Source organism: Rhodoferax sp. U2-2l (genome assembly GCF_020594515.1).
Taxonomy (GTDB): Bacteria; Pseudomonadota; Gammaproteobacteria; order Burkholderiales; family Burkholderiaceae_C; genus Rhodoferax.
Genome location: NZ_JAJCTH010000018.1, coordinates 1 through 105,492, shown reverse-complemented (window position 1 = coordinate 105,492; position 105,492 = coordinate 1). Strand labels below are relative to the sequence as shown.

General features: G+C 62.8%; 100 protein-coding genes, 1 tRNA gene and 1 riboswitch. Of the genes, 35 read left to right on the top strand and 66 right to left on the bottom strand.

Annotation, left to right across the window (positions count from 1 at the left end):
• Positions 1-290 precede the first annotated feature (290 nt).
• Entirely contained in the window at positions 291-917 is a 627-nt protein-coding gene (locus LHU53_RS16435; RefSeq protein WP_227333877.1) for a Smr/MutS family protein, read from the bottom strand.
• Between the two features lie 116 nt (positions 918-1,033).
• Positions 1,034-1,735, bottom strand: a complete 702-nt coding sequence (gene radC, locus LHU53_RS16430; RefSeq protein WP_227333872.1) for a DNA repair protein RadC — start codon at positions 1,733-1,735, stop codon at positions 1,034-1,036.
• Between the two features lie 202 nt (positions 1,736-1,937).
• Between radC and LHU53_RS16425 the strand changes: the two genes are divergently transcribed.
• From LHU53_RS16425 to LHU53_RS16390, 8 genes are all read left to right on the top strand, one after another.
• Entirely contained in the window at positions 1,938-2,402 is a 465-nt protein-coding gene (locus tag LHU53_RS16425; protein ID WP_227333871.1) for a peptidylprolyl isomerase, read from the top strand.
• Positions 2,403-2,404: 2 nt separating this feature from the next.
• Positions 2,405-3,385, top strand: a complete 981-nt coding sequence (ispH, locus tag LHU53_RS16420; RefSeq protein ID WP_227333870.1) for a 4-hydroxy-3-methylbut-2-enyl diphosphate reductase — start codon at positions 2,405-2,407, stop codon at positions 3,383-3,385.
• A 68-nt stretch (positions 3,386-3,453) separates the two neighbouring features.
• Positions 3,454-4,773 (top strand): serine--tRNA ligase, encoded by a 1,320-nt coding sequence (gene serS / locus LHU53_RS16415; RefSeq protein WP_227333869.1) that lies wholly within the window; start codon positions 3,454-3,456, stop codon positions 4,771-4,773.
• A 25-nt stretch (positions 4,774-4,798) separates the two neighbouring features.
• Entirely contained in the window at positions 4,799-5,356 is a 558-nt protein-coding gene (locus tag LHU53_RS16410) for an AAA family ATPase (RefSeq protein ID WP_227333868.1), read from the top strand.
• Between the two features lie 45 nt (positions 5,357-5,401).
• Positions 5,402-7,453: a phosphate acetyltransferase gene (pta, locus tag LHU53_RS16405; RefSeq protein ID WP_227333867.1), complete on the top strand. Its 2,052-nt coding sequence runs from the start codon at positions 5,402-5,404 to the stop codon at positions 7,451-7,453.
• A gap of 29 nt (positions 7,454-7,482) precedes the next feature.
• Positions 7,483-7,579: riboswitch (TPP riboswitch) on the top strand.
• A gap of 66 nt (positions 7,580-7,645) precedes the next feature.
• A complete protein-coding gene (locus LHU53_RS16400) occupies positions 7,646-8,668 on the top strand; it encodes a thiamine ABC transporter substrate binding subunit (RefSeq protein WP_227333866.1) in 1,023 nt (340 codons plus the stop codon).
• Between the two features lie 19 nt (positions 8,669-8,687).
• The gene (locus LHU53_RS16395; protein WP_227333865.1) at positions 8,688-10,352 is read left to right on the top strand and encodes an iron ABC transporter permease; all 1,665 of its coding nucleotides are present in this window, start codon (positions 8,688-8,690) and stop codon (positions 10,350-10,352) included.
• Positions 10,345-10,989 (top strand): ABC transporter ATP-binding protein, encoded by a 645-nt coding sequence (locus tag LHU53_RS16390; protein WP_227333864.1) that lies wholly within the window; start codon positions 10,345-10,347, stop codon positions 10,987-10,989. Before LHU53_RS16395 ends, LHU53_RS16390 begins: the two co-directional genes overlap by 8 nt.
• 562 nt (positions 10,990-11,551) lie before the next feature.
• Here the strand turns inward: LHU53_RS16390 and LHU53_RS16385 are convergent.
• From LHU53_RS16385 to LHU53_RS16340, 10 genes are all read right to left on the bottom strand, one after another.
• Positions 11,552-13,222 (bottom strand): diguanylate cyclase, encoded by a 1,671-nt coding sequence (locus LHU53_RS16385; RefSeq protein ID WP_227333863.1) that lies wholly within the window; start codon positions 13,220-13,222, stop codon positions 11,552-11,554.
• A gap of 236 nt (positions 13,223-13,458) precedes the next feature.
• Positions 13,459-13,546, bottom strand: a tRNA-Ser gene (locus LHU53_RS16380).
• A 25-nt stretch (positions 13,547-13,571) separates the two neighbouring features.
• Entirely contained in the window at positions 13,572-14,882 is a 1,311-nt protein-coding gene (locus LHU53_RS16375) for a tryptophan--tRNA ligase (RefSeq protein WP_227333862.1), read from the bottom strand.
• 100 nt (positions 14,883-14,982) lie between these two features.
• Entirely contained in the window at positions 14,983-15,651 is a 669-nt protein-coding gene (locus tag LHU53_RS16370) for a site-2 protease family protein (RefSeq protein WP_227333861.1), read from the bottom strand.
• A 16-nt stretch (positions 15,652-15,667) separates the two neighbouring features.
• The gene (locus tag LHU53_RS16365) at positions 15,668-16,291 is read right to left on the bottom strand and encodes an L-threonylcarbamoyladenylate synthase (RefSeq protein WP_227333860.1); all 624 of its coding nucleotides are present in this window, start codon (positions 16,289-16,291) and stop codon (positions 15,668-15,670) included.
• A gap of 4 nt (positions 16,292-16,295) precedes the next feature.
• Positions 16,296-17,186, bottom strand: a complete 891-nt coding sequence (locus tag LHU53_RS16360) for a DMT family transporter (RefSeq protein ID WP_227333859.1) — start codon at positions 17,184-17,186, stop codon at positions 16,296-16,298.
• 79 nt (positions 17,187-17,265) lie between these two features.
• Positions 17,266-18,138 (bottom strand): 3',5'-nucleoside bisphosphate phosphatase, encoded by an 873-nt coding sequence (locus tag LHU53_RS16355; RefSeq protein ID WP_227333858.1) that lies wholly within the window; start codon positions 18,136-18,138, stop codon positions 17,266-17,268.
• A 105-nt stretch (positions 18,139-18,243) separates the two neighbouring features.
• The gene (recJ, locus tag LHU53_RS16350; protein ID WP_227333857.1) at positions 18,244-20,022 is read right to left on the bottom strand and encodes a single-stranded-DNA-specific exonuclease RecJ; all 1,779 of its coding nucleotides are present in this window, start codon (positions 20,020-20,022) and stop codon (positions 18,244-18,246) included.
• 40 nt (positions 20,023-20,062) lie between these two features.
• Positions 20,063-21,418 (bottom strand): fused MFS/spermidine synthase, encoded by a 1,356-nt coding sequence (locus tag LHU53_RS16345; RefSeq protein ID WP_227333856.1) that lies wholly within the window; start codon positions 21,416-21,418, stop codon positions 20,063-20,065.
• 18 nt (positions 21,419-21,436) lie between these two features.
• Positions 21,437-22,387: a hypothetical protein gene (locus LHU53_RS16340; RefSeq protein WP_227333855.1), complete on the bottom strand. Its 951-nt coding sequence runs from the start codon at positions 22,385-22,387 to the stop codon at positions 21,437-21,439.
• Between the two features lie 66 nt (positions 22,388-22,453).
• Here LHU53_RS16340 and LHU53_RS16335 point away from each other — a divergent pair, with 66 nt between their 5' ends.
• From LHU53_RS16335 to LHU53_RS16310, 6 genes are read left to right on the top strand one after another with little or no spacing between them, the layout of a single operon-like run.
• A complete protein-coding gene (locus tag LHU53_RS16335) occupies positions 22,454-23,710 on the top strand; it encodes a lipoprotein-releasing ABC transporter permease subunit (RefSeq protein ID WP_227333854.1) in 1,257 nt (418 codons plus the stop codon).
• Entirely contained in the window at positions 23,703-24,410 is a 708-nt protein-coding gene (lolD, locus tag LHU53_RS16330) for a lipoprotein-releasing ABC transporter ATP-binding protein LolD (RefSeq protein WP_227333853.1), read from the top strand. The genes LHU53_RS16335 and lolD overlap by 8 nt, the downstream gene beginning before the upstream one ends.
• 36 nt (positions 24,411-24,446) lie before the next feature.
• Positions 24,447-24,830, top strand: a complete 384-nt coding sequence (locus LHU53_RS16325; RefSeq protein WP_227333852.1) for a bacteriohemerythrin — start codon at positions 24,447-24,449, stop codon at positions 24,828-24,830.
• Positions 24,831-24,847: 17 nt separating this feature from the next.
• Positions 24,848-25,738: a TatD family hydrolase gene (locus LHU53_RS16320; RefSeq protein WP_227333851.1), complete on the top strand. Its 891-nt coding sequence runs from the start codon at positions 24,848-24,850 to the stop codon at positions 25,736-25,738.
• Positions 25,735-26,181: a CoA-binding protein gene (locus LHU53_RS16315; RefSeq protein WP_227333850.1), complete on the top strand. Its 447-nt coding sequence runs from the start codon at positions 25,735-25,737 to the stop codon at positions 26,179-26,181. Before LHU53_RS16320 ends, LHU53_RS16315 begins: the two co-directional genes overlap by 4 nt.
• Before the next feature lie 5 nt (positions 26,182-26,186).
• Complete coding sequence (locus LHU53_RS16310; protein WP_227333876.1) at positions 26,187-26,846, top strand: 3'-5' exonuclease; 660 nt, start codon at positions 26,187-26,189, stop codon at positions 26,844-26,846.
• 9 nt (positions 26,847-26,855) lie between these two features.
• Here the strand turns inward: LHU53_RS16310 and LHU53_RS16305 are convergent, their stop codons facing one another.
• The 18 genes from LHU53_RS16305 to LHU53_RS16220 all read right to left on the bottom strand — a co-directional run bounded on the left by LHU53_RS16305 (position 26,856) and on the right by LHU53_RS16220 (position 41,912).
• Entirely contained in the window at positions 26,856-27,320 is a 465-nt protein-coding gene (locus tag LHU53_RS16305; protein ID WP_227333849.1) for a TerB family tellurite resistance protein, read from the bottom strand.
• A 44-nt stretch (positions 27,321-27,364) separates the two neighbouring features.
• The gene (locus LHU53_RS16300) at positions 27,365-27,994 is read right to left on the bottom strand and encodes a DUF938 domain-containing protein (protein WP_227333848.1); all 630 of its coding nucleotides are present in this window, start codon (positions 27,992-27,994) and stop codon (positions 27,365-27,367) included.
• Positions 27,991-29,277 (bottom strand): sodium:proton antiporter, encoded by a 1,287-nt coding sequence (locus LHU53_RS16295; protein ID WP_227333847.1) that lies wholly within the window; start codon positions 29,275-29,277, stop codon positions 27,991-27,993. Before LHU53_RS16295 ends, LHU53_RS16300 begins: the two co-directional genes overlap by 4 nt.
• Before the next feature lie 152 nt (positions 29,278-29,429).
• Positions 29,430-29,678 (bottom strand): hypothetical protein, encoded by a 249-nt coding sequence (locus LHU53_RS16290; RefSeq protein ID WP_227333846.1) that lies wholly within the window; start codon positions 29,676-29,678, stop codon positions 29,430-29,432.
• A 95-nt stretch (positions 29,679-29,773) separates the two neighbouring features.
• Complete coding sequence (locus LHU53_RS16285; protein WP_227333845.1) at positions 29,774-29,992, bottom strand: hypothetical protein; 219 nt, start codon at positions 29,990-29,992, stop codon at positions 29,774-29,776.
• Between the two features lie 132 nt (positions 29,993-30,124).
• The gene (locus LHU53_RS16280) at positions 30,125-30,535 is read right to left on the bottom strand and encodes a VOC family protein (protein ID WP_227333843.1); all 411 of its coding nucleotides are present in this window, start codon (positions 30,533-30,535) and stop codon (positions 30,125-30,127) included.
• Between the two features lie 36 nt (positions 30,536-30,571).
• Positions 30,572-30,994, bottom strand: coding sequence for a YciI family protein (locus LHU53_RS16275; RefSeq protein ID WP_227333841.1), 423 nt, complete (start codon positions 30,992-30,994; stop codon positions 30,572-30,574).
• Positions 30,995-31,013: 19 nt separating this feature from the next.
• Complete coding sequence (locus LHU53_RS16270; protein ID WP_227333840.1) at positions 31,014-31,409, bottom strand: VOC family protein; 396 nt, start codon at positions 31,407-31,409, stop codon at positions 31,014-31,016.
• A 121-nt stretch (positions 31,410-31,530) separates the two neighbouring features.
• Complete coding sequence (locus LHU53_RS16265) at positions 31,531-31,680, bottom strand: hypothetical protein (protein ID WP_227333838.1); 150 nt, start codon at positions 31,678-31,680, stop codon at positions 31,531-31,533.
• A gap of 61 nt (positions 31,681-31,741) precedes the next feature.
• The gene (locus tag LHU53_RS16260) at positions 31,742-32,068 is read right to left on the bottom strand and encodes a hypothetical protein (protein WP_227333836.1); all 327 of its coding nucleotides are present in this window, start codon (positions 32,066-32,068) and stop codon (positions 31,742-31,744) included.
• A 24-nt stretch (positions 32,069-32,092) separates the two neighbouring features.
• Positions 32,093-32,734, bottom strand: coding sequence for a uridine kinase (gene udk, locus LHU53_RS16255; RefSeq protein ID WP_227333835.1), 642 nt, complete (start codon positions 32,732-32,734; stop codon positions 32,093-32,095).
• Positions 32,735-32,931: 197 nt separating this feature from the next.
• Entirely contained in the window at positions 32,932-33,987 is a 1,056-nt protein-coding gene (locus tag LHU53_RS16250) for an alkene reductase (protein ID WP_227333833.1), read from the bottom strand.
• A 184-nt stretch (positions 33,988-34,171) separates the two neighbouring features.
• The gene (locus tag LHU53_RS16245) at positions 34,172-34,711 is read right to left on the bottom strand and encodes a DUF924 family protein (protein WP_227333831.1); all 540 of its coding nucleotides are present in this window, start codon (positions 34,709-34,711) and stop codon (positions 34,172-34,174) included.
• Between the two features lie 200 nt (positions 34,712-34,911).
• Positions 34,912-36,369 (bottom strand): ATP-binding protein, encoded by a 1,458-nt coding sequence (locus tag LHU53_RS16240; protein WP_227333829.1) that lies wholly within the window; start codon positions 36,367-36,369, stop codon positions 34,912-34,914.
• Between the two features lie 372 nt (positions 36,370-36,741).
• Positions 36,742-37,458: a phospholipase D family protein gene (locus LHU53_RS16235; RefSeq protein WP_227333828.1), complete on the bottom strand. Its 717-nt coding sequence runs from the start codon at positions 37,456-37,458 to the stop codon at positions 36,742-36,744.
• A gap of 40 nt (positions 37,459-37,498) precedes the next feature.
• A complete protein-coding gene (locus tag LHU53_RS16230; protein WP_227333826.1) occupies positions 37,499-39,472 on the bottom strand; it encodes an NACHT domain-containing NTPase in 1,974 nt (657 codons plus the stop codon).
• A gap of 200 nt (positions 39,473-39,672) precedes the next feature.
• Entirely contained in the window at positions 39,673-40,017 is a 345-nt protein-coding gene (locus LHU53_RS16225; protein ID WP_227333824.1) for a hypothetical protein, read from the bottom strand.
• Between the two features lie 68 nt (positions 40,018-40,085).
• Positions 40,086-41,912 (bottom strand): glutamine--tRNA ligase/YqeY domain fusion protein, encoded by a 1,827-nt coding sequence (locus LHU53_RS16220; protein WP_227333822.1) that lies wholly within the window; start codon positions 41,910-41,912, stop codon positions 40,086-40,088.
• 79 nt (positions 41,913-41,991) lie between these two features.
• On the opposite strand from LHU53_RS16220, the gene LHU53_RS16215 reads away from it, so the two are divergent.
• Complete coding sequence (locus LHU53_RS16215) at positions 41,992-43,134, top strand: DUF2157 domain-containing protein (protein WP_227333820.1); 1,143 nt, start codon at positions 41,992-41,994, stop codon at positions 43,132-43,134.
• Positions 43,135-43,149: 15 nt separating this feature from the next.
• Here the strand turns inward: LHU53_RS16215 and LHU53_RS16210 are convergent, their stop codons facing one another.
• Together LHU53_RS16210 and LHU53_RS16205 are read right to left on the bottom strand one after the other, a co-directional pair.
• Positions 43,150-43,740, bottom strand: coding sequence for a hypothetical protein (locus LHU53_RS16210; protein WP_227333818.1), 591 nt, complete (start codon positions 43,738-43,740; stop codon positions 43,150-43,152).
• 62 nt (positions 43,741-43,802) lie between these two features.
• A complete protein-coding gene (locus tag LHU53_RS16205; protein WP_227333816.1) occupies positions 43,803-44,462 on the bottom strand; it encodes an LON peptidase substrate-binding domain-containing protein in 660 nt (219 codons plus the stop codon).
• A 143-nt stretch (positions 44,463-44,605) separates the two neighbouring features.
• On the opposite strand from LHU53_RS16205, the gene LHU53_RS16200 reads away from it, so the two are divergent.
• The 3 genes from LHU53_RS16200 to LHU53_RS16190 are packed head-to-tail and all read left to right on the top strand — an operon-like array spanning position 44,606 to position 48,376.
• Positions 44,606-45,439, top strand: a complete 834-nt coding sequence (locus LHU53_RS16200; protein ID WP_227333814.1) for an undecaprenyl-diphosphate phosphatase — start codon at positions 44,606-44,608, stop codon at positions 45,437-45,439.
• A 4-nt stretch (positions 45,440-45,443) separates the two neighbouring features.
• A complete protein-coding gene (locus LHU53_RS16195; RefSeq protein ID WP_227333812.1) occupies positions 45,444-46,730 on the top strand; it encodes an HD-GYP domain-containing protein in 1,287 nt (428 codons plus the stop codon).
• Positions 46,727-48,376 (top strand): ATP-binding protein, encoded by a 1,650-nt coding sequence (locus LHU53_RS16190; protein WP_304621938.1) that lies wholly within the window; start codon positions 46,727-46,729, stop codon positions 48,374-48,376. The genes LHU53_RS16195 and LHU53_RS16190 overlap by 4 nt, the downstream gene beginning before the upstream one ends.
• On the opposite strand, the gene LHU53_RS16185 is transcribed toward LHU53_RS16190, so the two are convergent.
• Positions 48,362-49,180, bottom strand: coding sequence for an alpha/beta fold hydrolase (locus LHU53_RS16185; protein WP_227333810.1), 819 nt, complete (start codon positions 49,178-49,180; stop codon positions 48,362-48,364). The genes LHU53_RS16190 and LHU53_RS16185 overlap by 15 nt on opposite strands.
• A gap of 175 nt (positions 49,181-49,355) precedes the next feature.
• Positions 49,356-50,183, bottom strand: coding sequence for a proteasome-type protease (locus LHU53_RS16180; RefSeq protein WP_227333809.1), 828 nt, complete (start codon positions 50,181-50,183; stop codon positions 49,356-49,358).
• A 150-nt stretch (positions 50,184-50,333) separates the two neighbouring features.
• Here LHU53_RS16180 and LHU53_RS16175 point away from each other — a divergent pair, with 150 nt between their 5' ends.
• On the top strand, positions 50,334-51,668 hold the full coding sequence (locus LHU53_RS16175; protein ID WP_227333807.1) for a ferric reductase-like transmembrane domain-containing protein: 1,335 nt from the start codon (positions 50,334-50,336) through the stop codon (positions 51,666-51,668).
• A gap of 10 nt (positions 51,669-51,678) precedes the next feature.
• Here the strand turns inward: LHU53_RS16175 and mutS are convergent, their stop codons facing one another.
• On the bottom strand, positions 51,679-54,297 hold the full coding sequence (mutS, locus tag LHU53_RS16170) for a DNA mismatch repair protein MutS (RefSeq protein ID WP_227333805.1): 2,619 nt from the start codon (positions 54,295-54,297) through the stop codon (positions 51,679-51,681).
• Between the two features lie 195 nt (positions 54,298-54,492).
• Between mutS and bchE the strand changes: the two genes are divergently transcribed.
• The 3 genes from bchE to LHU53_RS16155 all read left to right on the top strand — a co-directional run bounded on the left by bchE (position 54,493) and on the right by LHU53_RS16155 (position 57,802).
• The gene (bchE, locus tag LHU53_RS16165) at positions 54,493-56,172 is read left to right on the top strand and encodes a magnesium-protoporphyrin IX monomethyl ester anaerobic oxidative cyclase (RefSeq protein WP_227333803.1); all 1,680 of its coding nucleotides are present in this window, start codon (positions 54,493-54,495) and stop codon (positions 56,170-56,172) included.
• Positions 56,169-56,771 carry a bacteriochlorophyll 4-vinyl reductase gene (gene bchJ / locus LHU53_RS16160; protein WP_227333801.1) on the top strand — a complete coding sequence of 201 codons (603 nt, stop codon included), beginning with the start codon at positions 56,169-56,171 and terminating at the stop codon, positions 56,769-56,771. Before bchE ends, bchJ begins: the two co-directional genes overlap by 4 nt.
• A 125-nt stretch (positions 56,772-56,896) precedes the next feature.
• Positions 56,897-57,802 (top strand): YihY/virulence factor BrkB family protein, encoded by a 906-nt coding sequence (locus LHU53_RS16155; RefSeq protein WP_227333799.1) that lies wholly within the window; start codon positions 56,897-56,899, stop codon positions 57,800-57,802.
• A gap of 92 nt (positions 57,803-57,894) precedes the next feature.
• Here the strand turns inward: LHU53_RS16155 and LHU53_RS16150 are convergent, their stop codons facing one another.
• The 13 genes from LHU53_RS16150 to LHU53_RS16090 form a co-directional block, all read right to left on the bottom strand.
• Positions 57,895-58,593, bottom strand: coding sequence for an ABC-type transport auxiliary lipoprotein family protein (locus tag LHU53_RS16150; RefSeq protein ID WP_227333797.1), 699 nt, complete (start codon positions 58,591-58,593; stop codon positions 57,895-57,897).
• Complete coding sequence (locus LHU53_RS16145) at positions 58,590-59,531, bottom strand: MlaD family protein (protein WP_227333795.1); 942 nt, start codon at positions 59,529-59,531, stop codon at positions 58,590-58,592. The genes LHU53_RS16150 and LHU53_RS16145 overlap by 4 nt, the downstream gene beginning before the upstream one ends.
• Complete coding sequence (locus tag LHU53_RS16140) at positions 59,531-60,328, bottom strand: ABC transporter ATP-binding protein (protein WP_227333793.1); 798 nt, start codon at positions 60,326-60,328, stop codon at positions 59,531-59,533. Before LHU53_RS16140 ends, LHU53_RS16145 begins: the two co-directional genes overlap by 1 nt.
• A gap of 1 nt (position 60,329) precedes the next feature.
• On the bottom strand, positions 60,330-61,184 hold the full coding sequence (locus LHU53_RS16135; RefSeq protein WP_227333791.1) for an ABC transporter permease: 855 nt from the start codon (positions 61,182-61,184) through the stop codon (positions 60,330-60,332).
• A 52-nt stretch (positions 61,185-61,236) separates the two neighbouring features.
• Positions 61,237-61,857, bottom strand: a complete 621-nt coding sequence (locus LHU53_RS16130; RefSeq protein ID WP_227333789.1) for a hypothetical protein — start codon at positions 61,855-61,857, stop codon at positions 61,237-61,239.
• Positions 61,858-62,050: 193 nt separating this feature from the next.
• Positions 62,051-63,214, bottom strand: coding sequence for a carotenoid 1,2-hydratase (locus LHU53_RS16125; RefSeq protein ID WP_227333787.1), 1,164 nt, complete (start codon positions 63,212-63,214; stop codon positions 62,051-62,053).
• 133 nt (positions 63,215-63,347) lie between these two features.
• Entirely contained in the window at positions 63,348-64,391 is a 1,044-nt protein-coding gene (locus LHU53_RS16120; RefSeq protein ID WP_227333785.1) for a PLP-dependent cysteine synthase family protein, read from the bottom strand.
• 65 nt (positions 64,392-64,456) lie between these two features.
• On the bottom strand, positions 64,457-65,236 hold the full coding sequence (locus tag LHU53_RS16115) for an ABC transporter ATP-binding protein (protein ID WP_227333783.1): 780 nt from the start codon (positions 65,234-65,236) through the stop codon (positions 64,457-64,459).
• Between the two features lie 2 nt (positions 65,237-65,238).
• Positions 65,239-66,369, bottom strand: a complete 1,131-nt coding sequence (locus LHU53_RS16110; RefSeq protein WP_227333781.1) for a succinylglutamate desuccinylase/aspartoacylase family protein — start codon at positions 66,367-66,369, stop codon at positions 65,239-65,241.
• 18 nt (positions 66,370-66,387) lie between these two features.
• Positions 66,388-67,101 carry an ABC transporter permease gene (locus LHU53_RS16105; protein ID WP_227333779.1) on the bottom strand — a complete coding sequence of 238 codons (714 nt, stop codon included), beginning with the start codon at positions 67,099-67,101 and terminating at the stop codon, positions 66,388-66,390.
• Positions 67,101-67,787 (bottom strand): ABC transporter permease, encoded by a 687-nt coding sequence (locus LHU53_RS16100; protein ID WP_227333778.1) that lies wholly within the window; start codon positions 67,785-67,787, stop codon positions 67,101-67,103. The genes LHU53_RS16105 and LHU53_RS16100 overlap by 1 nt, the downstream gene beginning before the upstream one ends.
• A gap of 30 nt (positions 67,788-67,817) precedes the next feature.
• Positions 67,818-68,585, bottom strand: a complete 768-nt coding sequence (locus tag LHU53_RS16095) for a transporter substrate-binding domain-containing protein (RefSeq protein ID WP_227333775.1) — start codon at positions 68,583-68,585, stop codon at positions 67,818-67,820.
• A 158-nt stretch (positions 68,586-68,743) separates the two neighbouring features.
• A complete protein-coding gene (locus LHU53_RS16090; RefSeq protein ID WP_227333874.1) occupies positions 68,744-71,377 on the bottom strand; it encodes an FtsX-like permease family protein in 2,634 nt (877 codons plus the stop codon).
• Between the two features lie 88 nt (positions 71,378-71,465).
• Between LHU53_RS16090 and LHU53_RS16085 the strand changes: the two genes are divergently transcribed.
• The gene (locus tag LHU53_RS16085) at positions 71,466-73,364 is read left to right on the top strand and encodes a sensor domain-containing diguanylate cyclase (RefSeq protein ID WP_227333773.1); all 1,899 of its coding nucleotides are present in this window, start codon (positions 71,466-71,468) and stop codon (positions 73,362-73,364) included.
• 13 nt (positions 73,365-73,377) lie between these two features.
• Here the strand turns inward: LHU53_RS16085 and pabB are convergent, their stop codons facing one another.
• Together pabB and LHU53_RS16075 are read right to left on the bottom strand one after the other, a co-directional pair.
• On the bottom strand, positions 73,378-75,297 hold the full coding sequence (gene pabB / locus LHU53_RS16080; protein WP_227333772.1) for an aminodeoxychorismate synthase component I: 1,920 nt from the start codon (positions 75,295-75,297) through the stop codon (positions 73,378-73,380).
• On the bottom strand, positions 75,281-75,943 hold the full coding sequence (locus tag LHU53_RS16075) for an ABC transporter ATP-binding protein (RefSeq protein ID WP_227333770.1): 663 nt from the start codon (positions 75,941-75,943) through the stop codon (positions 75,281-75,283). Before LHU53_RS16075 ends, pabB begins: the two co-directional genes overlap by 17 nt.
• 128 nt (positions 75,944-76,071) lie before the next feature.
• Between LHU53_RS16075 and LHU53_RS16070 the strand changes: the two genes are divergently transcribed.
• Complete coding sequence (locus tag LHU53_RS16070; RefSeq protein ID WP_227333768.1) at positions 76,072-76,308, top strand: AbrB/MazE/SpoVT family DNA-binding domain-containing protein; 237 nt, start codon at positions 76,072-76,074, stop codon at positions 76,306-76,308.
• Positions 76,305-76,718: a type II toxin-antitoxin system VapC family toxin gene (locus LHU53_RS16065; protein ID WP_227333767.1), complete on the top strand. Its 414-nt coding sequence runs from the start codon at positions 76,305-76,307 to the stop codon at positions 76,716-76,718. Before LHU53_RS16070 ends, LHU53_RS16065 begins: the two co-directional genes overlap by 4 nt.
• Here the strand turns inward: LHU53_RS16065 and miaA are convergent.
• From miaA to ileS, 4 genes are all read right to left on the bottom strand, one after another.
• Complete coding sequence (miaA, locus tag LHU53_RS16060) at positions 76,715-77,758, bottom strand: tRNA (adenosine(37)-N6)-dimethylallyltransferase MiaA (RefSeq protein ID WP_227333765.1); 1,044 nt, start codon at positions 77,756-77,758, stop codon at positions 76,715-76,717. The genes LHU53_RS16065 and miaA overlap by 4 nt on opposite strands.
• Positions 77,755-79,446 carry a Na/Pi cotransporter family protein gene (locus tag LHU53_RS16055; protein ID WP_227333764.1) on the bottom strand — a complete coding sequence of 564 codons (1,692 nt, stop codon included), beginning with the start codon at positions 79,444-79,446 and terminating at the stop codon, positions 77,755-77,757. The genes miaA and LHU53_RS16055 overlap by 4 nt, the downstream gene beginning before the upstream one ends.
• 21 nt (positions 79,447-79,467) lie before the next feature.
• Positions 79,468-79,932, bottom strand: coding sequence for a signal peptidase II (lspA, locus tag LHU53_RS16050; RefSeq protein WP_370632335.1), 465 nt, complete (start codon positions 79,930-79,932; stop codon positions 79,468-79,470).
• A gap of 65 nt (positions 79,933-79,997) precedes the next feature.
• Positions 79,998-82,886: an isoleucine--tRNA ligase gene (ileS, locus tag LHU53_RS16045; protein ID WP_227333760.1), complete on the bottom strand. Its 2,889-nt coding sequence runs from the start codon at positions 82,884-82,886 to the stop codon at positions 79,998-80,000.
• Positions 82,887-83,253: 367 nt separating this feature from the next.
• Here ileS and LHU53_RS16035 point away from each other — a divergent pair, with 367 nt between their 5' ends.
• Positions 83,254-83,580, top strand: a complete 327-nt coding sequence (locus LHU53_RS16035) for a hypothetical protein (protein ID WP_227333759.1) — start codon at positions 83,254-83,256, stop codon at positions 83,578-83,580.
• A 131-nt stretch (positions 83,581-83,711) separates the two neighbouring features.
• Here the strand turns inward: LHU53_RS16035 and LHU53_RS16030 are convergent, their stop codons facing one another.
• Positions 83,712-84,683: a bifunctional riboflavin kinase/FAD synthetase gene (locus LHU53_RS16030; protein ID WP_227333757.1), complete on the bottom strand. Its 972-nt coding sequence runs from the start codon at positions 84,681-84,683 to the stop codon at positions 83,712-83,714.
• Positions 84,684-84,904: 221 nt separating this feature from the next.
• Between LHU53_RS16030 and LHU53_RS16025 the strand changes: the two genes are divergently transcribed.
• The 4 genes from LHU53_RS16025 to LHU53_RS16010 all read left to right on the top strand — a co-directional run bounded on the left by LHU53_RS16025 (position 84,905) and on the right by LHU53_RS16010 (position 88,537).
• Positions 84,905-85,462 carry an HNH endonuclease gene (locus tag LHU53_RS16025; RefSeq protein ID WP_227333755.1) on the top strand — a complete coding sequence of 186 codons (558 nt, stop codon included), beginning with the start codon at positions 84,905-84,907 and terminating at the stop codon, positions 85,460-85,462.
• A gap of 78 nt (positions 85,463-85,540) precedes the next feature.
• Positions 85,541-86,425: a DNA ligase gene (locus tag LHU53_RS16020; protein ID WP_227333753.1), complete on the top strand. Its 885-nt coding sequence runs from the start codon at positions 85,541-85,543 to the stop codon at positions 86,423-86,425.
• 115 nt (positions 86,426-86,540) lie between these two features.
• Complete coding sequence (locus LHU53_RS16015) at positions 86,541-87,215, top strand: response regulator (RefSeq protein WP_227333751.1); 675 nt, start codon at positions 86,541-86,543, stop codon at positions 87,213-87,215.
• A complete protein-coding gene (locus LHU53_RS16010) occupies positions 87,212-88,537 on the top strand; it encodes an ATP-binding protein (RefSeq protein WP_227333749.1) in 1,326 nt (441 codons plus the stop codon). The genes LHU53_RS16015 and LHU53_RS16010 overlap by 4 nt, the downstream gene beginning before the upstream one ends.
• Here LHU53_RS16010 and LHU53_RS16005 read toward each other — a convergent pair.
• The 6 genes from LHU53_RS16005 to LHU53_RS15980 form a co-directional block, all read right to left on the bottom strand.
• Positions 88,524-89,162 carry a hypothetical protein gene (locus tag LHU53_RS16005; protein WP_227333747.1) on the bottom strand — a complete coding sequence of 213 codons (639 nt, stop codon included), beginning with the start codon at positions 89,160-89,162 and terminating at the stop codon, positions 88,524-88,526. The two genes, LHU53_RS16010 and LHU53_RS16005, sit on opposite strands and share 14 nt — an antisense overlap.
• Positions 89,159-89,959 (bottom strand): SDR family oxidoreductase, encoded by an 801-nt coding sequence (locus tag LHU53_RS16000; RefSeq protein ID WP_227333745.1) that lies wholly within the window; start codon positions 89,957-89,959, stop codon positions 89,159-89,161. The genes LHU53_RS16005 and LHU53_RS16000 overlap by 4 nt, the downstream gene beginning before the upstream one ends.
• The gene (locus LHU53_RS15995) at positions 89,956-90,645 is read right to left on the bottom strand and encodes a TenA family transcriptional regulator (RefSeq protein ID WP_227333743.1); all 690 of its coding nucleotides are present in this window, start codon (positions 90,643-90,645) and stop codon (positions 89,956-89,958) included. The genes LHU53_RS16000 and LHU53_RS15995 overlap by 4 nt, the downstream gene beginning before the upstream one ends.
• On the bottom strand, positions 90,642-92,078 hold the full coding sequence (locus tag LHU53_RS15990; protein WP_227333742.1) for an AMP-binding protein: 1,437 nt from the start codon (positions 92,076-92,078) through the stop codon (positions 90,642-90,644). The genes LHU53_RS15995 and LHU53_RS15990 overlap by 4 nt, the downstream gene beginning before the upstream one ends.
• Positions 92,075-92,698, bottom strand: a complete 624-nt coding sequence (locus LHU53_RS15985) for a thermostable hemolysin (RefSeq protein ID WP_227333741.1) — start codon at positions 92,696-92,698, stop codon at positions 92,075-92,077. The genes LHU53_RS15990 and LHU53_RS15985 overlap by 4 nt, the downstream gene beginning before the upstream one ends.
• Positions 92,699-92,769: 71 nt before the next feature.
• Positions 92,770-93,498, bottom strand: a complete 729-nt coding sequence (locus LHU53_RS15980) for a phosphatase PAP2 family protein (RefSeq protein WP_227333739.1) — start codon at positions 93,496-93,498, stop codon at positions 92,770-92,772.
• 134 nt (positions 93,499-93,632) lie between these two features.
• On the opposite strand from LHU53_RS15980, the gene LHU53_RS15975 reads away from it, so the two are divergent.
• Positions 93,633-95,297, top strand: a complete 1,665-nt coding sequence (locus LHU53_RS15975; RefSeq protein WP_227333737.1) for a phosphoethanolamine transferase — start codon at positions 93,633-93,635, stop codon at positions 95,295-95,297.
• A gap of 71 nt (positions 95,298-95,368) precedes the next feature.
• Here LHU53_RS15975 and LHU53_RS15970 read toward each other — a convergent pair whose 3' ends face one another.
• Positions 95,369-96,082 (bottom strand): YceH family protein, encoded by a 714-nt coding sequence (locus LHU53_RS15970; protein ID WP_370632334.1) that lies wholly within the window; start codon positions 96,080-96,082, stop codon positions 95,369-95,371.
• Between the two features lie 13 nt (positions 96,083-96,095).
• Between LHU53_RS15970 and purN the strand changes: the two genes are divergently transcribed.
• Entirely contained in the window at positions 96,096-96,689 is a 594-nt protein-coding gene (gene purN / locus LHU53_RS15965) for a phosphoribosylglycinamide formyltransferase (protein ID WP_227333735.1), read from the top strand.
• A 422-nt stretch (positions 96,690-97,111) separates the two neighbouring features.
• Entirely contained in the window at positions 97,112-97,729 is a 618-nt protein-coding gene (locus tag LHU53_RS15960; RefSeq protein ID WP_227333733.1) for a PEP-CTERM sorting domain-containing protein, read from the top strand.
• A gap of 170 nt (positions 97,730-97,899) precedes the next feature.
• Here the strand turns inward: LHU53_RS15960 and LHU53_RS15955 are convergent, their stop codons facing one another.
• From LHU53_RS15955 to LHU53_RS15940, 4 genes are read right to left on the bottom strand one after another with little or no spacing between them, the layout of a single operon-like run.
• Positions 97,900-99,108, bottom strand: a complete 1,209-nt coding sequence (locus tag LHU53_RS15955) for an ABC transporter permease (protein ID WP_227333732.1) — start codon at positions 99,106-99,108, stop codon at positions 97,900-97,902.
• Entirely contained in the window at positions 99,108-99,869 is a 762-nt protein-coding gene (locus LHU53_RS15950) for an ABC transporter ATP-binding protein (RefSeq protein ID WP_227333730.1), read from the bottom strand. The genes LHU53_RS15955 and LHU53_RS15950 overlap by 1 nt, the downstream gene beginning before the upstream one ends.
• Positions 99,866-101,179, bottom strand: coding sequence for an efflux RND transporter periplasmic adaptor subunit (locus tag LHU53_RS15945; RefSeq protein ID WP_227333728.1), 1,314 nt, complete (start codon positions 101,177-101,179; stop codon positions 99,866-99,868). Before LHU53_RS15945 ends, LHU53_RS15950 begins: the two co-directional genes overlap by 4 nt.
• A 44-nt stretch (positions 101,180-101,223) precedes the next feature.
• On the bottom strand, positions 101,224-102,645 hold the full coding sequence (locus tag LHU53_RS15940; RefSeq protein WP_227333726.1) for an efflux transporter outer membrane subunit: 1,422 nt from the start codon (positions 102,643-102,645) through the stop codon (positions 101,224-101,226).
• 158 nt (positions 102,646-102,803) lie between these two features.
• Between LHU53_RS15940 and LHU53_RS15935 the strand changes: the two genes are divergently transcribed.
• Both LHU53_RS15935 and LHU53_RS15930 read left to right on the top strand, forming a co-directional pair.
• Positions 102,804-104,075 (top strand): RsmB/NOP family class I SAM-dependent RNA methyltransferase, encoded by a 1,272-nt coding sequence (locus LHU53_RS15935; protein WP_227333724.1) that lies wholly within the window; start codon positions 102,804-102,806, stop codon positions 104,073-104,075.
• 71 nt (positions 104,076-104,146) lie between these two features.
• Positions 104,147-105,349: a fatty acid desaturase gene (locus LHU53_RS15930; protein WP_227333722.1), complete on the top strand. Its 1,203-nt coding sequence runs from the start codon at positions 104,147-104,149 to the stop codon at positions 105,347-105,349.
• Positions 105,350-105,492 lie beyond the last annotated feature (143 nt).

The window sequence follows — 105,492 nt, the reverse complement described above, 5'->3', positions numbered from 1 at the left end:
CCACTTGCTCCACCACCGACAGCTTAAAAGCCAACGTGTAGTCGCGCTGTGTGCGCTTCACTCCTGTATCCATCACACCTGCCCTTTCTTGACGGCAAATGTGTCAACTTCTGGCAGGACGGGTCAGACACAGCAAAAAAAGCGGCGCAAGCCGCTTTTTTTGTGTCTGTGCTGCCAGGCCACCCTGCGACATCCCCACCCGGTTTGATGGACATCAGCGCAGCAGCGATCCGTCCTTTCAAGACCAAGGCGGCAGTTTCAAAACGCTTGGCAACCCGGCGTGGCGGGCCTTAGCCCCTGGACGCCATCAGCAGCACCACCAGCGCACCGGCGCCGCCGTCGGCGGGTTTGGCTTGCACAAAGGCCAACACCTCGTTTTTTTGCACCAACCAGCTGTGCACACGGCTTTTCAGAATCGGCGCTTTGCCGGGTGAGCCCAAGCCCTTGCCATGCACCACCCGCACACACCGGATGCCGTGTTTGTGCGCCTCGCGGATGAAGAGGCTCAAGGTTTCGCGTGCGTCGTCGCGGCGCAGGCCGTGCAGGTCCAGCTGGCGCTGGATGCTCCAGTCGCCCCGGCGCAATTTGCGCGTCACGTCCACCCCAATGCCGGGGCGGCGAAAGCTCAGGTGCTCGTCGGTGTCGAGCAGGGTACTCACATCAAACTCGTCGCTGATGGCTTCTTTGAGCACCGCTTTTTCGTCCTTCTGGAACTGCATCGCCAGCGGCACCGGCGGCGTTTTGGGGTGGAGCGCGTGGCGTTTGTCTGGCAGGGGCTGGACGGCGCCCGCAGCCCGGATGAACAGGTCGCGGTCAGTGGCGGTTTGTTGGACGGCCTTGACCTGTGCGCTGGCCTGCAGAGCCCGCTGCTGCGCTTGCTCGGCGATCGCACGTTTGACAATTTTCAGGTCGGTCAGGGCCTTGACCTTGAGCGGCGCCGCCGTGGTGCGCGAGGGCGCGTTGGGGCTGCCCTGGGTGGGCGTGGCGCGGTCACGCAGCACGGTGATGGCCTGGATGGGCTGCTTTTTGACCGTCACATCAGCCCCCGCTCGGCCAGGCTGAGCGCCTCGCCGGGTGCCACGATCACATGGTCGAGCACCCGCACGTCAATCAGTGCCAGGGTGGTTTTCAGGGTTTGCGTGAGCATCTCATCGGCGCGGCTGGGTAACACCGTGCCGCTGGGGTGGTTGTGCGACAGCACCACGCTGCTGGCCTGGTGGTGCAGGGCGCGCAACACCACCTCACGCGGGTAAACGCTGGTTTGTGTCAAGGTGCCGGTAAACATTTCTTCCAGAGCGATCAGGCGGTTTTGCACGTCCAGAAACAGCACGGCAAACACCTCCTGCTTGCGGGCGGCCAGGTGCAGTTGCAGGTAGTGTTTGACCGCATCCGGGGTGTCAAACACGGTGCGCTCCTGCAGCCGCTGGGCCATGGCGCGGCGGGCCAGCTCCAGCACGGCCACGATTTCGGCACGTTTGGCCGGCCCCAAGCCTTTGATACGTTTCAAATCATCGGCCGTGGCCCCCAGCAGCCCGGCGATGCCATCGAACCCGGCCTCGGCGCCGTTTTTGGGTTTGAGTTGCAGCAGTTCATGCGCCATTTGCAGCACACCTTTGCCGGCGATGCCGGTGCGCAGCAGGATGGCCAGCAGCTCGACATCGCTCAAAGCGCCGGGGCCACGCGAGAGCAGTTTTTCACGGGGGCGGGCATCGGGGGGCAGGTCTTTGAGCGGCATGGTTTCAAGCAGGCTGGGGTGGCGCGGGGCAGGGGGCTTTTACAATGCGGCCAGTTTATGCGCTCAGGCGCCGGGCTGATGGGGATTGGGGCTTTGCCGGGTGGCACACGGGTGCGGGTGGTAGGGCTTGCCAGCGCATCGAGCGTCCGCCGCCTTGGGTGGGCTTTCCCTTCACGACTTCACTTTCAGGTACAGGATCAGCATGACAAGCACCGTCGCCAGCGTTTCTCCCGGCTCTTTTTTGACCCTGCATTACCGTCTGAGCGGCCCGGCAGGCGTGGTGGTCAGCACCTTTGAGGGCTCGCCCGCCACGCTCACGCTGGGCACCGGCCAGTTGTCCCCGGCGCTGGAAGCCGCCTTGCTGGGCCTGCCCGAAGGCACCCACACCACCATCGAGATGCCTGCCGGTGCCGCTTTTGGCGAGCGCAGTGCCGACATGCAGCAGTGGCTGGCGCGCCAGGAACTCATCGACATGGGGGTGGAAAACGAGGAATATGCGGTGGGGGACGTGCTGCACTTTCCCACGCCCGACGGCCAGGGCCAGTTTGCCGGGGTGATTCTGGACTTTCGCACCGGTGCCAAGGGGGATGCCGTCAAGCTCGACTTCAACCACCCGTTGGCCGGCCACCCGGTGAAATTTGAAGTGCAGCTGATCGGGGTGCTGTAACCATGCCCACCGCCGCTGTTCATGACATTTTGCTGGCCGAGCCGCGTGGCTTTTGCGCTGGGGTGGACCGGGCCATCGAGATCGTCGAAAAAGCCCTGGCCAAGTTTGGTGCACCCATTTATGTGCGCCACGAGATCGTGCACAACACCTATGTGGTGGACAACCTCAAAGCCAAGGGTGCTATTTTTATTGAAGAGCTGGATGACGTCCCTGCAGGGGCGACGCTGGTTTTCTCTGCCCATGGCGTGAGCCGTGCGGTGCAGCAGGAGGCCGAGCTCCGTGGTTTCCAGATCTTCGACGCCACCTGCCCGCTGGTGACCAAGGTGCATGTGGAAGTGGCCAAACTCGCCAAAGAAGGTTATGAGTTCATCATGATCGGCCACAAGGGCCACCCCGAGGTGGAAGGCACCATGGGCCAGCTCGATCACGGCATCCACCTGGTCGAAGAGGTGGACGATGTGGCCCGTGTCAGCCCGCGCCAGACCGAACGGCTCGCGGTGGTGACCCAGACCACGCTCAGTGTGGACGACGCCGCTCACATCGCCCAGGCCATCAAGGCCCGGTTCCCGATGGTGCGTGAGCCCAAACACCAGGACATCTGTTACGCCACCCAAAACCGCCAGGACGCGGTCAAGCTCATGAGTTCGCAGGTCGACATCGTGATTGTGGTGGGCAGCCCGACCAGCTCCAACAGCAACCGGCTGGCCGAAGTGGCGCGCAAACTGGGCACGCCGGGCTACATGGTGGACCGCGCCGAAGACCTGCAGCCGCACTGGTTTGAAGGCTGCAGCCGCGTCGGTTTGACCGCCGGTGCCTCGGCGCCCGAGATCCTGGTGCGCCAGGTGGTGGAGCGCATCAAGGCGCTCGGTGCGGTGTCGGTACAAACCATGCCGGGCCAGCCCGAGACGGTCAAGTTCCCGCTGCCCAAGGGCTTGCGGCTGGACATGGATGACGAGGCTGTTGTGCCCGTTGCCCGATCTTGATGCTGTACAAATCATAGTCTTCACCCCCTATTCCATAAGGGCTAGAGCCCGATTTACTTTCCAAGATCATGCTAGACATCACCCTGCTCCGCAAAGACCTGGCCAGCGCCGTGGCGCGCCTGGAAACCCGCAAGAACCCGCAAACCTTCCTGAATGTGGAGGCTTTCACCGCACTCGAGGCCGAGCGCAAAACCATCCAGATGCGTACCGAGGCGCTGCAAGCCCAGCGCAATGCGGCCAGCAAACAGATCGGCATGCTCAAAGGCAAAGGTTTACATGACGAGGCCGCTGCGGCCATGGCCCAGGTGGGTGGTATCAAGGACGAACTCGACGCCTCCGCCACCCGGCTGGATCAGATCCAGGCCGAGTTGCAAACCCTGCTGCTGGCGGTGCCCAACCTGCCGCATGAGAGTGTGCCGTTGGGGGCGGATGAACACGCCAATGTGGTGGTGCGCAGCTGGGGCACACCCCGCAGCTTTGACTTCGAGATCAAGGACCACGTCGATGTCGGCACGCCGCTGGGCCTGGATTTCGAGATGGGGGTCAAGCTCACCGGCTCACGCTTCACCGTGATGAAGGGCCCCGTCTCGCGCCTGCACCGGGTGCTGGCCCAGTTCATGCTGGACGTGCAAACCCAGGAACACGGCTACACCGAGTGTTACACGCCCTACATCGTCAACGGCGACACCCTGCGCGGCACCGGCCAGTTGCCCAAGTTTGAGGGCGATTTGTTTGCCGCCAAAAAGGGCGGGCAAGAGGGTGAAGTGCAGCCCGACAACACCGCGCTGTACCTGATCCCCACCGCCGAGGTACCGCTGACCAATTTCGTCCGTGATGTGGTGTTGGCTGAAGCGGAACTGCCGATGCTGCTCACCGGCCACACCCCGTGTTTCCGTTCGGAAGCCGGCAGCGCCGGGCGCGACACCCGCGGCCTGATCCGCCAGCACCAGTTTGACAAGGTCGAGATGGTGCAGATCGTGCACCCCGAGAAAAGCTACGAAGCGCTCGAAGTGATGACGAAGCACGCCGAAGCCATCCTGCAAAAACTCGGCCTGCCTTACCGCGTGATGAGCCTGTGCACCGGCGACATGGGTTTTGGTGCCGCCAAAACTTATGACCTGGAGGTGTGGTTGCCCGCGCAAAACACCTACCGCGAAATCAGCTCGGTGAGCAACTGCGAAGCGTTTCAGGCGCGCCGCCTGCAGGCCCGCTTCAAAAACGCCCAGGGCAAGAACGAGCTGGTGCACACCCTGAACGGCTCCGGCCTGGCGGTCGGCCGCACGCTGGTGGCGGTGCTTGAGAACTACCAGAACGCCGACGGCTCGGTCACCGTGCCCGAGGTGCTGCGGCCGTATCTGGGTGGGCTGGACGTGCTGCGCCCGGCCTGATCCGGCACATCCGCGAGTTTCTGCCATGCCAGGCTCGCCAAAAGTCATTTGTGTGATCGGTGCCGAGTGCACCGGCAAGACCGTGTTGGTGCGGCAACTGGCCGATGCCCTGGGCGGCTCGGTGGTGCCGGAGGTGCTGCGCGACTGGTGCGCCGCACGCGGGCGCACGCCACAGCAGCATGAGCAGGCCGCGCTGCTCCAGGCTCAGCTGGATCAGGAAGAACAGGCTTTGGCCCGGGTCGACACAACGCAGGACGCGCTGGTTTTGGCTGACACCGGCCCCTTGCTGACCGCGGTTTACAGCTTGCAGTACTTTGCCGACGGCAGCCTGCTGGCCACCGCCCACGCCCACCACCGGCGCTACGCGTTGACCCTGTGGTTACAGCCCGATCTGCCCTGGGTGGCCGATGGCTTGCAGCGTGACGGGTCGGCAACGCAGTGGGCGGTGCACCAGCTTCTGGCGCATCATCTGGCACACCATCAGCGGGTGGTGCCCATCGCTGGTGAGGGGCCGCAACGTCTGCAAGCTGCTCTGGCGGCCTTGGCGTCAATTTCAAACCGGCGTCAACAAACCAAGGGTTAACCCTCAGATAATCGGTGCTGCATTGCATCCAACGGAGTATTTCCCATGCGTACATATTTTTTGACCGCCACCGAACCCAATGTTGGCTTGACCTCGGTGTCGCTGGGCTTGTTGCGCGCCCTGCAGCGCCGTGGCCTGAAGGTGGCGTTTGTCAAACCGGTGACCAAACTCACCCCGGACGCCGAGCCGTCGGTGCTGTTTGCGCGCAGCATTTGTCAGGCCACCTCCACCCCCGACCCCTTGTCGATGCAACTGGTGACCCAGCAGGTGACCAGTGGCAAGACGGATGACGTGCTGGAGAGCATCGTCAGCCTGGCCATGTCGGGTTCTGAGGGGGCCGATGTGCTGGTGGTGGAAGGCATCCACGCCGACCCGACCCGCGCCTTCATTCCGCAGCTGTCGGTGGCCATTTCCCGCAGCCTGCAGGCCGATGTGATTCTGGTGGCCAGCGGCGCCCATCCCGAAGGCATTGCCCAAACCCAATACCTGATTGCCCGGGTGCGCAATTCCGGGCGCCGGGTGGAAGGCGTGATTTTTAACCGGGTGGGTTCCGACTTTGACGAACCCGCCGTGGCCAGCCAACTCGACGGCGTGCCGATTTTTGGGGTGGTGCGTGAAAACCCGCAGCTGTCCGCCCCGCGCACGCTCGATGTGGCCCGGCATCTGGGCGCTGAGGTGATGATCGAAGGTGAAATCGCCACCCGCCGCGTGCGCGAGACCGTGTTGTGCGCCCGCTCGGTTACCGAGGTGATTCCGCGCCTCAAACCCGGCGCGCTGGTGATCAGTGCCGGTGACCGTGACGATGTGATGCTGGCCACGGCCCTGGCGGCGAGCAACGGCATCGAACTGGCCGGCCTGGTGCTGACCCACCACAGCTTCATCAGCCAGCGCATACAACGTTTTGGCGCTATGGCGTTCCACAGCGGTTTGCCGGTGATGCGCACCGACGGCGACAGCTATGAGACCGCCAGTCGCATCAGCCGTCTGCCCCTGGCCGTGCCGCAGGACGACCTGACGCGCATGAACCAGGTCATTGAGAACGTGGTGGAGCAACTCGATGTGGCCATGATTTGCGAGGGGCTGGACCACACCGTCTCGTCGCGCATGTCCCCCCCGGCGTTCCGCTACCAACTGATCCAGAAAGCACATGCGGCCAACAAACGCATCGTGCTGCCCGAGGGTGACGAGCCGCGCACCATCCGTGCCGCCGTGATTTGCACCGAAAAAGGCATTGCCCGTTGTGTGCTGCTGGGCAAACGCAAGGCGATCCAGTCGGTGGCCGACGCCATGGGCATCGAGCTGCCTGCGGGGCTGGAGATTCTGGACCCGGCCGAAATTGCCGAACGCTTTGTCGAACCGATGGTGGCCCTGCGCAAGAGCAAGGGCCTGACGCCGGGCCAGGCGCTGGCGGCGCTGGAAGACACCGTGGTGCTGGGCACCATGATGCTGGCGGTGGACGAGGTGGATGGCCTGGTGAGCGGCGCGGTGCACACCACCGCCAACACCATTCGCCCCGCCCTGCAACTGATCAAAACGGCGCCGGGGTCCAGCATCGTGTCGTCGTGTTTCTTCATGCTGATGCCCGAACAGGTGCTGGTGTATGCCGACTGCGCGGTCAATCCCGACCCCAGCGCGCAAGACCTGGCCGAAATTGCCAAACAAAGCGCTGACAGCGCCCGTGCCTTTGGCATCGACCCCAAGGTGGCCATGATCAGCTACAGCACCGGCGCCTCGGGCTCGGGCGACGATGTGGAAAAGGTCCGTGCCGCGACCGAACTGGCCAAATCGCGCTGGCCCGATCTGGTGATCGACGGGCCCATGCAGTACGACGCTGCCAGCGTGAAGGAAGTGGCCGACCAGAAAGCCCCTGGCAGCGCGGTGGCGGGCCAGGCCACCGTGTTTGTGTTCCCCGACCTCAACACCGGCAACACCACCTACAAGGCGGTGCAGCGCTCGGCCAATGTGTTGTCGGTAGGCCCGATGCTGCAGGGCCTGCGCAAGCCGGTGAACGACTTGTCACGCGGTGCGCTGGTGGACGACATCGTGTTCACCATCGCGCTGACCGCCATTCAGGCTGAGGCGATGGCCAAAGCCTGATTGCCCGGCTGCACGCCCTTTACAATCCGCCGCTTCACCGGGGGTGTCTGGCGCTTTGCCGGGCTGAGAGAGTCCCCACACCTGATCTGGATCATGCCAGCGTAGGGAGCGTGATGGGTTGGACGAGGCCGACACCGGCCTTCCCCTGGAACCCGCGCCCTGGCAGCGCGGGCGCTTTTAAGGGGAGTGTTCATGCAACGTCGTTTATTTGCCCTGGCCAGCACTGCACTGGCTGCGGTCACGTTTTCCACGCTGACCCACGCCGCCGAAGAGTTGCGTGTGATGGTACACAGCTCGTTTGTCCTGCCCAAGCCCCTGTTGGCCCAGTTCGAAGCGCAAAGCGGTGTCAAGCTGGCCATCATCAAAGGCGGCGACGCCGGCGAAATGCTCAACAAACTCATCCTCACCCGCGCCAGACCGGTGGCCGACGTGGTGTTTGGCATTGACAACACCCTGGCCGGCAAGGCACTGGCCGCCGGTGTGCTGGAGCCGACGCTGGCGCAAGCGGCTGGCACCGTGGATGCGCAACTGGGCGGCGCGCTGGCGGCGGTGGACTATGGTTTTGTGACCCTGAACTACGACAAGGCGGCGGTGGCCAAAACCGGCACACCGCTGCCAAAAAACCTGCAAGACCTGACCCTGCCCGCCTACAAGGGCTGGCTCGTGGTGCCCAACCCGGCCACCTCCAGCCCGGGTCACGCCTTTTTGCTGGCCACCATCGCGGGTATGGGCGAAGAAAAAGCCTTTGCCTGGTGGGCGCAGATGCGGACCAACGGTCTCAAAGTGGTCAAGGGCTGGAGCGAGGCCTACTACACCGAATTCACCCGCAACCAGGGCAGTCACCCGCTGGTGGTGAGCTACGCCACCAGCCCGGCCGCCGAGGTGTTTTACGCCAAAGAAAAACTCACCGAGTCGCCCACCGCCAGCCTGAACCTGGCCGGGGGCGTGTTCCGTCAGGTGGAAGGTGTGGCGCTGATCAAAGGCACGGCGCAACCAGCCGCAGCCCTGAAATTCGTCGATTTCTTGCGATCCGCCCCGGTACAGCAGGCGCTTCAGACCGAGATGTGGATGTACCCCGCCGTGCCCAAGACGCCCTTGGCCCCGGTGATGCGCCACGCCGCCGAACCTGCGGCGTTTGAGAGCTTGCCACCGCAGGTGATGGCCGACCAGGGTGGCAAGTGGGTGGCGCGCTGGACCCAGGTGGTGTTGAAGTAAGCCGCGGGGCACCTGGCCCATGAAACGATCCCGTGGCGGTGAGCGTGGCCGTGTCGCCGCCGGGCTCTGGCTCGGTGTTTGGCCCGCCGCTGCGCTGGTTTTGATGCTGCTGGCGCCACTGGCCCGGCTGGCACTGGAAGGTTTCACGGGTGAAGCCGGTGCATCCGGGGCCGTCGCGCTGTTCAAACCCTGGCAAGACGACTACCTGCGCTGGCGCGTGATCTGGTCATTGGCGCAGGCGGCCATCACCTGCGGGGTGGCGCTGGGCTTGGGGTTGCCGCTGGCCTGGGTGCTGGCGCGTTTTGAGTTTGCCGGGCGCACGCTGGTGTTGCGGCTGCTGATGTTGCCGTTTGTGGTGCCGACGCTGGTGGCCGCTCTGGGGGTGCTGGCGCTGTGGGGCCCGCACGGGCTGATCAGTGGCGCCTTGGGCATCAACCTGCAAGACACGCCGTGGCTGCTGCTGTATGGCAACCTGTTTTTCAACCTGTGCCTGGTGGTTCGCGCCGGGGTCGACGCACTGGGGCAGGTCAATGCGCGCCAGGTGGCTGCCGCGCGCTCCTTGGGTGCCACGCCCTGGCGGACCTTCTGGCGGGTGGAGTGGCCTGCCATTGCACCGTGGCTGGTGTCGAGCCTGTGCCTGGTGTTTTTGTACTGCTTTGCCGGGTTTGGCCTGGCGCTGGTGCTGGGCGGGCAGCGTTACGCCACGGTCGAGGTCGAGATCTACACCCTGGTCGCCTACGAGTTGCAATTGGGTCAGGCCAGCGTGCTGACCTTGTGGATGCTGCTGCTCACCGGCGGGGTGGCCCTGGCCTATGCCGCGCTGGAAAAACGTCTGGCCGCGCCGGTGCGCCCGGTGCCGGTGGCGCGTCATCGGCCACACACCGCGCTGCAGTGGCTGACGTTGGGCCTGGCGCTGGCCGTGTTGTTTGTGGTGTGTGCGCTGCCGATTGTGGCGATCGTCGTCAAAGCCATCATCGCTTTGTGGGCGGGTGCGTCAGGTATTTTTGATGCAGAAATGTTTGCCGCCCTGTGGAACACGTTGCGCTTTTCAGCGGCGGCGCTCGTGGTGGCGACGCTGCTGGGTGTGACCCATGCCCTGGCGGCGCAGGCGTCGGTGGCCTGGCGCGCGGCGGCGTTTCTGCCGTTTGTGGTGTCGCCGGTGACGGTGGCGTTTGGCTTGCTGTTGCTGTACCCGTCGCTCACCGCCAGTCTGCCTTTGCTGCTGGCGGCCTATGCGGTGCTGGCGTATCCGTTTGTGGCCAAGTCGCTCTCGGCCGGGCTGGACGGTGTGCCGGTGCATCTGGGGCAGGCGGCGCGCACGCTGGGTGCCAGCCCGTGGCGCTGTTTTTGGCGCGTGACGCTGCCGCTGCTGCTGCCCGCGCTGCGCCGCGGGATGGCGTTTGCCGCGGCCACGGCGTTGGGCGAATTCGCCGTCACGCTGTTTTTGTCGCGCCCGGAGTGGGCCACCCTCACCACGCTCATCTACCAGCGGCTCGGTCGCCCGGGGCAGGCCAATCTGGAGGCAGCGATGGTGCTGGCCTGTGTGCTGATGGCGCTGGCGCTGGTGGCCTTTTTGCTGATCGAGTGGCCGGTGCGAGACCGCCACGCCGCGTGGCCCCGCGCACAGGGCGACCGCCTGATGCCTGACATGAGACGGGCCGTGCGCCCAACCCAACATGCTTGAACTGCGCCAGATCCACCAACGCTACGCCCATCGCCCGCTGCTGCAGGATGTGAACCTGCAGGTTGCCGCAGGCGAGACGGTGGCGCTGCTGGGGTCGTCTGGCAGCGGCAAAAGCACGCTGCTCAACATCGTGGCGGGTCTGCAGGCGCCGGATGCGGGCCGTGTCTGGTTTGACGGCCAGGACATCACCGTGATGGCGCCCGAGCATCGCCGCTTTGCGCTGATGTTTCAGGACTTTGCGCTGTTCCCTCACCTGAGCGTGTTGGACAACGTGGCGTTTGGCCTGGTCGAGCAAGGGCTGCCGCGGCGCGAAGCGCGCGCCCAGGCGCTGCAGATGCTGGGTGTTTTTGGACTGACCGAGCAGGCGCAGCGTCGCGTCTGGAACCTGTCGGGCGGTGAGCAGCAGCGCGTGGCGCTGGCCCGTGCCTTGATCACCCAACCGCGTGTCTTGCTGCTGGATGAGCCTTTCTCAGCGCTGGATGCCGATTTGCGGGTGGCCTTGCGGCAGGAATTTCGCAGCCGGATTCAAGCCGCCGGCATGGCGACACTGCTGGTGACCCACGACGAGGCCGAGGCCCGTGACCTGGCTGACCGCTCGGTGCGGTTGCTGCAGGGGCGTCTGGTGGCGGTGGCGTGAGCCGGTGAACGGCGCCCGGCGTATTGACATCCGGGGGCGCATACCGACCGAGTCGAGGTGCCATTTCTCGCACCGCGCTCGCTGGGTGTCGGTCTCAAGCGGGGTGTGACGCTGGCCTTATCGAGGCCCAGCCGGTTTTTTCGGGTCTGGCGAATCCAGTTGGATGTCAATCGGTCGGGCTTGCTCGGCATGTTCCAGCCACAAAGCCCATTCCGTATCACCGCCGTTGCCAACCGTGACCTCAGGCAAGGGCAAAGGCCGTGGAAACCGTCGCCTCTCCCGAAAGCCGGGGTCAAGAGGGGAGCCCGATTTGTCGGGTGTTGGTTGTGCTGGATGGGCGGGCTTTTCTGGCATGGTGTTGCAACTTTAAGTGAACGACAGCGCAACGTAAATACCCCTCTTGGCGTATCGACTGCTGCGGGTCTGAAACTGGAGGACGGTTAACCTACTTGACTTGTCTGAAAAGGCTTCGGCTTTGGTGCCGGTGGTTACAGACAGCACCCAAGAAAAAAGCCGATATCGGGGGCACCGCAAGCCAGTTCGGTATCAAGAGCGGACAGCCTCACGCCAGAACGCGGTTGCGGCCGTTCTCCTTGGCGCGATAGAGCGCGGCATCCGCCTGGGCGACCGCGAATTCCTTGTTGGTATCGTCCGCGTGGGCAAGGGCCACACCCACACTGAGGGTCACGCTGCCCACATCCTGCAGCGGCAAGGCCTGCACGGCCAAACGTATCTTGTCTGCCACCTGCAGCGCCTGGTCCAGTGTCGTCGCGGGAAACACGGCCAGGAATTCTTCACCACCAAAGCGGCCGACAAAATCCGCCTCGCGCACGGATGCCGCCAGCGTGTGGGCCACCGCTCGCAGCACCCTGTCGCCCGTGGCATGGCCCCAGGTGTCGTTGACACGCTTGAAGTGGTCGATGTCCAGCATCACGACCGAGTACGCAACCCCGGTGCGCCGCAGGCGCACAAATTCGTCATGCAGGCGCTCCATGCAGGCCAGCCGGTTGCCCAGACCCGTCAGGGCATCGCGCCTGGCCTGGGATGTCAGCGCTGCGTTGGCTTGCTCCAGCGCTTTGGTACGCTCCTGCACTTTTTGCTCCAGAACGGCATTGGCCTGTTCCAAGGCCTGGCCCCGCTGCATCAGTGTCGACACCATGCCGCGCAGTGCGTCCACCAGACGGCGCACCTCGGTGCTGCGGCCCTCAATATTCCACTCCAGGGATTCGTTGCCATGCTGGATCTGGCGCGCACGCTCGGCCAATTGCTCCAGTGGCTGGCCAAAGTGCCGGGCAATCCAGTACCCCATGCACAGCAGGATCACCGCCATGGCCAGGGCGCCAACCAACACCGCGTTTTCCAGGGTCTTCACGGGCGCCATCGCCACCGCGGCGGGCTGGCGCACCAGCACCTGCCAGCCCAGCGTCTGTGCTTGGGCGAGCTCGCGCACCGCCACTTGCGCGTACATGTAGGGCTCGGTCGTGCCCCAGTTGTGCAATCCGAACTTTGCCCCCGTAGCGAGGGCATCAGGCACCTGGATGCCCTCAGGCGGTTGCTCGGGATAGATGATCTGGCGTTCGCGGTTGATGATGAAGAACTCCACGCCATTGGCCAAGGCGCTGGCCGGCGTCGTCGCAGACACCACTTCGGTGGCCCAACGCCAATGGGCGTGGGCCCCCAGCACACCGCGCACCTGGCCCGCTGCGTCGCGCACCGGCATGGAGAAATCAATGAACCGTATCGGTCCCGCGCTGGCATCCTGCGCTGGCAACAACTTGGCCAGCAACAACGCGGTGTGCAGATCACCCACCGTACTGCCGGACAGGCCCCGCCGGTACCAGGGCCGCTGCGATACATCGACGTTGAGCAGCAGATTGCCGGTGGCCGCACGCACGGTGCCCTGGGTGTCGGTGAAGCCGATCCAGGAGTAATGGGGATACGCCTGCTGAATGCGGTTGATGGTGGCCGTCAGCTCAGGGTCGGAGAACGTTGCGGTGCGAAACAGTGCGGTCTGCGACAACAGATTCAGATCACGCAGGCGCTCCCTCAGGTTCTCTGACAGCGCGTTGGCGGTCGTCGTAGCCATGCCGTGCAGGTAGTTGCCTTGGTCCTGCACCAAGGCACGCACATAGGTATGACTGATGTACAGATAGCCCGGCAAGCCGACAGACAAGGCCAGCACCGCCAGGATCAGGGTCAATCGATACTTGAAGCTACCGGGTAATAGAGTCATGGTCTGTCGCATTTCAGGCGGCCCTGCTTGGCCAGCTTATTGCCAGGCAAGGCAGGGTCCTTCAGTCTGGTTGAACGGTGGGGTTTTGAACACCATCCCCAGACCGTTGAATCCATGTCGCATCCAACGGTCTCCGGGCCGGGACGCAGTCAGGCGTCCAAAGCAAAAAGCCCCGCGTGGTGCGAGGCTCTCTGTGCGCTTTCCAGGCCGCCTGCGCGGGCTGGAAAGACTTGTACTGGCGGAGAGAGTGGGATTCGAACCCACGGTACCTTGCGGTACGCCTGATTTCGAGTCAGGTACATTCGGCCACTCTGCCATCTCTCCGCGAACGCGAGATTGTAGCAGCGGCCTACTTGGTTTTGGATTCGGCCTTGGCCTCGCGCAGCGCCTGCAAGGCGCCATCGATGTCCGCCGCAGATACGCCCTCGGCCAGCGTCACCAGGCCAGCCAGTTCAGCCAGCGCGCCAGCGCCCTGGGTTTGCAGCGCCGCAATGCTTTGACCGGCGACTTTGGGTGAGCCAAAAGCGCCGCTTTGCAGCAGCAGCTTGCCCTCAGCGCTCTGTAATTTGAAGTAAAACTGGCCGTCGGCCTCGCGGTATTGTTTGAACACCGGCAGCGCCACTTTGACCGATTTGGCGGTAGCAGCGTCCTGGGCGCGCAGGTCGCGCAAGCCCACCGCGTGGCGCAACTCGGTCATGAACGGTGTGGCGATGGCACGCGCCTTGGCGGCACCTGCTTTGAAAATGGCTTCAATCTTGCCGGGGTCGGCCATCAGCGCCAGGTAGTTGGCGCGCAGGGGCGCAATTTCCTGGTCAATGCGCTCGAAAACGTGCTGTTTGGCGTCGCGCCAGCTGATGCCGTCGGCAAAGGCTTGCTGCAGCGCGCGGGTTTCTTCTGCACTGGCAAAAGCCTGGTAAATCTGGAACAGCGCCGAGCCTTCGGTCGATTTGGGTTCGCCCGGCGCCTTGCTGTCGGTGACGATGGCGCCAATGAGTTTTTGCAACTGCTCACGCGTGGCAAACAGCGGGATGGTGTTGTCGTAGCTCTTGCTCATCTTGCGGCCATCCAGGCCGGGCAGGGTGGCCACGTTGTCTTCAATAGCGGCTTCGGGCAGGGTGAAATGCACACCATAACGGTGGTTGAAGCTGTTGGCCATGTCGCGCGCCATCTCGATGTGTTGCACTTGGTCGCGGCCCACCGGCACATGGTGGGCGTTGAACATCAGGATGTCGGCGCCCATCAGCACCGGGTACATGAACAGGCCCACGTTGACGTCGGCATCGGGGTCCAGGCCGGCGGCGTTGTTTTTGTCCACCGCGGCCTTGTAGGCGTGGGCGCGGTTGAGCACGCCCTTGCCCAGCACGCAGCTCAGAAACCAGGTGAGTTCCGGGATCTCGGGCACGTCAGACTGGCGGTAAAACACCACTTTGTCCGGGTCCAGACCGCAGGCCAGCCAGCTGGCGGCAATTTCCAGCGTAGAGCGCTGGATGCGCGCCGGGTCGTCGGTCTTGATCAGCGCGTGGTAGTCGGCCAGAAAATAAAAACTCTGCACATCGCTGCGCAGGCTGGCCGCCACCGAGGGGCGGATCGAACCCACATAGTTGCCCAGATGCGGGGTTCCGGAGGGGGTGATGCCGGTCAGAAAACGCTCAATACTCATAGCAGGTCAACGGAAGAAAGATGAACAAAACACGAGGGGGATGGCAGCTGTCACGGCGGGTCTGACCCGTCATCCGTGACTTGGTTGGATATTGGCAGGCCTATCTCACCAGCATGATCAAGGGTGAAAGCAGCAGGTTGATCACTTTGAACGTCAAGCCCATCAACGGGCGCAGCCACAGGTTGCTGACCACACCGGCCAGCACCAGCGCCATGACGATGAAGAACCCGTAAGGCTCCACACGCGACACCAGCATGGCCTGTTTGTAAGGCAGCAAGCCCACCAGGATGCGGCCACCGTCCAGCGGTGGCAGCGGAAACAGGTTGAACACAAACATGACGATGTTCACCAGAATGCCGCCCTGCGCCATTTCGATGAAAAATGGCTCAGTCACGCCCAGAGCCTGCAACAGGTAAAACACTGCGCCCCACAGCAGCGCCTGAAAGAAGTTGGCGCCCGGCCCGGCCAGCGCCACCCAGACCATGTCCTGCTTGGGGTGGCGCAGGTTGCCAAAACGCACCGGCACCGGCTTGGCGTAGCCAAACAAAAAGGCGCCCGAGGTGGCCAGGTACAAGACCAGCGGCATCACGATCGTGCCCAGCGGGTCAATGTGTTTGAACGGGTTCAGCGTGATGCGCCCAGCCAGGTAGGCCGTGTCGTCGCCAAAGTGCCGGGCGGCGTAGCCGTGCGCGGCCTCGTGCAGCGTGATCGACAGCAACACCGGAATGGCGTAGATCGAGATGGTCTGGATCAGGTTGGCAATGTCCATGGCGTGATGTCGGTGCTTACAAACCCAGCAAGGCCAGCGAGCCACGGCCTTCGCGGATGACCACCGGCTCGGCGCCGGTCAGGTCAACCACCGTGGTGGGTTCGCGTGGGCAGGCGCCTGTGTCGATCACCGCCGCAATGCGGCCTCGGTAATGCTCGCGAATGTCATCGGCGTCGTTGAAGGGATGATCCTCGCCGGGTGCTGTCAAGGTGGTTGCCAAAAGCGGCGTGCTGTGGAGGGCGAGCAGCTCTTGCAGCACTTTGTGGTCCGGTACGCGCAGGCCGATGGTCTTGCGCGACGGGTGGCTCAGGCGGCGCGGCACTTCTTTGGTGGCCAGCAAAATGAAGGTGAACGGTCCAGGGGTGGCGGCCTTCAGGCGGCGGTACTGCTGGTTGTCGACCTGCGCGTAGCTGGCCAGCTCAGACAAGTCGCGGCACAGCAGTGTCAGGTGGTGTTTGTCGTCCACCCCGCGGATACGGCGCAGCTTGTCGGCGGCGGCCTTGTCGTCCAGGTGACAGACCAGCGCGTAGCTGGAGTCGGTGGGCACGGCCAGCACCTCACCTTTGTCCAGCAGCGCCGTGGCCTGTTTGAGCAGGCGTGGCTGCGGGTTGTCGGGGTGGATCTCAAAAAGCTGTGGCATGGCGCTATTGTCGCCGCTGGCCTGCCTCTTGGACCGAGACCATCGCATTGCCCACGCCGCTGGCGGCAATCACGGCAATGCCGACCCAGGCCAGCGCGTCAGGCACGTGGCTGAAAAAGACCCAGCCTGCCAGTGTGGCGAACGCAATCTGGGTGTAGAGATAAGGCGACAGCACCACCGCGCTGGCCCGGTTGAAGGCGCGGATCAGCATCAGATGGCCCAGGGTGGCCGTCGCTCCCAACGCCATGAACCAGGGCCAATAGTCCAGCAGCGCCTGGGTGCGCCAGTGCCACAACAAAAAAGGGCTGGTCAGCAGCGCACCCACCAACCCGGTGTAAAACTGGGTGGTGTAGGGGTTTTCGTCCGCGCTCAGGCGGCTGGTCAGCACCTGGAACCAGGCGTAGGTGATCACCAGCACAAACGGGAACACCAGTGCCCAGCCAAACACCTGGCCGCCCGGGCGCACCACCAGCAGCACGCCACCCAGGCCCACGGCCATCAGCAGCCAGCGCAGTGGCGCCACATGGTTTTTCAGCACAACGGCCGCCATCGCGGTGGCCACCATCGGCGACAGCATGACCATGGCGGTGAACTCGGCCACCGGCAGGTGCTGCAAGGCCAGAAAAGTGCAGAGACTCGAGACCAGCAACAGCCCGCCGCGCAAGACTTGAAACCTTGGGTTGGGGGTGGCAAACAGGCCGGCTTTTTGCACCGGCAAACGCATCACTAGGGTCGCGACCGTTTGAAAGGCATAGCGAAACCACAACAGCATCAGCACCGGCGCCAACTGGGTGAGGTGGCGGGCGACCGAGTCGCCCAGGGCAAACGACAGCGTGGCGGCCATGATCAGCAAAATGCCACCGCCTTGGCGGCTGCGCCAAAAATCTGAGCTCATGTCAAGCTGGGGTGAGGGGTTGCACAGCGGGTCCGTCTCAAGCAGCCTTCATGCCGCCCAAGCGGCCGACCGGCCAGGTTCATGCGGCGGCGGGCGCCTTGTGGATGCGGTCTTGCAGCAAGGACCAGATCGGGGTGAGTTGCGTTGGCAGGGCGGGCAAGTCGCCGAGATCGGTGCGGCTCTCGGTGGGGCAGTGAAAGTCGCTGCCGCGTGAGGCCGCCAGGTCAAACTCCAGCGCCACATCGGCATAGGTCGCGCTCTCAGCGGCCGAGTGGCTGCCGGTGACCACTTCCACGCCTTGGCCGCCCAGACCCTTGAACTCGGTGAACAGGGCAAATTCTTCGTTGGCGCTGAACTTGTAGCGCGCCGGATGCGCCACCACCGCCAGGCCGCCTGCCTCCCGGATCCAGCTCACCGCCTCTTTCAGGGTGGCCCAGCGGTGCGGCACGTAGCCGGGTTTGCCGTCGGTCAGGTATTTGCGAAACACCTCGTAGGTGTCTTTGCAGACACCGGTTTCGACCAGAAAACGGGCGAAATGGGTGCGAGAAATCAGGTCGTGGTTGCCCGCGTACTTCAAGGCACCTTCAAAAGCGCCGTGGATGCCCACCAGCGCCAAGCCATCGGCCATCTCGTGGGCGCGCTGCGCGCGTCCACCGCGGGTGCGTTGCAAGCCTTGGCGCAGCGGCGCGTTGTCGGCGTCAAAACCCAGGCCAACGATGTGCACGGTCTGGTCCAGAAAACTCACGGAAATTTCCACACCGGTCAGGTAATCCAGCCCGACGGCCTGAGCCGCTGCCAGGGCCCGCGCCTGGCCACCAATTTCGTCATGGTCGGTCAGGGCCCACAGGGTCACGCCGTTGTTTTTGGCCCGCTGCGCCAGCTCCTCAGGTGTCAGGGTGCCATCGGAGATGACGGAGTGGCAATGCAGGTCAGCGTTCAGGGTGGGAATCATCGGCTGATTTTAGGGAGCTATCGCGCGCTGGGCGGGCTGTCGGCAAATCAGCCCTACACCCGTCCAAGGCGCTGATCGACCGTCTGCGTGACCGCGCCGTGTGGGTTAAGGCAGTTCGGCGGCTTCGACCAGAAAGCGTACTTTGCGCTCGCCACGCCAGCTGTCCGCGTCCAGCCGGAAGGCGAGTTTGACGCGCGCAGGCAGCGGCTCGGTGTGGCCAAACCAGATGCCGTCCACCGGTTCGCCGCGGTGTTTGAGCTTGAGTTGCAGGTGTTTTTCACCCACCAGGCGTTGCGACAGCACGTCGACTTCTTCGCTGAAGGTGGGTGCGGCAAAACCCTGGCCCCAGACTTCGTGGTGCAGCGCGTCCACCAGATCAACGCGGCGGTATTCGGGCTTGAGCGGGCCGTCGGTGTCCAGGCGGCGCAGCAGCGTGGCGGCATCGAGCCACTCGCGGGCGACCTCGGCCAGCGCTTGCTGGAAGGTGTCGAAATGGTCCTCGGCAATGGTGCAGCCGGCTGCCATGGCATGGCCGCCGAAACGCAGCAACACACCGGGGTGGCGTTTCGCCACCAAATCGAGTGCGTCGCGCAGGTGAAAACCGGTAATCGACCGGCCCGAACCCTTGAGCTCGTGCCCGTGCCCGGTGGCGCCGCTGGGCGCAAACACAAAGGCCGGACGGTGCAACTTGTCCTTGATGCGTGAAGCGACGATCCCGACCACACCTTCATGAAAATCCGCGTCAAACACGCAGATGGCGGGCGGCGCCTCGGCGGTATCTTCATACAGCGACTCGGCCACCAGCAGGGCTTGCTCGCGCATATTGCCCTCGATCTCGCGGCGCTCGCGGTTGATGCTGTCCAACGTTTTGGCCAGTTCCAGCGCGCGGTTCGGGTCGTCGGTCAGCAGGCATTCGATGCCCAGCGTCATGTCTGAGAGGCGCCCGGCAGCGTTGATGCGCGGCCCCAAGGCAAAGCCGAAGTCAAAGGTGGTGGCCACCGCCGCATCGCGCGACGAGGCGGTAAAAAGTGAAGCCAAGCCCGGCGGCAGCATCCCGGCTCTGACCCGTTTGAGCCCTTGCGCGACCAGGCGTCGGTTGTTGGCGTCCAGTCGCACCACGTCGGCCACCGTGCCCAGGGCGACGAGGGGCAGCAGCGCGTCCAGCTTGGGTTCAACGGGCCGGGTGTCGGGCGGGATCGATCCGTCTGGCGCTGGCGACGCGGGCGAACGCGCGGCAAAAGCGCCGCGCTGGCGCAACTCGGCGCGCAGCGCCAGCAGCACATAAAACATCACGCCCACGCCGGCGATGGACTTGCTCTGAAAGTTGCAGCCGGGTTGATTCGGGTTGACGATCACGTCGGCCTCGGGCAAGGCGGGGGTGCCGTTGATGCTAGCGCACAGGTGGTGATCTGTCACCAGCACCTGCAGGCCCAGCGCACGCGCCGTGACCACGCCCTCGAAGCTGGCGATGCCGTTGTCCACGGTGATCAACACGTCGGCACCGCTGGCTTTGACGCGCTGCGAGATCGGGGCGGTCAGGCCGTAGCCGTCCTGCACGCGGTCGGGCACGATGTAGTCCACGTGTTGGGCGCCCAGCAGGCGCAGGCCGCGCACGGCCACGGCGCAGGCGGTGGCGCCGTCGCAGTCGTAGTCGGCCACGATGCAGAGTTTTTTGTCCTGGCTCATCGCGTCAGCCAGCAGGCGCGCCGCCTCCTGTGTGCCTTTCATGCTGCTGGGGGGCAGCAGGTGCGCCAGCGCGGCGTCCAGTTCTGAGGGGTCCAGCACACCCCGCGCGGCATACAACTGCGCCAGCAACGGGTGGATGCCCGCTTTTTCCAACGCCCAAACGGCGCGCGGTGGCGCGTTTCTGACAATTATTTTCATGGCGACTCAAAAAATCCAAATAGGGGGTTACGGCGTGAGGTCAGTGCGAGATGGCCAGATCGGTGTCGGCCTGGTTGCGCTCATCGGTATAGGTTGACGCTTGCGCAGCGCGGCTGCTGTTGTAACAGCTGACGACCACATTGCTCAACGGCTTGGCTTTGTGCAACACCTCCACGGCGCAGCGGCCATACACCGATTCGATGGTGGCCAGCAGGTTGCGGGCATAGGGGGTTTCGAGCTTGCCGTCCAGAATCAGGTTGATCAGCAGCACACCTTGCGGGGCCAAGGTACGCCGGGTGTCCTGCCAGAACTCTTGCGTGACCAGGTGGCCGGGAATGGCGGTGTGGCTGCTGAAGACATCCACCACCACGGCGTCAAAGCGCCGCTGGGTGCTGCGCACAAAGTGGCGGGCATCGTCCACGATGAAGCTGCCCTGCATCGGGCCTTTCAGAAAGCGCTGCTCGGCAATCTGGCGGATGGCGGGGTCGATGTCCACATAGGTGTAGCGGTTGGTCGGCTCCTGATGGGACAGGGTGAAGCCCCCGGCGCCCAGCACCAGCACCTCTTTGTCATACAAGCCCAACTCCTCCAGCAGGATGCGGCGCAGGTGTTGCACGTAGCGGGCGTAACGCGGCGGCGTGCTGTCGTCCATCATGGAGGCCAGTGAGTCGTTGATGAAAAAGGTGCGCGGGTTGTTGCCGTCCGGCAGCATCACCCGCTTGACGGTGTAGTCGGCATAGGCGGTTTCCTGCACCTCGGTGGCAGGATACAGGTTGATGGCGGTGGCCAAGGCGCAGACCAGCCCCACTTTGGCGCCCTGCGGCCAGCGCACGCCGGACCCGGTGGTCAAGAGCAGGCTGCCCAGCGCCAGCAACAACGTGCACACCAGCACCGCCACCGACACCCCCAGCCACTGCATCACCCCCAGCGACAGGCTGACCGACCCCAGAAACGACCCCAGCGTGGACCAGTACAACGCATACCCGCTGGCCTCGCCAGCGCGCGCATGTTTCATCAGGTTGGTCAGCACCGGCACGGTTTGCCCCAGCAGCCAGGCGATCGGGCACAACACGCCGCCGATGAACAGCAGATACGCCAGCCAGGTGGGCTGCACAGCGGTAAACAGACCGTCCACCGTGAAACGCGCCAACCCCAGACCTGCCAGCACCGCGGATATTTGGAAGTTGCGCGCCACTACGCTTTGAAAATGGGTCGTCACCCGCGCGCCAGATGCGTAACCGAGCGCCAGCGCCAGCAGGAAAAAACCGATGGTGGGGGCCGTGACCACAATCGCGCTGCCCACATGCGGCAGCAGGCGGCGCAAGGCGACGATCTCTGCCCCCAACGAACAGAAACCTTCAATGAAAACGATCAGGTAAAGAAGCTTGCGCGGCACGATCAGGTGCTACAAAGGTTATAGCTTTTCGAAGCTTTCCGACAGGGGCCGGGCGCCAAACAGGCCTTTCAGTTTGTGCCAGACCGGCTGAGGTTGGGTGATCCAGGTCTGGCTGCTGCGCTCGCCGCACAGGGTCAGCTGCACCGGCTCACCCCGGCTGGCTTGGGCCAGCAGCGCCGGGAGCCGGGTGGCGTCGATCTCTTGCCAGGCTTGTGCCCAGGCAGGCCAGTCTTCCGCCAGCGCCAGCGGCTTCAGGCTGTCTAACACCACGGGCCGAACTGACTCGGCAGGCGGCTGGTAACTGGCTGGCAGTGCGCCGGTGCCACTGAGCCAGAACGAGTTGACCGGGCTCAGGGCCAGCACCTCGCGGGCGTCGTTCACCGGGTGGGTGTAGAGCAGCATCTGCATCTCGTTTTGCAGGCGGCGCAGCGGTGCCGCCTGGGCGCTGGTGGTCATCCAGACGGCCAGGTCGCGGCCCACCACCCGGTCGGTGGAGGCGGTGGCCAGGCCGGCAAACACCTCGCCCTGCGCCAGCCAGCAGCCGGGCTGCTCACCGGGGACCAGGCGGATGCCGTCTTCTTCAAAGTAAGGGCGCATGGCCGCCAGCAGCGCCTCGGACTGCGCCTGCGAAAGTGCGGGCAGCGGCAGCTGGCTCATCGTGACCCGGCCGGTGTTGACCTGCCAGTGGCACAGCGTGATGACGGCCCAGGCGCTGCTTGTCGCCGACGCCAAGCCGCACTGGTGCGCTTGCAGCGCCGCCCAGGGGATCTGGCCGTCGGGCGCGCTGATGCCCCAGGCCGTTGCCAGGGCCCGCTCATGCGGGGGCGACAGGCTGAACTCGTCGCCGCTGTCGGGTGCCTGGGGCGTGAGTTGGCCCAGCAATTTCTGCAGGTGGGGCAGCCGCAGGCCGGTCAGCGTGTCGGCATAACCTTGTGACACAGAGGCAGCGTAAGGAAGGATCAGATGCATGGCGGGCATTGTCCGGGATAATCAGCGGCTGAACTGTCGGCGCCCCGCCGCAACCCCCCTGACCCGATGCCCATCCCTTTCGAACTCACACTTGGCTGGCGCTACACCCGCGCTGGCCGCGCCACCCGACGCAATGGGTTCATCTCCTTCATCTCCGGTGTGTCCATGCTTGGCATTGCGCTGGGCGTGGCGGCGCTGATCATTGTGCTCAGCGTGATGAACGGCTTTCAAAAAGAAGTGCGCGACCGCATGCTGGGCGTGGTGTCGCACATCGAGATTTTTGCCCCCAACGGCGACGCTTTGACCGACGTGGCCCGCACCCTGCGGGAGGTGCAGGCCAACCCGCAGGTCATCGGTGCGGCGCCTTTCATCGCCACCCAGGCCTTGCTGGCCAGGGGTGAGGACATGAAAGGCACCGTGGTGCGCGGCATTGACCCGGCCCGCGAGCCGGACGTGACCGACCTGGCCGTTGACTTGAAAGATTCCGCCTTGACGCGCCTGATTCCGGGTGAATTTGGCGTGGTGCTGGGCGGCGAACTGGCCCGGTCGTTGGGTGTGGTGCCGGGTGATTCAGTCACGCTGGTGGCCCCCAGCGGGCAAGTCACACCGGCCGGGGTGGTGCCGCGGCTGAAACAGATGACCGTGGTGGGCACGTTTGATTCCGGCCACTTTGAATATGACTCGGCCCTGGTTCTCATGCATCTGGACGACGCCGCGCGCATCTTCCGGCTGGAAGGCCCGACCGGCGTGCGGGTGCGCCTCAAAGACCTGCACCAGGCGCGCGAGGTGGCCGCCCAACTGGCCGACACGCTGAGCGATCACCTGTTGATTCGTGACTGGACGCGCCAGAACCGCACATGGTTCGCCGCCGTGCAGCTTGAAAAACGCATGATGTTCATCATCCTGACCCTGATCGTGGCGGTGGCGGCCTTCAACCTGGTGAGCACGCTGGTGATGACGGTGACCGACAAACGCGCCGACATCGCCATCTTGCGCACGCTGGGCGCCAGTCCGGCCAGCATCATGGGCATTTTTGTGGTGCAGGGCGCCATGGTGGGCGTGATCGGCACGCTGGCCGGTTTGGCGCTGGGGCTGGGTGTGGCTTTCAACATTGATGTGATCGTGCCCGCGCTGGAGCAGTTGCTGGGCGCCACCTTTTTGCCGCGCGACGTGTACCTGATCAGCCGCATGCCCAGCGACCCGCAGCAGGCCGACATCGTGCCGATTGCCATCATTTCGCTGGTGCTGGCGTTTTTGGCCACCCTGTACCCGAGCTGGCGCGCCAGCCGCGTGAACCCCGCGGAGGCTTTGCGCTATGAGTGATCAATTCAAAAAACTGGTGCTAAGCGCTCGCGGCCTGACCAAGCGGTTTACCGAGGGGCGGTTGGACGTGACGGTGTTGCAGGGCGTCGACCTGGACGTGTTTGCCGGCGAAACGCTGGCCATCGTCGGCGCGTCCGGTTCGGGCAAAAGCACGCTGCTGCACCTGCTGGGTGGGCTGGACGCACCCACCAGCGGCTCGGTGGCGCTGCTCGGGCAAGACCTGGCGCACCAGAGTGCGGCCGAGCAGGGCCGCCTGCGCAACCAGCATCTGGGTTTTGTGTACCAGTTTCACCACCTGCTGGCCGAGTTCAGCGCGCTGGACAATGTGGCCATCCCGCTGTGGATCAGGCGATCAGACCGGGCGCAGGCGGCGCAAACTGCCGCCAAAATCCTCACCGATGTGGGGCTGGCCGAACGGCTGCACCACCGGCCCAGCGAGTTGTCAGGTGGCGAGCGCCAGCGGGTCGCCATCGCCCGGGCGCTGGTCACCCGCCCGGCCTGTGTGTTGGCCGACGAGCCCACCGGCAACCTGGATCGCAGCACCGCGCATGGGGTGTTTGATTTGATGCTGGAATTGGCCCGCACCCAGGGCACTGCTTTTGTGATGGTGACGCACGATGTGGCCTTGGCGGCGCGCTGTGCCCGCCAGCTCACCCTGGTGCAGGGGCGGCTGGCCGAAGGCATCGCCCAGGTCGTCTGACCGGTCGAACAAATTTTTACAGTTGGAGTAGCACGTATGAGCATCGAATGGCTGGAGAGTTACAAAATTGGCAATGCCGAGATCGACGCATCACAACAGGCGCTGTTTGAGCTGGCGAACCAGATCGCTACCTCGGAAGACTGGATGTCGCTGCGCCCGATGATCGTGACGCTGTTCAAACAGATGCAAACCCAGTTTGAGCTGGAAGAAGCGCTGATGGCCAAGGTGGCTTTCCCCGGCGCCCAGGCGCACGCCCAGGACCACCAACACCTGCTGACCCGCCTGCGCGATCGCAGCATGGACGTCGGCAAGGGCCACATGAACAAAAAAGCCATTGTGGGCGTGGTGACCGACTGGGCGCACCGGCACGTGGTCAACCAGGACGCTGAACTGGCCCAATACCTGGCCATCTGGGCCTGAGCACCACCCGGGGCACCATGCGCTGGATCGACACCCACTGCCATCTGGATGCACCCGAGTTTGGGGCAACCACCCCCAGCCAACGGGCACGGGCTGCTGCCAACGGGGTCATGCATTGCGTGCTGCCGTCGATTGCGGTGACCAACTTTGAGGCGGTGCGCGCACTGGCCCACCAGAACTCGGACAGTTACTGCCTGGGCATCACGCCGATGAATGTGCCCTATGCCGCCGACGACGCCCTGAGCCAGCTCACCGCCGCCGTGCAGCGCCACCACGGCGACCCGCGGCTGATGGCCATTGGCGAGATCGGGCTGGACTTCTTTCTACCTGAGCTGTGCAAAAGCCCCTGGCGCGAGCGCCAACAAGACTTTTTTTATACCCAACTGCGGCTGGCACGTGCCCATGATTTGCCGGTGGTGGTGCATTCGCGCCGCGCGGTTGACCCGATTCTGAAAGCCCTGCGCCAGGTGGCTGGCCCGGGCGGGCGCTGGCGTGGTGTGGTGCATGCCTTCAACGGCAGCCTGCAGCAGGCGCAGGCCTTCACCAAGCTGGGGTTCAAGCTGGGGTTTGGGGGTGCGGTGACCTATGAGCGGGCGCGGCAGTTGCGTACCCTGGCCACCGAATTGCCGCTGGACGCCATCGTGATGGAGACCGATTCACCGGACATGCCGCCGCGCTGGCTCTACAAATCAGCCGAACAACGCGCCGCCGGTGAGCAGCAAGGCATCAATTCACCGGCCGAGTTGCCACGCATTGGCGCGGAACTGGCCGCGCTGCGCGGCATCACCCCTGAGGCGCTGGCGGCCGCCACCACACACAATGCGCTGGACGCTTTTCCGCGGCTGGCCGCGCTGCTGGCGGCCGATGTGGCGCGGTCAACCCCTTCACCTCTTCAGGAGACTTCATGACGCCCAACGCGACCCACCTGACCGAAGCCCAAGCCGTGGCGCACATCCTGGCGCACTGCCGCACCGTGGCCGTGGTGGGTTTGTCGCCCAAGGCGCACCGCGAAAGTTACCTCGTGGCGCAGTACCTGCAGGCACAGGGCTGGCGCATCGTGCCGGTCAATCCGGTGGCCGCCGCCAGTGGCCAGCTGATTCTGGGTGAAAAGGTGTATGCCACCCTGACGGACGCCGCGCAGCACGAAGCGCTGGACCTGGTGGATGTGTTTCGCAACAGCGACGATGTGCCCCCGGTGGTGGACGAGGCCATGGCCCTGGGCCTGAAGGCGATTTGGCTGCAACTGGGCATTTGCCACGACGCGGCCATGGCCCGCGCCCGCGCGGCAGGTGTGGTGGCGGTGCAAAACCGTTGCCTCAAAATTGACCATGCACGTCAGGCTGTGCCGTGAGTTCCATGCCAGACAGCGCTGAGCAGCCCGCGACCAGGCCACACCGGTCACCCCAGTCCACGCGCCACACCACGCCAGACAAAGAGGCCATCGCCCTGTTGCCCGCCTTTGAGCGGCTGGGGCTGGACCGGATCACGCTGGTGAGTACGGGCGATGCTGCGCGCGAGGCCGCTGCCGCGCTCAAAGATGCACCGGCCTGGGGGTTCGATACCGAATCCAAACCCACGTTTCGGGTGGGCGAGTTGTCCGATGGGCCGCACATCCTGCAGTTGGCCACCGCCCGGCACGCCTGGGTGTTCCAGTTGCATGAGCCCGACTGCCGCGCGGTGGCGGCCGAGCTGCTGGCGCTGGGGGGGTATGCCAAGGCCGGTTTTGGCCTGGGTGACGACCGAAAACGCATCATCCACAAGCTGGGCGTGGCGCCGATGGGTGTGCTGGAGCTCAATACCGTGTTTCGTGATCGTGGCTACCGCAAGGACATGGGTGTCAAAGGTGCGGTGGCGGTGCTGTTCAACCAGCGCTTCATCAAATCGAAAAAAGCCGCGACCAGCAACTGGGCCAACCTGCGCCTGACCGAAGCGCAGCTGGTGTATGCCGCCAACGATGCCTATGCGGCCATCCGCGTGTACGAGGCGCTGGGCCTGGGCGCCCCCAACGCCGTTTAAACGCGCCCCTCAGTGGGGCTGGACGGCGGCTTTGGCGTGCAACTTGGCGGCGATGTACTCGCCGTGGGTCACGTGCAACAGGCCCGCCACCTTGCTGATCAGGTGGTTTTCGTGGGCGTCCAGATGCCCGTCGGCATAGGCCACTTGCCACATGTATTCGACCACCTGGATTTTTTGCGCCTGGGTGAACTGGTCGTTCATCGTGCTGGTGAAGCTGAAGAAGTCGTTGGCGCCCTGGGCGGTGTTTTCAGCGCGCTGCATCAGCCGGGCCAGCTCGTCATCACTCAGGGCAAAACGCTGGCGCAGGGTGGCCAGGGTGCGGTTGCGCTCGGCGTCGCTGCAGGTGGCGTCGGCGCGCATCACCTCGACCAAAAGCACGGCGGTGGCCAGTTGCAGGTCGTGGGTGTCGTCATTGAGCGTGGTGCCGTCAAACACAAAGAGGCTGGACAAGAGGGCTTTAAGCGGGCTGAGCATGGGTGCGCGGTGGCCGGTAACGGCAAAGGGAAGGGTGGAAAAGTTTACCCCGGCGCCCGGTCCCACACCAGCAACAGGTTGTTGGCGGGCATGGGGTGGCGTTGTATCAACCGCAGACCTGCTTGCGCCGCCGCGTCCTGCACGTCTTCACGCCTGCGCACGCCCCAGGCCGGGTGGCGCTGGCGCAGGCTTTGGTCAAACGCCAGGTTGCTCGGGGTGGTGGTCACCTCGGCTTCAAAGTAGGGGCCGTAGGTGATCAGGCGCCCTTGCGCGGCCAGATGCCGGGCGGCGCCACGCATCAGACCCGCGCACGCTGCCCACGGCGCAATGTGCAGCAGGTTGGCGCAGTAGAGCAGGTCGAACAGGGGGGCCTGGCCGGTGCTGGGGTCGGCGCTCAGCCAGGGGTCGGCACACACATCGAGCACCAGCGGCGCCAACACGTTGTGCAACCCGGCTTGCGCGGCATAGGTGGTGATACTGTGAAAGCCGTCGCTCGTCAGGTCGGTGGGTTGCCAGGTCCAGCCGGGCAGGTGGCGGGCGAACCAGGCGGCGTGTTGTCCGGTGCCCGAGGCCATCTCCAGCGCGGCGCCATGCGCTGGCAGCAACTGCAGCAGCTTGTCCAGGATCGGGGCTTTGTTCTGCTCGGCAGACGGGCTGAAGTCGGGTGTGTTCATGGTGGTGTGGATTCTGTCGGAACTGGGGCACGGGGTGTGCCACGCCGCCAGAACAAGCCCATCAGCGGCTTGACGCTGATGCCGTGGATCAGGATCGACAGGGTCACCACAATCAGGGTGAGTTGGGTCAATTGCAGGGCCAGCGGCTCGGGCAGCCCATGCTGGATGGCAAACATCAAATAGTAGAGCGAGCCCACCCCGCGCACACCAAACCAGGCCGCCAGAGCGCGGATGCGCCACGGCGTGCCGCTGCCTGCCAGCCCCAGCAGCGCGCTGGCAGGCCGCGCCACCAAAAACAGAAACAGCGCCAACCCCACCGCGGCCCAGCTCCAGGAATCGAGGAACAAGGTGCCACCGATCAGGATCACCAGCAGCATCTCGGACAGGCGCTCCAGATGTTCCTTGAAGATCAGCGAGCCCTCACTCACCGTGGGCTGGGGTTCGGCGTGCGGGGCGGGCCGGGCGGCGTTGGCCAGTTTCAGCTCGGTCTGGCGCAGCGCCACAGCGGCAAAAAACACCCCCAGAAACCCCCAGGCGTCGACCATCACGCACAGGCCATACACCACACCGATCAGGCCCAGGCCCAAAAAATCGTCCATCAACTGGTGGTGGTGTGGCGCGCGGCGCAGCTTCCAGCCGACCCGGGCCAGCGCCGCGCCTGCCGCCACGCCAATGGCGATGGCGCTGAGCGTGGCCCAAAGCACCTCCACCAGCCACCAGCGCGTGCCCCAGTCACCCAGGTCGTGCAGCCCCAGCAGGCCCAGGCCCAGCATCACAAACGGAAACGCGCTGCCGTCGTTCATGCCGGCCTCGCTGGTCAGGGTGAAGCGCAGCAGGTCGCGGTCGCCAGGGTGGCGCACCTGCACGTCGGTGGCCAGCACCGGGTCGGTGGGTGCCACGATGGCGCCCAGCAACACCCCCGCGCCCAGCGGCAACCCCAGCACGTAGTAGGCGAACGCGGCCACCAGCGCGACGGTGAGTGCCATGGATGCCGTGGCCAGCAGGATCGGGGCCCGCCAACGTGCCAGGATAAAAGGCGCGGGCATCTTCACGCCGGCAGAAAACAGCGAGATCAGCACCGCCACCTCGGTCAGCGCTTCCAGCAACGCGGACTCTTGCAGCGGATTGAAATGGAACAGGTTGAGGGCGCTGGGGCCCACCAGCAGCCCGAAGGCCAGGTAGACCATCGCCGACGTGACAGCCGAGCGCTGCAACAGCGTCGCTGTCAAGCCGCGCACCAGCAGCAAGGCGCCAATCAGCAAAAACCACTGCGGGATGGACATGACAAGCAGCTTGAGGACATCGGGACAGTGTAGTCAGCGCCGCCGTGACTGACCGTGCGGTCAGTCACATGGGCTTGTCAAACGCAGCGCCGACGGCCAGCAAAAACCAATCGGCTGTCGTCAAACATCACCCGGGTGGAACGCGGCCCGGGCTAGTGCGTGACGATGGTGTAGGTCACTTCTTCGGACTCCACCAGGTCCAGAATGTCGTTGAGCAGTTCTTCGTCCTCGGTGCTGGACCAGGTGTCTTCCGGGTCGTTGGCAAACAGCGGCTCGATGGCCAGGTCCAGAAACTGGCCGTTGGGCAGGCCGATCACGTGCCCGCCTTCGGAGGTTTGGACCAGTTCCCAGTCGTCTGGCACCAACATGTCGAGCTGAATGGTGACGTTGAGTTTTTTCATAGAGGCATCCTTTTTCAATAAGGCCGCGAGGTTAACCCACCACGGACCCAACCCCGCCAGGTTTTGCGGTGCGCCCGCCCGTTGGCTGGCGCGAGCTACTTGGCGAGCGTGATCCGCTTTTGTCGCAGGTACTCGTTGAACTGCGTCAGCGGAATGGCGGCCAGACCCACGGCGCCGTTGTCAGCGGTCCAGCTCAGGGTGGCGCTGTTGGCGGCAGACAGGTCGACCTCGACCGGGCCGACCGGAATCACCAGCGGTGCGCCGTCGCCAGGGGTGTAGGTCATGTGGTCGTTGACGGTGGCGTGTTGTGTCATGGGATCTCCTCAAAAGGTGCATTACATGCCAGGCGCGCGGGGCGGTCTGTTAACCAACACACCGCCAGACAACGGCACTCCTGTTGTTAATCTGAGGCGAGGTAGGGTGGACAGCAGAGTGTGAATGCAGCCTCACATCTGCGCGGGCGCAGCGGCTTCGTCCATCCAGAACACCTCCCACTGGTGGCCGTCCAGGTCGGCAAAACTGTGCTGGACCATGAAGCCGTGGTCTTGCGGCGCATTGGGTGTGGTGGCACCGGCGGCCACGGCCTTGGCGATCACGTCGTCGACCTCGGCGCGGCTGTCGACCGACAGGGCCAAGATCACTTCGGTGGCCTGGTTGGCGTCGCTGATCGGCTTTTTGGTGAAGCCCTGAAAGAAGGGCTCCACCAGCAACATGGCGTAGAAGTTATCGCCAATCTCCAGGCAAGCGCCTTGCTCGTTGGTGAAGCGCGGGTTGAACGTGAGGCCCAGCGCCTTGAAGAAGGCCTGTGAGCGGGCCATATCTTTGATGGGCAGGTTGACGAAGATTTGTCGGAACATGATGTGTTCTCCTGGTTTTCGGTGGGTGTGCGAGGCTCAGCTTTTCTGGCTGGCTTGCATCTGCTTGAACTTGTCCAGCGCGTCGCTCGGCGGGAACTCGTCCAACTCGATGAGCTGGCGCAGCTCAATAACGGCCTCTTTACCTCGGCCCGCAGGGTTGGGGAAACGGCGGCTCCATGCCAGGGCCTCTTCGCGCGAACGCACCTGGATCAGCGTGTAACCGGCGATCAGCTCCTTGGCCTGTGCAAAGGGGCCGTCCACCACCCGCTGGCCCGATGCGTCGTAGTGGATGCGCCAGCCGGTGCGGCTGGGGTGCAGGCCGCTGCCGTCGAGCAGCACGCCCGCGCGCGCCAGTTCTTCGTGGTAGGCGGCCATTTCCGCCATGAGTTCCTCAGGCGCTTCGGGAGTGAGCTCGGCTTCGAACTCGGGGCAGGATTTGACGATGATCATGAATCGCATGGGGATGCTCCTGGGAGGTTCAGGTTTTGCAGGCGGGTGGTTCCATGCCGGGCTGCAGCATGCTGTTGTGGTTACCTTCGGTGTCACAAAACGCCACGTACTCGCCCACACCGGGAATCGTCATGGGTTCACCGAGCACCTCACCACCTGCCGCTGTGACCCGCTGCATGGCGGCGCGGATGTCTTCCACCGCGATCACCACTGAGGGATGTTGTATCGGCCCATGGGCTTGAAAGGGGAACAGGCCGCCGTTGATGGAACCCAGCGCGGCCTCGGGCGGCACCGGTGGTCGGGCACCCGCAGGGGCGGTACCCACCAACAGGTAGTCGCCCATGTCGGGGCCCAGAAACTGGTGGGTCCAGCCGAAGGCGGTGGCGTAGAAGTGCTGGGCGCGCTCGCGGTCTTTGTATGGCATTTCAAAATGCACAACGGGACACATAGGAACGGTGACGGTGCTCATGGGTGCCTACTCAGGTGTTGGTTCACAGACGGTGTTGACATGCCGCGTCTTCATTGGGCAGGCCAATGTGGTTGACTCAGGCTGCGGCAGGGTGGCCGCGCCGCGTGTGAAACCGGTTCAACGGCTTCCATGAGCACAACGAAACCAGTCGAGCGATGGTCGCGGTCTCGCTCAGGCTGACGCGTTGGTCAGGCGGCTCCATGAACAGGCGCATGTGGTTGGACATGGCAGAGACCTCTCACGGTTCATGGGGCGCATGCTACACAGGTTTGACCCAGGGTGCCCAGTCAAGCCTGCCACACCCCAAACCCCGCTGAGCGCAGATCGATGCCGATGTCGATCTCCTTGTCCACCGCGTCCTGGTAGCCCATGGGGTTGAACGCTTCGTACAGGTCCGGCAGCAGGCGCAGGCCGTATCTCTGCACAAAACTGTTGGCCTGAATGCCCGCTTTGTGTTTGTCAAAACGCACATCCGGGTCCAGGCCCGTCATGCCGACATACACGCAAGGCTTGCCTTCGACGTAATGGGGGTTGTTCTTGCGAAAACGCGGCTCAAACAGCACATCCTTGGACAGCTCAATCACATAGACGTGGTGGTGCCTGCGCCGGGACATGGTGGGTAAGCCCGCGTCAGTGCGCTAGCTGCCTGTCATATCCCGGATCAGGGCTTTGACTTTGGTGGTGAGGATGTCCACCGCCGGGTCGTTGGCGCCGTGGGGCAGGATCACGTCGGCGTGGCGTTTGGTGGGTTCGATGAACTGTTTGTGCATCGGGCGCACGGTGTCCATGTACTGGTTGATCACGCTCTCAGCTGTGCGGCCGCGCTCGGCCATGTCGCGCTGCAGGCGGCGGATAAAACGCACGTCAGGCGCGGTGTCGACAAAGATCTTGAGCGACATCATCTTGCGCAGCTCGGCGTCATACAGCGCAAACAGGCCCTCCACCACAATCACCGGCGCGGGTTGGAGGTGAATAGTCTGGCTGGCGCGGTTGTGCGCGGTGAAGTCGTAGGTGGGCATCTCGATGGGCTCGCCACGGCGCAGCGCCTGCAGGTGCTGCATCATCAGCGGCCAGTCAAACGCATCGGGGTGGTCGTAATTGGTTTTGCGCCGCGCATCAAACGACAGTTCGGTCTGGTCCAGGTAGTAGTCGTCCTGGTACACCACGGTGGCCATGTCCGGCCCGACCGACGCCAGCACCCGGCGCGTGACGGTGGACTTGCCACTGCCGCTGCCCCCGGCAACACCGATCACGAAGGGTTGGTGGTTGGCGTGGGACATGCGTTCTCCGGGGTCAGGTGCAAAGCAGGCAAGTTTACAAGCCACCCCAGGCTTGCCAGACACCCAACCCGGTTGAGCGCAGGTTGATGCTGATTTCGATCGCACAGCCCACCGTGTCCAGCCTGGTCTTGCCTACCTACACGCAAGGCGTGGCGTTGATGGCGTGGGCGGGGTGCTTGCCGCCCCGCCGCAGGGGCTTACAGCGTGGCGTAGTCGGTATACCCCTTGGCGCCGGGCGTGTAGAAGGTGCTGGCGTCGGGCGCGTTCAAAGCGGCTCCGACCTGGATGCGCGCGGGCAAATCCGGGTTGGCCAGGAAGCTGGTGCCAAAGGCCACCGCATCGAGCTTGCCGTCGGTGATGGCTTGGATGGCCTCGTCGGCGGTGTAGCCCATGTTGCCAATCAGCACACCTTTGTACTTGTCGCGCGCCACCGTCATCACATCACCCTGTTGCACACCAAAGAAGTCGGCGCGCATCAGGTGCAAATAGGCCAGTTGGTAGGCATTGAGCTTGTCGGCCAGGTAGCTGGTCAGCCCTATCGGGTCGCTGTCGATCATGCTGTTGAAGCTGTTCAGTGGCGACAAGCGCAGGCCCACGCGGTCCGCACCAATGGCGTCGGTCACCGCGGTCAACACCTCAAACAGGAAACGTCCGCGCTTCTCCATCGAGCCGCCGTAACCGTCGGTGCGTTGGTTGGCGCCATCACGCAGGAACTGGTCGATCAGGTAACCATTGGCACCGTGCACCTCCACACCGTCAAAACCCGCCTCAATGGCGTTTTTGGCACCCAGGGCAAAGCCCGCGACGATGGCCGGAATCTCGGCCTCGGTCAGCACACGGGCGGGTGCGTAGGGCACCTTGCCGTTGGGTGTGTGGATCTCGCCCTCAATCGGCACCGCGGTGGACGACACGCTGGCCTGGCCACCGTTGATGTCGGCATGCGCCGCGCGCCCGCTGTGCCAGATCTGCAAAAAGATGCGCCCGCCCTTGGCGTGCACAGCGGCGGTGGTTTTCTTCCAGCCCTCGATCTGCTCGGCAGAGTAAATGCCGGGCTCGGCCACAAAGGCCGAGGTGTTGGGCAGCACCATGGTGCACTCGGTGATCAGCAGGCCACCGCTGGCGCGCTGGGCGTAGTACTCGGCCATCAGCTCGTTGGGCTGGTGCTCTGAGCCAGCGCGGGTGCGGGTGAGGGGGGCCAGGATAAAACGGTTGGGCAGCGTGAGGCGGCCAACTTGCAAGGGGGTAAACAGCATGACAAATGTCCAGTGGGTCAAAGAAAGGGGCGAACCTTAGCACCACAGCCCATTCACGGAGCCCCAGCGGGCCAATGCTGTTTGCGCTAGCCAATGGCCAGGATTTGTATGCCAAATTGGCTTCTAGCCCTTTTGATATCAGGGCAAACAGCTACAAAAGCTGCAGCGTTTTGGCGGCGCTAACTTAAAACGACGACCCCGGCTCGCTCAGAAAAGCCAGTTCCTCGGCGCTGGAGGTGCGGCCCAGAATGGCATTGCGATGCGGGTAACGGCCAAAGCGGTCAATGATGGCCTTGTGCAACAACTCGTAGCGCAGGTTGTCTTCCAGACCCGGCTGCGAAAACAGGGCGACGGCTTGCGTGTGCACCTGCGCGGACTCGCTGTGCATGTAGGGCATGTAGGCAAACCTGCGCTGCGCCAGCGGCAGGTTGCGGTCTTGCCCACGGGCCACCAGCTCTTGCGCCAGAGTCAGCGCCAGCGCGTCCTGCTCAAAGGCACGCGGGGTGTCGCGGTACACATTGCGCGAGAACTGGTCCAGCACGATGATCTCGGCGAGCCGCCCCGCCGCCGTGGCGCGCCAGGCTGCCAACTCACCCCGCGCAGCCGCTTCCAGCGTGGCGCCAAAACGCGTACGAATGGCGGCGTCCAGCGCAGCGTCTTTGGCAAAGTGCTGCTGGGGACTCAACTCGTTGAACCAGAAACTGAGGATGTTGGTGGCTTGCATGGGCGCGAGGATAACCAGGGCTGGGGTTTCCGTAAACGCCCATTGGCGTATTTAGAGTGAGGCCACAGGTCGGGGCGCGCTCGTCGACCACCCCAGCTTGAAGTCGCAAATTGCGACTTCAAGCTTGCAAATGCATCAGGGGAATTGAGCTAGGCCCTTTTCCTATATGCATGATTAGGTATCAAAAGCGTAGCAATTTCTCAAGCCCAGTAAGGTAAATACTCCGCAAATTTTTTGCCGTTTCCAGCATCTTTTCGTTTGATCCGGCCCAGCGCAACGGCATCCCCAATCAAGTTTGTGATTTGGTTTCGGTGCTTTTCATGTAGCTTGAATCGTTCCCGCACGGTGGTATTTGTCAGGGTGCTGCTGGATAAATACTGCAATACGGCGTGCTGGTAGCACGCCTCAACACGTTCTGTTTGTGACATTTCGGAGAACTTGCGCGGGGCATACAAGGTGACGCGGAATGAATTTTCTTGTAGCGTGAAAACCAGTGGCGGCAAGCCGAACAGCTCGATAGCCCCGACCACTTTTTGAAAACCGGTACCCCGCTCTTCACAGATGCGATAGCGTCTGAACGAAGAAGCCAGCATCTCATTGCGAGACTCGGGCGTGGTGCCAATCAGGCGGTCGGGGCGCTTGCCGGGCAACAGCGTTCCGGGGTTGGTGACTTCGATTCGGTCGTCATAAATTTCTACCATCGGCCCGGCACCGGTGACGGTGAAGTCTTGGTGAATCAGTGCATTGGCAATGAGCTCGCGCAGGGCAATTTCGGGGTACACGCTGACCTCGGTACGCAGCGATTGCTGAATCACTTCCGAGTGCGGAAGGGCTCGTTTCAAGTAGCCAATCAAGCCTTCAAAGCCCACGGCATAGCCCTTGTTTCCGGGGAGTTCGTCAATCGTCTCCACTTTGTTGGTGCCGCGATACCGGATAACCCGGATGCGTTTGCGCTCCAGCGTGCCAAATTCATCCAGTTTGCGGGCTGCGGCAATGGCCCCAAAGTTGGTGATGTAGAAACCACGCCCATCGGCAACGGCCAAGCCCTCGGCCAGAAGCCATTGGCCCAACTCATCGGAGCCATCGGGCAAGGGGCGCTCCAGCAACTTGGCAATGGCGGCTACGTCCAGTTGCCTCAGAACATCTTCTAGTGGTAATAGTGAGGAGGCACGCAACTCCTCCCATCGTGGGGTTGCACTGTTGAGCATCAGCGCGCCAACTTCTTGCCTGGAGGCTTTTCGGGTGGTGCCACTGGAACGCACCCAAGACTCTTCAATTGACTTGCCGCGTCGATGCACGGGCTTCACAGCCTGCTCAGGCACGTGAACCAAAAGAATGGGCATACCCTTGAACTCCACCACTGCGTGATCCAGGGCCAACGGTGGCTCGACTGCATCACGGCCAAGGTTAGACAGGGTATTGGCAATTTGGGCCACAGCTTCCTGATCAATGCCCAACAGTTGCCCAGAATTTGCAACGCCAAACACAAAGCTACCGCCATTGGGATGGTTGGCAAATGCCATCAAGTGCTCAGCCAGCCTGTCTTTGTGGTCTGAAAGGCTGGCTTTCCAGTCCAGTTCGTTAACCTCATGTGGCACCGGAGCCAGGCTTTGTTCAAGACTCTGCAATACCGCTGCAATCCAATACTTGTTTGCCATGTGATACCAAGTTATTGATTTGTATGACTTTTATGGAATTTTCCGGATTCGCATGTGATAAAGACAACCGAATCTTTTTGCTGTAATCGATTGTCCAATGGCAATGCTATCCAGTTTGCACAAATTGGCGTCTTCCCTTGTTCTGTCTTCCACGTCATCTAGCGACTGGTCGAGCGGCCCGGCACCGCAATCGCAGCCACCCGCATGCCGCGTGTTTCACCAGCGGGCAGATAGACTTGGATGGTTTGAGGGCGGGGCATCGTGATGTTGGCAGTTGTCAGAGCCTCTGGAAAATTTATAAGAAATGTGGCCCTAGCCCTTTTTCAATAAGGGCTAGCAGCTGCAACTAATGTAGCTAATTGATGGCACAAATCAGTGCAGCTGAAAGTCATGCGGCCACAAGAAGTACGGTCCAAACCGACCCTTGGCCACGAACTCAACACCGGCTGCCTCACCCTTGGGCGTGACGACATGTTTGTCGCCGTTCAATGCCAAGTAACCATGTTGTGTGGCGTGGCTCAACAGGTCGGCGGCTTTCATGCCCAGCTTTTGCGCCAGCTTACCGGAAGGCAACTTGTCGTTTGTGGCGTCAGCCTCGTCACTGGAGTCTGTTGGCGCGGCGGTTGTGGCGGGTTCGTTGGTGACGCGCTCCAATGAAATACGCACTTCTTCACTGATACGGATGATGCGCTGGGCCTCTTCGTAGGCATCTTTGTAGAGCTGGGTGTCTTCACTGCGCTGGATCAGGATGCCCATCTCGTTGTTGTTCACCTGGCTGAACTCGTACAGATTCAGGCTGGTGATGATGCACAACTCTTCATTCATGTAGCACTTGGCGTGCAGGTTCTTGCAGAAGCTGGTGCGGATGTAGGTCAAGCCGCGCAGCCATTCAATCTCTTGCGGCTGCAACTCGCTTTTACCGTAGACGATACGCACGTCGATCTTCAGCCGGTTTTTGTCGGCCAGCAGCTCTTTCATGCGGTCGTTGAGCTTGAGGAAGGGACTGATCAGGATGAGGCGGTCTGATGCGCCTTTGATCAATTCTTCAAGGTGGTAGTTGGTGCCGGTGGTCGTTAGAAACTTTGTCATTTGAGTAAACTGAAATAGTTAATTCTATATATTTGATAGTTCACCGTATTCCTGCGGCGTGGAGAATTGTTTCATTGTCAATAGACATTACGCTAGTTAGATAAGTCGAACGTGAATCTGAAACTGCCACTTCAAGACATTCAATCATTAGTCGGCAGGCATATAGATACGATGTGAAATCTTCTGGTCTAGCCTTGTGTCCTCCCAAGAATTTTGCAGCAAGCAATGGCTTGCTGGAGAAAATTATTTCTGATGTAATAAATATTGCTGAGGCATTTCCAAACTCATACTTTGCTTCTTTGGAGATTAAAAAGCCTCGAATTTTTGTTAGGTGCTCAGCAATTTTTGAAACTTCCGCTGAGGTTAATGGAAGGCTTTTCGATTTTTCAACGTCAGAAATTATAAGATCTGAAATGTCTGCGCTAAGATACCCATCGATATGGTGATGTGGGTTTTTGTGTGACATTGCCGTGCAGTAACAATAGGCAAGAAATTTGACAACACCGGCATCATTTCCTCGCATAATGTGAAGTTTGCTCACCATTTTTTTTAAAATGGGATCGGCTGACGGTAGAAGTGCTACTGTGTACAAAATAACTTCTCGCCATTTTTGATCTTTAAGTGCAACTTCTACTGTGCCTTCCAATATTTTATTATCATTTGACTGAGCTATGTATGAGGCGGTGAAATACTCTTGTATTGTCAGATGAGAGAATGAGTAGATATCCTTAGCTCTTTCTACTAATAGTCCATGCTGTGCTTCTATTTGTTTTAATACAATTGCCGCATCTGATTTTCCACTTTTCTCTTTATCGGGAAGGCGATTTAAGAAATCTAAGATATAGTGCTCTATATTTTTTCTGGGAAAAATTGTTTGAGAATTGAAGTAAAAGTGAGCAGCAATATACTCTAAGAGATGTTCGCGTCTAGAAAATGATAGATTTTTGTAGAATCCATCTCGACCAATTAGTCGTGATGAATCCCATTTTCTGAGTAGTGCATCAATCGCTTCTCGATATAAATCGACCTGGCGAGTAGGAAATTGGAGAGTTTCATCAAACGCTAGACATAGCAAAGTTATTAGCAGTGGTGTTCTGCCAAGATCTCTTATTCCTGCATTGGATACTTCATTCCATCCAGTAAGAAATCGATCGAGTTGCCCAGACTTAGATCCATACCATTGTCGAATAAAACTGAGTTTTTGGTTCTCGGTAAAATCTGCTACTTCGAGGTATTTAAAGCGCTCAAATGAATAGTCTGTCGCAGCTGTTCTGCAAGTCAAACAAAATTGGCATTTCCTATACTTTAAGGATAAATTTACAACCTCTTTGATTGTTTGATTTCTCTTTCCACCTTCTTCATTTACTTCATCTAATCCGTCGAGAAGCACAAGTGCGTTACCTTTTGAGAGTAGTGCTGTGACAAAGGGTTCTGCTTTTGGAAATCCACATAAGTCAAATTGATTTGAGATAAACTTTTCAATTGGTAGGTTGGAGTCGCTCCATTCTTTTAATGGAATGAATATTGGGGATTTGTTAATTTCATTCTTGCATGCAAGAATAGCCAAATATTTTAAAAAAGTGGTTTTTCCGGCACCAGGTTTTCCCAAAATGAAAAGACTCTCGCCAGTCAGAGCTACTTCAAGTGCAGAAAGTCTATCAACTTCATTTCGAGGGAGTTGATCATTCTTTTCCAATGAACGAATGTCTCCCGAGAAATATGTGAGTGCGGATGGGCGATCAAAAACAAAGCAATCTGTATAGATGGTTTCTATCTTTATCGGAGTGGGGTTTCCCAGAATTTTGGTTGTGCTTAATGCATCCAAAAGATTGCTCTTGTACTTTGATTGTAATCCCTTCCAATCAAGAGTTTTCCATTTGTCTCTGAGCTGTGCTTTTGCGAATTCGGCCAAGTCGCCAGCTTCCTCTTTTGCGAATTCAATGGTTGCATCAAAAGCTGAGTCCGCGAGGGTGGACCAATCAAATCCCACAATTGAAGTAACTAAATCTTTCATATAATTCTCCCGCTGATACTTGTTGTTTATCTTTGCCGGAAATTGAATTGGCAAGTTGAAAGAATTGTCACTTCCATTAACTATTCAATAGCCCTGCCATCAATTGAATATCGGCTTACTACCCTACACATAATCCACCCGATCTGCTATAAAGTGCCCGTGTTTTTCAAGCTGGACGTTCTGGCCGGGCATGTCGTTGATCAGTGAATCTCGACTATTCCAGAAATGACTCTGAGACTTTTGCGTTGTATCAAGTAATCCGCTTTAGCGATAGCTTTACCACGCAGCCCAATTTTGAGGCAGTGTTCACCAAGGGATCCTATGTGAATTTGTGGGTGCAGCTGCTGAACAGGTCGTTCATGTGCGGCAGCGTGATACCAGCGCGCTGGACATCTTCGGCTTGGGATGCCGAGTTGGCCGATGATTTTGCGAATCTGGGTAGGCAGATCACCCAGTAGCAACAAGGCTCCTGCTTCGTCTTCCGGGAAACCCAGATCCCGAAAGACGGTTTTGTCGCCACCCATGCTGTGAAGTGCTCCAGTCATGGTCCCATCCAAATGGGTTTGGATGGGTGTGGCGGTCTTGGGTTGGCTCTAGACGGCCAACCGGTGGGTTATTTGCCCCAAGAGTCCCTCAACCCCACCGCCAAGTTAAACACGGGTTTTGAACCAGTCACATGGTCCACCCGATCCGCCACAAAGTAGCCATGCCGCTCAAACTGGAAGTTCTGTCCCGCTGCGGCGTTGGCCAGTGAGGGCTCGACGATGGCGGTGATGACTTTCAGGCTGTTGGGGTTCAGGCTTTCCAGGTAGTCTTTGCCGCCCGCGTCGGGCTGGGCGTCCAGGAACAGGCGGTCGTACATGCGCACTTCGGCGTTGACGCCGTCAGCCACGCCCACCCAGGTGATGGCGGCTTTGACCTTGACGCTGTCGCTGCCGGGGGTGCCGCTTTTGGTGTCGGGCACCACAGTAGCCAGCACTTCTGTGATGTTGCCATCGGCATCTTTGGTGCAGCCGGTGCATTCGATGACGTAGCCGCCTTTCAGGCGTACCTTGTTGCCGGGGAACAGGCGTTTGTAGCCCTTGGGTGGCACTTCTTCAAAGTCTTCGCGCTCAATCCACACTTCTTTGCCAATGGTGAAGTGGCGTGTGGGGCTTTCCACACCTTCGGGCGGGTGGGGCAGGGCGGGCTGGGTGCAGGGCTCCAGGTGGCCAGCGCCCATGACAGAGTCCCAGTTGGTCAGCACCAGTTTCACCGGGTTCAGCACCGCAAAACCACGGTGGGCTTTGAGCTCTAGGTCTTCGCGCAGGCAGCCTTCCAGCGTGCTGTAGTCGATCCAGCTGTCGCTTTTTGTCACGCCAATGCGTTCGGCAAAGGCTTGGATCGCCGCAGGCGTGTAGCCCCGGCGGCGCAGGCCAACAATGGTTGGCATACGCGGGTCGTCCCAGCCGTTGACCTTGTTCTCGTTCACCAGCGCGGCCAGTTTGCGTTTGCTGGTGATCACGTAGGTGAGGTTCAGGCGGGCAAATTCGTACTGGTGCGGCGCGGGGCTGCTAAGCAGTCCACCTTCACACAAGCGGTCCATCAGCCAGTCGTAAAACGGGCGTTGGTCTTCAAACTCCAGCGTGCAGATGCTGTGGGTGATCTGCTCCAGCGCGTCTTCAATCGGGTGGGCAAAGGTGTACATCGGGTAGATGCACCACTTGTTGCCGGTGTTGTGGTGTTCGGCGTGTTTGATGCGGTAGATGGCCGGGTCGCGCATGTTGATGTTGGGGCTGGCCATGTCGATCTTTGCTCGCAAGACCATAGCGCCGTCTTCATGCTTGCCGTCGCGCATCTCACGAAAGCGGACCAGGTTGTCGGCGGGCGTGCGGCTGCGGAATGGGCTGTCGACACCGGGTTTGCCAAAGTCGCCACGGTTGGCGCGCATTTGCTCGGGGGTTTGTTCGTCCACATAGGCGTGGCCCGCTTCGATCAGGTATTCCGCTGCGCGGTACATGAAGTCGAAGTAGTCGCTGGCCTGGTAGGGCAGGCTGTTGCCGGGTTGGCTCCAGTCAAAGCCGAGCCATTTCACCGAGTCGATGATGCTGTCAACGTATTCGGTGTCTTCTTTTTCGGGGTTGGTGTCGTCAAAGCGCAGGTGGCACACACCGCCGTAATCACGCGCCAGGCCAAAGTTCAGGCAGATGCTTTTGGCGTGGCCCACATGCAGGTAGCCATTGGGTTCGGGCGGGAAACGGGTGCGGATTTTGGCCGGGTCGGGCTCGCCCGCAGCGTGGTGCGCGGCGTCGCCGGGGCTGCCGGCCCAGCGGCGGGATGCGTAGGTGCCTTTTTCCAGGTCAGATTCGATGATCTGGCGCAAAAAGTTGCTGGTTTTAACGACGTCGGTGGCCGCAGGGTCAGCGGCTGTTTTATTTTGGGGTGGGGTGGGGTGGCTCATGGTGCCGATTTTAGGTGGCGCGCCTGGGGTGGCTATGATTTGTGGCCGCTCATTGTGTGCGGTTACCACAGAGTTCACCATGCCTGAATCACCTCCCGTCGCCTTGCCAGGCAAACCCCAGCCTGTTGTTGCGCAGGTGGGGCAGCGCGACTTGTTGCTGGCGGTGCAAGACGGGGTGATCACGCGCCAGCAGGCACAGGCGCTGTGGGCGCGTTGGGCCAAACAAAGCATGGCGGCACAGCAAGCGGCCCAGCCCGATGCGCCTGCCGGTGTGTACGCCAGCGCGCCGCACTTCAGTTTGACCAACACGCTGTACTACTTTGGTGGTTTGGTCGCCATCGGCGCCATGACCTTGTTCATGCAACTGAGCTGGGACGCGTTTGGTGCCTGGGGCCTGATGCTGCTGAGCGCCGCGTACCTGGTGGCCTGCCTGAAGGTGGCCGACCATCTGACAAGCCGCCAGCTGCGGGTGCCTGCTGGCATTTTGGCCACGCTGGCGGTGGTGCTGACGCCGCTGGTGGTGTGGTGTTTTCAGCACGGCATGGGCTGGTGGCCACCGGGCGGGCCGATGGCTTATTCGGCTTACCACACCCACATCAACTGGCGCTGGCTCACGCTGGAGTTGGTGACGTTGGCCGCTGGTGTGGTGATGTTGTGGCGCTACCGCCTGCCGTTCATGGTGATGCCGATTGCGGTGACGCTGTGGTACCTGAGCATGGATGTGGCGCACGGCCTGATGCAGCAAGGTGAGTTTTGGGACTTTGCCTTCATGCGTGATGTGTCGCTGGTGTTTGGCATCGCCACCGTGGCCATGGCGCTGTGGGTCGATGTGCGTTGTCGCCAGGCAACGGAGGCCGAGTGGCGGCAAGACTATGCTTTTTGGCTGTACATCTTTGGCACGCTGATGTTTTGGGGTGGCCTGAGCTGGCGCGACTCGGATTCAGAGCTGGGCAAAGCGCTGTACTGCCTGATCAACGTGGTGATGGTGTTTGCCGGGGCGGTGATCGGGCGGCGGGTGTTCACCGTGCTGGGCGCTCTGGGCGTGGCTGGTTACCTGGGCTATTTGTCGCACCGGGTGTTTGGCGACAGCCTGGTCTTTGCGTTTGTGCTGACGCTGATTGGTTTGGGGCTGGTGGCTTTGGGTATCTGGTGGCAGCGCCACGAAGAGCGCATCGCCACCTACTTTGCCAACTGGCTGCCGGTGGGTCTGCGGGCCGGTTAAGCCGCAGACGGCGGGTTAATCCATCAGCGTTTCGGCAAAGGCGTGGATGGCTTTGAGGTCGGGCGGAAGTTCGGTAAACGGCAAGCGCTCGCGCACCAGAATCTCGCGCAGGCCCTGGTCCACCTCGCGGGCTTGTTCTTCATCCTGAAAACGCCCGCTGCGCACATATTTCTTGTTACCGCGCTTGACCAGAATGTTGACGTTGTCGTTTTGCCGGTACCACTCCAGGATCTGCTCGCGGGTTTTGGCCACGTCGCAGATGTTGTCGGCGTAGTTTTCGTTGTAAAACAGCACTTGCGGCAAAGAGCATTCGGTGATCAAAAAGTGCACCTGGCCGTCAATCAGGTTGAGCATCTCATACTGGCGCTGGGCAATGAAATACTGGTTTTTCAGCACCTCGAAGTTCTGCTGCCAGACCAGGGACTTGGCAAAGTCGGGAATGGTTTCCACCGTTTTGCCGTGCAGGCTCAGGTGCAGCACGATGGCCGCTGAAAACAGCGATTTGTCACTGCCCGGCCCGCCAATGATGTTGATCACCTTGGTGGGGTAAAGCCGCATCTTGGTTTCGGGCAGGTGGTTGAGGACGTTGGCGTAGCGAATACTCATGATGGGTCACCTGTGACATAACGGCTTGTGGGCGATGGTGTGCCAGACCTGCCATTATGCAATCAGGTCGGGATGCCGTTGCGCTCCAGCAGGTCGCTCACCAGCTCCAGCCGCACCAGCGGGTTGTCAAGCGCCATCAGCCGGTGTTTCAGTTCCAGCGACATGGGCAGCAGCTCGCACCAGCGGTTGGCCACCCAGGCGCAGTCGTCGAGCTGGTAGGGCGGCTGGATCGGCATTTGCTCGGCCTCCAGATGCTGCTCGTGCAGCGTGTCAATCACCCGTTTCAGCGTGTTGGCCACGGCCTTCAGGTCGGGCGGAATGGTGACTTGCTGGTCATCAGGCAGCAGGGCCACATCGGCCACCCACAGGCCGTGTTTCATCAGGTGGTGGTTGCTGACGGTAAAACGCTGTTCGCCTGTGCATTGAATCAGCATCAGCCCGGGTTGCGGTCGGCTCAGCTGGGTGATGCGGGCCAGGGTGCCGGTCGGGTAAAAAATCTCCTCGGCAAAGTTGTCACCCCCCGGTGCGCCGCCGGGGGCCTGGCGCACCTCGCTGCCGCGGTTGAGTGACACCACGCCAAACGGCGCGCCGGTCTTGAAACACTTGCCAATCATGTCGAGGTAACGCACCTCAAAAATCTGCAGCGGCAGGTAGCCGCCCGGAAACAGGACCGTGCCCAGCGGAAACAGCGGCAAGGATTGGAGGGCAAGCGTGTCGGTCATGGTTCAATTTGCTCGGTATGGGCGTTAATGATCCCACGAAAATTCGACCCTGGCCTGGGCGGGGTCTGGCCCGGTTTCTGCTGTGAATGCGGGTTGCCGTACTGTGCAGGCTGTGATAATCGTTGATCAGACTAGGAGATTGCGTGGATATTGTGCTGTTGATCAAGGCCGCCATCATGGGGCTGGTGGAAGGTTTGACCGAGTTTTTGCCCATCTCGTCCACCGGACACTTGATTCTGGCGGGCGCGCTGCTGGGTTTTGATGACGACAAAGCCAAGGTGTTCGACATTGCCATCCAGACCGGTGCCATCTTTGCCGTGATCCTGGTGTATTGGCAAAAAATTCGCGACACGGTGGTGGCGCTGCCGTCTGAGCAGCAGGCGCAGCGCTTTGCGTTGAACGTGGCGATCGCCTTTTTTCCGGCGGTGTTGTTGGGCTTGTTGTTTGGCAAGGCCATCAAGGCCAACCTGTTCACGCCGGTGGTGGTGGCCAGCACCTTCATCATTGGCGGCTTCATCATTTTGTGGGCGGAGCGCCGCCAGGCCAAAAACCCCGCGGTGGCCCGTATCCATGACGTGGATGCCATGACGCCGATGGACGCCTTGAAAGTGGGCCTGGTGCAGTGTTTTGCCATGATTCCGGGCACCAGCCGCAGCGGCGCCACCATCATTGGTGGCATGTTGCTGGGCTTGTCGCGCAAGGCGGCCACGGATTTTTCGTTCTACCTGGCGATACCGACCCTGATCGGCGCGGGCGCCTACAGCCTGTACAAAGATCGCGCCTTGTTGTCTTTGGCTGATGTGCCGATGTTTGCTGTGGGGCTGGTGATGTCGTTTGTCAGCGCGTGGTTATGCATCCGCTGGCTGCTGGCGTTCATTTCCACCCACAGCTTTGTCGGTTTTGCCTACTACCGCATTGTGTTTGGCTTGGTGGTGCTGGCCACCGCCTGGACTGGCACGGTGACCTGGGCTGCGTGAGCGCATGGTGCAAACCACCACCATCACGCCCGACCAGCTGAAGGTGGGGATGTATGTCCACCTGGACATGAAGTGGTTTGACCATCCGTTTGCGTTCAGCCACTTCAAGATCACCAGCGCCGACCAGATTGAAACGATCCGCAGCCTGGGGCTCAAAGCCCTGCGCTTGAGTCCGGAACTGAGCGACGTGGCGCTGCCAACGGTGCTTGCGTCAGACAACACGCTGGCGCTGGTTGTCCCGCCACCCGAGGCGCCCCAAGAGCCGTCACCGGCCATGTTGGCCAAACGCGCCATGATGGCGCAAATGAAGCAGCGCCGTGACACGGCAGAGCGCATTGAGCGCGCTTTTGTGGACACCGCGCAAACCGTGCGCGACATCGAGAAAAACCTCTACAGCCGCCCCGTTGAAACCGTGCAGCAGGCCAGCAAGCTGGTGCAGAAAATCGCGGACTCCATCCTCAGCGCGCCCGAGCTGGCCATTCAGGTCATGGGCGACAAGCTGGGGGGTGAAGAGCTGTACTTTCATGCGCTCAATGTCACCATGCTGTCGATGATGATGGCGCGCGATCTGAAGTTGCCGGTGGAGGTGGTGGGTGTGCTGGGTGTGGGCGCCTTGTTGCATGACATTGGCCGCAAGGAAGTGCCCGACAAAATTTTGTTGAAAACCGATCCGCTGACGCCGGCCGAGCGCAATTTTTACGAGTTGCACCCGACTTACGGCGTTGAAATTGGCAAGCGCATGCAATTGTCGTCAGCGGCCATGGCCATCATTGGCCAGCACCATGAGCTGTTTGACGGCACGGGCTACCCGCATAAGCTCAAAGGTGAGGCGATCCACCTGCTGGCGCGTGTGGTGGTGATTGCCAACTATTACGATGAGCTGTGCAACCCGCTGTTGCTGGCCGACGCGCTGACCCCGCACGAGGCGCTCTCGTTGATGTTTGCCAAACTGCGCGGCAAGTTCGACCCCAAGTTGCTGAGCGCCTTCATTCGTTGCCTGGGGGTGTACCCACCGGGCACCATCGTGCAGTTGTCCAACGGCTTCATCGGCATGGTCTCCACGGTGAACACAACGCGGCCGATGAAACCGATTGTGGTGGTGTACGACGCCGACGTGCCCAAGGAAGAAGCGATTTTGCTGGACATGGACTCCCAGGTGGACTTGAACATCAGCAAGGCCATCCGCCCGGCGCAGGTGCCGCGCGAGGTGTACCACTACCTCAGCCCGCGCAAGCGGGTGAGTTATTACTTTGATGCCGCTGCCAAGCGCCCGCCAGCGAGCCGTCCATGAGCGACCTGGCCCAGCTCATGCTGGACAGCAGCCGGGAGATGCTGCTGCTGGTGGACCCGGCCAGTCTGCAAATTGTCAAGGTCAATGCACCGGTCGCCCTGGCGCTGGATTACACGCCCGAGCAGATGACCCGCCTGTTGATCACCGACATCGAGAGCGCGCTGCAGGACGTTTTTTACTGGGAAGACGTGCGCACCGGTCAGCTGGCCGAGGTCAACCACCAAGAGAGCCAGTACCGTCGCGCCGACGGTGAATTGCTGACCGTGACCAAATCGGTCCGCTTGCTGGCGCAGGACGGGCGCCAGCTGATGCTGGTGCTGGCCACCCAGGCGCAGGGTGTGCGCCAGGTGCAGGACGCGCTGGCGCAGACCCTGTCGCAGTTGCGTGCCACGTTGGAGTCCACCGGCAATGGCATTCTGGTGCTGGACTGGCACGGCAAGCTCAACAGCATGAACCGCCAGTTCAGCAAGATGTGGGCGCTGCCCGAGGCGTTGCTGCTGGCGCAGGACGACGAGCAGGTGCTGGCGTTCATCGTGGCCTCGGTGCGGGAGCAGGACCTGGTACGCGCCCGTCTGAACGCGGTGGTGGACCATGCCGAAACCGAGGACACCATCCGCCACCAGGACGGTCGGGTGTTCGAGCTCAGCTCCCGGCCACAGTACTTGGACGAGCAGATCATTGGCCGCGTCTTCAGCGTGCAGGACATTACCCAGCACACCCTGGACGCGCAGGCCCTGCGCGAGTCGCGTGATCGGTTGGAGCAGCGGGTGCTGGAGCGCACCGCCGCGCTGCACGCGCTCAACGCCACTGTCAACCAGGAAAAGGAGCGCCTGGCGCAGCTGGTCGACGAGCTGGAAGCCACGCAGGCGCAGCTGATGCAGTCCGAGCGCATGGCCTCCATTGGCCAGTTGGCGGCTGGCGTGGCGCATGAAATCAATAACCCGGTGGGTTTTGTCAACTCCAACCTGGGTTCGCTGCAGACCTATGTGTTGCACCTGCTCAAGCTGCTGGCCGCGTACGAGCGGGTGGAGAGCACCTTGGCCGCACCGGCTGCCCAGGAGATTGCCCAGGTCAAGAAAGACATCGACTTTGCTTTCATGTGTGACGACATCACCGAGCTGCTGAGTGAGTCGCTGGATGGCCTGAAACGCGTGACGCGCATCGTGCAGGACCTGAGGAATTTCTCACGGGTGGATGAATCTGCCCGTCAGCCAGCCGATCTGGAAGCCGGGCTGGAAAGCACCCTGCGGGTGGTCTGGAACGAACTCAAGTACAAGGCTGAGGTGGTCAAGGAGTTTGCCGGTCTGCCCCAGATCATGTGTTACCCGTTCCAGCTGAACCAGGTGTTCATGAACCTGCTGGTCAATGCCTCGCAGTCGCTGGTGGACAAGGGCCGCATCACCTTGCGCACCGGGTTTGACGAGCACCAGGTCTGGATCACGGTGCAGGACACGGGCAATGGCATTGCGCCCGAGAACCTGAAACGCATTTTTGACCCGTTTTTCACCACCAAGCCGGTGGGCAAAGGCACCGGGCTGGGTCTGTCGCTGTCGTATGACATTGTCAAGAAACACGGCGGTCACATCGACGTGACAAGCGTGGTGGGCCAGGGCACCACCATGACGGTCTTTTTACCCCGCAGCTGACAGGTTCAGCAAGGCGGCCTCAATGGTGGCGGCCGTCACCAGCGGCTGCTCCATGGGAAACAGATGGCTGCCGTCTTGCATCATGATGCGGCCATGCGTCACGCGCTGGGTCAGCGCCATGCCCACCTGCCGAATCTCCGTCGACTGGGTGCCGCCAATGAACGCCACCGGGCAGCGCACCGGGTGCCGCTTGAGCATGGCTTCCAGGTTGTCGGGCAGGGTGTTGTAGATGGCTGTTTCCACCTCGCGCGCAAAGCGCAGCGTGCGTTTGGGCTGGCCGTCCACCAGCGTGTCAACCGTGCCGTGGTTGATGTAGTCAGCCAGCACCTGCGGGTGCCACCGGGCAAAGGCGCGCTTGCTTTGAAAATGCGCCAGCGCCTCGGCGGCGTCGGCCCACTGGTTGCGTCGGCGTCGGCTCACCTTGCCGGGTGACACCGCCCCCACCAGCTGGGCGTGTTTGGCCACGCCCAGCGCGGTGGCGCGCCAGCCGCCCAGCACCGGGGCGTCCAGCAGCAGCACGCCGCGCGCCAGTTCAGGTGCTTTGGCAGCAGCCATCAGGCTCAGAAAACCGCCCAGCGAGTGGCCGACAAAAAACAGCGGTTGCCCCGCCGCCTGCACCTGTGGCCGGGCAAAGTCGATGAGTTGCTGCACCAGATGCGGCCAGTTGCTGGTGACCGGGTAGCGCGGGTCGTGGCCGAACTGGTCAATGGCCTGCACCGCCAGACCGCGCTGGCGCAGCGCCGCAAACATCACCCGGTAGGTGTCGGCGCCGAAGCTGTTGGCGTGGGAAAAAACGATGTTCATTCGGTTGGGGGCAGAGCAGGCTTATTGTGTGTCGCCCTGGTCTGTCCCACAAGCTCTGATCGGTTGGGGACAGAGCAAGCTCACTGCGTGTCGCCTTGGGGTGTCCCGCCATCTTTGATCGGTTGGGGACAGAGCAGGCTCACTGCGTGTAGCCCTGGTCTGTCCCGCAAAGTTCTCAGATTAACTTTTCTTCCGGGGTGCTGATTTTTTTCAGCGGCAGGCTGCGTCCGGCGGTCATCATCAGCGGCACGCTGGTGACTTCGCCGTTCCACATCGGGTCTTCAATGCTGTCAAACACCTCGCGCAGTTTCACGCCCCAGCTGTTGTGCAGCATCTTGAAGTAGGGGTTGTTTTCGTCGATGCAGACCACCTTGTCGGTCTGGAAGCGGTCGGTCTCGTACACCACCAGGTCCAGCGGCAGGCCGACCGACAGATTGGATTTGAGGGTCGAGTCCATCGATACCAGCGCGCACTTGGCGGCTTCGTCCAGCGGCGTGGTGGGGGTGATGACGCGGTCCAGCACCGGTTTGCCGTATTTCGACTCGCCCACCTGGAAGTACGGGGTCTCAGGCGTGGCCTCGATGAAGTTGCCGGCCGAATACACCTGGAACAGGCGCATGCCTTCGCCCTTGATCTGGCCGCCAAAAATCAGGCTGACGTTGAAATCCACGCCGGCGAGCTTGAGTGCGGCGGCGTCGCGCTCATACACGTGACGGATGGCGGCGCCCAGCACGCGCGCGGCGTCAAACATGCTTTTGGCGTTCCAGATGGTGATGCCGTCGTCTTCGTCGTGGTCCTTGAGCCGCTCAACTTGCAAAATTTCGCGCACCGACTGCGAAATGCTCAGGTTGCCCGCCGACAGCAGCACCATGAAGCGGTCATCGGGTTTTTCGTAGACGATCATCTTGCGAAAGGTGCTGATCTGGTCCAGCCCGGCGTTGGTGCGGGAGTCGGACAGAAACACCAGTCCGGCATTGAGTTTGATGGCGACGCAGTAAGTCATTGTCAAAATTTTGTGGGCAAAGGTCTGAGTGTAGGGGGCTGTGTGGCGTGCCAACGGGTTTGCCGGATCTTTGTCGGCGCGACACCCGCTGTTTACACAAAGTTACCTGGGCCGGATAGGCTTGTCCTGTCACCACAAATTTGAACTTACATGAAACACATCCAACGATTTTTCTGGGCCTATCTGCTGGGGTTGACCGCCCTGTGGTGGTTGACAGACCCGCCCGCCTGGGCCCAATTGACCGACTTTTTCAGTTGGCGCGCCACCCTGATGCAGTACAGCGGCGTGCTGGGCATGGGCGTGATGAGCCTGGCCATGGTGCTGGCGGTGCGGCCGGTGTGCTTTGAGCCGTACTTGGGTGGGCTCGACAAGATGTACCGCTTGCACAAGTGGCTGGGCATATCAGCTTTGGTGCTGTCGATCAGCCATTGGGCTCTGGCGGTGGTGCCCAAGTGGGCGGTGGGCTGGGGCTGGCTGGCGCGCCCGGTGCGTGGGCCCAAGCCGGTGCTGGCCGAGGGCTCGATCGAGCAGTGGTTCATGAGCCAGCGCGGTCTGGCCGAAGGCATTGGGGAATGGGCGTTTTATGCCGCGGCGGTGCTGATGGTGCTGGCGTTGGTCAAGCGCTTTCCGTACCGGCACTTTTTCAAAACCCACCACCTGCTGGCGGTGGCTTACCTGGTGCTGGTCGCGCACTCGGTGATCTTGCTCAAGTTTGACGACTGGCGCGGCTTGCTGGGGCCGGTCATGGCCGTCCTGATGGCCGCTGGCAGCGTGGCCGCGGTGATGGTCTTGCTCGGCCGCGTGGTCAACCGCCGTCCATGCGTGGGTGAGGTGGTGGGCATCCGCCACCATGCCGCTCTGGAGGTGGTGCAGGTGGATATTGCGTTCAAGGGGCGTTGGCCGGGCCACGAGGCGGGTCAATTTGCCTTTGTGACCTTGCACGAACACGAGGGCCCGCATCCGTACACCATTTCGTCGGCGTGGCGCAACGATGGCCGCGTGACCTTCATCATCAAGGCCCTGGGTGACTACACCCGCGCCCTGGCCCAAACGCTCGAGCTCAAGGATGTGGTCGAGGTTGAAGGCCCTTACGGACGCTTCAATTTTCAGGGGCCAACCCGGCGCCAGATCTGGGTCGGCGGCGGCATTGGCATCACGCCCTTTATCTCGCGCATGAAAGCGCTGGCCCAATCGCCGGATGGCAAGGCCATCGATCTGTTTCACACCACGGCGGTGTATGACCCCCAGGTGATGGATTTGATGGCGCAGGACGCGCGCGACGCCCAGGTCCGGCTGCATGTGCTCTGGGATGAGCGCGACGGGCGGCTTGACGCGGCCCGCATCGCCGCGCAAGTGCCGGCATGGCGTGATGCCGATGTCTGGTTCTGCGGCCCGGCCAGGTTCGGGCAGGCGCTGAAAAATGAGCTTGTGGCCATGGGCTTGGTCCCGGCCCGCTTTCACCAGGAGTTGTTTGAGATGCGCTGAAGTCTCTGGCTCAGGTGCTGCTGCCCAGGGTCTTGAGCCGGTACAGCGCCTCCAGCGCCTCACGCGGGCTCAAGTTGTCCGGGTTGATGGCGTCCAGCGCCATCTCCAAAGCGCTGGTGGTGGCCGATTCAAGCATGGGTGGCTCGGCAAACAAATCCACTTGTGCCTGGGATTGGCTGGCCTGTGCCTCCAGGGCTTCGAGCGTGTGGCGGGCGTGGCTGACCACCGCGGCGGGCATGCCGGCGAGACGCGCCACCTGGATGCCGTAACTTTTGCTGGCCGGACCGGGCTGGATTTCGTGCAGGAAAACAATGTCACGGCCTGATTCCGCGGCGCTCACATGCACATTGATGGCGCTGTGGTGCGTGGCCGGAAATTCGGTCAACTCAAAATAATGTGTGGCAAACAGCGTGTAGGCCTGGGTTTTGTCGTGCAACTGGGTGGCAATCGCGCTGGCCAGCGCCAGGCCGTCAAAGGTGCTGGTGCCGCGGCCAATCTCGTCCATCAGCACCAGCGAGTTGGGCGTGGCCGTGTTGAGGATTTGCGCGGCCTCCAGCATTTCCAGCATGAAGGTCGACTGGGCATTGGCCAGGTCGTCGGCCGCGCCGATGCGGGTGTGGATGGCGTCGATCGGCCCCAGGCGGCAGCTGGCGGCGGGCACGTAGCTGCCGATGCTGGCCAGCAGCACAATCACCGCAATCTGGCGCATGTAGGTCGATTTACCACCCATGTTCGGGCCGGTGATGATCTGCATGCGCTGCTTCAGGGTCAGACGCGTGTCGTTGGCGATGAAGCTGCCCGCACTCAGTTCAGCCAGCCGGGCCTGCACCACCGGGTGGCGCCCGGCCTCGATCTCGATGCACGGCTCGCGGGCGAACTGCGGCGCGCACCAGTCCAGGGTCAGGCTGCGCTCGGCCAGTGCACACAGGGCGTCCAACGTGGCCAGCGCGTCGGCCAGGCGGGTCAGCGCCGGCACAAAGGCCTGCAACTGGTCCAGCAGCTGGTCATACAACCACTTTTCGCGCGCCAGCGCACGCTCCTGCGCGCTCAGGGCTTTGTCTTCAAAGGCTTTGAGTTCGGGGGTGATGAAGCGCTCGGCGTTTTTCAGGGTCTGGCGGCGCCGGTAATCGTCGGGCACTTTGGCGGCCTGACCTTGTGTTACTTCAATATAGAAGCCGTGCACCTTGTTGTATTGCACGCGCAGGTTGCTGATGCCGGTGCGCTCGCGTTCGCGGGTTTCCAGGTCCAGCAAAAAACCGTCGCAGTTGGTCTGGATGGCACGCAACTCGTCCAGCTCGGCATCGAAGCCGCTGGCGATCACCCCACCGTCGCGCACCAGCGCGGCGGGCTCGGCGTCGATGGCGGCACGCAGCAAGTCGGCACAGCCCGCGGGTGGCCGCAGATGCTGGGAAATCTCGCTCAAATAGAGTTCAAGCCCTTCGATGGCGGGAGCCAGTAGCTCTGTTTTCTGGAGTGTGACTTGCAGGCCCACCAGCTCGCGCGGGCGCACCTGGCGCAGCGCGATACGCGCGGTGATGCGCTGCACATCGGTGCTGCCCTTGAGCTGCTGGCGCAGGCTGGCCCACGGGCCCGCGCCGGTCGACAGGGCCGCACCAGAACGCAGCGCCTCGATGGCGCCCAGCCGCTGGCGCGCTTGCGCACGGTCACGCCGGGGCGCCAGCAGCCAGCTTTTGAGCAGGCGGCTGCCCATGCCGGTCTGGCAGGTGTCCAGCAGCGAAAACAGTGTGGGCGCATCCTCGCCGCGCAGGGTCTGCACCAGTTCCAGGTTGCGCCGGGTGGTGGCAGGCAGGTCAATCAGCTCGTCCTGCCGCTGCACCTGCACACTGTGGATGTGGGTGAGGGTGCGGCCCTGGGTGTGCTCGGCGTAAGCCAGCAGGGCGGCTGCCGCGGCATGGGCCTGCACCAGGTCCTGCGCCTGCCAGGGCGCGAGGCTGGCGGCCTGCAAATGCTGGATGAGCGTGCGCTGGCCCAGGCCCGCGTCAAACTGCCAGTCGGGCCGCACCGAGATCGACAGCGGCGGCGTGGCGGGCAGGGCGCGCAGGCGCGCCTCAAAAGCCGGTGTGGCCCCAGCGCTGAAAATCAGCTCGCCCGCGCCAATGCGCTGCACCCAGGCAGCCAGGTCGTCGGCGACACATTCGGCCAGATGCACCACGCCCTGCGTCACACTCAGCCAGGCCAGGCCGCAATGGTTGCGCGGGCCCTGGTGCACCGCCAGCAGCAGCGCTTCGGTTTTGTCACTCAACAGTTCCAGATCGGTCAGGGTGCCGGGGGTGACCACGCGCACCACCTTGCGCTCCACCGGCCCCTTGGCACTGGCGACATCGCCCACTTGTTCACAGATGGCAACCGACTCGCCCAGCTTGATCAGGCGTGCCAGATAGGTGTCGACCGAGTGGAACGGCACCCCTGCCATCACCACCGGCTGGCCGCCGGACTGGCCGCGTTGCGTCAGGGTGATGTTGAGCAGGCGCGCGGCTTTTTCGGCGTCGGCATAAAACAGCTCATAAAAATCACCCATGCGGTAAAACAGCAGGGTGTGGGGGTAGTCCGCCTTCAGACCCAGGTATTGGGTCATCATGGGGGTGTGCGTCTTGGCGGTATCGGTCATTGTGGGAAGTCTAGCAAGCTTCCCCACCCGGACCGGGTTGAATCCCAATCCGTTCTGTGCGGGCCCAAGCCCTTGCCCAAAGCGTTGAGGCAGGTCAAAATGCCACCAGAATGTCAACAAAAGTTGACATTCATCAATGTCTAAAAACACCACCCTAGGCACATTAGCCCTGTCCTTCAACTTACTGGAAACGTTATGCGCGTAATGCTCGTTCACCCCAATTACCACTCGGGTGGTGCTGAAATTGCCGGTACCTGGCCTCCAGCGTGGGTCGCCTACCTGGCGGGTTATCTGAAGGCAGGCGGTTACACCGACATCGTGTTTGTCGACGCCATGACGTTGGACCTGAGTGAAGACGTGATGCGGCAGAAGTTTGCCGAGATCAAGCCCGACATCGTCGGCTGCACGGCCATCACCCCGTCCATCTACAAGGCACAGCGCCTGTTGCAGGTGGTGAAAGAGGTCAACCCCAACATCGTGACCGTGCTGGGCGGCATCCACGCCACCTTCATGTTCTCGCAGGTGCTGGGTGAGTCGCCCTGGATTGACGCCGTGGTGCGGGGCGAAGGTGAACAGGTGTTCCTGAACCTGGTGAAGGCCGTGGACGCCGGTACCTTCATGCAAAACCGCGAATCGGTGCCGGGCATCGCTTTCCGCAACGACGAAGGCAAGATTGTTTCCACCCCCGCCGAGCCGCCCATTCAAGACCTGGACACCATCACGCCCGACTGGGGCATCCTGGACTGGAGCAAATACATCTACACGCCGCTGAATGTGCGCGTGGCCATCCCCAACTTTGCGCGTGGTTGCCCGTTTACCTGCAGTTTTTGCAGCCAGTGGAAGTTCTGGCGCGACTACCGCATCCGCGACCCGAAAAAGGTGGTGGACGAGATCGAGGACCTGGTCAAGAACCACAAGGTCGGCTTCTTCATCCTGGCCGACGAAGAGCCCACCATCCACCGCAAGAAATTCATCCAGTTCTGCGAAGAACTCATTGAGCGCAAGCTGCCGGTGTATTGGGGCATCAACACCCGCGTGACCGACATCCTGCGCGACGAGAAGCTGCTGCCGATGTACCGCAAGGCGGGCTTGATCCACATCTCGCTGGGCACCGAAGCCGCGGCGCAGTTGCAGCTGGACCGCTTCAACAAGGAAACCACCATCGAGCAGAACAAGAAGGCCATCCGCCTGCTGCGCGAAGCCGGTATCGTGACCGAGGCCCAGTTCATCGTCGGTCTGGAGAACGAAACCGCCGAGACCATCGAGGAAACCTACCGCATGACACGCGACTGGAACCCCGACATGGCCAACTGGGCGATGTACACACCGTGGCCGTTCTCCGACCTGTTCCAGGAACTCGGCGACAAGGTCGAAGTGTTCGACTACGAAAAGTACAACTTTGTCACCCCCATCATGAAGCCCAACGCGATGGACCGCGCCGAGCTGCTGGACCGGGTGATGAACAATTACCGCCGGTTCTTCATGAACAAGACCTTCTTCCAGTACCCCTGGACGCGCGACCCGGTGCGCCGCAAGTACCTGATGGGTTGCCTGAAAGCGTTCCTGAAGAGTGGTTTTGAGCGCAAGTTCTACGACCTGGGCCGTGTCGGTTACTGGGGCCCGCAGAGCAAGAAAAAGGTGGACTTCAAGTTCGAGAGCGCCACCACCCGCACCCGTCCGGACGCCGCTTTGGTGGCCCAGGCCGATGAAGGCTGGGTGACCATGCACGGACCCAAGATCGAGATGCGCCGCAAGAAGGGCGAGGACATCGCCGCCGAAGCCATTGCCGCCCAAGCTGCCGCCAAGCTGCCGGTATCGGCTTGCGGCGGTGGCAAAGAGCAGATGACCGAAGAAGAAATGGCCAAGATCGGATGAGTTCAGCCGAGGGCGTTGCGGGCCGCATCGGCCCCAACGCGATCATCCGCGTGGCCGAGGCGCTGCGTGAAACCTTTGGGCAGGATGTGACAGCCGGCCTGTTTGCGCAGGCCGGGCTGGGTCATTACCTGGTCAAACTGCCCGAAAAGATGGTCAATGAGGCCGAGGTGCTGCGCCTGCACAACGTGCTGCGCGCCCAACTGGGTCAGCCGACCTGCGCCAACATCACCTGGAAAGCGGGCCTCAAAACCGCTGATTACTTGCTGGCCAACCGCATCCCGAAATTTGCCCAGGTGGTGTTCAAGGCGCTGCCTGCGGCGCTGTCGGCGCGCATGTTGCTCAAAACCATTGGTGGCCACAGCTGGACGTTTGCCGGCAGCGGCGAGTTCAGCTACGCGGTGGGGCAGACGGTGGTGCTGACCATCCGCAACAACCCGCTGTGCCGCGAGGTGCGCACCGACGTGCCGGTGTGCGACTTTTATTCCGCCACCTTTGAGCGCCTGTTTCAGGTGCTGGTGCACCCCCAAACCAAAGTCAACGAGACCGACTGCGAAGCCCAAGGCGACGACGTCTGCCGCTTTGAGCTGACCTGGCGCTGATTGGCGTTGGCGCTGCCGCACGGCAAGAGCGCCAACCCGGCCCATGCGTGCGCTGCCGAACAGCATTGGCAGCGCCAAGCTTCCATACTCGCCCCCTTGTTCCTACTTTGAGGCGCCGCTCTGACATGCCCTGGGATCCTGATGCCTTCTGGTCGCTGCTGAAGCAGACGATGCGTTCCTGGCTGGGCGACTATGCGCCCAGCATGGGGGCGGCGCTGGCCTACTACACCTTGTTTTCATTGGCGCCGCTGTTGCTGATCGTCATCGCCGTGGCGGGCCTCATCTTTGGGGAGGACGCGGCGCGCGGCGAAATCGCGCTGCAGCTCAGTGCTTTGATGGGTGAAGGCGGTGCCAAAGCGGTTCAGGATTTGCTCTCCAGCGTGGACAAACCGCTGGAAGGCTCGGTGGCGACCATCGTTGGCCTGCTGATGCTGGTGGTGGGCGCGACCACGGTGTTTGCCGAGTTGCAGGACTCGCTCGACCGCATCTGGCACGTGCCTGCGCGTGAATCCCGGCCGGGCTGGCTGATGCTGGTGCGCGCGCGGCTGCTGTCGTTCGGGATGATTCTGGCCATCGGATTTTTGTTGATCGTGTCGCTGGTGGTGAGTTCGGTGCTGGGCGCCATGGGGAGCTGGCTGCAACCGCTGTTTGGCGGCTGGCTGACCTTGGCTGCAGCGGTCAACGCCGTGGGCAGCTTCTTGATGGTCACGGCCATGTTTGCGCTGATCTACAAGGTGATGCCACGGGTGCAGGTGCAGTGGCAAGACGTCTGGACCGGGGCCGTGTTCACCGCGACGCTGTTCACGTTTGGCAAATTCCTGATTGGTCTCTACATTGGTCGCAGTGGCGCCATCACCGGGTTTGGTGCGGCGGGCTCGCTGGTGGTGGTATTGCTCTGGGTGTATTACTCGGCGCAGATTTTTCTGATCGGGGCCGAATTCACCTGGGTCTATGCCAATGCGTATGGCTCACGCCAACCGCTGCCTGCCAAAGACGGCGCGGTGCCCAGCGTGATGACCGGTCCGGCCTGACCGCGGACGCGCGGTGGTTGGCGGGTCAAGCCGGGTGGTCTTGACGTGAAAGTATCAACTTGTCATGTGGGACTGCGACCCGGCATCCCTGGTTACTGACCGGGATCGATTGAGCGCGCCCGGGGCGTTGTGGCCAGAAATTGCGCCAGCTGCGCCAGCACTTCCTGAACGGCCACATTGGCTGCGGCCACACCGCCTTGGGCGTTCTCGCTCGCGGCGGGCGCTTCGGCACTGAATTCACGCCAGGCCAGCACCTTGCGGGTGGTCTCATCGGTCAGGTAGGCACGTAGGGTGAATTGCACCCGGCTCGGCTGGGTTTGAAAGTTGTGCTGCAGGCGGATGATCTGGGTCGTGAGCCGGACATCGCCAGCGACGCTGGCCGGCGTCAGCACCACGCTGCCAAAAGCGCCGGTCTGGCCGATGGCCGCCACCAGCAACGGGCCCAACATGCGGGCTGGCGGGTCGGCCCACTCGCTGTGGGCGAAGTAGGTCAGTTGGTGGTCGTCGCGCAGGTAGACGAGGCGCTGGCTGTCAAAACCTGAGGCCGCCTGCACCGGGTTGACCAGCAGCGTGGGCAAGGCGGGCGCCGTGCCAGCAGATACAGACGTGGGCGTGGGCGCTGCCATCGGGCCGGGTGGCGCTTCCACCAGCAAGTAGAGAACGGGCGGTTGGGTGGCGGCCGGGCGCAGCACGCTGCAGGCTGTGAGCGTCAGCAGGGCGGCGCCAAACGCGGCGCCAAGTGCGGCACGGCGCATGCCGCGGGGCGCGGCTGTGGGTAGCCAAGGGGTCATGGTTGTTCTCCCGATTCGCCCGGGCCATTGGGCACGGTTTGGTTGCCAAAAATGAGACCACGGGGGTCGCGCCGCGTCTGCTCGGTCAGCAGCTGGAGCGAGCGGCTCAGGGTGCTCAACTCCCCCAGCAGGCGTTCCAGTTCAGGCAAGGTGTCGGTGCTCAGGCGCTTCACATCCGCCCCGACGCCATCGATGGTTTTGCCTGCGTTGACGCTGGTGTTGGCGACTTCGGTGCCCATCTTTTCAATGGCACGGGCGCTGCGGGCCAGGCCTTGGGTCAGGGCTTGTAACTCGGCGCTGGCTTTGGCGGTGTTTTTCAAGGTGCGCGCACCATCCGCAAGGCCGGCATCGATGCTGTCTTTGCGCGCCGCCAGCGTGCGCGCCAGGGTGGCCACATCCGCCAGCGTGTTGCGAAAGGCGGTCTGGTTCTCTTTGCTCAGAATGGCGTTGAGGTTGGCGGAGGTGCTGTCGAGCTTGGCCAGCACGCTGGAGAGCACGTTTTCCAGCCGAGCTGATAACGACGGCGAGGTCCGTATCGCCGGGTAGCTGGCGCCCGCCTGAGCCTGCAGCACCGGTGAGGTGACGCTGCCGCCGCTCAACTCCACATAAGCGATGCCGGTCAAGCCCTGCGTCTTCAGGACGGCGATGGTGTCTTCCTTGATCGGGGTGCCGTGCTCGATGGCAAACAGCAGATTGACGTTTTTGGGGTTGGCGCCGTCCAGCGTGATGGTTTGCACTTTGCCCACATCCACGCCGTTGTATTTGACCGGCGCGTTGACATTGAGCCCGGCCACGGATTCTTCCATCACCGCCTGGTACACGTCGTACTGCTTTTGCCAGGCGCCGCCTGAGGCCAGCCACAAGACGCCCGCCACCAGCGCGGCGCCCAACACCAGCACAAAGGCGCCGACCCACACATAGTTCACTTTGGTTTCCATCAGGGCTCCACGGGAGTTAACAGGGCCTGCGCCTGGGCTGTGCGGGCGCGCGGGCCGGTGAAGAAGGGGCGGATGGCCGGTACCGCCATGCGGGAGAGTTCCGCCATGGAGCCGATGCCCTGGACCTTGCCGTCAGCCAGCACCGCCACACGGTTCGCCACCTGCCACAACAAGTCCAGGTCGTGCGTGATCATCACCACCGTCAACCCCAACTGGTCGCGCAAATTTTTCACCAATTCGTCGAAACCAGCCGCGCTTTGCGGGTCCAGCCCGGCGGTGGGCTCGTCCAGAAACAGCAGTTCGGGCTCCAGCACCAGGGCCCGGGCCAGCGCGGCACGTTTCATCATGCCGCCGCTGAGTTCGGCCGGGTACAGGTCTGCCACGCTGGGCGCCAAACCAACGGCTGCCAGTTTTTCGGCGGCGATGGCGTCCACCTGCAAGTCGCTGAGCTGGCGATGTTCCCGCAGCGGCAAGCCGATGTTTTCCAGCACCGTCAACGAACCAAACAAGCCACCTTGCTGAAACAACACCCCAAAGCGCTGACGCAGCGCCAGTGCCGCCGCGGCGGTGATGTGGGTCAGGTCCACCCCCAGCACGCGGATGCGGCCCGCATTGGGCGTGTGCAGCAGGATCATTTCGCGCAACAGCGTTGATTTGCCGGTGCCACTGCCGCCAATCACCGCAAAGATCTCGGCACGGTGCACCACCAGGTCAATGCCGTTGTGCACCACATGGCTGCCAAACCGCGTCACCACCTGGTGCATCTCAAGAACCGTGTTCGGTGCAGATGGGTTCATGTCAGAGGTCCAGCAGACTGAAAGCCACGGAGAACAGCGCATCGGCCACGATCACCCAAAAGATGGCCTGCACCACCGCGCGCGTGGTGTGTTGCCCCACGCTATCGGCGCCACCACGGGTTTGAAAGCCCTGAAAACACCCCACCAAAGCAATGATGGCCGCAAACACCGGCGCTTTGCCCAGGCCCACCAGGTAAGACGTGACGCTGACGGCTTGCGCAAAGCGGTCCAGAAATTCAGCAAACCCCACGCCCAGTTGCGCCTGCGCCATCAGCATGCCGCCAAAGACGCCTGCCACATCGGCAAACACGGTCAGCAGCGGCAGGGCGATCACCAGCGCGATGAGTTTGGGCAGCACCAGCATCTCCAGCGGTGCGATGCCGATGGTGCGCATGGCGTCAATTTCCTGCGTCACCGCCATGGTGCCGATCTGCGCGGCATAAGCCGAGCCGGAGCGCCCGGCAATGATGATGGCCGTCATCAGCGGCGCAAATTCGCGCAACATCGACAGCCCCACCAAGTCGGCGACAAAAATGTTGGCGCCGTACTGCTTGAGCTGGTCGGCCCCTTGATACGCCACCACAATGCCCAGCAAAAACGACAACAGCCCGACGATGGGCAGCGCGTCAAACCCGGCGCTTCGCAGGTTGAAAAAAATCGGCCGCCAGCGGATGCGTGGGGGGTGGGTGGCCCACCCGGCCAGGGCCAGAAAGCTCTCGCCCAAAAAAGCCAGCATCGCCTGCACTCGGGACAGTGCTAACCCGGTCTGCTGGCCCACGCCTTGCAGTTTGTTGCGCCCAAGCGTCGCCCAGGCAGGTGTCCGTTTTTTTTCAGGTACTGCTTTGGGCTCGGTCATGGTGCGAAGTATCCCGCCTTGGGGCGGACCGGTGTCACCCGGTCAGGGGGCTTTACGGCTTGCCAAAATTGGCTTTGGCAGCGGCCAGGCACGTATCTTTGGCGGTGGAGGCGAGGGCATCGCATTTTTCTTCCGCCACCTTCAGCTGTGCCGCGCGCTTGTCGGCTGCCGCATCCAGGCGGACTTCCTTGTTCTCGGCGGCGGCTTTGCTTTTGGCATCGGCGCTGGTTTCATTGGCCTCTTTGTTGGTGGCTGATGTTTTCATCTTGACCTTGGCATCGGCTTTGGCCGTCGTCAATGCGGCTTTGGCTTCCTTCAGGCAGACATCCTTCGGGTTGCCCGACAGGTCATCACATTTTTGCTTGGCCACGTCGTAAGCCGCTTCTGCCTTGGCTAGGCTGACTTTTTCCAGGTTCTTGGGCGTGGGCTTGTAGCTGTTGTCGAGTTCAGCCAGGGCGATGTCTTCTTTGCCCTTGGCTTGGGCGATGCAAATGTCTTTGGCATTGCCAGATGTGGCATCGCAGGCTTTCTTGTCGACGTTGTAGTCGGCCTTGATGCGGGCTTTGGCGGCACTGAAATCGGTGCCCGACATGGTTTGTGCCATGGCGCTGGTGCCGAACAACAGACAGGCTGCCATGGTGATGCCACTGAGCAGGTGAAGAGGTTTTTTCATGGTGATTTCCGGTAGTGAGGACATTTGCAAGCGCAAAAGGCGCCGACATCCGGACATTAAGGGCGGACAGACCAGGGGTCTGTTCGCTTGCACACCCATGAAAAGAAGAGTCAGCCGAAATTTGCCCCGCCCTGGCGCCGGGCATTCATCGACCCCTGGCAGGCTGGTGCCGTACCTGGCAGCCAGCGTCGGCTCAGAGTTGCAGTGGTCGGGCGTAGCCGGTCATTTCCAGATAACCCCGGCCCACCGGCTGGCCCTGGGCATTGCGCAGGTCGCTCACACCTTCCCAATAAATGGCGCCGGTGGAGCGGCTGCTGTCGAGTTCCTGGTTGTCCAGCAGGGCTTCCACCGTGAGCTGCAAGGGATCGGCGGCCATGCCCTGGCCACCGATCGCCTGGGGCAAACCCAGGATCGTCAACGACCACTGTACGGGATAGCTGGCGCCGCTGCGGGGGCTTTTCCACCAGCGCTCGGGCTGGAACAGCACCTGGTCCGGCGTGAAAACCACCGGCTGGGCCACGCCAGCCGCGCGCCAGGAACCGCCCGCCCAGACCGTGCCGCCAGTTTTGTCGCGCAGCCGAAACGCCGTGAGTGCGCCACCGTCGGCCAGGTTCATGCCGATCCAGTCCCAGCCCACCGCTTGCGGCGGCATGATGGACTGGCTCCACTCATGGTCCAGCCAGGCGCGCCCGGTCACGGGCAGTGCTTGGCCAGCCAGCGTGACCTCTCCGGTCACCGCCAGTTGCGGCAGGCTGTAATAAAAACTGACCTGGCTGGCGTCGGGCCCCTTGCGTGACAGACCCTGGTCACCCTGCAGCAGCAGCGGCTGGGTTTCCTGCAGGGTCAGGGTGAAGGCAAACCCGTCGCCGCTGGCGTGGGCCTGGTAGCGGTTGCCCTGGCGCACCAGAAACCAGTCGCGCAGGCGCACGTCGGTATCGACCTCGCTGGCCTGCGCCAGGTCTACGGCGGCGTTGCCGGAACTGCGGGCAATGCGCTGGTCGTGCAGCAGGCGCTGGCCCGCCACATCGGTCACGGCTGCGTGGGCAAACATCAGCTGTTTGGCGGCAAAACCCGAGCGCATGGCCTGCGTGCTGGGCACACGCGACCTGAAAAACGTCAGCTGAAAACCCAGGGCGCGCCCTGACGCCTGCAAGGCCCCGGTGATGTACCACCACTCGATGGCCGTGTCCGGGTGGCTGCCCAGGTCACGCGGGAACTGCAGCGGGCGTTTGACCAGCGGCGGCGCGACCGGTGTGCCGGTTGGGGCTTGGGCCAGTGTCAGGCCCGGCCACAGTGGCAGGCTCAGCCCCGCTGTCAGCAACTGGCGGCGTGGCAGGGACATGGCTTGGGTTGGCATGGGGCTTTGAGCGTGGGTGAATGGCGGTGCTGATGCTGGTGACCAGCCTGTTTTGGTCAGGGGCTGGCAGCCATTTTGGCTTGAAATGGTGCAGGTCGGGCAGGTTGCGGTCTTTGGCTGCCCGGGTGGCCGCTCAGGCCAGTTGCGCCCGCAGTCGGGCCAGCGCCGGGCCGCAGTCGCCCATGTGCTGTTGCACCCAGGCCGGGTCGAAGTACGAGCCCAGGTAACGCTCGCCTGCATCACACAGCAGCGACAGGATCGAGCCCTGCTGGCCTTGGTCGCGCATCTCGCAGGCCAGTTGCAGCATGCCGATCAGGTTGGTGCCGGTGCTGGGGCCGACCTTGCGGCCCAGCAGCTCGGTGAGTAATTGCATGGCGGCGATGGAATCGACATCGGCCACCTCGATCATGCGGTCAATGAGCGTGCGGATGAAACTGGGCTCCACGCGCGGGCGACCAATGCCTTCGATGTGCGAGCCCGGTCCTGTGACGCTGGCATCACCCGTGCGGTGGTATTCGCCAAACACCGAGCCCACCGGGTCGGCCACACACAGCTGCGTGTCGTGCCGCTGGTAGCGCACAAAACGGCCGATGGTGGCGCTGGTGCCGCCGGTGCCCGCGCCCACCACGATCCAGCGCGGCACCGGGAAGCGTTCGCGTGCCATCTGGCTGAACATGCTTTGGGCGATGTTGTTGCTGCTGCGCCAGTCGGTGGCGCGTTCGGCAAAGGTGAACTGGTCCATGTAGTGGCCGCCGGTGTTACGGGCCAGCTCGCGCGCTTCGTCATAGACGGCGCTGGCGCTGTCCACCAAATGGCAGCGGCCACCGTAAAACGTAATCTGGGCGATCTTCTCGCACGAGGTGCCGCGTGGCATGACCGCAATAAACGGCAGGCCCAGCAGCCGCGCAAAGTAGGCTTCACTCACCGCGGTGGATCCGCTGCTGGATTCGACAATCGTGGAACCCTCGTGGATCCAGCCGTTGCACAGCCCGTACAAAAACAGCGAGCGCGCCAGGCGGTGCTTCAGGCTGCCGGTGGGGTGGGTGGATTCGTCTTTGAGGTACAGGTCGATGCCGTGTTTGGCAAAGCCGGGCAGCGGCAGGGCGATCAGGTGGGTGTCGGCGCTGCGCTGGTAGTCCGCCTCAATCTTGGCGATGGCGGTATGTAGCCAGTTCATGAGGTACTCTGGAAATAAGAGCTTCTCACCCTTGATACATCAGGGTTAAAGCCTGTTTTTAGGCGCTACTTGAGGCTGCCCGAGAGGAACTGCGCCAAACGGACGCTCTTGGGGTTGGAGAGCACGTGCGCCGGGTTGCCTTCTTCTTCGATCAGGCCCTTGTGCAAAAAGATCAGGTGGTTGGCCACTTCGCGGGCAAAACCCATCTCGTGGGTCACCACCACCATGGTGCGGCCCTCTAAAGCCAGGTTCTTCATGACTTTGAGCACCTCACTCACCAGTTCGGGGTCCAGCGCGCTGGTGGGTTCGTCAAACAGCATCACCTCGGGCTCCATGGCCAGGGCGCGGGCAATCGCGACGCGTTGCTGCTGGCCGCCGCTCAGGTGCGCGGGGTAGGCGTCTTCCTTGCCCTCCAAACCGACCTTGGCGAGGTACTTGCGGGCGATGTCCACCGCCTGGTCATGCGGCACTTTCAACACATGCACTGGCGCTTCGATGATGTTTTGCAGCACGGTCATGTGCGCCCACAGGTTGAAGTGCTGGAACACCATGGCCAGCTTGGTGCGCAGGCGCGCCAGCTGTTTCGGGTTGGCCGGGTGCAATTCGCCGTTGGCGCCTGGGTTCAGGTGCAATTCTTCCCCGGCCACGTTGATGCGGCCCTGATGCGGACGCTCCAGCAGGTTGATGCAGCGCAAAAAGGTGCTTTTGCCCGAGCCCGAGCTGCCGATGATGCTGATCACATCGCCCGCGTGGGCGGTGAGTGACACGCCTTTGAGCACCTCGTTGGCGCCAAAGCGTTTGTGAATGTTCTCGACCTGGAGTTTGACGGTGGTGGTGGCGGTCATGGTCAGGCCCCCAGCAGCGCGCCAGTGCGAAACGCCTGCGCGCCGGCAATCTTGCCGAGTTCACCGCCGGTGGTGATGTAGCGGTCGCGGATGCGGGCGTAAAACAGGCCGTCCACACCCGCCAGCACCTGTTCAACACAGCCGTCAATCGGGTTGATGACTTCGGCCACCAGATCACCTTTTTGCAATGTCTGGCCGGGCTCGGCGGCAAACACCACCACACCGGGCGAGCGCGCGTTGAGCGTCTCGGAACCCGCCAGCGGCGTGGCCTGGCACAAGGGCGCAGGCACCTCGGGGGCGTCATCGCCGGCCCAGACACCGATGTGTTGCAGCCAATGGGTGATGGCTTGGGCATCCTGCTGCGCCCAGGCGTGGCTGACATCGAGCTCGCCGCGCAGCTCGATGGTGGTGCTGCAGCAGCCCTGCGGCAGCGGTGCGCTGAAGCCTGCGGCCTGCAGTTTGTCAGCCAGCTGCCACCAGGCGCTGGACAGGCATTCGTCGAACGGCCGGTTGCCCGAGTTGCGCGCCAGCAAAATGGTGCGGCTGCGCAGGTAATGCGCCAGGTCGGCCAGCTGCGGCCAGCACGGCTCTTCGGTGTAGAAGTGCAACACGCCTTCGCAGTCGCAATGCAGGTCCAGCACATAGTCAGCGTCATGTGACAACAGCAGCAGGCTGCGGCGCAGGCTTTGTAGCTCGGTGTCGGGGGTCCAGGCTTGCAGGTGGTCGCGCATGGCCTGGCGCACCAGGCGCACATTGGCCGGTGCGTCGTCGGTCAGCTGGCTCATCACGGTGGGGGCCACCGCAGACGCCAGGTCAGGGTAATGGCGGTTGAAGTTCTCCGAGGTGTCCAGCTCGAAACGGCCCATGGGTTTGTGGTCGAGCCGCTGCGCCAGGCCGATCGGGTTGGCCACCGGCACCAGCACCACCTCACCGCGGATCAGACCATCGGCTTCGGCGGCTTCCAGCACCGCACGCAAATGGTGCGCCACCAGCATGCCGGGTAATTCCTCGGCGTGCAAACTGGCCTGGATGTAGACCTTCAGCCCCGAACCCGGCTCGCCATAGTGGAAGCTGGTGAGGGTCTTGACACTGCCCAGGCTGGGCGATAACAGGGGGTGATCAATACGCTGCATGGCCAAAACGTTTTCCGGTTAGTGCTTGCGGGGGGACAGATACGCCAGCAGGCGCCCTTCGCTGAAGCGGAAGAAGCCAATCAGGGCGAACGAGGCGGTCAGGTAGATGGCCGCTGCCGCCAGGTAAGCCTCAAAGGGCAGGTAATAGGTGGCATAGATGCGGCTGGCCGCTGAGGTCACGTCCAGCATGTTGGGCACGGCGCTGGCCAGGCTGGTGGCGTGCAGCATCATCACCACCTCGTTGCTGTAAGCCGGTAACGTGCGACGCATGGCGCTGGGCAACACGATGCGCCACATGGTTTGGGTGCGGCTCATGCCGTAAGCGTGGGCGGCTTCGATCTCGCCCGCGCTGGTTTCGCGGATGGCGCCGGCCAGCATCTCGGCGGTGTACCCGGCGGTGTTCAGGCTGAAGGCCAGCAGCGCACAAAAGAAGGGTTCCTTGAAATAGGTCCACGGCCAAATGGTGTCCCAGCGCGCCTGGATCCACTCCAGCTGGCCCAGGCCGTAATAAATCAGATACACCTGGATCAACAGCGGTGTGCCCCGAATGACAAAGGTATAGGCGCCCACCACCCAGCGCAGCGCCGCCCAGGGGCCGGTCAACATCAGCGCAAAAATCAGCGCCAGCACACCGCCTGCGGCCAGCGAGGCAAACAGCAGCCACAGCGTGATGACAATGCCATTGCCAAACAGGGCCAGGTTCTCTGGCTCGAAAATGACAGCCCATTCCATTACAACTGGCCTCGCTTGGTGCCCAGGCTGTAGCGCGCGTTGACCTTCTTCAGGACAAACAGCGATACCGAGGTGTAAACCAGAAACAGCGCCCCGGTGAACATGAAAAAGACGAACGGTGAACGGGTGGCAGCACTGGCCTGTTTGGCCAGGTAAGTCATTTCCTGCAGGCCGATCAGGCTCACCAGCGCCGTGGCCTTGATCAGCACCAGCCAGTTGTTGGTGAAGCCGGGCAGGGCGTAGCGCACCATTTGGGGCAGCGTGATGCGCATGAAAGTCTGAAAGCGGTTCATGCCAAAGGCCCAGGCGGCTTCCATCTGGCCTTTGGGAATGCTCAAAATGGCGCCGCGGAAGGTTTCGGTCATGTAGGCGCCGTAGATGAAGCCAATCGTCAGCACACCTGCCATGAAGGGGTCGATGTCGACCGTGGCCTCACTGCCCAGTTTTTCCAGCAAGGTGTTGATGCCGATGGTGCCGCCGTAGAACACCAGCAGCATCAGCACCAGATCAGGAATACCGCGAATGATGGTGCTGTAAAGGGTGGCCAGCCCGACCAGGACCGGCTTGCCCGAGAGTTTGGCCGCAGCACCGGCCAGACCAAAAATGACGGCTACCAGCAGCGCCAGCAACGAAACCCCCACCGTCAGCAGAGAGCCGTGCAGAATGACCCAGAAATAGGACTGCATTGGGTAAGAGGGCGCGCCGCTGGAGTTGGTTTACTTGCCGTAAACGTCAAAAGTGAAGTACTTGTCGTTGATGGCCTTGTACTTGCCGTTGGCGCGGATGGTTTTGATGGCAGCGCTGATCTGGCTCTTGAGTTCGCCCTGGCCTTTGCGCAAAGCGACACCGGCGCCTTGGCCAAAGTATTTGGGAATGTACAGCTCGTCACCCTTGAGTTCGTAAGCCTCACCACCTGGCTTGCCCAGGAAGCCACCACCCACTTCCAGGATGTCGGCCACGGTGCCATCCAGGCGACCGGCCTTGATGTCCAGGTAAACCTGGTCCTGCGCGTCATAAGAAATCACTTCCACGCCCTTGGTCTTGAGTTCGCCCAAAGCGTATTTTTCCTGAGTGGATGCCTTGAGCACGCCGATCTTCTTACCCTTGATGGATTCCGGGCCGGTGTACTTCACGTCTTTTTTGAGCACCACGCGGCTCGGGGTGTTGTAGTACTTGTCGGTGAAGTCGACTTGTTTCAGGCGGTCGGCGGTGATGGACATCGAGCTGATGATCACGTCGTATTTTTTGGCCAGCAGGCCAGGGATCATGCCGTCCCAGGGTTGTTCGACAAAGACACACTTGCGTTTGATTTCTTCGCACAGGGCGCTGGCAATGTCCACGTCAAAACCGGTGGGCTTGCCGTCGGCCGTCTTGAAGGTGAAGGGCTCATAAGTGGCGTCGATGGCGACCTTGAGGTCTTTGCCCTGAGCAAAGGCGGTGGCGCCGATGGCGGTGATGGCAGCAGCAAGCAGGAGTTTCTTCATACAGTGACTTCCTAACGACAAAGCCGTTGAACGGCGGGTTAAAGATCCAACCAGTGATTCTAAGTTCAGCGCCAGGGGCGACCTGCGCAGGTTTCTACTTAGGATCGGGGTTTTGTCAGGCTTGCATACTTCATGCCATGCACCGCATGTGGCGAACCTCACCAGTCTTCCTTCACCGCCAGCACGGCATCCTTGCCTGCCGCGGCGCGCGCTGCCAGCCAGGCGGTGAGCGTGCCGGCCGCCACCACCGCCAGGCACAGCGCCAGCAGTTTGGGCCAGGGCAGCATCAGGTCCATGGTCCAGTGAAAACTTTGCGGGTTGACCACGTGCACCAGCACCACCGCCACCACCAGCCCCAGGCCCAGCCCGGCGATGGCGCCTAAAGTTGTCCAGGCGGCGCCTTCGAGTGCCACCACCGTCAAGATCTGGCGGCGCGTCAGCCCCAGGTGCGCCAGCAGGCCGAATTCCTTGCGCCGTGACAGCACCTGCGCGCTGAAACTCGCGGCCACACCAAACAGCCCAATGGCAATCGCCACACTTTGCAGCCAGTAGGTGACGGCAAAACTGCGGTCAAAAATCTTCAGCGAGATGGCGCGGATCTGCGCCGAGGTGCCAAATTCCAGCAAGCCGCCCACACTCGGGCCGGCGTCGCCAGCCAGCGTGCTGCCACTGGCGGGTGGTGTAGGGGCTTGCCCGCTTTGGCGGGCGGCCAGCGCCTGCAGGTCTTGCTGCAGCGCTTCGGTGTCGTCGGGGTTGCTGAGCCACAACGCCAGGTCGTTGGCGCGGCGGTCGCCGGTGAGGCGCTGAAAATCACCCAGGTCGATGGCCACCGAGCCCGACTGGCGGGCGTAGTCGCGCCACACGCCGGCGACAAAAAACGTCGCTTCCTGGGCCTGGTCGGCCAGCGCAAGGGGCCGGAAAGCCTTGGAGAGCACCGGCAAGGTCTGGCCCGCTTGTGCGCCGTGCAGATCGACCATGGCCTGGCTCACATAGATACCAACCATGCCCGGCGGCACCGGCAGGGGCGCGTCCAGCAACGGCAGCGCTTGCGCCGGGTCGCCCAGCTCACGCGCCAGCAGCGCCACCGGCGGTTGGCTGACCTGCAGGCTCAGCGGCACCAAGCGCTGTGGCTGCAACTTGGTCACGCCGGGGAGTTGGGCGGCAGCTTGCACAAATTCGGGGCTGAAGTACACCGTTTCGCTGGCGCCCAGGCCGGCCGCGCTGCGCACGTACAGGTCGGCGGGCAGGATGCGGTCCAGCCAGCTGATGACCGAGTCGCGAAAACTCGCCACCATCACGGTGAGCGCCACCGCCAGGCTGAGCGACGCCACCACCCCGCTCACCGCCACGGCGGCGGTGTCACGCTGGCGCCGGGCGCGCTCCACCGCCAGCAGCGGCAACGTTTGGCGCGACAGGCGCGGGGCCAACCAGCCCAGCAGCAGGCCAATCAACCAGGGCAGGGCGGTGATGCCACCCACCAGCAACATCCCGATAGCAATATATGCCGCCAACGGGATGCCATACACGGGCGGCGCCGAGGTCAAAAGAGCACCTGCGGCGATCAACATCAGACTGATCCAGTGCGATTTGGCACCCACCCCCAGGCTGCCCAGGCCCTTGAGCGTTTGGGCCGGCGGCAACTGTTGCGCGGCGCGCGCCGGCCACCAGCCACCCACCAGCGCTGCCGCTACGCCCAGCGCGCCATACATCAGCGCCGCCAGCGGGCTGAACTGCAGGCTGGGTGTGGCGCCCGAGAAAAAGCCGCTGCCCAGGTCACCGCCGAGCAGGCCCAGCGCCAGCGCCGCCAGCCCGGTGCCCAGTGCCAGCCCGCAAACGCTGCCGATCAGCCCCAAAAACAGCGATTCCCACAGCACCAGTGCGAGCCGGTCACGCCCTGAGAGGCCCAGCACCCCCAGCAGGGCAAACTGCTGGGCGCGTTTGGCCACACTCAGTGACAGCACCGAGAACACCAGAAACGCCCCGGTGAACAGTGCAATCAGCGCCAGCACGGTCAAGTTGACGCGGTAGGCACGCGACAGGTTGTTGATCTGCGACTCGGCCTCTTGCGGCAGCGCCACCGTCACACCCCGTGGCCAGTCCGGGCTGCTTTGCAACTGTTGCGCCAGCGCTTCACGGTCCACACCGGGTTGCAGCCGCAGGTCGATGCGGGTGAGCTGGCCAGATTTGTCAAACAGGTCTTGTGCCGCGCCAAGGTCCATCACCGCCAGCGCCGGGCCGCTGGCGCGCACGCTGCCCGCCACGTTCACGGCCAGCCACTGCATGCCACTTTGCAGTTTCAATTCGCCGGTGGTGTCGGGCACGGCAATGCGGCGGGCGGCGGCGTTCAGAAAAATGCGCCCGGGTGCAAACAATGCCCAGCGGTCCGTCTGGCCAGCGGTGCCTGTGGCATCGGGCAGCGGCATCAGATCGGGCGAGATGGCAAACACACTCAGCGCGTCCACCCCCACCACACGGATCGACCGTTTGCCCTGCGCCGTCATCACGTAACTGCCCACCTCCAAAAGGGGCGAGGCGGCTGCTACGGCCGGGTTTTGGGCAATTTTTTGATAAAGGGTTTCATCAAAGTGGCCTTGCACCCCGCGTAATTCCAGGTCACTCTGGCCTCCCACCGAGCGTGCCGCTTGGGCAAATTCGTCCAGCGCCGAGCTGTTGATCAGATGGACGGAGAACGCCAACGCCACCCCCAGCATCACCGCCAGCACCGCTGCTGCGTTGCGCCAGGGGTGCTGGCGCAGTTCTTGCCAGGAAAAGGTCTTCAGGAGTTCAAACATCGACGGGTATTCTGACAGTTCAGTCAAGCTGGGTGTGCAGACAGGGCAGAAAAGTGAACTACCATGCAAATCCTTGCTTCATGCCCTTATGTCCGTCCAACCTGTCCCCATCGTTCAACGCAGACTGCTGAGTTCGCCGTCAGCGCTGGCGCTGGCGCGGACCTATCGGCGTTTGATGTGGCTGGGTGCCCTGGTGTTTTTGGCGTTGGTGGGCATCACCCTGTGGAGCGGCTGGCAGCGCCAATTGGCAGCTGAGGTGACTTCGGCCAACCAGCGGGTACATGCCAGTTCCATCCGCCTGAAATCCCTCATCAAGTCGGCATCTGACCAGATCACCCAGTTGGCCGACTGGTCCAGCAACTTTTCGCACCATCCCCCGCACATCGGAACGGGATCGGTGCTTCAGGCGCAGGTTCGCCAGGCATCGTCTGCGGACGAGATCACGCTGGACACCCTGGCCGCCCTGCCACCCGAACATCGCCTGGCGCAATTGCTGGCGCTGAAGGCCGCCAGCCAGCCCCGGCCTGGCGGTTTGCCGTCGGACCTGGACCTGGCCTTGTCGCTGGTGGACCGGCTCGGTGACCACACCAAAACCTCGCCTTTTTTGCGCTGGACCTATTTCAACGCCGCCAGCCAGAACCTGCTGCTGGTCGCGCCCTGGGTGTCCCGATCCGACCTGCTGGCCGGCGAGATCGACACCCGCAGCTTTTTGCAGCATGCCTGGAACTACGAGGTGACCACCGCCGGGTTGCCTGCCAACAACCCACAGCGCCAACCCTACTGGACGCGCGCCTACATCGATCAGGCGGGTGCCGGGCTGACGGTGTCCCATGCGGCGCCGATTTATTGGGGCGACGAGTTTGTGGGCGTGGTGGCGACCGATGTGTTGCTGGGTTTTTTGAACGATTTTTTGCGTGAGTTTCCCGACCCCGAGGGCCTACTGACCATTTCCAACGAACACGGACAGATTCTGGGTGACCGTCGCCCTGCGCCGTCGGGGCAACTGGCCATTGACGCCATCGACCACCTGCTGCCACCGGCACTGCGCCAGGGGATGTCGCTGGACAACCTCAAGGGGGAGCGCATCGGCAATGACTTGGTGTTTTCCGAGATTCTGGACAGCCCGCACTGGCGCCTGGTGTTCCAGTTGCCGCAGGCCACCCTCCAGCAGCGTGCACTGGCGGCCTATTCTTCGCAGCTGTCTCTGGCGCTGCTGCTAGTGGCGGGTGCACTGCTGATGCATTGGCTGCTGTGGCGCATGTACGTGGCGCCGGCCTTGCAGATTGCCGACTACGTGGCCCGCGAATCCGCGGGCAGTCATCCGGTGTTGCCGCGGGTGCCCGGCTTGTGGCGGCCCTGGCTGGACGCCATGGCCGCCGCCTTCAACGACCGCCAGCGGTACCTGGATGAGCTGCAGCAGAGCAAAGAGGTGCTGGAGCAGCGCGTGGCCCGGCGCACGCAGGCACTGCAGGCGGCCAACGCCCGCCTGGAACTGCTGTCGGTGACCGACCCGCTCACCGGCGCTTACAACCGCCGCCACCTGTTTGAGCTGTTGGATGGCGAGCGCCAGCGCGTGCTGCGCGGTGGCGAGGTGTTCTCGGTGCTGATGATTGATCTGGACTTCTTCAAGAAGGTCAACGATGGGTTTGGTCACGCGGCGGGGGATGCGGTGCTGTGCGAGTTTGTGACACGCTGTCGGGCGGTGGTGCGCAAGACCGATGTGGTCTGCCGTTTTGGCGGCGAAGAGTTCGTGGTGTTCATGCCGACCATCCAGCGTGACGGGGCGGCCCAACTCGCCGAGCGGCTGCGGCGGGCCATGGAGGCCACACCGGTTGACTTTGAGGACGCGGTGATCACAGTCACCGTCAGCATTGGCGTGGCCAGCTACCGCTCCGGCGAAAGCCTGGAAGAGTTGCTCAGCCGCGCCGACCACCGCTTGTACACGGCCAAGGACGAGGGCCGCAACCGCGTGGTCTGCGAGACCTGAGCCGCCGGGCGTTTCAGCGTGGCGTGACCGGATCTGTGATCTGCAATCGCGCCTCCACCCAGCCGCGCAGGCTGTTGATGAAGGCCAAGCCGCTGGCGCGTGGCAGATCGTCCAGGGTGATGACGCCTTCTTTCACACGACCTTCTGCCAGAAACTGCGCCCGACCCACACCGGGCAACAGCCCGCAGTGCAGCGCCGGGGTCAACCACTGGCCGTCCAACTGCACGGCAATGTTGCCGCGCGTGCACTCGGTCAGTTGACCTTGGGTGTTGTAGAGCAGGGTGTCAAACACCGCGGGGTCGGTTGGCGCAAAGACCTCGTAGTGCCCGCGCCGGGTGGTTTTGAAGCGCGTGAACTCGCTCATGCTGGCCTCAAACGGTGTGGCTGCCAGCCCGATGGCTACGGGTTCTGGTGTGTTTTTCTGTACCAGTTTTTCGGCGTGTACTTGGCCACTGGCGTCAAGCAGCAGGCGTACACGCCAGACGGTGGTTGCGGGCAAGACACCTGGCGCCGCCGCCGCGCCGCTAGATGAGTGGGGTGCGGGGGCCAGCGGCGGCGCATTGGTCGCATCTGCAAGCAGCAGCTTGTTGAGTGCATGGCGGATGCGCGCCTCATCAAAACCATAACCAAAATGCCTGGCAGCCTCTGCCAACCTCGCCAAGTGTGCTCCCAAATTGTGAAACACACCGGCCTGCAATCGCAGGGTTTCCAACAGCTGGAACGGCTCGCTGGCGCGTGTCAGAAAGCCGCGTTTGTGCTGCCATTCCTGCCATTCATTGGCGGCTGTGGCATCCGCCGTGATACCGCTGCCGATGCCGCAGGTGGACAAATCGCCGCGGATTGTCACCGTGCGAATCGCCACGTTGAAGGTGGCGTGGCCGCCCGGGCGCACCACGCCGATGGCGCCGCAATACACACCGCGCGGGGCGGGCTCCAGCGTGTGGATCATCTGCATGGCCCGCACCTTGGGCGCGCCGGTGATCGAGCCGCACGGAAACAAGGCGCTGAAAACCTCGCTCAGCGTGGTGCCGGGGCGCGTTTGGGCGGTCACATCTGACACCATTTGGTGCACGGTCGGCAGGCTTTGCACCGCAAACAGGCGCGGCACGCGCACCGAAAACGGCTGCGCGATGCGTGACAGGTCGTTGCGCAGCAGGTCCACAATCATCACGTTTTCAGCCCGCTCTTTGGGTGACTCGGTCAGGCCGCGAGCCAGTGCGGCGTCTCGCTCAGGGGTGCTGCCGCGCGGCGCGGTGCCTTTCATGGGCCGGGTCAGGATGTGCTGGCCATCCCAGTCAAAAAATAACTCGGGTGAAACTGACAGCAGCTGCTCGTCCCCGGTGTCGATGCAGGCTGCGTAACCGCCGGGCTGGGCGCGTTGCAGGCGCTTGAACAGGGCGGCGGCGCTGCCGGTGAACGCGCCGTGCAGCGGCGCGGTGTAGTTGACCTGGTAAAACTCGCCTGCCGCAATCGCCCCGTGGATGACGGCCAGATTCGCGTCAAAGGCCTCCCGGCTCAGGGGATCGCGCCAATGGGCGCTGGTGCGGGCGTCGTCGTCTGCATCGGCTGGCGGGTTGTCGGGCCACGGCAGCGCCTGCGAATACACGCCAAACCAGGCCAGCGGGCCGTTTGCCGGGTGGGTTTGCAGCGCCGCGTCAAAGGCGCTGGCGGCTTCATAAGCCAGGTAGCCCACGCACCACAGGCCCTGGCGGGCAAAGCGGTCCACCGCGTCCAGCAGCGGTTTGACCTGCGCGGGTGTGTGGGCGATCAGGGTGTGCAGAGGTACCTCAAAACGGCATCGCAGCGCCTTGGATGCGATAGCCGCGTCAGGTGGATGACCGCCCGCGCCTGAGGCTTTGACATCTGTCGCTGGCGAAGTTGCCGCATCGCCTGGCAGCGCCCGCGGGTCGGCAAAGTCAAGCCGGATCGACATGGTCCACCAACCCGTCGGCGGTCAGCAGCAGGGTGCGGTCGGCACGCGCAGCTGCGGTTTTGGAGTGCGTTACCAGCACCATCGCCGCGCCGTGGGCGCGGGTCTGGCTGATCAGCGCGTCCATCACCTTGTCTGCGGTGCGCGGGTCCAGGTTGCCGGTGGGCTCGTCGGCCAGCAGCAGCATCGGGCGGTGCACCAGCGCCCGGGCAATCGCCACACGCTGCAACTGGCCGCCGCTGAGCTGCTGCGGCAGGCGCTCACCCAGGCCGTCCAGGCCCACTTCGGTCAGCATGGCCTGCACGCGAGCATCATCAAACTGGCCCAGCAGCATCAGTGGCAGCGCCACGTTTTGCGCCACGCTCAGGTGCGGCAGCACGTGAAAGGCTTGAAAGACAAACCCGGTTTTTTCACGCCGCAAGCGCGCCAGCTGGTCGTCGCTCTGGGTGCTCAGGTCCAGCCCGTCCAGGCAGACGCTGCCGCTGTCCCAGCTGTCCAGCCCGGCCATGCAGTTGAGCAGGGTGGATTTGCCCACGCCGGATTCACCAATGATGGCCACAAACTCGCCGGGGGCCACGTCCAGGCTGACATGGCGAAACACCGGCACGCTGCCGTAATGCTTGCTCAGGTTATGGATGATCAGGCTCATGGTGTTCGACGGTCATGGTGTTCGACGGTCATGGTAACTGCGAATCGGCAGCGGGACGGCAGGCGCAGCTGCTTCGCTGTCGTGGCGGAGGTGATAGTATTACACCGTAATACTTCTGGAGCTGAGCTATGCAAACCACCATCACCAGCAAGGGTCAAGTCACGATTCCGCGGGATGTCCGCCAGCACTTTGGTTTGCGGCAGGGCATGTCGGTGAGCTTCACGGTGGAGGGGGATCACATTGCGTTGCGCCCTGCGCCGTCGGCGCGGCAGGCGGCGGCCAGCGGTTTTGGCCTGATTCACAGCCAGCGCCCGGCTGTGCCTGCCGATTTTGACGTGGCAGATTTGGCGGTGGATGCACCATGATCGGGCTCGACACCAACGTGTTGGCGCGTTATTACGTGGCCAGCCCGGAGGAAGCTACTCAGCAACAAAGCGCGCTGGCCCGCGAGTTGATTGAAAGTGGCAAGCGGCTTTTTGTGTGCAAATCGGTGGTGCTGGAGCTGGAATGGGTGCTGCGTGGCTATTACAAAAGCCCGGTTGCCGACGTGCTGACGGTGCTGCGGCATCTGTTGACCATGCCCAATATCGAGGTTGAAGACCGCGTTGCCGTTAGCGCTGCGATGGATGCGCTGGCTGATGGATTTGATTTTGCCGATGCCCTGCACCATGCGTCGTGCCGCCTGTGCCGCCAGATGGTGACCTTTGATGACAAAAAATTTGCCAGACGTGCCGGGATAAAAGGCTGGAAGCCCAGCGTGCAGGTGTTGCGTTAGCCACGCGCCAGGAATCCGTCCACCAGCGCCAGCACCTTGGCCAGTGCATCCGGCGCGTCGCAGGCCACGATGTGCCGCTCGGGCATGCTGCGCAGCCAGGTGATCTGGCGTTTGGCGAGTTGGCGGGTGGCGGCGATGCCTTTCTCGCGCAGGTCGCTCAAAGAGGGGGGGGGGTCGGCATGGCGCGTTGGTGCCGTGCCGTTGGCGGGTGGCTGCAGCGCGTCCAGATACTCCCAGGCCTGGCGGTAGCCCACGCAGCGCATCGATGGCAGATCCGGGTGCAAATCGCCCCGGGCGCGCAAAGCGCGTACTTCGTCGAGGAAACCGTTGGCCAGCATCAGGTCAAAGCGCTGGGCGATGCGCCGGTGCAGCCGGGCGCGGTCCCACGGCTCCAGTGAAATCAGCAGGGAGGGCACGCCCCCTGGCGCATCCGCTAGGTTGTCCGCCCCGGGGTCTGTGCCGTGGGGCGTTGTGGTTTTTGTCTTGTGGAAACTCGACAAGGGTTGGCCCGAGAGGCGGTACACCTCCAGCGCCCGGGCAATGCGTTGTGAGTCGCCGGGCGCCAGCCGGGCTGCCGTCACCGGGTCAACCAGCGCCAGTTCGGCGTGTAACGCGGGCCAGCCTTTTTGCGCGGCCTCTTGCTCAATGACCCCGCGCACCGCCGCATCGGCCTTGGGCATCTCGTCCAGGCCGTGGCGCAGCGCCTTGAGGTACAGCATGGTGCCACCCACCAGCAGCGGCAGCTTGCCACGCGCGCTGATGTCTTGGATGAGCCGGGTGGCGTCTGTCACAAATTCGGCGGCGCTGTAGGCCTGCAGCGGGTCGCGGATGTTGATCAGGTGGTGCGGCACGGCGGCCAGCTCGGCGGCGCTGGGTTTGGCGGTGCCGATGTCCAAACCGCAGTAGACCAGCGCCGAGTCGACGCTGATGATCTCGGCCGGATATCGGCTTGCAATGGCCATTGCAGCGGCGGTTTTGCCGGAGGCGGTGGGGCCAGCCAGGGCCACATAGGCGGGCAAGGTGGCTGGTGCGGTGTTCATGGGGTAGCGTCGGGGGGCAACTGGGGCGCGGTTTCGGGCAGGGCGTCGGCTGGCGTGCGCAGCCGGTTGGGTGCCAGTGCGCCGGTCGATTCCAGAATCGGGTAGGCCACGGCGCAGATCAGCGAGTTGATACGTTTGAGTTCACTGATCAGATCCAGGTGCAGCGAGCTGGTCTCAATACTCTCCAGCGTGTTGTCGGTCAGCCGGGTGAGGTGGTTGGCGGCGTATTGCAGCTCCAGATCGCGAAAGCGGGTTTTTTCTTCCAGCAACTTGATGGCGTCGCGCAGGTCGTCGTTCAGAAACACGCTCATCGCCAGGCGCAGGTTGTTGACCAGGTCGCCGTGCAGCTCGGTGATCTCCAGCATGCCAGCGGCTGAAAACTCGCGGCCGGTCTTGATTTTTTTGACCTCGATGTCTTCCAGCACCCGCTCGACGATGTCGCCGATCTGCTCCATGTTGATGGTGAAGCTGATGATGTCGGTCCAGCGCCGTCCCTCTTTGTCGTTGAGGGCCTCGCGCGAAATTTTGGTCAGGTAGTACTTGATGTCCGAGTACAGCCGGTCCACCGTGTCGTCCATCTTTTGCAGCGACTGCACCAGCGCCATGTCGTTGGTCTTGATCACTTCCAGCACGCCGCGCAGCATGGTCTCCACCACGTCGGCCTGGTGCATGGCCTCGCGCACCGCACAGGTCAAAGCCACCGAGGGGGTGGCCAGCGCAGACGGGTCCAGGTGTCGATGGCGGCCGTTCAGGCGGTTTTGCGCTGGCTTGGGCAGCCAATAAACCACCCAACGCGCCACCACCTGCGTGAGGCCGATGAACAGCACCCCCGTCAGTGCGTTGAAGACGAAATGAAACAGCACCACCACCGTGGCCGCGTCGGGGAGGTTGGGGTGCACCTGGCTGAGCCAGAAGTTCAAGGCTGGCACCATCAGGGCCACCCCCATGATCTTGAAGATCAGGTTGCCCAGCGGCACCTGACGCGCCTCGATGGGGCTGCTCAGGGTGGTCAGCACCGCCAGCAAACCGCTGCCCAGGTTGGCGCCCAGCACCAGGCCCAGCGCCACGTCCACCGTCACCACCTGGCTGCTGGCCAGGGTGGCAATCAGCAGCACCACCGCCAGGCTGGAGTAGCTCAGCACCGAGAGCACCGCCCCCAGCGTGATTTCCAAAAGCCGGTCGCTGGCCAGCGAGGCCAGCAGCGCGCGCACCGCTTCCGACTGGGTCAGCTCGTTGGCCGAGGCACGCACCAGACTCAGCGCCAGCAGCATCAGACCCAGCCCGATCAGGATGCGCCCGGCAAAGCCGGCGGTGGTGCCTTGTTTGACGATGAACATCACCACACCGACCAAGATGAACAGCGGCGACAGCCACGACAGATCGCGCGAGAACAGCAGCGCCATCAGGCTGGTACCCAGATCGGCCCCCAGCATCACCGCCAGCGCGGCGGTCAGGCTCATCAACCCTTGGCCCACAAAGGCCGAAATGATCAACGCGGTGGCGGTGCTGGACTGCAGCAGCGCCGTGACGCCCACGCCCGACATGGCCGCCTTGAAGCGGTTGTCCACACTTTGCGCCAGCACCCGGCGCAAGTTGGCGCCCAGCACACGCAGGGTGTCCTTGCGCACCAGATGCGTGCCCCACACCAGCAGGGCAATGGCGGCCAGCAGATTGAGCAGGTGGGTCACGGCTGAGGTCTCCTTGGCAAATCAGCGCCCGCGGCGAACGCGCAGCAGTTCGTCGAGGATCAGGCAGACGGCGCCAACCGTGATGGCGCTGTCGGCGATATTGAAGGCGGGAAAGTGCCAGCCTTTCCAGTGGAAGTCCAGAAAGTCGACCACGTAGCCATACAGCACGCGGTCAATCACGTTGCCGACAGCGCCGCCCAGAATGCAGGCCAGCGCAAAAGCAAACAGTTTTTGCCCAGGGTGGCTTTTGAGCAGCCAGACGATGAACAACGCCGCGCCAATACCGATACCGGTGAACAGCCAGCGCTGCCAGCCGCCCGAATTGGCCAGAAACGAGAACGCCGCACCATAGTTGTGCACGCGCACAATGTTGAAAAAGCCCGCAATGCGGGTGCTGTCGCCGTACTGGTACGCGCCCACGATCAGCACCTTGGTGAACTGGTCAGCCAGCAGGATGATCAGCGCCAACGCCAGCCAGGGCAGCATGCCCCGCGAGCCCGATGACAAGCTGCTTTTGGCGCGAGCGCCTACCGTGCGGGGTTTGCCTGCCATCAGGCGCAGACCCGGGTTTCGCCGCTGCCAAACAGGTTGCTGCTGCAGCGCGGGCACAGCGTGGGGTGGTCCACATCGCTGCCGATGGCGTCGCTGTAATGCCAGCAGCGCTCACACTTGGTGCCGTTGGAGGCGCTGGCCTGGATGGACAAGTCGTCACCAGCGACCAGATCAACCGCGGAGGTGATGAACACAAATTTCAGGTCAGCGCCCAGGCTGTCGAGCAGGGCGCGGTCGTCCGGCCCCACGGTGAGTTGCACCGTGGCCTGCAAGGATGAGCCGACCTGGCCATTGGCGCGCAGCACTTCAATGTCTTTGTTGACCAGATCCCGAATCTCCCGGATGCGCGCCCACTTGCCCAGCAAGGCGGCGTCAGGCTCGGCCAAGGCGCTGTAGGTGTCCATGAAGATCGAGTCACGCGTGGCCGCAGGCGTTTTGCCCTGCGTGCCCAGCACGCCCCAAGCTTCCTCGGCGGTGAAGCTCAAAAACGGCGCCATCCAGCGCAACATGGCTTGCGTGATCTGCCACAGCGCGGTCTGGGCGCTGCGCCGCGCCAGCGAGTTGGCACCCGTGGTGTAGAGCCGGTCTTTGAGCACGTCCAGGTAAAACGCGCCCAGGTCTTCACTGCAATAAATTTGCAGCTTGGCCACCACCGGGTGGAATTCATACACCTCAAAATGCGCCAGCACCTCGGCCTGCATTTGCGCGGCGCGGCTCAGGGCGTAGCGGTCAATCTCCAGCAATTGTTCAAAGGGCACACTGTCCTTGGCCGGGTCAAAGTCCTGGGTGTTGGCCAGCAGGAACTTGAGCGTGTTGCGCACGCGACGGTAAATGTCCACCACGCGGGCCAGGATTTTGTCGTCACCGGCGATGTCGCCCGAGTAATCGCTGGCAGCCACCCACAGGCGGATGATTTCGGCACCGAGCTTTTTGGAAGTTTCTTGCGGGTCGACGCCGTTGCCGGCGCTTTTGCTCATCTTGTGGCCCTTGCTGTCCACCGTGAAGCCGTGGGTCAGGATGCCGTGGTAGGGCGCGCGGTCGTACATGGCGCAGGCGGTGAGCAGCGACGAGTGGAACCAGCCACGGTGCTGGTCGTGGCCTTCCAGGTACAAATCGGCCTCGGGGCCGCTCTGGCCGGTTTTGGGGTCGATGGCTTCGTGGCCACAACCTTGGTGCGAGCCTTTGAGCACCGTGGTGTGGGTGGTGCCGGAGTCAAACCAGACTTCCAGAATGTCGCTGCTCTTGGTGTAGAACGGCGCATCGGCTTGTGCGTCCACCGTGGCCAGGATGGCTTCGGTTGTGGCCTTGCTCCAGGCTTCGATCCCGCCTTCTTCCACCATGTTGGCGGCGGTGTCGAGGATGTCCATGGTTTTGGGGTGCAACTCGCCGCTGTCTTTGTGCAGGAAAAACGGCAGCGGCACGCCCCAGCTGCGTTGTCTAGAGATGCACCAGTCCGGCCGCCCGGCGATCATGTCGCGCAGCCGGACTTTGCCGTTTTCAGGGTAAAACGCTGTGTTTTCGATAGCTGCCAGCGCCGTCTGCCTGAGGGTCTGCGGCGCTTTATCCTTGGTAAAGATGCCTTCACCCTCGTCCATACGGATGAACCACTGGGCAGCCGCGCGGTAGATCACCGGCGTCTTGTGGCGCCAGCAATGCGGGTAGCTGTGCACGATGTTTTCTGTGGCAAACAGGCGACCGGCCTCACGCAGCGCGTCGATGATCACCGGGCAGGCTTTCCAGATGTGCTGGCCGCCAAACAGCGGCAGCTCGGCCTCATAAACGCCGTTGCCCTGCACCGGGTTCAGGATGTCGTCATAGGCCATGCCGTGCGCGATGCAGCTGTTGAAGTCTTCCACGCCGTACGCGGGCGAACTGTGCACGAGGCCGGTGCCGTCCTCGGCGGTGGCGTAGTCGGCCAGGTAGATCGGGCTCAGGCGGTCGTAGCCGGCGTGCACATGGGCCAGCGGGTGTTTGAAATTCAGGCCGCCCAGGTGCTTGCCCAGAGTGGTGGCGAGCACGGTGCCGGTCAGGCCAAAACGCACCATGCATTTCTCAACCAGCGACTCGGCCAGCACCAGCAGGCCGCGCTCGGTGTCGACCAGCGCGTAGGTCAATTCGGGGTTCAGGTTCAGCGCCTGGTTGGCCGGAAGGGTCCAGGCGGTGGTGGTCCAGATGACGGCGAAGGCTTCTTTGTCGAGAGCATCCAGGCCAAAGGCGGCGGCGAGTTTGGCCGGTTCGGCGCACAAGAAGCCCACATCCAGCGTTTGCGATTTTTTGTCGGCGTATTCGATCTCGAACTCAGCCAAGGACGAGCCACAGTCAAAACACCAGTACACGGGTTTGAGGCCACGGTAGACAAAACCGCGCTCGATCACACGTTTGAAGGCGCGGATCTCGTTGGCCTCGGTGGCGAAATCCATGGTGCGGTAGGGGTGGTCCCAGTCGCCCAGCACACCCAGGCGCTTGAAGTCGGCCATTTGCAGCGCGATTTGCTCGGTGGCATAGGCACGGCTTTTGGCCTGCATGTCGTCGCGGGCCAGGTTGCGGCCAAATTTTTTCTCGATGGCGTTTTCAATCGGCAAGCCGTGGCAGTCCCAGCCGGGGATGTACACCGCATCCATGCCCTTGAGCTGGCGGGCCTTGACGATCATGTCTTTCAGAATCTTGTTGACCGCGTGGCCCATGTGGATCTGGCCGTTGGCATACGGCGGGCCGTCGTGCAGCACAAACAGCGGCGCACCCTGGCGTGCGTCGCGCAGCTTCTGGTACAGGCCCTGGTCTTCCCAGGCTTTGACCCACAGCGGCTCGCGCTTGGGCAGATCACCGCGCATGGGGAACGGGGTGTCGGGCAGGTTCAGGGTGCTGCGGTAATCGGTAGGAGTGGTCATGGTGTGGGCGGGCGGGCAAAGGTGGCACGGGCATCCTGGTCATCTTGACGGATGCCTGCGGTCAATGCGCCCAGGGATTTGTATTTGGGTTCGTCGTGCAGTCAGTGTCGCTGCGCGGGTGGGCGGATTTTACTGTAGGCATTTGCCAGCGGCGGTAACGCACCGCGCGGTGCTGGGGTCACGTGAAAAGTGATGTTGTCATCGCCGGACCGCATCTCAAGTCCTGGGCCGCCATGACACCAGACCACGGAGGGATCGACGTTACAAGCGCCAATGAGCACAAGTACCGGCCTTTTGCCATGCAACTCAGGTATTTGGCGGGTTGGACACGGGCAAAAATGGAGCTATCAAGATGTGAGACGTTGTCATGAAAATCGCCAACACCACCGCTGCGACTGCCTACACCGAAATGAATAGCCAGTTAGGCTGGATGAGCGCCACCACCCTCCAGGAGATCGTGTACTTGAACAAGTTGGAGACGGTCTTGAAACGGTTCTCAAAAAGCGATGCCATTTACGACTTCGGCTTTGTGACCCAGAATGGCAAACCCGCCGTGCAATCCGTTGGGGATGTTCTGGAGATCATCCTCATGCGCAAAGGCAACAAGATTCAGATTTTTCTGGCCGATGCCAGCGTGAAAGGCTGTCACAAGCCGCACCAAGTATTGACAGCAGCCATGGCGATGGAGGCCTAGGTGAGTCGCTGAAACTGGCGGCAGAGCTGCCCAGAGTTGAAGTCAGCTTGGTTTTCACCGCAGCGATGGCATGGCTCGCTTCTGCTGATCCGATGGCGCAAAACGGATTTTGAAGGCCCGCAGGGCTCCGCCTACGAGACCGCAAAGTAAGCCCGCGCATCCTGGCAATCCCTCTGAATGCCCGCCGTCAAGGCGTCCAGCGAGTCGTATTTGAGTTCGTCGTGTAATTTGTGCAGCAGCTCCACGCTGATGATCTTGCCGTAGGCACCTTCTGCGCCCAGGTGCGCTGGCCAGTCCAGGCAATGGGTTTCCAGCAGCACCCGGCCACCATTCACGTCACGTGGGTCAACCGATGGGCGCACCCCCAGGTTGGCCACACCGCGCAGTGGCTTGTCGCTCAGGCCATACACCAGCACCACAAAAATGCCGCGCGCGGCGGGTTTCCAGTGGGCAAAGCGTTGGTTCAGCGTCTTGAAACCCAGGGATCGGCCCAGCTTGCGGCCATGCACCACGTGGCCGGAGATGCGGTACGGGTGGCCCAGCAGGCGGGTGGCGTCTTTCATGCGGCCTTCGGACAAGGCATCGCGCACGGCCGAGCTGGAGACACGCAGGTTGTGCACCTCATAACTGTTCATGCGCGCCACATCGAACCCTTGCTTGAGCCCGGCCGCGTCCAGCAGGGTGTAGTCACCGGCGCGGCGTTGCCCAAAACGGAAGTCATCACCCACCAGCACATACCGTGCGCCCAAGCCTTGCAGCAGCACGGTGTCGATGAACGCCTGTGGCGTCAGATTGGCCAGGCGGGCGTCAAACGGCAGCACCACGGTCTGGTCGACGCCGCACTGGGCCAGGTCGATCAGCTTGTCGCGCAGCGTCCCCACGCGTGCCGGGGCCAGGTTGGGGTTGTGGGTGAGTGCGGCAAAAAAGTCACGCGGGTGGGGCTCGAAGGTGAGCACGCAACTGGGCACACCGCGCTGCTGTGCCTCGCCCTTGAGCAGCGAGAGCATGGCTTGGTGGCCACGGTGCACACCGTCAAAATTGCCAATCGTCAACGCGCAGGCGGGTGCAATGTCCGGGTGGTTGAAACCCCTGTAAATCTTCATCTCTTGTTATAAAAAAAATAGCGCCTTGGGCAAAGGACAAGTGGGCTTGACGCCAATTTGACATGTAAAGGGGGTATATTGTGTCTTAGACCCGTTTGGCGTTGAAAGTTGGCGCATTTTGTGCATTGAAAAAATGGTTGATCGGGTGAGGGTTGTGAACGTGCTGTGTTGTTGAGGTTTTGAGCAGGTTTCGGATAACGTCTTTTTTCAGGAGTCGTGTTTTGAAGGTCTTGAAGCTGTCAGCCCAAGGGCTACCCCAATCGTGGATTTCGCTGGAGCAGGCGGTCATCCATTACGCCGCGGAAGAAGTTCGCTGGGAAATGGGCCACCAGGTGGCGGTGTTTCATGGCGGGCACAACGCCATCACCGGCAAGCAATCCATCATCACCGTCTCCAGCATCATCGGCACCAAAGGTGTGCCCAACATCAACCCGTTTGAGCTGCGCCCGGGCCTGACCAACGGCAAACTGTTTGCCCGTGACCGCAACATCTGCGCCTACTGCGGCGACCTGTTTGACGAAACCGATTTGACCCGCGAGCACATCATTCCGTTTGCGCAAAAGGGCATCGACACCTGGATGAACGTGGTCACCGCGTGCCGCCCGTGCAACCACCGCAAAAGCCACCGCACCCCCGAGCAGGCGCACATGCCGCTGCTGTACACGCCCTATGTGCCCAGCCTGTGGGAAGACTTCATTTTGCGCAACCGGCGCATCCTGGCCGACCAGATGGAATTTTTGCTGGCGCACGTGCCCAAGTCGTCACGGTTGGCCGCTTGAACTGACCACAAGAGCGCTCTGCCCTGAGGGACCAGGGACAGAGGCCGATTTTGATTTGTCCATCAGGGAGGCGTCTTCATGTACTTTTCACGATCAGCCACGTCGGCCGCCTGTTTGGCGCTGCTACTGGGCGGCGCGTTGCCGCCGGTTTGGGCCACTGCGGCCAGCGCCACGGCCGACGCCGCGCCCGCGGCCCTGGCGCCGATGTTGGCCAGCGACTGGCGCGCCGGGCTGGACCCGGCGGGTTTTCTGGTGAGCGAAAAGCTCGACGGCGTGCGCGCGTTGTGGGACGGCCAGCAACTGCGTTTTCGCAGTGGGTTGCCCATCGCCGCGCCGCGCTGGTTCACCGCGGTGTTACCCAAGGTGGCGCTGGACGGCGAGTTGTGGCTGGGTCGGGGCAGGTTTGATGCGCTCTCGGGCATCGTGCGCCGCGCCGAACCGGTGGACGCCGATTGGCGCGACGTGTCTTACATGGTGTTTGACCTGCCGGGCGCGACTGAGCCGTTTGGCCAACGCCTGGCGCAGCTGACGGCCGTGGTGGCCCAGGTCGGCCAGCCGTGGGTGCAGGTGGTGGCGCAGCAGCCTGTGGCCAACGCGGCGGCTTTGCAGACCTTGCTGGCGCAGACGGTCCAAGGCGATGGCGAAGGCTTGGTGCTGCACCGCAGCAACGCGCTGTGGTCACCCGGGCGCAGTGCCGCGTTGCTGAAATTCAAACCCGTGTCGGATGACGACGCGCGGGTGGTGGCCCACCTGCCCGGCAAGGGCCGCCACGCGGGCCGCTTGGGGGCGCTGCTGCTGGAATTGCCCAGCGGCCAGCGGTTTGCTCTGGGCACGGGCTTCACCGACGCCCAGCGGGCCAACCCGCCCGCCATTGGCAGCGTGGTCACCTACCGCTACCGCGATCACACCCCCAAGGGTCTGCCGCGATTTGCGTCGTTTCTTCGGGTGCGCGAGGTGGAGTAGCCCGCCTGGGTCAGCGGGACGTGGCAATGGCTGCTGAACTGCGCTCGGTGGTCCGTCTGCTTTACGCCGAAAATCTGATGTTTTGCAGCTTCCCACACCCATCCGCAGGAGCCCGATGCGTTTACTGATCCTTGAAGACGATGCCCAGCTGGCCGATGCGCTGGGCACCGGGCTGCGCCAACTCGGCCATGTGGTGGACTGCTTCTGTGATGGCGCGCGTGCCGATGCGGCGCTGGGCGCGGCCAGTTATGACGCGCTGGTGCTGGACCTGGGCCTGCCGGGTGCCGACGGCATGGTCTGGCTCAAACGCTGGCGCCAGCGCGGTGTGGCTTTGCCGGTGCTGATCTTGACCGCCCGCGATGGTCTGGAGCAACGCATCGCCGGGCTCGATGCCGGGGCCGATGACTACCTGATCAAACCCATGCGCATCGAAGAACTGGCGGCACGCCTGCGCGCGCTGCTGCGCCGTGCCACCGGGCGCAGCCAGTCGGAGTGGGTCCACGGCGGCTTGCGTTATGACCCGTCCACCCGGCAAGTGCACTGGCAAGACCAGCCGGTGGAGCTGACCGCGCGCGAGACGGGTTTGCTGGAGATTTTGCTCAAACACCCACAGCGGGTGCTGTCCAAAACCCAGTTGCAGGAGCAGATGTACGACTGGAGCGGGGTTGAGCCCGAAAGCAATGCGCTCGAAGTCCACATCCACCACCTGCGCCGCAAAATTCACCCCACCGTGGTGCGCACCATCCGCGGGCTGGGGTATGCGTTAGGCCCCGCAGTGGAGGCCGCATGAGTCTGCAGCGCCGCCTGTTGATTTATTTGCTGATCTGTGCGCCTTTGGTGTGGGCGGCGGCGGCCTGGGTGTCATCCAGCCGGGCGCGCACCGAAGTCAACGAGTTGTTTGACACCGAAATGATCCGCCTGACCCTGCAAGTGCAGGCCACGCTGCTGGGGCTGGACCGGGCCAAAGGCGCACCGGCTTCACCCGTGGTGAGCCAGGAGGCCGACCTGGAAGACCTGGCCATCGCCGTCTGGGACCATCAGGGCAAGGTGCTGCTGACCGACCGCGAAGGCACGCAGCTGCCGCTGCTGGCCGATGCGGTGGGTTTTGTCGAGCTGACGTTGCAGCAGCAGCCCTGGCGGGTGTATTACCTGCAGTCGCCCAACCGGGAATGGCTGGTGGCTGCCGGGCAAAAGGTGAATGAGCGCGACGAGCTGGTGTGGGGTCTGGTGGAGAGCCAGCTGCTGCCCTGGTTGCTGACCCTGCCGGTGTTGCTGCTGGCGATGGCCTGGGCGGTGCGCCAGGCGCTCAACCCCATGCGCGCCTTGACCGATGAGCTGCAACAACGCAGCGCCGATGACCTGCAGCCCATGCCGTCAACACAGGCACCGGCAGAGATCCAGCCGCTGTTGCAGGCGATGAATGGCCTGTTTGGTCGTATCGATGCCACCCTGGCCCGCGAGCGCCGTTTTACCGCCGATGCCGCGCACGAGCTGCGCACACCGCTGGCCGTTCTGAGCGCGCAGTGGGAGGTGTTGCAGCGCGCCGCCAATGAGCCAGAGCGTGAGCAGGCAGCCCAAAAACTGACGGCAGGCATGGCGCGCATGACGCGTCTGGTGGACCAGTTGTTGCGGCTGTCCCGGCTGGAGGCCACCGAGGTGTTGGTCCATGCCGAGCCGCTGGACTGGCAGGCGCTGGCCGAGCAGGCCATGAGCGACAGCCTGGCGCTGGCCGAGCGGCGTCAGATTGAACTGGCCTGCGACTGGCCAGCGCCACCACAGAGCCCGCCCGACTGGCGTGGCGACGCACAGTTGCTGGCGGTGTTGCTGCGCAATTTGCTGGACAACGCGGTGCGTTACGCGCCCGAAGGCAGCACGGTCACGCTGCGCCTGACACCGACCAGCCTGTCGGTGGAGAACGCGGGCCTGCCGCTGCCAGCTGAGCAGCTACAGCGCCTGGGGGAGCGTTTTTACCGCCCGGACGGTCAGGCGGAGCCCGGCAGCGGCCTGGGCGTGTCGATTGCCCAGCGCATCGCCGCGTTGCATGGCTGGGTCTTGCGCTACCACCCGCGCGCTGATGGCAGCGGGGTGGTGGCCGAGCTCACAGCGCTTTGACTTTGGCCAGCAACTGGCGCACTTCTTCGCGTCGGCCGGTATCGGCCACCTCACGGCCGGGCCGTGGCGGCGCGGCCAAGGCGCGCTCCAGATAGGGGGTGGCCTCGGCGCCGCGGCCCACCTCGACCAGGTAGTCGGCGTAGAAATAGTTGGGGTCAATGCCCGTGGGGTTCAGGCTCAACGCTTTTTTGAGCAGTTCTTCGGCCCGGGCCTTGTCACCAAAACCCAGCGGCCAGCCCGGCACCTTGTAATACAGCACGGCCAGGCTGCCGTAGGCCGAGCCGTCCAGCGCATCACCGCGCAGGGCAATGGCCTGCTCGTACATCACCTTGGCCTGTTTCGCCAGGCTCAGCGCGCCCAGGCCACCTTTTTCATTGGCCAGGGAACTCACGATGATGCCCTCCCACACCAGCGGTTCGCTGCGCCCGGCAAAGGTCTGGCTGACGCTGTGGGCCTTGGCGCTCAAAGCTTCAAAGCGCTTCAGGCGGGCTGACTCCGGGGTTTGGTAGCGGATCACTTCCCAGTCGCGCTGCAGGTCGGCAATGGCATCGTCCAGCGGTGCGGCGTGTGAAGAGAAAGGCAGCACGCAGGCAGCGGCCAAAACGAAGGTAGAAAACAGTTTCATGGTTGATGTCCTTGCAGGGATGGGGTGGTGGTGTCGGGGGTGGCAAGTTTTGCCAGGGCCTGGCGGTGTTGGGTGAAGCTGCTGTCAAGCAGCGGCCCCAAGGCGCCATTCAGGCGCACGGCCAGGCGCTCGGGCCAGCCGATGAACTGCTCGGGCGCCTCGCTTTTGATCAGGTGCACGAGCGCGTCAGCCACGGTCTGTGGCGAATCGACCGAGGTGCCGGTGTCCCGGTTGTAACGGTCTGCAGCAGCACTGTTGAAACCCGTGCGGGTGCTGCGCGGCGCCAGGGTCTGAATGCACACGCTGCTGCCCGCCAACTCACGCCGCAAGGCTTCGGCGAAGCCATGTAACCCGGCCTTGCTGGCGCCATACACGCTGAAACCTGGCAGCCCGATGCGCCCGAGCGCCGAGCCGACAAACACCACCTGGGCCTTGGCCAGGCTCTGCAAATGCGGAAACAGGGCCTGGGTCAGCAGCATCGGGGTGATCAGGTTGGCCTGGATCACGTGGGTGATGGCGGCGGCTGGCAGGCTGGGCAAAGCGCCAAAACCTGGCAGCCCCGCGGCGTGGACCAGCACATTGGCCCGCCACTCTGCGCCGGCGCTGGCCACCCTGGCTAGGTCTGGCGCCTGGGTCAGGTCAGCCTGCAGCCACACCACATGGGCACTCACGGGCACTTGCGGGTGGCGGCTGACCCCCAGCACCTGGGCGCCTGCCTGCAGCAGCGCCTGCTGCATCGCCTGGCCAATGCCACCGCTGGCGCCGGTCAGCAACACGCGGGCCTGGTCGAGCTTCATGCCGCCTCCAGCTGTTTGGGGGTGGCCGGGCTGACCACGGGCAGCGGCAGGCTGCGAAACACATCGCCATAGAGCCGGTAAAAGGCGCGTGCGGCATGCACGATGTCGGCCTGGTCCTTGGGGTCGGTGATCTGGTTCATCAGCGACGCCAAGTGCTGCGTGTGCTCCTGGTCCAGCGTGCCGTGCGAGCGCAGGTAGCTGAAGGCGGCATCGGGCAGGCCCAGCGGTTTCTGGATGGCATCGGCCGCCAGCAACGCCAGCGATACGCTGGTGCCTTCCAGCACCAGCACCATGCCAAAGAACCCCAGCGGGTTCTTGCGGGCGATGGTGTCGTAGGCATAAGCCACCATCAACTCGGTGGCATGGCCGGGCTGGCTGGCGCGTACGTCCTCGGCATCGCCGCCGCAGGCACGGATGTCGTCCAGGATCCACTCCTCGTGGCCGAGTTCTTCTTCAATGTACTCCTTCAGTTCATCAAACAGCCACTGGTGCTGTGCTGGCAGCGCGGCCTGGGTGGCCTTTAACAGCGGCACGGTGTGGCGCACATGGTGGTAAGCCTCGCGCAAAAAAGCCAGGTAGCTGGGCAGGCTGACCTGCCCGCGCAGCACGCCTTCAATGATGGGCGTGCTCAGCAGGCTCCGGCGGGCGTCAAAGGTGTGTTCGATCAGGTATTGGTAGAAGCTCATGATGCGGTGGTGACAGGTGGCGTGGAAAGTAGGTCGGCGTGCATCGTCCAGATGGCCGGGCGTTGGGCGCGGCCATTGGCAGTGGCCAGGCCGGTGTCTTGGCGAAAAGCGGCGCGGGCGCGCGTCCAGCGACCGACCCGGGCGTAATCCGGTAGCTGATGGTTGCTGCGGTCAACGGCGGCTTGCAAGGTGGCGTCGCTGGCATCCGGGGCCAACGGCCAGAGCACCGCCGACAGGCTGGGCTCGCTATCACCAAACACCACCGCTTGCAGGATGGCGGGCTGGCTGCACAGGCTGGTCTCCACCCATTCGGGCGACACGTTGCGCCCGAATGAGGTGATCAGCACATGTTTTTTGCGGCCCTGCACAAATACAAAACCGTCGGCATCGATCGAGCCCAGATCGCCGGTGGGCCACCAGACGGGTGGTGGCGTGTTGTCACCCAGGTAACCACCGAACAGGCTGCCGCTGACTTCAAGCTCACCATCGGCCGCGCAGCGCACCTGGGCATGGCCCAATGGGCGACCCACGCTGCCCGGCTTGCTGGCACCAGGCAAATTCAGCGCTTGCACCGAAGCGCCTTCAGACAAGCCATAACCCTCATAGGCGGGTAGGCCCAGCGCGTGCGCGGCCTGCAGCAGTGCTGGCCCGACGGCAGCACCGCCCACGGCCACAAAGCGTAAACACGCCGGCGCGCGCTGGCGGGTGTGCTGCAGGTAGCCGCACCAGGCCCGCAGCATCTGCGGCAGCAGGATCAGGCTTTGCGCCTGAGACGCTGACACCGCCCGATGAAAGATCGACGCGTCAAACTGCGACGAACCCTGCAGCCCGAGCGATTGCATGCCCCGGGTGATCAGCGTGGTGCCTAGCTGGCGTGGCGCCATCAGACCCGCAATGTTCTCCAGCAGCACCGAAAACGGCAACGCATTGAGGTGGCGCTCAATGCCCAAGGGCGCCAAGGCGCTGACGATCCCGCGGGCAACGTTGTTCATCGCCTCGCGGCTCAGGCAAACGCCTTTGGGCGTGCCGGTGGTGCCGGAGGTGAAGGTGATCTTGGCGGTGCCGGGTGGCAAGTGGCATGGCTTGCCAGGCAAACGGGCGCTTAGCAGGTCACGCCCAGCGATGTGGGTCGCTTGCCAGGTCAAACCCGGCCAGGCTTGGGCCCAGGCAGCTTCGGTGACCAGCGTGTCGGCGCCAGTTGCCGCCAGCGCGTGCTGCATTTGTGCGGCGGTAAAGAACGGCGGCAGCGGCACGTGGACACGTCCTGTGGCCAGCAAGGCTTCGTCCAGTGCAACATAAGCCGCCGAGTTGTCCAGCACGCTCGCCAACACTTGGGTGGCGCTGCCTTGCAGCCAGGCCTGCGCCTCGTCTACCGCCTGTTGCAGCGCGGCTGCTGACCAGTGCCGTTGGCCGTCTTCCAGGGCCGCGCTCATGCCAGAACACCCCGGCGGCTCAGGGCTTGGAGCGCCAGGTCCAGCTGGCCGGCCAGCACCACCGGGTGGTGGTCGTAGTAGCTGCCCCAGCCGCTGGCTGCCTCACCCAGCAACTCGGGGTCCGCCACGCCCAGCGCCAGCGGTGCCAGGCCCAGGCGCAAAAACAGGTGGCGCAATTCCTCGGTCAGGGTGCAGACCACCCAGTGAAAGCCCTGCGCCGCCAGGATCGGTGCCAGTTGCAAAATCAGGCTTTTGCCGCTGCCCGCCTGGTTGGAGGCCAGGTGACCCACTTCAACAATTTGCGCGCGCCGGGGCACGGCATAACCCAGTTTGGCCAGGCGCGTTTGCACCGGTGCGTCCAGATAACGCTCCAGAAACAGCGGCTCCTGGCTGGCCGCCCGCAAACCTGCCGCCGAGACGATGTTGCCTTGCGCGTCATGCAGGCTCACCAGCGTGGGGGAAAACTGCTGCACATCGGCGCCGTAGCGCTCGCGGTAGACGCCGTGGATGAATTGCTCAACCTGCGCGCGCGCCGGGCTGCCCGGCACATGCGTGCAAATCCTGGAGGGGGTGGCCGTTGCTGCCGCGTTGCAGGGCGGGAAAACGTGAAGTGAAGCCATGGCTGACATCGCAGTCCTTGTGGTTGGTTCGAGACAAGCCACGATGTTGTCCAGGCGAGATTAAGGCGGTATTAAGCGAGCACTTTTTTTCTGACCAGCTGCCATGTTTGGTGGTTGAGCAGGGCCGCTGACCAGCACATCACGCCGGTCCACAAGGTGTGGCTGGGGTAATGGGCACCGCGCAGGGTTTGGGCGCCCCCCAGCAGCAAACCCGCTAGAAGCACCGCCGCCAGGCCCAGCCACCCGGCGCGGCGATGACCCGCGTCGTTTGTCGCCAGCAAGCTTAGCGGCACGGCCAGAAATGCCAGCGCAGCGGACGCATGCCCACCCGGAAAACACTGGCCTGCACCCCCATCAGGCACCCCCCAGGCCCAGTGGGAGCGGTACTGGGCTGCACCGCCAAACTGTTGCAGATCCCAGGGGCAACTGGTCAGACTGACATGTTTGGCGGTGCTGATCAGCACCAAAGCCAGCAGCACACCCAGCAGCATCTCCAGGCGTTGGCGGCGCGGCAAGCGCCTGAAGACCCCGAGCGGGCGCCACACCATCAGCGCCAGCGCAGCCAAAACCACCCAGGCCAGCACGCGCGCCCACTGGTGCAGCACCGTCTCCAGCCACCAGTTGTGTTGCAGGGCAAAACCTTGCGCGGTGCCCCACTGGGTCATCACCCACACATCCAGCCCAGCGGTGTCCCACAGCAAGGTCAGCGCCAAGCCCGCCAGCGTGATGGGCCAAAGAGCGGGTGCCAGTTGGCTTGGTTCAGTGGGGTGGGTCGGGTGGGGGCGGGCAAAGAGGGGCATGCCCGGTATTGCAAACCCAATTTGTTAAGCCACGCTTAAAGCCGTGGCGCAGCCGACCAAGTCACAGGTTTTCTTAATCTGACCTTAATCAAGCTTTTCAAGAATGCGTGCTTCCATTCATCCAACCCGCATTCATGACACAAACTTTGATACGTCGAAACGCGTGGCACCCCACAACCCTGTTGCTGGCCTTGGCGGTGTGGCTGGCCACGCTGGGCAACGTGCCGCTGTGGCGCGCCATTTGGCGCCTGCCCGAAACCCAGGGCCCTCATGCGCTGATGACGCTGATGACCTTGGCAGCGGCGGTGCTGGCCTTCACGCTGGTTTTTTTGTGTTTGCTGGTCTGGCCGCGCTGGCTTAAACCCGTGGCGCTGGTACTGCTGGCGCTGGCTGCCACCAGCAGCTACTTCATGCAAAGCTACGGGGTGGTGATTGACGCCAGCATGATCGCCAATGTGGTCCAGACCAACCCCCAGGAGGCGTTGGACCTGCTGTCCTGGTCCATGCTGGGCACACTGGGGCTGGGTCTGGTGCTGCCGGGCCTGTGGCTGTGGCGCCAGCAGCTGCGCCCGGTGGGCGCGGGGCGCTTGGCTTGGCAGCAGTTGGGCACCCTGGCGCTGGCGCTGCTGCTGGCGGTGGTGCTGTTATGGGCGTCGTTTCAGGACCTGGCCTCGCTGATGCGCAACCACAAGTCGCTGCGTTACATGATCAACCCCTTCAACACCGTGTACGCCCTGGGTCGCCACGGCCTCGGGCAAGCCGCGCAGGCGCAACAGGTGCTGCAGCCTGTGGGCGAAGATGCCCATCTGGCGGTGCCTGCCAGCAACCCGGCGTCGGCGCCGCTGATTCTGCTGGTGGTGGGTGAAACCGCCCGTGCGGTCAATTTTGGCTTGAACGGTTACGCGCGTGACACCACGCCCGAGTTACGCCAGTTGCAGCAAGACGGCGATCTGGTGTATTTCAGCCAGGTCAGCTCATGCGGCACCAACACTCAGACCTCGGTGCCGTGCATGTTTTCGCATCTGGGGCGCAAGGACTTTGTGGGAAACGATGCGCGCTATGAAAATGTGCTCGATGTGATCCAGCGCGCCGGTCTGGCAGTGCTGTGGCTGGACAACCAGGCTGGCTGCAAAGGGGTGTGTGACCGTGTGCCGCATGCCGACACCCAGGCCCTCAAGAGCCCGGCGCTGTGCCAGGGCGGCGACTGTCTGGATGAGTCCCTGCTGCAAATTCTGCCCGAGCAGTTGGCCCGGCTGGACCCGGCAAAAACCGCGCGTGGCACGGTGGTGGTGATGCACCAGATGGGCAGCCATGGCCCGGCGTACTCCAAGCGCTCCGCCTCGGCGCGCAAGGCGTTCACCCCGGAATGCACCAGCCATGCCCTGCAGGACTGCCTGCCCGAACAAATCACCAACGCCTACGACAACTCCTTGCGCGAGACCGATCACTTTTTGGCGCAGACCATCCACTGGCTGCAGGCGCAGGCCAAAGAGCGGCCAACCGCTTTGATGTATGTGTCTGACCACGGCGAATCGCTCGGTGAAAAAGGCCTGTACCTGCACGGTATGCCTTACGCCCTGGCGCCGCAAGAGCAGACGCATGTGCCGATGCTGATGTGGTTTTCCAAGGGCATGCAGCAATCGCTGGACCTGAGCGTGGACTGCGCCCAGGCTCAGGCGGGCAAACCGTGGTCACACGACAACCTGTTTCACACCCTGCTGGGCTTATCGGGCGTGCAGACCCGGGTCGCCCAGGCCAGCCGGGACATACTTTCCACGTGCGAGCGAAAGTTGTTGTGAATCCTGTTTGACCCGTCACCGGGTGGCTGGCGCCGTGCAGCTTGCGCCTTGGGCCTGATTTGTTGCGTGTGTCAGTCAGTTGCAGGCGCGCCAGAGATGCCCAATTCGGCGCACAGCTTGTTCACCATGGCACGCAGGTCGGCCACTTCTGATTCAAGGCGGGTGATCCGTTCCATCGCGCCACCGTCCAGAGCGCGCGCGCCAGACCCCTGCGCCAGCGCCGCTTCGTCCACCGGCCCGCATAACAAATGCGCCCAGCGTTGCTCCCGCGCGCCGGGGGCTTTGGCCAGTTTCACCGCCAGTGGGCCGCCTTTGTCGGGGGAGCGGTCTTGCAACTCTTCCAAAAAACCTTCTACCGAGGAGATGTCGGCAAACTTGTACCAGCGCTCGGTGTTCAGCCGCAGCTCGGCAGCGGTTTGCGGGCCGCGCAGCATCAGCATGCCCAGCAACACAGCCGATTGTTCGGGCACGCCCACGCCACGCTGGAAGTTGTGCTCAAAACGGGTCACGCGGCTGCCGCTGTTTTCGCGCACCAGGTGGCGCTCTTTCAGGCTGCTGAGCGCGTCAGCCACCTCGGCCTCGGTCAGGTTCATGATCGGGTCGCGGGTGGTTTTCTGGTTGCAGCCCAGCATCAAGGTATTGAGCGACAGCGGGTAACTGTCGGGCACGGTGCGGGCTTTTTCCATCAGCGTGCCCAGCACGCGCGCCTCGATGGGGGTGAGAAGGAGGGTGGGCGCGGGCGCTGGGGCCGGTGCGCTGCCAAAGGGAGGAGGGGTCAAAGTCATAATTCAGTCAAGTATGAAAAACATCGTTATTTTGATCTCAGGCGGCGGCTCCAACATGGGGGCCATTGTCAAAGCCGCCCAACGTGAGAACTGGGCCGCCAAGTATCAGGCCCGGGTGGCGGTGGTGATCAGCAACAAGGCGGATGCCAAAGGGCTGGCGCTGGCCGCGCAGCACGGCATTGCCACCGAGTCACTCGACCACAAAACCTTTGCCAGCCGTGACGCGTTTGACGCGGCGCTGATGCAGCGCATTGACCGTTATGCCACGCCCGGTAACCCGCCGCTAGTGCTGCTGGCGGGCTTCATGCGCATCCTCACGCCCGGTTTTGTCAACCACTACGCCGGGCGGCTGGTCAACATCCACCCCTCGCTCTTGCCCGCCTTTCCCGGCTTGCACACCCACCAGCGCGCCATCGACGCGGGCTGCCAGGTGGCCGGGGCCACCGTGCACCTGGTCACCCCCGAGCTGGACCACGGCCCGATCCTGGCGCAGGCGGTGGTGCCGGTGCTGCCCGGCGACACGGCTGAAGCACTGGCTGCGCGGGTGCTCACGCAGGAGCACCTGATCTACCCGCGGGCGGTAGAGAATTTGTTGCAAAAAAAGTAGCTTTCTGTTGCTGACCTGAATGGGACAAGGCCGGTTTTTTTGTTTTTGATGCCTTCGATAGCTTGGACCAGGTTAAGGCGCCATGGGTGCTGGTTTTTCGGTTTTCAAGTGTGTCGACACGGTCTGGTGAAGAATGACATATGTCGGTAAATATTACATATGTAAACTGAAGCAGTCGTGCTTTGTGCAGTTTAGCCGCGTTTCTAAACATTAACCCCTTGATTTAATTGATAAATTTTGATCAAGCCTGCTTGTTTCTTTGGTGGGCATAAAAATTGCTTTTTAACACTAACTCGGGTGCTTGCTTGGCAAACAAGTGGTAGGTTGGATTTGGTTGGTTTTCTTGTGGTGAGTTCATGTTTGCCCTTCAAGCGACGTCATCCTTTGTAACCAGGGTTAGTTTTTCATCAAGGAAGAAAAAAATGAAACTTCGTGTTTTGGCGCTCGCGGCTATCGCGGCAACCTCCATCAGCGCCCAGGCTGGCCTGACGACCTCCAGCACCTGGGAAACCATTTCCCCCGGTACCGGCTTGAGTGGCGTGCTGTTCAATGTCCAGACGGCAGGTGGTGTGACGGTAGCAATGGGCGCCCATGCCTACAAAAATGGGGTTTCTCTGGCCAACAATGGCGTCGACACTTTCTACGCAAACTCTGGAACCTACGCACCAGACGGAAAGAACTATGCCAACTGGAGTTTTGATTTCGCTTGGGATTTTGGGACAAATTGCGCGGGTTGTACGGTTTCTTTGTTTGCTGATACCGACCCAACCTCTGGCGTCAATCTGACCAGCCTGTTTTCAACAGCCTTGATTCCGTCTACGTTCGCGGAGTCGTGGAATATGGAGATGGGTTTTATACCCTACAACTTCAACCCCTTCGCACCAAGCAGCACTGCATTCAAGCTGGTTGTCAACGATGCCAATCGTGGTGAAATCGTTAGCAGCAACATCACTGTCAATGTTCCGGAGCCTGGTTCCTTGGCCCTGCTGGGCTTGGGCCTCGCTGGGTTGGCAGCCGCACGTCGCCGCAAGTCGGCCTGATTTTTTTGGCGTGTCGTCGCGGCACCTTCGGGTGCCGTTTTTACGTCTGCTCAGGGCACCCGGCCAACCATTGAACTGTCAATTTTTCCGACAGCCCAATCGTTTTTTTACCGAAATGTGCTTTCAGCCGTTATGAGGCAAAGGTGTATAGCTATCAATATCGAAATATTTCACTCGTGCCGCAGCGCCTCGATCGGGTCCAGCCGTGCTGCCCGGCGCGCCGGAAAGTAGCCAAACACCACGCCAATGGCCGCCGAGAACACGAACGACATCACGTTCACCCCCAGGTTGAAGACGAAGGGCACGTCCATCAGATGGGCCAGGCCGATCGACGCGCCCGTGGCCAGCACGATGCCGATCAGCCCGCCGATGGCCGATAGCACCACGGCTTCTATCAAAAACTGTAGCAGAACCTCGCCTTCGAGCGCGCCAATGGCCAGGCGCAGGCCGATCTCGCGGGTGCGCTCGGTCACGCTCACCAGCATGATGTTCATGATGCCGATGCCGCCCACCAGCAGGCTTACCGCCGCCACCGCGCCCAGCAGCATGGTCATGACCTTGGTGGTGCTGGCAAAGGTTTCGCCAAGTTGTTTGGTGTCGAGCACGTTGAAGTTGTCGTCTTCGCCCTCGGCCAGTTTGCGGCGTTCGCGCAGCAGGTCGGTCAGTGCCGCTTTGACCCGCACCGGGTCGGCGCCGTCCTGCATCGACACCAGCAGGGTGTTGACACGGGTGTGGCCGGTGATGCGCCGCTGCAGTGTGTGCAGCGGCATCAGCACCACGTCGTCCTGGTCGTTGCCAAAGGCGCCTTGGCCCTTGGAGTCGAGCACGCCAATCACTTCACAGGTGATCTGTTTGACGCGGATCATCGCGCCCAGCGCGCTGTTGCCTGAAAACAGTTCGCGCTGCACCGTGGTGCCCACCAGGCAGACCGAGGCGCCGCCGCGCTGCTCTTCGTCGGTGAACTCGCGCCCACCCAGCAGCTTCCAGTTGCCGGTGACGAGCCAGTCGTTGGTGCTGCCAATCACGCTGCTGTTCCAGTTGCGGCTGTCGGCCACGATGGTGGCAAAGGTGCGCGCCTCAGGCGCCACCGCCAGCAGGCCGCTGACCTGGCTGAGGATGGCGGTGGCATCGGGTTCACGAAATGAGGGCGCACCCCCACCGCCGCCGGGCGCGCCCATGCGCTGGCCAGGGCGGATTTGCAGCAGGTTGGTGCCCAGCCCGGCGATCTGATTCTGCACCGACAAGGTGGCGCCGTTGCCGACCGTCACCATGGTGATCACCGCGCTGACGCCGATGACGATGCCCAAAATGGTCAAAAACGAGCGCATCAGGTTGCGCCGGATCGAGCGCAGGGCCAACAGCAGGGTGTTGAGCCACATCAGGCGGCCTCTTGGCGGTTGGCATCGGGCACGCTGACGGCACTGGGCCGATCCAGGCCCGCCGGATGCAGGTTGCGTTCGTCATGGGCGACGACGCCGTCGACAAAACGCACGATGCGTTTGGCATACGCCGCCATGTCGGCCTCATGGGTGACCATCAGCACGGTGATGCCGTGGTCTACATTGAGTTTCCACAGCAGGTCCATGATCTCGTGGCTGCGTTGGGTGTCGAGGTTGCCGGTGGGCTCGTCGGCCAGCAGCACCGCGGGTTCGGTGACGATGGCGCGGGCAATCGCCACGCGCTGTTGCTGGCCACCTGACAGTTCAGCCGGGGTGTGGTGCTCCCAACCGCCCAGGCCCACCGAGGCCAGCGCTTTTTGGGCCGCGGCGTGGCGCTGTTTGGCAGGCTCGCCGCGGTAGAGCAACGGCAGTTCGACGTTTTCTTGCGCGCTGGTGCGCGCCAGCAGGTTGAAGCCCTGGAACACAAAACCCAGGTAGCTGCGGCGCAGCAGCGCACGCTGGTCGCGGCTGAGTTTTTCAACATGCACGCCGTTGAAGATGTACTCGCCGGTGGTTGGCGTGTCCAGGCAGCCCAGGGTGTTCATGGCGGTGGATTTGCCCGAGCCACTCGGCCCCATGATGGCGACAAAGTCACCCGCCTCAATGGTCAGGTCCACCCCTTTAAGCGCCAGCAGGGCGGTGGCGCCCTCGCCATACAGCTTGGTCACGCCCTTGAGTTGGATCAACGGTGTCTGGCTCATGGCTTGGCAGCCGTGGCGTTGGTGCGCTGTTCGGTGATGACGGGCATGCCCTCCTTCAGGTCGCCTTCCAGAATCTCGGTCATGCGGCCATCGCTGATGCCCGGGGTGACGCTCACCTCCACCGGCGCGCCGTCGCGCAGCACCCAGACCCGCTTGGCCACGCCGCCGCTGGCGGTTTTGCGCGGGCGCGGCATGCTGGGCATCATCTTGCTCATGAAGCCGCCGTTGGCCTTGGGGGCGTCATTGGCTGCCGCGGGCGGCGCAAAGCGCAATGCCGTGTTGGGCACCAGCAACACGTCTTTGCGCTCCACCGCGGTGATGGTGCTGGTGGCAGTCATGCCGGGGCGCAGGCTCAAATCGTCATTGGCCACGTCCATTTGTGTCACGTAGGTGACCACGTTGTCGGTGATGGTGGAGCCATACGACACGGTGGTGATGGTGGCCGGAAAACGCCGCGTGGGGAACGCGCTGACGGTGAAACTGGCCTTTTGCCCGACCTTGACGCGGCCCACATCGGCCTCGTCCACATTCACTTTGAGCTGTAACTTGCTCAGGTCTTCGGCAATGGTGAACAGGGTGACCGCCTGCAACGAGGCGGCCACGGCGTTGCCAGGGTCCACGCTGCGGGTCAGCACCACGCCGTCAATCGGTGAGCGAATCGACGCCTTGGACAGATTGGTCTCATCCGTTGACAAGGTGGCGCGGGCCGAAGCCAGGTTGGCGCGGGCGCTGGCCTCGGCGGCAACGGCCCGGTCCAGCGTGGCGCGGGCGCTGTCGAGTTCGGACGCTGACGGTACTTTGCCACCCGACAGGCGCGACACCTCTTCCAGCCGCGCCAGGCTGGCCTGGGTTTCCTTGACGGTGGCGGTGGTTTGGGCCAGCTGCGCCTGCGCTGAAGCGACAGCCGCGCGTGAGCGTGTCACCTGGTCGTTGAGTTTGGCGGTATCCAGCGCCACCAGCACCTGGCCTTTTTTGACCTGGCTGTTCACATCCACCAGCACGGCGCGCACCGTGCCCGAGAGCTCGCTGCCAATGTTGACCGAGCGGGTGGGCTGCAGTGTGCCGTTGGCCGAGACGTTCAGGGTGAGGTTGCCAATGCTGGCGGGCTCGGTCACATAGCTGGGTGCGGCGGCGCGCTGCTGGCTTTGCTGCCAGGCGTAGTAGGCACCGCCTGCCACAAAAACAAGGCCCACTGCGGCCCACAACATGCGCCTGCGCCACCATGGCACGTGGGCAGGTGCGCGCAACAGCGCTTGCAAGGCGCTGGCGTCCGGAGTGGCGCTGGGAGAGGTTTTTGCGTTGTCAGCCATGGTGTGGGGTGGTCAGGAAATTCGGATAGGGAGGGGTGTCGCGGTCATTGCCAGGCGCCACCAACGGCTTTGACCAGGCGCACGTAGTCGCTGCTCAGGGCGGCCTGCACACCGGCCAGGCTGTCTTGTGCGCTGAGCAGGGTGCGCTGGGTTTGCAGCACGGTCTGGAAGTCAATCAGACCGCTGGCATAGCGGTTTTGTGCCAGCAGGGCGGCGTTTTCAGCGGCGGTGGCGGCTTGTTGCAGGTAGGTGAGCCGGTCCTGGTCGTGGCGCCAGGCCAGCAGGGCGTCTTCCACCTCTTTGAGGGCTGTCAACAGCGCGCTTTCGAAATTGGCGCGGGCTTGCACCACACCGGCTTCTTGCACCTTGACGTTGGCGTTGATGGCGCCACCGTCCAGCAGCGGCACCGCCATGCTGGCCAGCACCTGGGTGGCCACCGAGGCGCCACTGCTCAGGCCCGCCAATGTCAACGCGGTCAGGCCGACCGAGCCACCCAGTCTGAATTTGGGCCAGCGCGCGGCATCCGCGGCGTCCACACTGGCCAGCGCGGCGGTGATGCGCGCCTCGGCGGCGCGCAGGTCGGCACGCTGGCGCAGCCGGTCGGCGTCGATCACATCGGCGACCCGCGGCGGGGCTTGCGGCACCGGCTGCGCGGCTTGCAGCAGGGTGTCGAGTTCGGTCGGGGATTTGCCGGTCAGCACCGCCAGGCTGTGGCGGGCCTGTCCCAGGCTGCTGCGCAGGGCGGGGATTTGGGCCGAGGTCTGCGCGGTGGCGGTCAGCGCCTGCTCCACTTCCAGAGAGGTCAGCAACCCGGCCTGGGCACGCCATTGGGTGAGCTGCAGGGTTTCCTGCTGGCTGATCAGGTTGCGCTGGGCAATGTCGAGCTGGGCTTGCAGGCCGCGCAGTTGCACATAGGCCAGCGCCAGCTCAGCGGTCAGGCTCAATTGCACGTCGCGCAAGTTGGTCAGCGCCACCACAATGCCGGCGTCGCGGTTGGCCAGCGCGCTGCGGTTGGCACCAAAAATGTCCAGCTCCCAGCTGGCGTCCAGCCCGGTGCGGGCGGTCACACTGGAGGTGTCCTCGGCCTCGTTGCGCTGCAGCGAGCCCGAGAAGCTGAGTTGTGGCCGCGTTGAGGCCAGCTCCACCTCGCGCAGGGCGCGGGCTTGTTGCACGGCGCCGCGAGCCGACGCGATGGTGGGGTTGGCCAGCAGCGCCTGGTCGATCAGGGTTTGCAGCAGCGGGTCGTTGAAAGTGCGCCACCAGGTGGGCAGGGCGGGTGCCATGGCGTTGCTGGCGTTGACCTCGTCTGCCGTTGGGGTGCTGTCAGCGCTGGGTTGGAGCAAAGGCGACTGCAAGCTGCCGCAGCCTGACAAAGCCACCAGCAGCGCCCCGATCACCACCGCTTGGCGGCGCCACCGTGCGGGCAGTTGGCTGGCGTTGTCGGGCAGGGGGTGAGTGACTGGCATGTGTGTTCTGGCGTGGGTCATGACATAGAAGCAGCTGCCATTGTCTGGCAACACCGTGTCGGGCCATGCGCGCAAGGGTAAACCTGCGTAAAGTTGCCTTGGGTTGCCTTAGCCATAGTTTTTTTCCGGTGGAATCTGGCATGGGACAATGGGCCACTATGCATCCAAAAGCCCTGCTTGACGCCTGTTCCGAACTGGTGCGTCTCACCCTCAAATTAGACCATCCCGCTGACGCCATCGTCTCGCGGTTTTTCCGTGATAACCGTGGCCTGGGCCCGCGCGAGCGCGCCACACTGGCCGAGACGGTTTACACCGTGCTGCGCAAGAAGAACCTGTTTGACCACTTTGCCCCGTCGGGCAGCGGCCCCAAAGAGCGCCGTCTGGCCATTTTGGGCTTTTATGGCCCCGGTGATTTTTTGCGCAGCGCCCTGAGCGAGCAAGAGATCAACTGGCTGGACCAGTGCGAAAAAATCAAGCCGCAAGACCTGATGGAGCGGCACCGCCACAACCTGCCCGAGTGGCTGGTGCAGCCGCTCAAAGACCAGCTGGGCGACGGTTTCTGGCCGCTGGTGGAGAGCTTCAACAAAGGCGCCGGGCTGGACTTGCGCGTCAACACCTTCAAGGCCAAGCGCGACGATGTGCAAAAGGCGCTGGCCGCGTCTGGCATCAAGGCGGTGGCCACACCGTATTCGCCCTGGGGCCTGCGCATTGCCGGCAAACCGGCGCTGAACAAACACGAAGCCTTTGTGCGCGGTGATTTTGAGGTACAGGACGAAGGCTCGCAGCTCTTGTCCATGTTGCTGGACGCCAAACGCGGCGAGATGGTGGTCGATTTTTGCGCCGGTGCCGGTGGCAAGACCCTGGCCATTGGTGCGGCCATGCGCAGCACCGGGCGCCTGTACGCGTTTGACACCTCGGCCGGGCGGCTGGATGCCTTCAAGTCGCGCCTGGCGCGCAGTGGCCTCTCCAATGTGCACCCGGCAGCCATTGCGCATGAGCGCGACGACCGCGTCAAGCGCCTGTCCGGCAAGATCGACCGGGTGCTGGTCGACGCACCTTGCACCGGCCTGGGCACGCTGCGGCGCAACCCCGATCTGAAGTGGCGCCAGGACGTGAAAGCCGTCGAAGAGATGGCGGTCAAACAAGCCGCCATTCTGCAAAGTGCGGCGCGCCTGGTGAAATCCGGCGGCCGGCTGGTGTATGCCACCTGCAGCGTGCTGCCACAAGAAAACGAAGCCATTGCGCAGGCGTTTTCGCAAGCCAACCCGGATTTCGAGCCCATGGAAACGGGTGAGGTGCTGGCTGGCCTCAAGGTGGCGCAGGCTGCCGAGTTGTGCAGCGGTGGCGACACCGGTCAACGTTATTTGCGGCTGTGGCCGCATCAACACCAGACAGATGGCTTTTTTGCCGCCGTCTGGCAGCGCAAATAGCTCGGGCTATCACGCGGGGGGCACTGTTGAAGCGCCGGTAAGACGGATTGTTGCTAAAGAGAGAGGCACGAATGACATCGTTGTTGGACTGGGCCAGTCACGGCCTGTGGCATCTGAGCGCTTGGCAAATCGTGCTGTTCACGCTGGTGGTGACGCACATCACCATGATCAGCGTCACCATCTTTTTGCATCGGCACCAGGCGCACCGCGCGCTGGATCTGCACCCGATCGCCTCACACTTTTTCCGCTTCTGGTTGTGGCTGACCACCGGGCAGGTGACCAAAGAGTGGGCGGCCATCCACCGCAAACACCACGCCAAGTGTGAACAGCCCGAAGACCCGCACAGCCCGCATGTCTACGGCATCAAGACCGTGCTGCTGCAGGGCTACGAGCTGTACCGCAAAGAAGCGCTTAACACAGAAACCTTGGCGCGTTATGGCCACGGCACCCCCAATGACTGGCTGGAGCGCAAGCTCTACAGCCGCTTTTCCACGGCGGGCGTGGTGCTGATGCTGTTGATCGACTTGGCACTGTTTGGCGCTGCAGGCCTGGCCGTATGGGCAGTACAGATGATGTGGACGCCGGTGATGGCGGCCGGCATCATCAACGGCGCGGCGCATTACTGGGGTTACCGCAACTTTGAAGCCCCTGACGCCAGCACCAACATCTCGCCCTGGGGCGTGTTGATTGCCGGGGAAGAGCTGCACAACAACCACCACACCTACCCGACCTCGGCCAAGCTGTCGGTGAAACGTTATGAGTTCGACATTGGCTGGATGTACATCAGCCTGCTGCAGCGGCTGAAGCTGGCCACCGTGAAGAAAACGCCGCCGCGGCTGGCACTGGGCGCCGTTCGCGCGGTGGCGGACGAACAGACGCTGGAGGCGCTGATCCAGAACCGCTTCGAGCTCATGGCGGGTTATGCCAAGGGCATGCGCCGTGCTTTTAACGACGAAGTGGCCGCACTCAAGGCGCGCCAGGCCGATGTGTCCATGCTGCGTGCCGCCAGACATTGGCTGCACCGCGATGCCGAGAAAATTCCCGCTGAAGTGGCGGGGCAACTGGCTGCAGCGCGTGCGGCTTCACCGGTGCTCGACAAGATGGTGGTGATGCGCGAAGAGCTGCGTCAGATGTGGCTGAACCGATCCCACACCCGTGAACAACTGGCGGCTGATTTGCAAGGCTGGTGCCAGCGCGCCGAGGCCAGCGGCATTGCCGCGCTGCAGGAGTTCTCACTGCGCCTACGCTCCGTCAGGGCGCCAGCCAGCTTGTGAACTTTTTGCGGCGTTAGTGACCCGTCCTGAATTGCGTTGACACTCAGAACGGTTGAAAAGTGCCGGGGTTAACCGGCGATAGACGCCCGATGCACCACATCGGGCGTTTGCATTTTCAGCGATAAATGCGGTCGTTCCGTGTT

Excerpts from the sequence above, each read along its gene's own strand:
- radC (WP_227333872.1), bottom strand. The coding sequence starts at position 1,735 with ATGCCGCTCAAAGACCTGCCCCCCGATGCCCGCCCCCGTGAAAAACTG.
- LHU53_RS16425 (WP_227333871.1), top strand. The coding sequence starts at position 1,938 with ATGACAAGCACCGTCGCCAGCGTTTCTCCCGGCTCTTTTTTGACCCTG.
- ispH (WP_227333870.1), top strand. The coding sequence starts at position 2,405 with ATGCCCACCGCCGCTGTTCATGACATTTTGCTGGCCGAGCCGCGTGGC.
- serS (WP_227333869.1), top strand. The coding sequence starts at position 3,454 with ATGCTAGACATCACCCTGCTCCGCAAAGACCTGGCCAGCGCCGTGGCG.
- LHU53_RS16410 (WP_227333868.1), top strand. The coding sequence starts at position 4,799 with ATGCCAGGCTCGCCAAAAGTCATTTGTGTGATCGGTGCCGAGTGCACC.
- pta (WP_227333867.1), top strand. The coding sequence starts at position 5,402 with ATGCGTACATATTTTTTGACCGCCACCGAACCCAATGTTGGCTTGACC.
- LHU53_RS16400 (WP_227333866.1), top strand. The coding sequence starts at position 7,646 with ATGCAACGTCGTTTATTTGCCCTGGCCAGCACTGCACTGGCTGCGGTC.
- LHU53_RS16395 (WP_227333865.1), top strand. The coding sequence starts at position 8,688 with ATGAAACGATCCCGTGGCGGTGAGCGTGGCCGTGTCGCCGCCGGGCTC.
- LHU53_RS16390 (WP_227333864.1), top strand. The coding sequence starts at position 10,345 with ATGCTTGAACTGCGCCAGATCCACCAACGCTACGCCCATCGCCCGCTG.
- LHU53_RS16385 (WP_227333863.1), bottom strand. The coding sequence starts at position 13,222 with ATGACTCTATTACCCGGTAGCTTCAAGTATCGATTGACCCTGATCCTG.
- LHU53_RS16375 (WP_227333862.1), bottom strand. The coding sequence starts at position 14,882 with ATGAGTATTGAGCGTTTTCTGACCGGCATCACCCCCTCCGGAACCCCG.
- LHU53_RS16370 (WP_227333861.1), bottom strand. The coding sequence starts at position 15,651 with ATGGACATTGCCAACCTGATCCAGACCATCTCGATCTACGCCATTCCG.
- LHU53_RS16365 (WP_227333860.1), bottom strand. The coding sequence starts at position 16,291 with ATGCCACAGCTTTTTGAGATCCACCCCGACAACCCGCAGCCACGCCTG.
- LHU53_RS16360 (WP_227333859.1), bottom strand. The coding sequence starts at position 17,186 with ATGAGCTCAGATTTTTGGCGCAGCCGCCAAGGCGGTGGCATTTTGCTG.
- LHU53_RS16355 (WP_227333858.1), bottom strand. The coding sequence starts at position 18,138 with ATGATTCCCACCCTGAACGCTGACCTGCATTGCCACTCCGTCATCTCC.
- recJ (WP_227333857.1), bottom strand. The coding sequence starts at position 20,022 with ATGAAAATAATTGTCAGAAACGCGCCACCGCGCGCCGTTTGGGCGTTG.
- LHU53_RS16340 (WP_227333855.1), bottom strand. The coding sequence starts at position 22,387 with ATGCATCTGATCCTTCCTTACGCTGCCTCTGTGTCACAAGGTTATGCC.
- LHU53_RS16335 (WP_227333854.1), top strand. The coding sequence starts at position 22,454 with ATGCCCATCCCTTTCGAACTCACACTTGGCTGGCGCTACACCCGCGCT.
- lolD (WP_227333853.1), top strand. The coding sequence starts at position 23,703 with ATGAGTGATCAATTCAAAAAACTGGTGCTAAGCGCTCGCGGCCTGACC.
- LHU53_RS16325 (WP_227333852.1), top strand. The coding sequence starts at position 24,447 with ATGAGCATCGAATGGCTGGAGAGTTACAAAATTGGCAATGCCGAGATC.
- LHU53_RS16320 (WP_227333851.1), top strand. The coding sequence starts at position 24,848 with ATGCGCTGGATCGACACCCACTGCCATCTGGATGCACCCGAGTTTGGG.
- LHU53_RS16315 (WP_227333850.1), top strand. The coding sequence starts at position 25,735 with ATGACGCCCAACGCGACCCACCTGACCGAAGCCCAAGCCGTGGCGCAC.
- LHU53_RS16310 (WP_227333876.1), top strand. The coding sequence starts at position 26,187 with ATGCCAGACAGCGCTGAGCAGCCCGCGACCAGGCCACACCGGTCACCC.
- LHU53_RS16305 (WP_227333849.1), bottom strand. The coding sequence starts at position 27,320 with ATGCTCAGCCCGCTTAAAGCCCTCTTGTCCAGCCTCTTTGTGTTTGAC.
- LHU53_RS16300 (WP_227333848.1), bottom strand. The coding sequence starts at position 27,994 with ATGAACACACCCGACTTCAGCCCGTCTGCCGAGCAGAACAAAGCCCCG.
- LHU53_RS16295 (WP_227333847.1), bottom strand. The coding sequence starts at position 29,277 with ATGTCCATCCCGCAGTGGTTTTTGCTGATTGGCGCCTTGCTGCTGGTG.
- LHU53_RS16290 (WP_227333846.1), bottom strand. The coding sequence starts at position 29,678 with ATGAAAAAACTCAACGTCACCATTCAGCTCGACATGTTGGTGCCAGAC.
- LHU53_RS16285 (WP_227333845.1), bottom strand. The coding sequence starts at position 29,992 with ATGACACAACACGCCACCGTCAACGACCACATGACCTACACCCCTGGC.
- LHU53_RS16280 (WP_227333843.1), bottom strand. The coding sequence starts at position 30,535 with ATGTTCCGACAAATCTTCGTCAACCTGCCCATCAAAGATATGGCCCGC.
- LHU53_RS16275 (WP_227333841.1), bottom strand. The coding sequence starts at position 30,994 with ATGCGATTCATGATCATCGTCAAATCCTGCCCCGAGTTCGAAGCCGAG.
- LHU53_RS16270 (WP_227333840.1), bottom strand. The coding sequence starts at position 31,409 with ATGCCATACAAAGACCGCGAGCGCGCCCAGCACTTCTACGCCACCGCC.
- LHU53_RS16265 (WP_227333838.1), bottom strand. The coding sequence starts at position 31,680 with ATGTCCAACCACATGCGCCTGTTCATGGAGCCGCCTGACCAACGCGTC.
- LHU53_RS16260 (WP_227333836.1), bottom strand. The coding sequence starts at position 32,068 with ATGTCCCGGCGCAGGCACCACCACGTCTATGTGATTGAGCTGTCCAAG.
- udk (WP_227333835.1), bottom strand. The coding sequence starts at position 32,734 with ATGTCCCACGCCAACCACCAACCCTTCGTGATCGGTGTTGCCGGGGGC.
- LHU53_RS16250 (WP_227333833.1), bottom strand. The coding sequence starts at position 33,987 with ATGCTGTTTACCCCCTTGCAAGTTGGCCGCCTCACGCTGCCCAACCGT.
- LHU53_RS16245 (WP_227333831.1), bottom strand. The coding sequence starts at position 34,711 with ATGCAAGCCACCAACATCCTCAGTTTCTGGTTCAACGAGTTGAGTCCC.
- LHU53_RS16240 (WP_227333829.1), bottom strand. The coding sequence starts at position 36,369 with ATGGCAAACAAGTATTGGATTGCAGCGGTATTGCAGAGTCTTGAACAA.
- LHU53_RS16235 (WP_227333828.1), bottom strand. The coding sequence starts at position 37,458 with ATGACAAAGTTTCTAACGACCACCGGCACCAACTACCACCTTGAAGAA.
- LHU53_RS16230 (WP_227333826.1), bottom strand. The coding sequence starts at position 39,472 with ATGAAAGATTTAGTTACTTCAATTGTGGGATTTGATTGGTCCACCCTC.
- LHU53_RS16225 (WP_227333824.1), bottom strand. The coding sequence starts at position 40,017 with ATGACTGGAGCACTTCACAGCATGGGTGGCGACAAAACCGTCTTTCGG.
- LHU53_RS16220 (WP_227333822.1), bottom strand. The coding sequence starts at position 41,912 with ATGAGCCACCCCACCCCACCCCAAAATAAAACAGCCGCTGACCCTGCG.
- LHU53_RS16215 (WP_227333820.1), top strand. The coding sequence starts at position 41,992 with ATGCCTGAATCACCTCCCGTCGCCTTGCCAGGCAAACCCCAGCCTGTT.
- LHU53_RS16210 (WP_227333818.1), bottom strand. The coding sequence starts at position 43,740 with ATGAGTATTCGCTACGCCAACGTCCTCAACCACCTGCCCGAAACCAAG.
- LHU53_RS16205 (WP_227333816.1), bottom strand. The coding sequence starts at position 44,462 with ATGACCGACACGCTTGCCCTCCAATCCTTGCCGCTGTTTCCGCTGGGC.
- LHU53_RS16195 (WP_227333812.1), top strand. The coding sequence starts at position 45,444 with ATGGTGCAAACCACCACCATCACGCCCGACCAGCTGAAGGTGGGGATG.
- LHU53_RS16190 (WP_304621938.1), top strand. The coding sequence starts at position 46,727 with ATGAGCGACCTGGCCCAGCTCATGCTGGACAGCAGCCGGGAGATGCTG.
- LHU53_RS16185 (WP_227333810.1), bottom strand. The coding sequence starts at position 49,180 with ATGAACATCGTTTTTTCCCACGCCAACAGCTTCGGCGCCGACACCTAC.
- LHU53_RS16180 (WP_227333809.1), bottom strand. The coding sequence starts at position 50,183 with ATGACTTACTGCGTCGCCATCAAACTCAATGCCGGACTGGTGTTTCTG.
- LHU53_RS16175 (WP_227333807.1), top strand. The coding sequence starts at position 50,334 with ATGAAACACATCCAACGATTTTTCTGGGCCTATCTGCTGGGGTTGACC.
- mutS (WP_227333805.1), bottom strand. The coding sequence starts at position 54,297 with ATGACCGATACCGCCAAGACGCACACCCCCATGATGACCCAATACCTG.
- bchE (WP_227333803.1), top strand. The coding sequence starts at position 54,493 with ATGCGCGTAATGCTCGTTCACCCCAATTACCACTCGGGTGGTGCTGAA.
- bchJ (WP_227333801.1), top strand. The coding sequence starts at position 56,169 with ATGAGTTCAGCCGAGGGCGTTGCGGGCCGCATCGGCCCCAACGCGATC.
- LHU53_RS16155 (WP_227333799.1), top strand. The coding sequence starts at position 56,897 with ATGCCCTGGGATCCTGATGCCTTCTGGTCGCTGCTGAAGCAGACGATG.
- LHU53_RS16150 (WP_227333797.1), bottom strand. The coding sequence starts at position 58,593 with ATGACCCCTTGGCTACCCACAGCCGCGCCCCGCGGCATGCGCCGTGCC.
- LHU53_RS16145 (WP_227333795.1), bottom strand. The coding sequence starts at position 59,531 with ATGGAAACCAAAGTGAACTATGTGTGGGTCGGCGCCTTTGTGCTGGTG.
- LHU53_RS16140 (WP_227333793.1), bottom strand. The coding sequence starts at position 60,328 with ATGAACCCATCTGCACCGAACACGGTTCTTGAGATGCACCAGGTGGTG.
- LHU53_RS16135 (WP_227333791.1), bottom strand. The coding sequence starts at position 61,184 with ATGACCGAGCCCAAAGCAGTACCTGAAAAAAAACGGACACCTGCCTGG.
- LHU53_RS16130 (WP_227333789.1), bottom strand. The coding sequence starts at position 61,857 with ATGAAAAAACCTCTTCACCTGCTCAGTGGCATCACCATGGCAGCCTGT.
- LHU53_RS16125 (WP_227333787.1), bottom strand. The coding sequence starts at position 63,214 with ATGCCAACCCAAGCCATGTCCCTGCCACGCCGCCAGTTGCTGACAGCG.
- LHU53_RS16120 (WP_227333785.1), bottom strand. The coding sequence starts at position 64,391 with ATGAACTGGCTACATACCGCCATCGCCAAGATTGAGGCGGACTACCAG.
- LHU53_RS16115 (WP_227333783.1), bottom strand. The coding sequence starts at position 65,236 with ATGACCGCCACCACCACCGTCAAACTCCAGGTCGAGAACATTCACAAA.
- LHU53_RS16110 (WP_227333781.1), bottom strand. The coding sequence starts at position 66,369 with ATGCAGCGTATTGATCACCCCCTGTTATCGCCCAGCCTGGGCAGTGTC.
- LHU53_RS16105 (WP_227333779.1), bottom strand. The coding sequence starts at position 67,101 with ATGGAATGGGCTGTCATTTTCGAGCCAGAGAACCTGGCCCTGTTTGGC.
- LHU53_RS16100 (WP_227333778.1), bottom strand. The coding sequence starts at position 67,787 with ATGCAGTCCTATTTCTGGGTCATTCTGCACGGCTCTCTGCTGACGGTG.
- LHU53_RS16095 (WP_227333775.1), bottom strand. The coding sequence starts at position 68,585 with ATGAAGAAACTCCTGCTTGCTGCTGCCATCACCGCCATCGGCGCCACC.
- LHU53_RS16090 (WP_227333874.1), bottom strand. The coding sequence starts at position 71,377 with ATGTTTGAACTCCTGAAGACCTTTTCCTGGCAAGAACTGCGCCAGCAC.
- LHU53_RS16085 (WP_227333773.1), top strand. The coding sequence starts at position 71,466 with ATGTCCGTCCAACCTGTCCCCATCGTTCAACGCAGACTGCTGAGTTCG.
- pabB (WP_227333772.1), bottom strand. The coding sequence starts at position 75,297 with ATGTCGATCCGGCTTGACTTTGCCGACCCGCGGGCGCTGCCAGGCGAT.
- LHU53_RS16075 (WP_227333770.1), bottom strand. The coding sequence starts at position 75,943 with ATGAGCCTGATCATCCATAACCTGAGCAAGCATTACGGCAGCGTGCCG.
- LHU53_RS16070 (WP_227333768.1), top strand. The coding sequence starts at position 76,072 with ATGCAAACCACCATCACCAGCAAGGGTCAAGTCACGATTCCGCGGGAT.
- LHU53_RS16065 (WP_227333767.1), top strand. The coding sequence starts at position 76,305 with ATGATCGGGCTCGACACCAACGTGTTGGCGCGTTATTACGTGGCCAGC.
- miaA (WP_227333765.1), bottom strand. The coding sequence starts at position 77,758 with ATGAACACCGCACCAGCCACCTTGCCCGCCTATGTGGCCCTGGCTGGC.
- lspA (WP_370632335.1), bottom strand. The coding sequence starts at position 79,932 with ATGCTGCCCTGGCTGGCGTTGGCGCTGATCATCCTGCTGGCTGACCAG.
- ileS (WP_227333760.1), bottom strand. The coding sequence starts at position 82,886 with ATGACCACTCCTACCGATTACCGCAGCACCCTGAACCTGCCCGACACC.
- LHU53_RS16035 (WP_227333759.1), top strand. The coding sequence starts at position 83,254 with ATGAAAATCGCCAACACCACCGCTGCGACTGCCTACACCGAAATGAAT.
- LHU53_RS16030 (WP_227333757.1), bottom strand. The coding sequence starts at position 84,683 with ATGAAGATTTACAGGGGTTTCAACCACCCGGACATTGCACCCGCCTGC.
- LHU53_RS16020 (WP_227333753.1), top strand. The coding sequence starts at position 85,541 with ATGTACTTTTCACGATCAGCCACGTCGGCCGCCTGTTTGGCGCTGCTA.
- LHU53_RS16015 (WP_227333751.1), top strand. The coding sequence starts at position 86,541 with ATGCGTTTACTGATCCTTGAAGACGATGCCCAGCTGGCCGATGCGCTG.
- LHU53_RS16010 (WP_227333749.1), top strand. The coding sequence starts at position 87,212 with ATGAGTCTGCAGCGCCGCCTGTTGATTTATTTGCTGATCTGTGCGCCT.
- LHU53_RS16005 (WP_227333747.1), bottom strand. The coding sequence starts at position 89,162 with ATGAAACTGTTTTCTACCTTCGTTTTGGCCGCTGCCTGCGTGCTGCCT.
- LHU53_RS16000 (WP_227333745.1), bottom strand. The coding sequence starts at position 89,959 with ATGAAGCTCGACCAGGCCCGCGTGTTGCTGACCGGCGCCAGCGGTGGC.
- LHU53_RS15995 (WP_227333743.1), bottom strand. The coding sequence starts at position 90,645 with ATGAGCTTCTACCAATACCTGATCGAACACACCTTTGACGCCCGCCGG.
- LHU53_RS15990 (WP_227333742.1), bottom strand. The coding sequence starts at position 92,078 with ATGAGCGCGGCCCTGGAAGACGGCCAACGGCACTGGTCAGCAGCCGCG.
- LHU53_RS15985 (WP_227333741.1), bottom strand. The coding sequence starts at position 92,698 with ATGGCTTCACTTCACGTTTTCCCGCCCTGCAACGCGGCAGCAACGGCC.
- LHU53_RS15980 (WP_227333739.1), bottom strand. The coding sequence starts at position 93,498 with ATGCCCCTCTTTGCCCGCCCCCACCCGACCCACCCCACTGAACCAAGC.
- LHU53_RS15975 (WP_227333737.1), top strand. The coding sequence starts at position 93,633 with ATGACACAAACTTTGATACGTCGAAACGCGTGGCACCCCACAACCCTG.
- LHU53_RS15970 (WP_370632334.1), bottom strand. The coding sequence starts at position 96,082 with ATGACTTTGACCCCTCCTCCCTTTGGCAGCGCACCGGCCCCAGCGCCC.
- purN (WP_227333735.1), top strand. The coding sequence starts at position 96,096 with ATGAAAAACATCGTTATTTTGATCTCAGGCGGCGGCTCCAACATGGGG.
- LHU53_RS15960 (WP_227333733.1), top strand. The coding sequence starts at position 97,112 with ATGAAACTTCGTGTTTTGGCGCTCGCGGCTATCGCGGCAACCTCCATC.
- LHU53_RS15955 (WP_227333732.1), bottom strand. The coding sequence starts at position 99,108 with ATGTGGCTCAACACCCTGCTGTTGGCCCTGCGCTCGATCCGGCGCAAC.
- LHU53_RS15950 (WP_227333730.1), bottom strand. The coding sequence starts at position 99,869 with ATGAGCCAGACACCGTTGATCCAACTCAAGGGCGTGACCAAGCTGTAT.
- LHU53_RS15945 (WP_227333728.1), bottom strand. The coding sequence starts at position 101,179 with ATGGCTGACAACGCAAAAACCTCTCCCAGCGCCACTCCGGACGCCAGC.
- LHU53_RS15940 (WP_227333726.1), bottom strand. The coding sequence starts at position 102,645 with ATGCCAGTCACTCACCCCCTGCCCGACAACGCCAGCCAACTGCCCGCA.
- LHU53_RS15935 (WP_227333724.1), top strand. The coding sequence starts at position 102,804 with ATGCATCCAAAAGCCCTGCTTGACGCCTGTTCCGAACTGGTGCGTCTC.
- LHU53_RS15930 (WP_227333722.1), top strand. The coding sequence starts at position 104,147 with ATGACATCGTTGTTGGACTGGGCCAGTCACGGCCTGTGGCATCTGAGC.